This window comes from Anaeromyxobacter diazotrophicus, assembly GCF_013340205.1.
Taxonomy (GTDB): domain Bacteria; phylum Myxococcota; class Myxococcia; order Myxococcales; family Anaeromyxobacteraceae; genus Anaeromyxobacter_A; species Anaeromyxobacter_A diazotrophicus.
Genome location: NZ_BJTG01000001.1, coordinates 112640 through 226276, shown reverse-complemented (window position 1 = coordinate 226276; position 113637 = coordinate 112640). Strand labels below are relative to the sequence as shown.

The following is a 113637-nucleotide window of genomic DNA, read 5'->3' as shown; positions in this document are numbered from 1 at the left end:
AGCATGCCGTCCTGGCGGAGGGCGGTCGCGAACTCCTCGGCCGCGAGCCCGTCGATCTGGTGCCCGCCGTAGGTGATGAAGTTGAAGACGAAGCCCATCTTCCCCAGCTCCTCGGGGAAGCGCCGCATCTGCTCGTCGTTCATGCCGGTCGTGTCCCAGTTGAAGGAGGGCGACAGGTTGTAGGCGAGCATCTTGTCCGGGAAGGCGGCGTGGATGGCGTCGGCGAACCGCTTCGCGTCGGCGAGGTCGGCGGTCTTGGTCTCCATCCAGAGCAGGTCGGCGAACGGCGCCGCCGCCAGCGACTTGGCGATGGCGTAGTCGATCCCGCCCCGCACCTGGTAGTAGCCGTCGGGCGTCTTGGCGTGCTCGCAGTCCCAGGTGACGTCGAGCCCGAGCGCGCGCGCCTTCTCGCGCGCCTGGTAGAGCGGCGCGCGCGCCGCGAAGGCGAGCCAGGCCTCCTGCGTCATGGCCGGCGCGTCGCCCTCGTGGGCGCGGAAGGCGATGGCGTTCCCGACCGCCTCGGCGTAGGTCGAGATCCCCGCCTCCTGCTGCCAGGCGTCCACGAACTTGTCGAAGACGCGGTCGAGCGCGGCGTCCACCCCGGCCACGGCGCCCTTCGCCAGCGCCGCGGCGGCGGCCTCGATCGCCTGCCCGAAGCCGTTCTTCTCGAGCCAGGCGTCGGCGGCGGCGTACTCCTCCTCGCACAGCGCGTACAGCTCGTGCCCGGAGAGCTCCTCCACCCCGACGCGCTGGAAGCGCCGCAGGATGGCGAGGAAGGCCGCCTTGAAGGTGGGCAGCGAGAGGTGGGTGGCGCCGAGCAGGAACGGCTGGTCGCGGTCGTCGCCGCGGCCGTCGAGCAGGGTGGCCGACTCGGCGTCGGTGCGCGCCACCAGGATCCCCGGCACGCCCATGAGGTCGAGCTGGAACCGCGCCGCGGAGAGGCGCTTCAGCTGCTCGTCCTCGGACACGAGCACCTTGCCGCCCTGGTGCCCGCACTTCTTCACGCCCGGCTTCTGGTCCTCGATGTGGTAGCCGGGGACGCCCACCTCCACGAACCGCCGGATGAGGTTGCGGACGTGCGCGTCGCCGCCGTGGCCGGTGTCCGCGTCGGCGATGATGAACGGCCGGAAGTCCACCTCCGGCGTCGCCCTGCGCTGCTCCTCGGTCATGCGGGCGCGGGTGTGAAACTGGTTCTTGTCGGCGGTGAGGAGGGCGCGGACGATGGGCGCCGCCTCGTCGGGCACCTGGGAGAGCGGGTAGCTCGCGAGGTCGGGGCCGGGATCCTCGTGCGCCGAGCCCTTGGCCGAGGTGGCCCAGCCGCCGAGGTAGATGCCCTCGATCCCCATCCGCTTCATCGCCACCGCTTGCCCGGGCGAGTACGGCCCGAAGGTGGTGATGCACCGCTGCTCGCCGAAGAGCTGGCGGAGGCGCGCGTAGAACGCCTCGGCGGCGCCGCGCGCCACCGCGTAGTCGGGCCGGATGGTGCCGCGTTGCTCCACCACCTCGCGCGCCGAGTAGACGCGCTTCAGGCCGGCGAACCGGGGGCTCGCGAACCAGCGGCGGACCTCGGCCACCTCGCTCTGGAAATCCATGGTCCTCTCCTCGGGCCGGCGTACCGGAAGGGGCGGGGTGGGCGTGAGGCGCCCAGCGGGCCGGCGACAGACGGCTTAGCGCGCCGCGTCGCGCGCGGCCCGCCCGAGGCGTGACGCGGGGGCGGCCTGGAGGGGTAGGTCAGAGCGCCAGCAGCTGGCGCACGCCGTCGCGCTCCATCTCCGCTCCTGCGCCTCGCCGCACGATCTCGCCGCGCTCCATGACCAGGTAGCGGTCGGCGAGCGAGCGCGCGAACTCGTAGTACTGCTCGACGAGGAGGATCGCCATCCGGCCCTCGGCGGCGAGCGCGCGGATGGCGCGCTCGATGTCGCGGATGATCGACGGCTGGATGCCCTCGGTGGGCTCGTCGAGGATGAGGAGCGACGGCTCCATGGCGAGCGCGCGCCCGATCGCGAGCTGCTGCTGCTGGCCGCCCGAGAGGTCGCCCCCGCGCCGGCCGAGGAGCGCCCGCAGCGCGGGGAAGAGCGCGAACACCCGCTCCGGGACGGCCGCCCCGCGCCGCCGGGTGGCGAGGCCCATGAGGAGGTTCTCCTCCACCGTGAGGCGGGGGAAGATCTCGCGCCCCTGGGGCACGTAGCCGATGCCGGCCCGGGCGCGGGCGTGCGCCGGCGCGCCGGTGAGGTCGGCCCCGCCGAACGCCACCCGGCCCGCGGAGACGGGCACGAGGCCCACGATCGACCGGAGGAGCGTGGTCTTGCCGACGCCGTTCCGGCCGAGCAGCACCGTCACCTGGCCCGGCGCCGCCTCGAGCGAGACGCCGCGCAGGATGTGGCTGCCGCCGTAGTGCTGGTGGACGTCCTCGACGCTCAGCATGGCTCACCGCCCCAGGTAGACCTCGACGACCCTCGGATCGCGCTGCACCGCCGCCAGCGAGCCCTCCGCCAGCACCGCGCCCTCGTCGAGCACCGTCACCTGGCAGTCGAGCCCCTCCACGAACTCCATGTCGTGCTCGACCACCACCACCGAGCGCTGGCCCGCGAGCGACTTCACCAGCTCCGCGGTGCGCTCCGTCTCGTCGTCGGTCATGCCGGCCACCGGCTCGTCGAGGAGCAGGAGCTGCGGGTCCTGCGCCAGCAGCATCCCGATCTCGAGCCACTGCTTCTGGCCGTGGGAGAGGAGCCCGGCCGGCCGGTCCGCCTCGGCGCCGAGGCGGACGAGGCGCAGCGTGTCGGCGATCCGGTCGCGCGCGTCGGCGTCGAGCCGCGCGAAGAGGCTGCGCCGCGCCCGGCGGTCCCCCCGGAGCGCCAGCTCCAGGTTCTCGAAGACGGTGTGCTGCTCGAAGACGGTGGGCTTCTGGAACTTGCGCCCGATGCCGGCGCGCGCGATCTCCGCCTCGCTCATGCGGGTGAGGTCCATCGTCTGGCCGAAGTAGGCGGTCCCGGAGTCGGGCCGCGTCTTGCCGGTGACGACGTCCATGAGCGTCGTCTTGCCGGCGCCGTTCGGGCCGATGAGCGCGCGCAGCTCGCCCACGCCGACGTAGAGCGTGAGCCGGTCGAGGGCGCGGAAGCCGTTGAAGGTGACGGTGATGTCCTCGAGGTACAGGATGACGTCGTGGGTGACGTCGAGCACGCCGGGGACGACGGGGTGCACGCTCCCCGCGCTCCGCAGGACCCCGTCCCCGCCGGGCGCCTGGCCCGGGGTCACGCCGCCCTCCGGCGCAGGAGCCGCTGCGAGAGCCCGACCACGCCGTCCGGCAGGAAGCGCGTCACCGCGATGAAGAGGGCGCCCAGGAAGAGGAGCCAGTACTCGGGGAAGGCGACCGTGAACCAGCTCTTCGCCAGGTTCACCAGGAACGCGCCCGCCACCGCCCCGAGGAGCGTGCCGCGCCCGCCCACCGCCACCCAGATGGCGATCTCGATCGAGCTGGCGGGCGACATCTCGGAGGGGTTGATGATCCCGACCTGCGGGACGTACAGCGCGCCGGCCACCGCGCACAGCACCGCGGACAGGGTCCAGACGCCTAGCTTGTAGGGGAGCGGGTCGTAGCCGAGGAAGCGGACCCGCGGCTCGGCGTCGCGGACGGCGGTGAGGACGCGCCCGAAGCGCGAGCGCACGAGCCAGCGGCTCAGCGCGAGCGCCCCGCCCAGCGCGGCCGCCGAGAGGAGGAACAGCGCCGCCCGCGTGGCGGGCGCGGCGATGGGGAAGCCCAGGATCCGCTTGAAGTCGGTGAACCCGTTGTTGCCGCCGAAGCCGGTCTCGTTGCGGAAGAAGAGCAGCATCGCCGCGTAGGTGAGCGCCTGGGTGATGATGGAGAAGTAGACGCCCTTGATGCGCGACCTGAACGCGAACGCGCCGAAGACGAGCGCGACCAGCGCCGGGACGACGAGCACGAGCAGGAGCGCCCACCCGGCGTGGTCGGTGCCGCGCCAGAACCAGGGCAGCGCCTTCCAGTCGAGGAACACCATGAAGTCCGGCAGGTCGGCGCCGTAGACGCCCTCGCGCCCGATGGCGCGCATGAGGTACATGCCGCAGGCGTAGCCGCCGAGCGCGAAGAAGAGCCCGTGCCCCAGCGAGAGGATCCCGGCGTAACCCCAGATGAGGTCGAGGGCGACGGCCGCGATGGCGTAGCACAGGAGCTTCCCGCCCAGCGTGAGCGCATAGGCGGAGACGTGGAGCCGGCTGCCGGCCGGCGCGAGCAGGTGCAGCGCCGGGACGAGCACGACGGCCAGCGCGGCTGCCCCCAGCGCCGCCGCCGGCAGCCAGGAGCTCCGCGCGCGCGGCCAGCGCGGCAGGGCGAGCAGGTCGGCGCGGCTGGCGGCGTCCACGCTCACCCCTCCACCAGGCGGCCCTTCGCCGCGAACAGCCCCTGGGGGCGCTTCTGGATGAAGACGATGACGAAGGCGAGCACCGCGATCTTGGCGATGACCGCGCCCGCCCAACCCTCGAGGAGCTTGCTCGCGACGCCCAGCCCGAGCGCGGCGCCCACCGCGCCGGCCAGCTGGCCCACGCCGCCCAGCACCACCACCATGAAGGCGTCGACGATGTAGCCCTGGCCCATGTCCGGCCCGACGTTCGCGACCTGCGACAGGGCGAGGCCGCCCAGCCCGGCGATGCCGGACCCGAGCGCGAAGGCGAGCGTGTCGACGCGGCCGGTGGAGACGCCGACGCAGCTCGCCATCTCCCGGTTCTGCGTCACGGCCCGGACGAACATCCCGAGCCGCGTGCGCTGCAGGACGAGCCCCACCGCCCCCAGCACCGCCAGCGCGAAGGCGACGATGACGACGCGGTTCCAGGGCAGCACCGCGCCCGCCAGCGCGAGGCCGCCCGACATCCAGGCCGGGTTCGCGACCACCACGTTCTGCGCTCCGAACGCCATCCGCGCCGCCTGCACGAGGAGCAGGCTCGCGCCCCAGGTCGCGAGCAGCGTCTCGAGCGGCCGCCGGTAGAGGAAGCGGATCACGGTCCGCTCGAGGGCGGCGCCCACCAGCGCCGCCGCCAGGAAGGCGACCGGGACGGCCGCCAGCGGGTACCAGTCGAAGGCGCCCGGCAGGAAGCGCCGGAAGGCCCCCTGCACCGCGAAGGCGGCGTAGGCGCCCACCATGAGCAGCTCGCCGTGCGCCATGTTGATGACGCCCATGACGCCGTAGGTGATGGCGAGGCCGAGCGCGCCGAGGAGGAGGATGCTCCCGAGCGACAGCCCGGAGAAGAGGCGCGCCAGGAGCTCGCCGCGCGCGAGGCGCGCGTCGATGGCCGAGAGGGCGCGCCGCGCCGCCTCGCGCACCTCGCGGTCGGGCTCCCCGCCATCGCCGGCGAGCCGCGCCACCAGCGCCCGCGCGCGCGGCCCGCCGTGCGCCGCCAGGTCATCCACGGCGGCACGCCGTGCGGCGGGGGCCGGGTCGCGGAGCTGCGCCTCCGCCCGCGCCGTGGCGAGGAGGGCGCGGATCTCGGGGTCCTGCTCCTCCTGGAGCGCGCGGAGGACCAGCGGGGAGAGCGCCGCCTCGGGCGCGCCGGCCAGCGCCTGGGCCGCCGCGAGCCGGGCGCGCCGGTCGGGATCGAGCAGGCGCGCGGCGGCGAGCGCCGCCTCGAGCTCGCGGCGCACGCGGTTGTTGAAGGTGACGTCCTGCCGGTCCTCGGGGGCCGGCCGCACCTCGGCGCCGGTGACCGCGTCGAGGACGCGGTCACCCGCCGCGATGAGCACCTCGTCCCCCGCGACCTGGAGGGCGCCCTCCGAGAGCGCCCGGAGGACACGCAGCGCGTCCGGGTCGGGCGCCTGCGCGAGCGCTCTCACCGCGGCGAGCTTCTCCGCGGCGTCGTCGGAGGCGAGCCGGCGCACCGCGACGGCGTCGAGGGCGGCGGCGGGCGCGGCGGCCGCGCAGGCGGCGGCGAGGAGGAGGTGGCGGAGCGCGCGCATGGCGGGGACCGAGGGCCGCGCCTCACATGCTCTGCTTCGCCTCGTTGCCGGGGACGAAGGGGCTCCACGGCTGCGCGCGGATGGGCGCCTTCGTCTTCCACACCACGTTGAACTGACCATCCGGGCGGATCTCGCCGATGAAGACCGGCTTGTGGAGGTGGTGGTTGGTCGCGTCCATCTGGAGCTCGAACCCGGAGGGCGCCGGCATCGCCTGGCCGCCCATGGCGGCGATCACCTTGTCGGTGTCGGTCGACTTCGCCTTCTCCACCGCCTGCTTCCAGAGGTGGATGCCGACGTAGGTGGCCTCCATCGGGTCGTTCGTCACGACGCGCTCGGCGTTGGCGAGGTGCTTCTTCTTCGCGTAGGCGCGGTACTTCTTGATGAAGGCGTCGTTGGCCGGGTTCTTCACCGACATGAAGTAGTTCCAGGCGGCGAGGTGGCCGACGAGCGGGCGGGCGTCGATCCCGCGCAGCTCCTCCTCGCCGACCGAGAAGGCCACCACCGGCACGTCGGTGGCCTTGAGGCCGGCGTTGCCGAGCTCCTTGTAGAAGGGCACGTTCGAGTCGCCGTTGATGGTCGAGATGACGGCGGTCCGGCCGCCCTGGGCGAACTTCTTGATGTCGGCGACGATGGTCTGGTAGTCGCCGTGGCCGAACGGCGTGTACACCTCGGCGATGTCGGCGTCCGAGACGCCCTTCGAGTGCAGGAACGCGCGCAGGATCTTGTTGGTGGTGCGCGGGTAGACGTAGTCGGTGCCGAGCAGGAAGAAGCGCTTGGCCCCGCCGCCCTCCTCGCCCATGAGGTACTCGACGGCCGGGATGGCCTGCTGGTTCGGCGCGGCCCCCGTGTAGAAGACGTTCTTCTCGAGCTCCTCGCCCTCGTACTGCACCGGGTAGAAGAGCAGCCCGTTCAGCTCCTTGAAGACGGGGAGCACCGACTTGCGCGAGACCGAGGTCCAGCAGCCGAAGACCACCGCCACCTTGTCCTGCGCCACGAGCTGGCGCGCCTTCTCGGCGAAGAGGGGCCAGTTGGAGGCGGGGTCCACCACCACCGGCTCGAGCTTCTTCCCCAGGACGCCGCCCGAGGCGTTGATCTCCTCGATGGTCATGAGCGCCACGTCCTTCAGCGCCGTCTCGGAGATGGCCATCGTCCCGGAGAGCGAGTGGAGGACGCCGACCTTGATGGTGCCGGCGGCGTGACCGCTCGACGGGAGCAAGGCGGCGAGGAGGCCGAGCGCTGCGGGGAGCCACCTCACGGAGCGTGTGTTGCGGAGCATGTCGTCCCTTTCTGGTGCGCTGGCGGCGAGGCCGTCCAGGCGATGGAGCACGCGATAGCGAGGAGCGTGCCAGGGCCCCGGCGGCCGCCGGGGGCCGGCGCGAACCCCTCGCGTTGGCGGGAGGGTAGAGGTGAGCGGAGGCGCACCGAGCGTGACGCGCGGCCGGCCAGCTGCTCGTTCGGCTCGCAGGCGCTGACCGCATTTCGCGCATGCCCGCCCGCCGACCCAAGCGGCGCCCGCATTCCAAGCACTTCGCGAGTACCTCTTCGCCCCTGGCGCCGCGGTTGCAGGAGAAACGCCCGACCTTGCCTGCTCTCGCCCAGCCGCTCGCCGCCGCCCCCGGCGCCGGCTCCCTCCGCGCCGCCCTGGTGGCGGGGGAGAGCGCCGTCCTCTCCTGTGCCTCGACGAGCCCGCTCCGCCTCTTCACGCCGCGGTCGCGCGGCCGCGCCGTGTGGGCGGTCGCCACCACCCACGGCGGGGGCCTCGTGGCCGGCGACGCCATCGACGTGGAGGTCGCCGTGGAACGCGGCGCCACCGCGCTCCTCGCCACCCAGTCGAACACCCGCGTCTACCGCTCCACCGGCGCGGTCGCCTCGCAGCGGCTCCGCGCCCGCGTCGCCGAGGGCGCGCTGCTGGCCGTCCTCCCCGAGCCGACCGCCTGCTTCGCCGGCGCCCGCTTCGAGCAGGAGCAGCGGTTCGAGGTGGAGGAGGGCGGGAGCCTGCTCCTCCTCGACGCGTTCACCGAGGGGCGCGGCGCCCGTGGCGAGCGCTGGGCGTTCCACGCCTACGCCTCGCGCAACGAGATCGCGCTCTCCGGCCGGCTGGCGCTGGCGGACGCGGTGCGGCTCGCCCAGGGCGAAGGCGCGCCGCCCGCCGCGCGCATGGACGGCCTCGCGCTCGTCGCCACCGCCGTCGCGGTCGGGCCGGCGCTCCGGTCCGGCGCCGCCGCGCTGCTCGAGGCGCTCGCGTCCGCGCCGGTCGATCCCGCGGCCGAGGTGCTCGCCGCCGCGAGCCCGCTCGCCGACGGCCTCCACCTGCGCGTCGCCGCCCGCACCGTCGTCGCCGGCGCCGCCTACCTGCGGCGCGCGCTCGCCTTCGCCGCCCCGCTGCTGGGCGGCTCGCCGTTCGACCGCAGACCTTAGAAGAGGAGGGGACCATGCACCTCACCCCGCGGGAGATCGACAAGCTCGTCTTGCACCAGGCGGGCGCGCTCGCGCAGAAGCGGCTGGCGCGCGGCCTGCGCCTCAACCACCCCGAGGCGGTCGCGCTCGTGGCGACCGTGCTGCTCGAGCTCATCCGGGACGGCCGGCGGGTGGCGGAGCTCATGGACCTGGGGCGGCGGCTCCTGGGCCGGCGGCAGGTGATGGCGGGCGTGCCGGGGCTCATCGAGGAGGTCCAGGTGGAGGGGACCTTCCCCGACGGCACGAAGCTCGTGACCGTCCACCATCCCATCGCCGGCGAGGACGGCGACCTCTCGCTCGCGCTCCACGGCTCGTTCCTGCCCGTACCGCCGCTCTCCGCCTTCGGGGACGAAGGCGCCCCGGCGCCCGAGGAGCAGGCGCCGGGCGAGGCGCTGCCGCGCGAGGGCGAGCTCGTCCTCAACGCTGGGCGCGAGGCGGTGCGGCTCGCCGTGACGAACCTCGCCGATCGGCCGATCCAGGTCGGCAGCCACTTCCCGTTCGCCGAGGCGAACCCCTACCTCCGCTTCGACCGCGCCCGCGCCTACGGCCGCCGCCTCGACGTGCCGGCCGGCATGGCGGCGCGCTTCGAGCCTGGCGAGACGCGCGAGGTGGACCTGGTGGAGCTCGCCGGGCGCCGGGTGGTGCAAGGCGGGAACGCCCTCTCGCCGGGGCCGGTCACGGAGGAGGGTCGCGCGCGGCTCGTCGAGGAGGCGAGGCGGCGCGGGTTCGCGCTCGACGAGGGGAGCACGCCATGAGCCGCCGGATGGACCGCCGCCAGTACGCCGAGGTGTACGGGGTCACCACCGGCGACCGCCTGCGCCTGGGCGACACCGCGCTCGTGCTCGAGGTCGAGCGCGACGCGACCACCTACGGCGACGAGTGCAAGTTCGGCGGCGGCAAGGTGCTGCGCGACGGCATGGGCCAGGCGGCCGGCGTGCCGGACGAGGTCGCGCTCGACCTCGTCATCACGAACGCCCTCGTGGTCGATCACGCCGGCGTCTACAAGGCGGACGTGGGGGTGAAGGGCGGCCTCATCGCAGGGATCGGCAAGGCCGGCAACCCGGACGTCATGGCGGGGGTGAGCCCGGAGCTGGTGGTCGGCCCCGGCACCGAGTGCATCGCCGGGGAGGGGCTCATCCTCACCGCCGGCGCCATCGACTCGCACATCCACTTCATCAGCCCGCAGCAGGCCGCCGAGGCCATCGCGAGCGGCGTCACCACCTTCGTCGGCGGCGGCACCGGGCCGGCCGCCGGCACGAACGCCACCACCTGCACGCCCGGCGCGTGGAACGTCGCGCGCATGCTGCAGGCGACCGACGCGCTCCCGCTCAACGTCGGCCTCCTCGGCAAAGGCAACGCGAGCCGGCCGGAGGGCCTCGCCGAGCAGCTCCTCGCCGGCGCCATGGGCCTCAAGCTCCACGAGGACTGGGGCACCACGCCGGCCGCCATCGACGCCTGCCTGCGGGTGGCCGAGGCGCACGACGTGCAGGTGGCCATCCACACCGACACGCTCAACGAGGCGGGCTGCCTCGAGCACACGGTGGCGGCCTTCGCCGGCCGCACCATCCACACCTTCCACACCGAGGGCGCCGGCGGCGGCCACGCCCCCGACATCATCCGCGTCTGCGGCGAGCCGAACGTCCTGCCGTCGTCCACGAACCCGACCCGCCCGTTCACCGTCAACACGCTCGACGAGCACCTCGACATGCTGATGGTGTGCCACCACCTCGACCCGTCGGTGCCGGAGGACCTCGCCTTCGCCGAGAGCCGGATCCGCGCCGAGACCATCGCCGCCGAGGACGTGCTGCACGACCTCGGCGCCCTCTCGATGATGTCGTCCGACTCGCAGGCGATGGGCCGGGTGGGCGAGGTCGTCACCCGCACCTGGCAGACGGCGGACAGGATGCGCCGCCAGCGCGGGCGCCTCCCCGGCGAGCAGGGCGATAACGACAACCTCCGCATCCGCCGCTACGTCGCGAAGTACACCATCAACCCGGCGGTGGCCCACGGCATGTCCCACCTCGTCGGCTCGGTGGAGCGGGGCAAGCTCGCCGACCTCGTGCTGTGGCGGCCGGCGCTGTTCGGCGCGAAGCCGGAGGTGGTGCTGAAGGGCGGGCTCATCGCCTGGGCGCAGATGGGCGACGCGAACGCGAGCATCCCCACCCCGCAGCCGCTCCTCATGCGGCCCATGTTCGGCGCGCTGGGCGGCGCCGTCGGCGCGACCGCGGTCGCGTTCGTGTCGCGCGGCGCCGCGGAGGCCGGGGTGGGGGAGCGCTACGGGCTCGCGAAGCGCGTCGAGGCGGTGCGCGGCTGCCGCGGGCTCGGCAAGCGCGACATGCGCCAGAACGACGCCCTGCCGAGGATCGAGGTGGACCCCGAGACCTACGAGGTGCGCGCCGACGGCGAGCTCCTCCGGAGCGAGCCCGCCCTGCGCCTGCCGCTCGCGCAGCGTTACTTCCTCTTCTGACATGGACCCCTGGACCCTCCTCCAGCTCGCCGACTCGGCCCTACCCACCGGCGGCTTCGCCCACTCCGGCGGCCTCGAGGCGGCGCTGCAGCTCGGCCGCTGCGGGGGGCCGGAGGGCCTCGCCCGCTTCGTGGACGAGGCGCTGTGGAGCGCCGGCTCGGCCGCCCTGCCGTTCGTCTCGGCGGCGCACGCCGAGCCCGCGCGGTTCGCGGCGCTCGACCTGCGCTGCGACGCCTCGCTGCCGTCGGCGGTGCAGAACCGCGCGAGCCGCCTCCAGGGGCAGGCCTTCCTGCGCGCCGCCGCCGCGGTCCGCCCGGAGCGGGTGGCGCGGCTCGGCGCGGAGGCGGAGCGGGGCGGGACCCCGGGCCACCACGCGCCGGTCTTCGGCGCGGTGCTGGGGCTCCTCGGCGCGGAGCCCGGGGTGGCGCGGAGCCTGTTCCTCTTCCAGACCGCGCGCGGCGTTCTCTCGGCCGCGGTGCGGCTCGGCGCGGCGGGGCCGCTCGAGGTGCAGGGGCTCCTTGCCCTGGCGCGGCGCACCGGCGAGGCGGTCTCCGCCGCCACCGCCGGCCGGGCGCCGGAGGAGGCCGCCAGCACCTCGCCGCTCCTCGATCTCTGGCAGGCGCACCAGGATCGCCTCTACTCGCGCCTCTTCCGGAGCTGACCATGCACCTCGACCCGCGCGCGCTTCCCCTGTCGCTCCACGGCGGCCACGACCACGACCGCGAGGAAGGCCCCGGCAGCTTCGCCGGCCGCGCACCGGCGCCGCGCCGGCGCGACCTCGACCGCCGCGCCTTCACGGTGGGCGTGGGCGGTCCGGTGGGAAGCGGCAAGACCGCGCTCGTGCTGGCCCTCTGCCGGCGGCTCCGCGAGGCGATGTCGCTCGGTGTGGTGACGAACGACATCTTCACCCGCGAGGACGCCGAGTTCCTGGTGCGGAACGAGGCGCTCCCGGCCGATCGCATCCGCGCCGTGGAGACCGGCGGCTGCCCGCACGCCGCCATCCGCGAGGACGTCACCGCGAACGTGCTGGCGCTCGAGGCGCTCACCGCCCTGCACCGCCCCGAGCTCCTCTTCTGCGAGTCGGGCGGCGACAACCTGGCGGCGCACTTCAGCCGCGAGCTGGCGGACTTCACCGTCTACGTCATCGACGTCGCTGGCGGCGACAAGATCCCGCGCAAGGGCGGACCCGGCATCACCCAGGCCGACCTCCTCGTCGTGAACAAGACCGACCTCGCCACCGCCGTCGGCGCCGACCTCGAGGTCATGGCGCGCGACGCCCGGCGCATGCGCGGCGAAGGGCCGGTGGTGTTCGCGCAGGTGACGCACGGCGTGGGTGTGGAGGACGTCGCAGGGCATGTGCTGCACGCCTGGCAGCACGCGACGGGAAAGTCACACTGAGCGCCCTCGAGCGCTCGACCTCACCAGGGGGTCCGTGCTCTCTTCCCGCGGTGCGCCTCACCCTCCTCCTGCTCACCGTCCTTCTCCTGCTCGCTGCGGCTCCCGCCGAGGGGTGGCCGCCGGCCTCGCCGCTCCTCCCACCCGATCACTGGGCGGTGCGTGCCGCCGAGCGGTTGCACGAGGTCGGGCTCGCTCCGGACTGGCTTCCAGCGCAACGGGCGGCGCCGCTGAGGGTGGTGGGGACGGCGCTCAGCGAGGCGGCCGCTCGCGCCGCGCGCGAGGCCCCGCGCTGGGCGCCGCTCGCGCGGGCCTGGGCAGCGCGGTTCGCGGCCGAGTTCCCGCGGGCGCTGGCGGCGGACGGCGTGCGCCTCGCAGGCGCGGAGGTGGGAGCAGGCGCGCAGCTCGGGCACGTGGCCGAGCCGAAGCCGGCGGCCCCGCAGCCCGGCTTCGTCGCGCTCACGGCCCCCGCCGACGCGGCGATGGCGGAGGCCTCGGCGGCGGCGCTCCTCGGCGAGCACCTCGCCGCCGGGGCGCGCCTGCAGGTGGACACCTCGGACGTCGCGTTTCCCGCGGCCGAGCTGGTGGGCGCACTCGGGCCATGGGCGCTGTCGGTGGGGCGCGGGCCGGTCGGCTACGGGCCGAACGAGCTGGGCGCGGTGGTCACGAGCGGCGCGGTCCCGCTCGACCGCGTCGAGCTCATGACCACGGCCCCGCTGCGCCTGCCCGGTCCGCTCGAGGTCCTGGGCGACTTCGCGCTCGACACGGCGCTCGCCCGCTTCGACGAGGCGCGCCACCCGTACGACCCGCTCCTGTGGACGTTCCAGCTCCAGTGGCGCCCGCACCCGCGGCTCACGCTGGCCGCCAGCCGCGGCCTCATGTTCGGCGGGAAGAACTGGGAGGGCATTCCGACGAAGAACGTCCCGCTGTCGCTCCTCGGCATCAAGAACTTCAACGAGAACAACGTGTACTCGGGGTCCGTGCAGGTCCGGCTGCCGACCGAGGCCTGGCTGCCGCTCACGGCCAAGGTGGAGTGGGGCTCGGACGACAACCCCGGCGCGCTGGTGCAGTGGCCCGGGCTCGTGGCCGGCCTCTCGGCGCCGATGCTGGGCAGCCTGCCGGCCGCGCTTGGGGTGGAGTACGCCTACTTCGGCAAGGGGCCGTTCGGCTATCACACCCCGTTCGGCTGGTACGCGCACGGGCAGTACACGGGCGGCTGGGTCACCGGCCAGACGCCGCTCGGGGACCCGCTCGGCGGCAACGGCCGCGCGCTGAGGCTCCTCGGGGCCGCCGATCTGTGGGACGCGCGGATACGGCTCACGGGGGCAGGGTGGGTGCAGGAGCGCTCGCCGGACAACCTGTACGCGCCGTCCGCCGCGGGGAGGAGCGTGGGCGGCCGGGGCGAGGCCGAGCTGCGCCAGGACCGCTGGGCCGTGGCCTTGCGCGGCGGCTACGAGCGCGGCGAGCAGGGCTGGAGCCGCGGTGAGCTGACCGCGATGGCGCGCTTCTTCCTGTGAGCGGCGCGCGGGCCCGGCCGCCTGTCGATCGCAGCCCGGAAACACGGTATGACGCTTGACCGTACGACGCGCTCTCCGCGTCCGACCTGGGGACCCATGACCCAACCGCGCAAGGGCATCATCCTGGCCGGCGGCTCCGGCACGCGGCTGTACCCGGCGACGCTGTCCATCTCGAAGCAGCTCTTGCCGGTGTACGACAAGCCGATGATCTACTACCCGCTCTCGGCGCTGATGCTGGCCGGGATCCGGGACATCCTCGTCATCTCGACGCCCCAGGACACGCCGCGGTTCGAGCAGCTCCTCGGGGACGGGTCGCGCTGGGGCCTGAACCTGCGGTACACGGTGCAGCCGAGCCCGGATGGCCTGGCCCAGGCGTTCATCCTGGGCGCGGACTTCGTGAAGGGCGGCCCGTCGGCGCTGGTGCTGGGCGACAACATCTTCCACGGCCACGAGTTCCAGCAGCTCCTCCGCGCCGCCGACGCGCGCCGCGACGGGGCGACCGTGTTCGCCTACGCGGTGACCGACCCCGAGCGCTACGGCGTGGTGGAGTTCGACGCGGGGCGCCGGGCGGTGAGCCTGGAGGAGAAGCCGGCCAGGCCCAAGTCGCGCTACGCGGTGACCGGGCTCTACTTCTACGACGAGCACGTGGTGGAGCTGGCGCGGAGCATCAAGCCCTCGGCGCGCGGCGAGCTCGAGATCACCGACCTGAACCGCCTGTATCTCGAGCGGGAGCGGCTGGCGGTGGAGCTCATGGGCCGCGGCTACGCCTGGCTCGACACCGGGACGCACGAGTCCTTGCTCGAGGCGGGCCAGTTCATCGCCACCCTCGAGAAGCGGCAGGGGCTCAAGGTGGCCTGCCCGGAGGAGGTGGCCTGGCGCCACGGCTGGATCGACGACGCCCAACTCGAGCGGTGCACCGCCAGCCTCGGCAAGTCGAGCTACGGCCAGTACCTCAAGTCGCTCCTCGCGAGCCGGGTGTTCTAGATGAACGCGCGCAAGACCAGCCTCCCCGACGTGCTCGTGCTGGAGCCGAAGGTGTTCGGCGACGCGCGCGGCTTCTTCTACGAGAGCTACAACCAGCGCGCGTTCGAGGCGGCCGTCGGGCGGCCGGTGAGCTTCGTGCAGGACAACCACAGCCTCTCGTCGAGGGGCGTCCTGCGCGGGCTCCACTACCAGCTCCCGCACCCGCAGGGGAAGCTCGTGCGCGTGGTGCGCGGCGAGGTGTTCGACGTCGCCGTGGACCTGCGCCGCGGCTCGCCCACGTTCGGAAAGTGGGTGGGGGAGACCCTGTCGGCCGAGAACCGGCGGCAGCTCTGGATCCCGGAGGGCTTCGCCCACGGCTTTGTGGTCGTGTCGGACCAGGCCGAGTTCCTCTACAAGACGACCGACTACTACCACCCCGAGTCCGAGCGCTGCATCCGCTGGGACGACGCCGACCTCGCCGTCGCCTGGCCGGCGATCGGTGCAGCCCCGACCGTGTCGGCGAAGGACGCGGCCGGGAAGCGGTTCCGCGAGGCGGAGGTGTTCGCGGGCTAGACGGGTGCGGCGGCCGCGGTCAGGGCCCGCCTGTGCCGCGCCCGGCACCGTCTCGCCGGGCCGCGAACTTCGCCCCCACCGCGAGCGCCAGCATCGCGAGCGCCATCGCGCTGAAGGTGGGGCTCACACTCCTCGCCGCCACACCGAGCAGGCTCGCCGCCCCGGCGAGCGCGATCACCGCCGCCGGCCGGCGCGCGAGCGGCAGGAACAGCAGCGCCGCCACGCACCCCACCGCGGTCGCGTCCACCGCCGCGCCGCCCCGCAGGCGCGGCCACGCCTCGGCGAGCTCGCGCCCGCTGGACGCGACGACCGCGGTCCCCGTCAGCACCGCCCCGCCGGCGAGGAGGAGCACCACGCCCGCCGCGGCGTCCTTCACCCGCCTCGCCTCGTCCCTGAATTCCCGGGTGTGCAGGTCGACCAGAGACTCGAGCGCGCTGTTGAGGGCCTCGCCCGCGAGGACGAGCGTCACGCACAGCACCAGCGCCAGGCGCGCGCCGAGCGAGAGCGCGACCTCGCTCCCCAGGACGCCCACCGCCGTCCCGGCGCAGAGGTGGAGCTTCATGTTGCGCTCGCGCGCCGCGACCTCCACGACCCCCCGCAGCGCGTGCCGGAAGCTGGCGAGGAGCCCGGCGCGGCCGGGGGCGCGCGGCGCGAGGGGACGGTCGAGCATGGGAGCCGGATGCTACTCCAGGAGGGGCTCGCGCGCGGTCCGGCGCGTCACCACGCGAACGCGATCCCCCCCGGCGCCGGCTGCAGCCGGAGCCCGCCCTCCCGCGGCGCGTGGAAGAAGTGCGGCACCGCCCAGCCGATCGCCGTCCCCACCGCCGCGCCCGCCAGGACGTCGCTGAGGTAGTGCTGCTGGGCCGCGAGGCGGAGGTAGCCGGTGGTGCCCGCCAGCGCGAAGGCGGCGACGCTCACCAGCGCCGCGTCCGGCGCGCCCTGCTCGACGAGCAGGGTCGAGGTGGAGGCGGCGACCGCGAACGCGAAGGTGGTGTGGCCGGAGAAGAAGGAGAGGTTGGCGTCGCGGTCCGCGGTCCGGGTCCCGCCGAGCCAGGCGTAGGGCCGCGCGCGGCCCACCGCGTACTTCACGCTCTCGTCCACCAGCAGCGCCAGGCTGGTCGCCTCGGTGATGAGGAGCGCATTGGCGAGCCCCGCCTCGAGATCGCCGCGGCGCCGGCCGTCGAGCACCGCGTACCCGAGGGCGCCCGCGCCTATCGCCACCTGCAAGACGTCGGAGCCCTTCGAGGCCAGGTCGCGGTTCCCCCAGGCCAAGGAGCGGGCCAGATCGCCGTCGAACCCCGGCGGCGTGCACCAGCGGCACTCCGCCGGCGCGAGGGTGTTCTTGAGCGCGAGCAGCGTGAGCGTCCCCGCCGCCGCAGCCCCCGTCACCGCGCCGTCGACCGCGAGGTCGTAGGTGGGGCGCAGCGCCGGGTCCTCGCCGCAAGCGGGGGCCGCCAGCGCGAGCGAGAGGACCGCGGCGGCGACGAGCCGCATGGCGGGGGGCGCCGGGGGGAGCATGGGGAAGTTCATGCTACTCCAGGCGTGCGCGCCACTCCCGCCAAGCGGGGAGCATCGGCGAGCGGCGCTCGTCCCGCGCAGACAGGACGCAGGTGCGCTATCTCCGCGCAACTCCTGCGTGTCGGCTGGGGTGGGTCTGACCCTCAGTATCGACTCTCCGTACGAAACACGGTAAGAGGCAACCTCCTCCGGTATCCCCGCGCGGGGCCCGAAGGCGAGTGCGCCTCACCGACTCACGTTTTCTCCGAAAGGCTGCCGTGCATCCCCCGACTCGTCGTTGCGTCGTGTGACCCTTTCGACTGTCACAATCTGGGTGTAACGGGCCTCACCCCTGGGAGCTGCGCGCGGCCGCGCACCCGCCTTCCCACCCCCGAAATCTGATGAGCGAGATGACGAACAAGCCTTTCCGCCGCGGCCTCGCCACCTTCCTGGCAGCCCAGCCCATCTTCTGGATGAGCAACGTCGCGTACGCGCAGACGATGCAGGCGCCGGGCGGCTTCGGCGCGAGCGGGGCCGGTGGCGTCACGGTGCCCGGCCCGCTCGCCCCGGCCGACATCGAGGTCATGCGCGGCGAGCGCGGCCTCGCGAGCGCTGCTGCTCCGGTGGCCCCCGTCATCGACGAGACGATCGATCCGGACAAGTACATCTGCGGCCCCGGCGACGTCCTCGAGCTCAACTTCTGGGGCGTCCAGAACTTCAAGCTGCGCGTCACCATCGACGTGGAGGGCCGCGCCTTCGTTTCGAAGGTCGGCTACTTCGCGCTGCAGGGGAAGACGCTCACCCAGGCGCGCCGGGTGATGCGCGATTCGGTCGCCCGCTTCTATCCGCGCCTCAGCTTCGACGTGACGCTCGCCGAGCCGCGGACGTTCCTCGTCCAGGTGGTGGACGACGTCGCGCGGCCCGGCTCGTACCCGTCGCGCGCCATCGAGCGCGTGGCGGCGGCCATCGGCAAGGCCGGCGGCTTCGGCCCGAGCGCCTCGAAGCGGCGCGTCGAGGTCCGGCGCCGGGACGGGACGGTTCTCACCGCCGACCTGCTCCTCTACACGCTCACCGGCGACTTGAAGTTCAACCCGTACCTGCTCGACGGCGATGTGGTGCGTGTACCGTTCGAAGAGCTGGCCGCGACGATCGGCGGCGCGGTGAACCGCCCGGGTCGCTACGAGCTGGTGAAGACGCGTGATCTCGCTGAGCTGGTGGAGCTCGGGGGCGGACTCTTGCCCAGCGCGACGCAGCTCCTCCCGATCACCTTGATCCGCCGTGGGCAGGATGACCGAGAGGACCTCAAGACATTCGAGTTCGTCGCGGGCAAAGCCCCGGCTATTCCGCTGCACCCCGAGGACGCCGTCCGCATCCCTTCCGCCGCCGAGCTGCAGCAGTCGGTGGTGGTCGTCGGTGCAATCGCTGGTGCGGTGCCGGCCACCGCCGCCGTGACGCCGGCCGTGACCGCGGACGAGGCGGCGGCGACGCGGCGGCTGCCCTTCGTGGACGGGGACACGGTGCGCACGCTACTCGAGCGCGTCGGCGGCGTCGGGCCCCTGGCGGACCTCACCGGCGCGTACATCCTGCGCGCCGGACGAACGATCCCGGTGGATCTCTACGCGCTCGTCATGTTGCGTGACTTCAAGGCCGATCTCCCGGTCGAGCTGGGAGACACGCTGGTCATTCCGTTCAAGCGCCGGAACATCCTGGTCGAAGGCTCCGTCTTCGCGCCAGGGTCCTACCCGTATAACCCCGCCTTCGGCGTCGAACAGTACCTGTCCCTGGCGGGTGGCCGGAGTCGCAATGCGCAGTCGATTGACAACGTGAAGCTCATCACCCCGAACGGCGAGACGAAGGATTACCGGCCGGATCTGAAGATCGACCCCGGCTCGTCGCTCGTGGTGCCGGAGCGGAACTTCTCGCGGTCCGAGGTGGTTCAGATCATCCTTGCCGGTGCGGGAATCGTCCTGAGCGGCGTGGCCGTCGTCATTGCGGCGAGGAAGTGATGAGCGGGACTTCACAGACATTCGACTTGTCGTTCCTGCGCGACCGTAGGGCGCAGAAGCGAATTGGCGCCATTACGGCAGGCTTTGTCATCGTCGGCCTGCTTTATGTGCTGCTCGCGCCGAGGTGGTATCGCTCCGTCGTCACTGTGGTCCCCGCCAAGTCGCAGAAGGGCAGCGGGCTCTCGTCCATGCTGAGCGGTGAGCTGGGCGGCCTGGCGGCCGGCCTGGCCGATGGTGCGATGGGCGTGGGCGCCGACGTCCAGCGTATCGTCGCTGTACTTCAGAGCAATGACGTGAGTGATGCTGTCATCGCGAAGTTCGACCTGAAGAAGCGGTATGACGAGAAATACCAGGAGACCACGCGGGAGGTGCTCTGGAGGCACTGCGATCTGAAGGCTCTCCCGAAGCCGGGCCTGGTCCAGCTCTCTTGCGAGGACACAGACCCGCGCTTCGTTCAGCAGTTGCTCGGGTTCTTCGCCGACTACGGCAACCAGGTCTTTCGCCGGGTCGGGGTGAGCTCCGCGTCCGAGCAGGTGCGCTTTCTGGATAAGCGCGTTGGGGAGCTGCGGTTGCAGGCAGATCAGGCCGCTGCGCACATGCGGGACTTCCAGGAGAAGTACCAGATCGTCGATCTCGAGACGCAGACCAAGGCCGTCGTCGGTGCCATGGCGTCGCTGAACAGCCAACGCATTAGCAAGCAGCTCGAGCTGGAGTACGCGCAGACGTTCTCCTCTGGCGACGAGGCGACGACGCGGCAGCTCGAATCGCAGCTCTCGGTGGTCGATCGGAAGCTTCGGTCGATGGAGGAAGAGCGGCCCGCGACTCCACTGGCCTCAGCCAAGGCGACCATTCGCCGCCCTAGCAACGGAATGTTCCCTGCCGCTCTGACGGTCCCCAAGCTCCGGGCCGAGTTCGAGACGCTCTACCGTGATCGCAAGGTGGCCGAGGCCACGCTCATCTTCGCCTTGGAGCGGTTGGAGGCGGCGAAGGCGGACGAGGCCCGCGACACCTCCACGTTCCTCGTGCTCGACCCGCCGGCGCTGCCCACGCGACCCACGCGGCCAAAGCGGCTGGCCACTGCGGTGCTGGCTTTGCTGCTGGGATTGGGCACGGCGGTGGCGTTCGAGTGGTGGAGCAGTGGTAGGGGCAGGGCTCCGTCGAACAGCGTCGCCGAGCCTGTGGCTAGAGCGGTCGTGTAGCTTAGAGACTTCGAGAGCCGACCCGGGAGGGGCGACGAAGCACCTTGCGACAATCCGCGGGTCGCGCCGACAGGAGCCCAGGCACCCCGGGTGCGAACGGGCCGTTGGCTCAGCAGTGTTCGCCTTGATCGAGGGCAGGTGAGAAGTGGGCCGCCTCGGAATGACCATCGTCATCGCGGTCGCGGCGTCTCAGTTCGCGTGTGGCGGGCGAGGCGAGGTGAGCGCTTCGCCTGTCAGCGCGGATGCTTCGACTGTCGTCACACTACGTCTTCGACCAGGCGTACCGGTGGCAGACGGTCAGGACAAGGTGGCGCTTATCGCCGTGGCGCGTGACGCCATGGGGGCCGCGCTCTCCGGCCGGCGCGTGAAGATCGCTGTGACAGGCTCGGAGAACCAGCTATCGGCAGTGGAGGCGGCCACCCTGGCGAATGGCTTGGCCATGTTCGTGCTCGCTTCGACGAGAGCGGAGGTGAAGGTCGTCTCGGTCAGCATCGACGGTATCGCGCTGGCACGCCAAGCGGTCGTCGCCTTCATTGCCGGGCCTCCCAAGACGCTCGCGTTCACAGCGCAACCCCCCACTGGAACGGCAGGGGACACTCTCGCCGACGTCGCGGTCGCGGCGTTTGACGCGCACGGTAACGTGGCAAAGATGACGGCTCCGGTTACGCTCTCGCTGTCGAGCGGGCCGCCTGGTGGGGAGCTCATCGGTGAAACCGTCTTGACGCCGGACGGCGACGCCGCGACCTTCGGCGGGCTGAGATTGCAGAGGGCTGGCGGCTACGCGCTGAGGGCGACGAGCGGTCCTCTCCAGGTGGACGGTACGCGCTTCACCGTCGTGGCGGGCCCAGCGAGCACGCTGGCCTTCGTCTCGTCGCCGACGGGATCCGTGACGGCGGGCGCCGCCTTCGGGTTGGTGATCGAGATTCGCGACAGTTTCGGCAACGTGTCGAACTCGAGCGCCCCAGTCACGGCGACCTTGCTCGGCGGAACTCTGCGCGGGCCTCTCTATACGAACGCGGTGGAGGGGGTCGCCAGGCTCAACGACCTGAGCGTGCAAGAGGCCGCACCCGGTTATGTAATACAGGCGAGCGCCCCGGGCCTTCCCAGCATCAGGACTGCTGCCTTCGAGGTCGTCGCAGGTTCACCGAGCCAGCTCGCCTTCGGGACGCAGCCGTCGGATCGCACCGCTGGGAGCAGCTTCGCGCCGGCGGTGACCGTCCATGCGACTGACGCATTTGGTAATCTGATCACCAGCGGGATCACTTACGTCACGGTGACGCTTCAGGGAGGATCGGCTGGCGCCACTCTGCTTGGGACAGCTTCTACGGCGGTGATCCTCGGCACCGCGTCCTTCGGTGAGTTGACGGTCGACAGGGCGGGCGCCGGCTACACGCTCCTCGCGCGCTCGGCGGGCCTGCAGGACGTCTCGAGCGCTCCGTTCGCGGTGAGCGCCGCAGGTGCGGACGCCACGAACTCGGAGGTGATCGCTTCGCCGAGCAGCGCGGTCGCCGGCGGTTCCGTCGCACTGACTGCGACCATCCGCGACCTCTATGGAAACCCGGTATCAGGCGAGGCGGTGACGTTCCAGTCGACGGGCTCGGCCAATACTCTCGGAACGGCGGCGCTTTCCGATGCGGCGGGACAAGTGACAGCAACGCTCTCCTCGACGAGGTCGGAAGCAAAGATCATCACCGCCCGCCTTGCCGACGGCACAGCCATCACCGGGTCCGTGTTGCACGGCGCGACAGGTTCCGCAGCGGTGACGTTCAAACCGGCAGCCCCGAGCGCGGTCACCTCTACGCTCGCCGCGGCCCCGACGGCGGTGATCGCTGACGGACATAGTCCGTTCGCGCTCACCACCACGCTCGAAGATCCATACGGGAACCCCGTGCCTGGCGTGAATGTCACCCTCGGTACGTCTGGCAGTGCGACGCTCGCGCAGCCGCCTGCCACGGATGCCGCCGGCCGCTCGACGGGAAGCATCACGTCGCGCGCTGCCGGGGAGCAGGACATTACCGCGAGCGTAGCGGGTGCGTTGATCGCGAAGACGTCCGTGCAGTTCTACGCGCCGGCGGGGATTGCGTCGCTGACGGGGGATACGACCATCTTGAAGGGGGCAGCTGCAACCTTCACCGTGACTGCGACCGGGACACCGCCGTTCGTCTTCGTATGGGCACGGAACGGCGCGTACATCCCCGGAAGCTATTTCTGGACTCGTGGTAACAGCTCCACGCTCACGACGCCGCCGCTCGGCGAGGACGACAACGGCGCGAGTTATGCGGTGACGGTCTACAACCAGGTCGCGAGCCTCACCAGCCCAGCGTGGGGGGTCGACGTTGTCGAGGCTGTCCCGGGCAGGCACGTCTACACGTTGTTCTCGAACGAGTCGGAGGTCTATCCTCAGCGCAGCGCTCTCACGATGCGGTCGCTGTCGCCGTCGCCGTCGGGTGCCGGTGTCACGATTGGGTTCGCAGGTGAGTCGGGCGGGTTGCCGACCTACGGCTTTGCCGCGTCGGCCGCGTCGGCGGTCACGCCCAACATCTCGGATGCAACCCTCGCGGTCGACTTCTCCGATCCAACCTCACCGGACCTGCAGACCGCCACGCTCACGCTCCTGCCCGCCGCGCCGGTGGGGTCGGCGGTGTCTTCCAGCCTCTCGATGCGATACCAGAGTCCCGCGTGGCTCGCGGCGCACGGGCAGTCGGGGCCCGCTCGGATTGCCCTCACGCAGGGTGGGCTACCCCTGGCGTCGCCGACCCAAGTGGAGGACTGGGTCATCGGTCAACCCTCGGCCAGTGACATCGCGTTTGCGCAAGTGACCTGGGGAGGCATCGTCGCTGGTGTGGGTACGCCAACCGAGATCGCGCAGGCGCTGGGCCGGGCCATCATCGACGAGCTCGAGCCACATCGCGGAGTCCCATCCGACGCGATGAACACGACGCCCTTCGCGCAGTATCGGCGCGCGATGTCGGGGGCGGACCAGGTCTGGTGTGTCAACATCAACGCGATCTTCACCTGGGCCTGCAAGTGCTTCGGGCTGCCGGTCCGCACGATTGCGCTGGGTAACGTCTCGTACAAGGGTCCAAGCTATTATCTCGAGACGGCCGAGGGCCATGCAAGCGCAGAGGTGTTCGACGCCGGAGCCAATCGGTGGGTCTGGATCGATCCAACCATGTACCAGCTCGGTGCTCGAGGGCCGGGGGGCCGGCTGCTGAGCCTCTTCGAGACGCAGCGCGCAGTGAATGACCCATCCCTGCTCCCGGCGCTCACGGCCATCGAGTATTCGCCGGGGAAAGCGGTCACCGAGATTCCCCTGGGGCAGAGCCGATACCTCGCGGACATCAAGCATTTCCTCACGCGCGCTAGCATCCCCGCCATCACGAAGGCGAGCGGGCTGCGCTTGGCGCGCGAGATGAGCTCGAACGAGTTCGAGCTCTTCCCTCGGCGGAACGACATCGCGCTCGCTTCGGTTCGTCCTCTCGAGAGCGGATGTGGTATGCGCCTGCAGCTCGTGTCCTCATTGCCAGACCTCGATCGCTTCGAGTACGAGCTAACCTATGACTCGGAGGGGAACGCCGCGGGGGGCGTTGGCGTCAGCCCGAACGGTGTCGTCGACATCTCCTTCGACGACCCGCACTCCCCGGCCGGCCGCGCCCGGGTGTACTCAGTGCGAGCTGTGGGCACCTCCGGCGCTGCGTCGAGCCAATACGCTGTGACTGTCAGGTACTATTCTACCGAGTTCTACCAAGCGTTCGGGCAGACGAGCGCCGCCTATGTCATCTTCGATGACGGTGGCTTGCCGGCGGCCGCGAGCGCCGTCGAAGACTGGATCGTGGATAGCCCGTCATCGGACGACGTCGCGTTCGCGAACGCCACGTGGGGCGCGGTGGTTGACCCCACGGCTGCACCGGCGGCGCGCGCCGGCGCGATCGCGGCTGCAATCCTAGACCAGGTGACGCCCGCGATCGGGGTTCCCACCGACGGGATGATCGCAGCCGCTCCGTTCGAGCAGTATGGTCGCGCGGTGGCGGCGGTCGATCATCTGGACAACCGCGGTCTCTCAGCCATCTTCGCGCACGCCTGTAATAGCCTGGGACTCCCGGCGCGAGTGGTGGAGATGGGCCGCGAGGCCGCCGGGACCGTCGATCTGGCGATCGATGCCGCGGCGCAACGAGCGGCGGTCGAGGTCTACGATGATATCCGGGGTCGCTGGGTCTACTTCGATCTTGAGCTCGGCCTGCTTGGCGTGGACCAGGCCGGGGTGGGCTTGCTGAACTCGGCCCAGTTGACGAGGGCAGCCGTCGACAGCACCCAGATCGCGACGCTGACGGTGCTTGCGTATGACGCTTCGTCACGCATCCAACGTGTAGCGTTCGAGAGCAGCCCCGCTGCAGCCTTCCTGTCCGGCTATTTCAAACTCGGGCCGCACCTCCGCTTCGCCCGTAACGCTTGGTAAATACACCGTGACTGCGACGATGACATCTGACGGCCGCGCGCTGACGGCGTCCCTCGTGCTCTACCGCAACGATTCGGACATGGTCGAGACGGTCCTGCGCTCTCTGCAGGACGCTTGCCCAGGTGTTGGGATCGCCGTCGTCGACAACTCGCCCACGGCCGCACTCGCTGGCGTGGTCGCAGGCTCCGGCGCGACCTACGTCCACGATCCCACAAACCCGGGGTTCGGCGCATCTCACAACCGGGCGGTCAAGGCTCTGCCGCGGCGCGAGTTCCATCTCGTGGTGAATCCGGATATCTACTTCACGACTGAAGCCTTGCCGGCGCTGCTCGCCTTCCTGCGCCAGGACGAGCGGATCGGGATGGTGACTCCGCGCATCTTGCACCCCGATGGCGAGCCGCAGTACCTGTGCAAGCGCTACCCGTCCTTCCTCGTGCTCTTCGGCCGCCGTTTCCTGCCCGGCCCGCTTCAGTTCCTGCTGAGGCGGCGCCTCGATCATTACGAGATGCGGGACAGCGGCTACGAAGAGGTGATGGAGGTCCCCTACGCCAGCGGATGCTTCATGCTGTTCCGCCGCGCGGCCTTCGATCGGGTGGAGGGATTCGATCCCCGCTTCTTCCTGTATTTCGAGGACGCCGACATCTCGCTCCGGGTCGGCAACTCGGGATATCGGGTGCTCTACTATCCCGGCGCACAGGTCTTCCACCACTGGGCGCGCGGTTCGCACAACTCCTTGCGCCTCACACTCACGACAATCCGGTCGGCGTTCCGCCTCTTCTCGAAGCACGGGTGGAAGTTGGTCTAACGTCGCGGCCTGGGCGTCGGGGGTGTTGCCGCGGAGGGGACGGTATACCGGTAAACTTCCCCTCCGCTCGCGAAGTAGATGTGGTCGCCGCGGATGGCGAAGCCCGCAGTGATCGGTTTGGGCGGATGCGCCATCAGCCTGATCTCGTCCGTGGTCGGGTCGATCATGAAGATTCCGGCTTGCGCGTTCGGGGCGAACCCCCAGATCCGCCCGTCGGAACCGACTGCCATCGACCCGTACACGGTCCCGCCTGGAAAGGGCAGGTCCTTCACCGAGGTAACTCTCCGCGCATTTAGATCGAGCACGAACATCTTTCGGGAAGCGATGGCATAGACCAGGCCATTGTACGCAACGGCAAGGTTCTCGATGGAGACCGCACCCGGGATGGGTTCGAGGTTGTAGACCGCCTCGCGGCTCGCGGGATCCCACAGAATGATGCGGGCATCCTTCTGCGTCGGCGTGCTGCCCATGCCGCCGTAGATGGTGGTCCCCACGACCAGCTTGTCCTTCCATACGCCCAGGGCCGAGACGCTCTGGTCACGCATGACGGGGAAGGCCTGCACCGCGCCGGTCCGTACGTCCCATGACACGAGCGGGCCGCCCAACTTCCCGTAGCCAGCCAGACCACCGAAGTAGGCCTTTCCGTCGGGGCCTATCGTGGCGGCGAACGTGCGCCATGAGTCATCCGCGCCGGGCCAGCTGACCGGCGCAGGGTTCCTTCCCGGTTCGTCATGCTGGAAGGGCCGCGTCACGTCATAGCTCATCAATGGCCCGAGGGCCGCGTAGGCCGCCATCAGCAAACGTTTGCCGTGCGCGAGGAACGAGTAGACTTCGCCCGAGCCCAGTTCGCCGATCTCTTCGAGGACGCCGCGCGGCTCGTCGAGGCGGAGCAGCCGGGCAGGCAGCTCGGTGCTGCCGTAGAGCCGTGCGTCTGGGCCGAAGCCCACGCGGAAGACCGGCAGCTCCGCGCCCTCGTAGGCGTAAGGGTGCACCTCGGTGCGACCCGACTTCTCGTCCTTGACTATGAGCGAATGCCCCTTCACGCTCGCATAACGCCCATCACGTAGGCGGCCGGCCCATACGCGCCCTCCGACATGCGCGGCGTCGATCGATCTCGCCGTGAAGCCGGACAAGCTGAAGTATCGATCCCCTGCCAGCGCGTAGACCCTTCCGTCTGCTGCCCGCCAGACCTCCGCGATCCCGCCGATCTGAGCTTCAGGAGGCAGGATGGCACGGTGCTCGCCGGTGGCGATATGGTAGGCGACTACGCTCATCCTGCTCGGCCCCGTCCCCCCGTAGATGAACCCGTCGTCGCTGGCCGCGAGGTGCCGCACGAACAACGCCAGCTTGTCCATCTGGCCCAGGTCCTCGAGGCGACCACCCTTGGGGTCGAAGCGAGCGAGCTTCGCGTTCGGTTGCGTGGCGGCGTACAGCTTGCCGTCGGAGCCGAACACGAGGTCCCAGATGAACGCTTCGGTAGGTGCTGGCCGTCCCAGGTCGACGAGCTGATCGGTGCGCGTATCGAGTTTGAGCAGGTGCGCGTTGGGCATCGTGCCCAGGTAGACGTTACGGTCTGGCCCCGTCACCATGCACCGCGCCCCGGACTCAGTCTTGACTGGGCTTGCGTAAGTCTTGAAGGCGCCGGTCGCCGGATCGACGGAAGTCACCTCGAGCGTCTTGCCCATGTACAAGTAGCTCGCGTAGAGGCGCTCGGAGCCCTCCGTCGGGCCCGGCGCGACGGTGGAGGCAAACTGACCACCTTGCCCATGGTACGTACCGAGGAGCGCGAACCCACCCGCTTCCTGGGCGGCGGCGCGAGCCACAGTTCCGACCAACAAACAGCCCACCAGCAACCGCCTCAGCCGTGGGTACATGAACCACCCTCCTCGACCTCAACATACACCGGCCCCGAGTTCGACTGCGCCGTGTGGGCGCCCGTGGCGGCGTCCGCTCGGGCGGAAGTATTCTCGAAAGCCCGAGTGTTCGCGTCTGGGGAGACGTTGGGGGCCCGAGCCGCCTAACTGCAGTCGACCCGCACCGGACGAAGCAGGACCTCTGCGAGCAGGCGACGGAGACGGATTGCCGGATCAGCGGGTTGACAGGCGTCGAGATCGACGAGCCATCTGTCTCACGCGCTCAACCCATGAGTCGAGGATCAGTCCTCCCGCGCGCGAGGTCAGCGATTGCTGAGCAAGATCTTCAGGCGCGTGGGGTCCGTGGCGCTCGGCACCGGGCTTGGGCAGGGGCTCGTGGTCTTGGCCACCCCGTACCTCGCCAGGCGCTACGCGCCGGCAGACTTCGGTGCCCTCGCGCTGCTGCTGACCGTCAGCAACATCAGCCTCACCGTCGCCTGTCTCCGCTATGACATCGCACTGCCGTCCTCGAAGAGCGAGGATGTGCGCGCCTTGCTCGTCCTTTCGACGCTGGTCGCGGGGGCACTCGGGGTCGTAGGGGTGGTGTTGACGCTGGGCCTCGCAGCTACCCCCGCCCTGGAGACACCGGCGGGCGTGCTGCTCCGACATCCCTGGCTGCTGGGGGCTTGCGTCGCCATCGTCGGATGTTATCAGGCGACGAGCGCTTGGCTGCTACGACGGGGCGCGTATGGAGCATTCGCAGCCATGCGGGTCTCCCAGGGCGGCGGCTTCAGCCTGCTCGCGGCACTCCCGGGCCTGGGGCTCCTGTGGGCTCACGTGGCCTCGTTCGCCGCCGGCTTGATCGGCGCCGTTCAGGTGCTCCGCCGACGCGGCGCGCACGAGGCGCGGTGGACGGAGGTGAGCCAGCGTTACCGCGAATTCCCGCTGCTGAATCTGCCGGGAGCGGTGCTCGATGTCGTCGGGTACAGCATCTGCATCTGGGTGGTAGCGTCCCACTATGGGCGCGGGTCGGCGGGCGAGTACTCGCAGGTGCAACGCCTCATCGGCGCCCCGCTCATGCTGATCAGCATCAGCCTGGGCCAAATCCTGCTGAAGCACACGGCGGAGCTCGCCCACGATCCTGCACAACTGCACGCCCTTCTCGCGCGGCTCCTGCGTGTGCTCGTGCTGCTCTCGGGCGCGGCGCTCATCATCCTGTGGTTCGTCGGGAAGCCGGTGCTGTCGCTCATCCTCGGTCCGAAGTGGAACATCAGCCGTGAGATGGTCCTGCTGCTCGGCGTCGCGGTCTTCGTCCGCGCCTGTGTCTCGCCGCTCTCGACGGCGTTGCTCACGCTGCGCCGGTTCCGTTTGACGCTCGCCTGGCAGGCCGCTTACTTCTGCTCGGCAGCTCTCATCATGCCGCTGGTCGCGGCCAGGGCGGAGTTCCGGGACTACCTGCGCTTTTATGCGGTGCACGAGATCGCGTTTTACGGTGCGTACCTTTACCTGATCTTCTTCGCAGTCCGAGCTCACACATGTGCGGAATCTTTGGGATCGTAGGCGCTGGGCCCGTCTCGGCGCGCGAGCTGGCGGCGATGAGTCGCGCGCTCAGGCACCGCGGCCCCGATGACGAAGGGTTTCTCGTCGCGGGCCCACGAGGCACGTCGTGGCTCGGTGGGGAGGACACCCCGAGTACCGTGCTCGGCAGCGACGTCCTGCACAACCCACGCAGGCGCCTCGACCCCGCGTCGACGCTAGGAACCGGCGGTGTCGCGCTCGGGCATCGAAGGCTCTCGATCCTCGACCTCTCGGCGCACGGCCACCAACCGATGGCATACCAGGATCGGTTCTGGATGGTCTTCAACGGTGAGGTCTACAACTACCTCGAGCTCCGTGACGAGCTGCAGGCGAAAGGTCACCGCTTCACGAGCGACGGCGATAGCGAGGTGGTCCTCGCCGCGTACGCGGAGTGGGGCCCCGCCTGCCTGTCCCGCTTCAATGGCATGTGGGGGCTCGCGATCTTGGACCTCGCGAAGCGGACCCTGTTCCTTGCGCGCGACCGCTTCGGGGTGAAGCCGCTGTACTACCGCGTCGCGGGTGGCCGTCTAGCCTTCGCGTCCGAGATCAAGGCGTTTTCCGCTCTGAAGGACTGGCGTCCTCAGGCGAACCTGCCGCGGCTGCTCGATTTCCTCGTCTGGGCCGTCAGCGACCACACGCCCGAGACGATGTTCGAGGGCGTCCACCAGATCCCGGCCGGACACTCCCTGCTCCTGAACGTTAGCGGTCCGTTGGAGGGAGGAGCGGCGGTCGACGGGAGCGCGGTTCGGCCGGAGCGCTGGTACACAGTCGGACAAGCGGCGGCAATCGTGAGCGACACAGACGCCGCCGAGGAGGTTCGTGCCACCCTGAGCGAGTCGGTCCGGTTGCGGCTGCGATCGGACGTGCCTGTCGGCTCATGCCTCTCGGGCGGGCTCGATTCATCCAGCATCGTCTGCATCATGAGCGAGTTGCTCGCGCGGGCAGGAGCTGGGGAACGCCTCAGGACCTTCACCGCCGCATCCAAGGACAGCGCGTTCGACGAGAGCAAGTACGCGCAGGCGATCGTGGCGCGCGCGCGCTCTGAAGCGGCGTTCGTGACGCCTGAGCCGGGCAAGCTGTTCGACGATCTGTCCCGGCTCACCTGGCATCAGGACGAGCCGTTCGGCTCGACGTCGATGTTCGCCCAGTGGAGCGTCTTCGAGGCGGCCCGCAGGAGTGGCGTGGTGGTCATGCTCGACGGTCAGGGCGCGGACGAGGCGCTCTGCGGGTACCGCGGTTATTTCGGCGCGTACTTGGCGGGCCTCGTGCGGAAGGGGAGCTTGAGAGCCTGGGGCACCGAGGCAGCCGCCATGCGCCGCGTCATCGGCTTCTCATGGCCACGGTCTGTCGGCTACACGCTGGCGTATCTGACGCCGGGTTTGCTCAAAGTAGTCGGTCGTTTCGACAATCGCGCGTATGCCGACACGTCCTGGCTGCACGGTGACCACACAGGCGCATTTCGCTCGGACCCGATCCGTAGCGCCGGTGGCCGTGCCCACTCCGTGCGAGGAATGTCGTTGGCGCAAATCACCGCCACGCACCTGCCGATGCTCCTCCGATGGGAGGATCGGAACTCGATGGCGTTCTCGATCGAAGCTCGGGTGCCGTTTCTCGACTACCGGCTGGTGGAGCTGAGCCTGCGGCTCGCCGATTCGGAGAAGCTGGGCGGCGGTGTCACCAAGGCCGTGCTCCGGCGCGCGATGCGGGGCATCGTCCCCGACGTGGTCCTCGATCGGCGCGACAAGATGGGGTTCGTCACCGCAGAGCCGCTTTGGATGCAGCGCGATCTCTCGGCTCGCTTCCGCGCAGAGATTGCGGCCGGCATCGAGGCGCTCTCGGGCGTGCTCTCGCCGGTGCTCCTCGACCGCTTCGACGAAGTGGTGGCCGGTCGGCGCCCGTTCGACTTCCGTTACTGGCGAGCGCTCTCCGTGGGTCGCTGGGCGGCCGCGTTCTCGGTGAAGTCATGACCCAGGCGCGCGAGCAGCAGGCATCCACCATCGACGAAGTCTGGTTCCTCTCCTCGGAGCTCGAGGGCGAACGCGCCGGAGCACATCGACAGGTCCGATGGTGCCGCATCTTTCTCGAGGCGGGCGCCCGTATAGTGATCTTCAACATCCGCGGTGCATTCCATGTCAGCGAGACCCGCCTGGACAGTCTCGCTGCGTTCGAAACCTTCCGGCACCGCGTTCTCGACGGTGCGAAGCGCGTATCCGGCATTCGGGAAGGTGCCCTGGTTCCGCTGTTGCGCCGGGTAAAGCACCTGCTCCTCGCCGACATGTATCTGCCGAACGTGGCCCGGCTGTTCTTGCGGACGCGGCGGAGGCTGGTTTCCGGTAGCGCCCGCATTGCGATCATGCCCTCGTCACCGCCCTTCTCCGTCGCGCTTGTCGGCGCTGCCTTGAAGCGGCTCTATCCGCGGCGAGTCCTGCTCGCGCTGGACATGCGAGATGCGTGGGCGCTGCACCCCGAGCTGCGAGGCAGTACCTGGCTGAAGCGCCGCATCGAACAGTGGGTCCTTCGGTCGGCCGATCACGTCAGCACCATGTCCGTCGACCTGGCCGACGAGATGACCAAGACGCACGGGGTTCCGTTCGAGGTCTACTACAATGTCGCGACGCACTACTTCGACGTCCAGCCGACCCTCCCGATTGACTGGAAGGCGCTGGATGCGCGGATCGATCCCGCCCGCAGGAAGCTCGTCTACACAGGCAGTACACCCGAGGGGTTCTATGACGTCGGCGCGCTGGTAGGGGGTGTGAGGCAGCTCCGCGCGACGCGGCCGGATCTGGCGGACAGCCTCCAGCTCGTCTTCGTCGGCGCGAACGCCGAGGTCGAGCACGAGGTGGCACGGCAGGGCGGGACGGGGGATAGTTTCGTATTTACGGGACTCGTTCCGCACGAGCAGGCGAAGGCCATTCAGCAGAACGCCGACGCGTTCCTGTTCTTCGCCTTCCACCGGGGAGGGAACAAGGGCATCGTCTCGACGAAGTTCTTCGAATATCTCGCATTGGGCAAGCCGGTGTTGCCGATCTCGGTGTCCAAGGGCTCGGACATTGACACGCTGCTCGCTCGGTTCGCGGGGCGGTCGTGCCGGCTGAACTCCGCCGGCGAGGTCGCCGAGGCGCTGGCGCGTGTTGCGGAGGGGTGCGCGCACGCCCATCTCCCCACGGTGGAGGAGCCAGGCAGCTTGCGGGTCCTCGCGGAAGACTATCGGCGGTTCGCCCGGGCGGTCATGCGGGGTGAGGCTGCGCCCGCTGGACCGGCCGCAGTGATGGACGGCGGTCGCGGATGAGTACGGTCTCTCAGGTGCGGGCGCCCGACGCCGTTTCCCACTGGCGGCCCGGGCCGCTCGATCGCGTTCTCGGGGTCCTCACGCGTGTGGAGTGGAGCGGGGCGATATTCGCCTCGGCGATTGCCCTCGCGTATGTCGTAGTGCCACTCGCGGTCTATCTCGCAGGGCTCGAGAACGAGTACTTCCTGCAGCTCGCGAAGCTCGGCGCCGTTGGTGCCGCCTGCGTGCTGATCGGCACGCGCCTCCCGTTCTTCGATAGGCTGAATCGCAGCGAGGATCAGAAGCGAGTCCTCGGGATGGAACCTTTCCTCGCGGCGGTCTGGGGGGGCTTCCTCGTGTTCGTGGTCCTGGTCTGCGTAACGGCGGAGCGGATCCCGTTCGTCGCGGCGCTCCAGGGGGCCGATCGGGAGACCATCTCCACGCTACGTGAGCAGTTCCTGAAAGCGCGCGAAGGCTGGCAGGCAAGCTTCGTCTATGTCAACGCGGCGCTCGCGGGTGCACTCGTGCCGTACTCGCTCGCCCTCCTGCTGCTCCACCGTCACCGCTTCCGGTGGCTGTTCTTCGGCTTCTTCCTCGTCTATTGCATCAGCTTCGTCGAGAAGTCGTTCTTCCTGCGCGCCGCGATCCCGCTGCTGTACCTGACGGTCCAGCGGCGCATCGCGTCGCTGATCCGGCCCGGCCTCGTACTCGCGGGGGGCCTGGCGCTGCTGCTCCTCGTGACCGTCGCGTCCGGCATCGGCACGAGCGACAGCGACCGAGGCGGCGACGAGTACTTCAGCGCCACCTACATTCCGGAAGGACCACTCGGGATGCTCGGATGGCGAGCGGTCGCCATCCCCGTCATCACTGCCGCTGATGCGCTGCGCGTCTTCGAGCAGGAGTACTCCAGCACGTTGCTGATGGGAGCGACGAGCAGCCTGCTCGCGGGGACCTTCGGGCTGGAGCGTGTGAAGTTCGAACGGGACGTGTTCGCGGCCCAGTGGGGACAGAACGAGACCGAGACCGGCTCTGCCAATTCCGTCTTCTTAACCGAGGCGTTCGTCAACTTCGGGTGGGTGGGGGCGGTCGTCTTCTCGCTCTTCGTCGGGGTCCTGTTCCGGATCTTTGCGCGGTCGCAGGACGAGGCGCTTCGCGCGCTCTGGATGATCTTCGCGTATGCGCTGTATGCCGCGCCCCTGATAGGGATTCTGTTCAGCAACGGGTACGCGCTGGTGCTTCTGCTCTCGATGCAGTTCAGGTGCGAGCCAGGCGCGGCGCCCGCGCCTGAACTGCCTGCGACGCCGACGTGATGGTTCGTCCCTCACTGTTCTGACTTCCTCTTCGCCTCGCGAGTCGGTATGGACGTCCTCATCACAGGGATCACGGGTGGATTGGGCAGAGCCCTGGCGGCGCGCCTCGCGGGCGCTCGCATCACAGGAACCTGCCGGCGTGCGGAAGTGACGCTCGAGGGCGCGCGCGTCGTGGCCGCGGAGCTCGGCAGCGTCGACTGGGCACCGCTGGTGCAGGGGCAGGACGTCGTCTTCCACCTGGCCGCTTATGTCCACCGCAAGCCCGCCGGCCTCGATGAGGAGGCAGCGGTCTTCGAGCTCAACGCCGGTTCCACCGCTCGCCTGGCGCAGGCTTGCCGTCAGTCCGGCGCGATCCTCGTGTTCGCGAGCACCGTCGCGGTTCTCGAGGGTGCCGAGCCGCGCGGACGGCGGGCCGGGACGGCCTACGGGCAGAGCAAGCTCGCCGCAGAAGCTGCGATTCGCCGCGAGGGCGAGGCCGGGCTTCGATTCGCGATCGTGCGGTTCCCGCTCCTGTATGGCCCTTATGGGCGGGGCAACATGGAGAAGATGCTGCAGGCGATCGCGTCACGGAGATACTGGCCGATCGGCCCTTCGGGCTGCCCCAAGTCCTGTCTCGCGTTCGATGATGCCGCGCGCGCCCTCATCGCGTGCGCCACAGATCCGGCAGCGCTCGGGCAGACCTACGTCGCTGCTCCGCCAGTTGCTCCCACGCTGGGCGAGATCCACCGCGCGGCGTATGCCGCGCTCGGGCGGCGCCTGCCGCCGGCGGTCCCCGGCGCGCTGGCTGTCGCGCTCGCGTTGGCCGCAGAAGCCGTCCTCGCGTTGCTCGGCCACCGGGCCCGGCTGCGTGAGCAGGTCGAGACCCTGATCGCGCCGGCGGCCTACGACGGCGGTGAGCTCGCGTCAGCGGTGGGGTTCCGGCCCGAAGTCTCCCTGCACGAGGGGCTGCGAGGTCTCGCCGACTGGCTGCGCTCGCGGCGAGAGGCGGGGAAGCGTTGAGGCGCATGCTGCGAGGGGGATCGCGGGCCAGGGATCCCTTTTCTCGGTGGGCCTTTCGCCCTAAACTGCCGACCTTGCGCTCGGCTTCGGTCCTGGCGCTCCGCCCACCATGAATGAACTCCGTAGAAAGATTGAGAATCGCGCTGCCCACGTCGGCGTCATCGGTCAGGGCTACGTCGGACTGCCCCTCGCGCTCGTATTCCGTGAGGCTGGCTTCGATGTCACTGGGTTCGATGTCGATCCCAAGAAGGTCGACGCCATCGCCTGCGGCGAGTCGTTCATCAAGCACATCGGCCCGGAGCGCGTCGCTGCTGCGGTGAAGAGCGGCCGTTACCGGGCCACGACCGACTTCGACCGGCTGGGCACGTGTGACGCCATCCTCATCTGCGTCCCGACGCCGCTCGGGCGTCACCGGGAGCCGGACAACTCGTACATCCACTCGACTGTACGCGAGATCGCGAAGCGCCTGCGCCGTGGCCAGCTCATCGTCCTGGAATCGACCACCTACCCCGGTACCACCGACGAGGAGGTGAAGCCGCTCCTCGAAGCTACGGGTCTGCGCTGTCCCAACGACTTCCTCCTCGCGTTCTCACCCGAACGAGAGGACCCAGGCCGCCGCGATCACACGACGCGGAACATCCCGAAGGTCGTGGGCGGGGTGGAATCGACCTCGACCGACTGCGCGGCGCTTCTGTACGGCGCAGCCATGGAGAAGGTCGTCCCCGTGTCCAGCTCGCGCGTGGCGGAGTCGAGCAAGCTCCTCGAGAACGTGTTCAGGTCGGTGAACATCGCGCTCGTGAACGAGCTCAAGATGCTCTTCGACCGAATGGACATCGACGTCTGGGAGGTCATCGAGGCGGCCAAGAGCAAGCCATTCGGGTTCATGCCGTTCTATCCAGGCCCAGGGCTGGGCGGTCACTGTATCCCGCTCGACCCCTTCTACTTGTCGTGGAAGGCGGCCGAGTACGGATCCTGGGCACGGTTCATCGAGCTGGCCGGCGAGATCAACACGAGGATGCCGAGCTATGTCCTCCATCGCCTCCAGCGAGCCCTGAACGAGGACGGCAAGCCGCTCAAGGGATCAAGGATCCTGGTGCTGGGGTTGGCCTACAAGGCAAACATCGACGACGACCGCGAGTCGCCGTCGTACGAGATCATCGAGCTGCTCCGTGAGGCTGATGCCCACGTCGAGTACTGCGATCCCTACTTCTCGGAGGCCCGCAAGACGCGGCGGCATGACCTCAAGATGCGCAGTCTCCCCGTGACCGCGGAGGCGTTTGCCGCCTTCGATGCGGTCGTGGTGGCGACCGCCCACGACCTCTTCAAGGACGCCGCGCTCTTCGAGCACGTTCCGCTCGTATTGGATACCCGCAACATGGTCGAGCCGCTGTTCGCGGGTGGTCGGGCGAGGCCCAGGATCGTCAAAGCCTGAAGCACGCGGCGCGGCGGCCTGATGATCGGTAACGGTCGACGAGGGATGGCGGATAGCGTCCCACTCGGGTTGCGTGTTATACGCGCAGTGCGCCATGATGATCACGGGGATCGCACTCTTCGCAACGGCCGGTGCCATCTCGTTCAGTGTGGCCTATGCCTGCCGCAACATCGCGGTCCGGCTCGCGATCCTCGACGAGCCCAACGGCCGCAGCGCGCATGCCACGCCCAAGCCGCGGCTCGGCGGCGTGGGAGTCATGGGCGCCTTTCTTGTCGCGGGCGTCGCCCTGGTCTCGGCCGGTTCCGTGCCAAGCGCCGCGATGGGCCCGCTCGCCGCTACCGGCGTCATCGCGTGTCTCGGCTTCATCGACGACCTTCGCCAGGTCCCCGCCCGCTGGCGGTTCGTGGTCCAGCTCGCCGCGGCCAGCACCGTCGTGGCGTTCCGCTTCGCCGCCCTTCCGCAGGCGGCGGGACCACTGCTCGGCTCGATCCTGCCCCCGTGGGTACTGGCACCTTTGGCGGTGCTCTGGATCGTCTGGCTCACCAACCTCTACAACTTCATGGACGGTATCGACGGGCTCGCCGGCGGGCAGGGGCTCATAGGCGGCCTCGCCATCGCGGCCGCTGCGTGGCTCTGCGGCGCGTCGGCGACGGCGGCGCTCGCGGTCGCCGTCGCCGGCGCAAGCCTTGGTTTCCTGTTCCTGAACTTCCCGCCATCATCCATCTTCATGGGAGACGTCGGCTCGACGGCGATCGGCTTCTTCTTTGGCTGCGTGCCGCTCCTGCCGGACCGCCAACCAGTCTCCTTCGACATCGTCGCGGTGGCGCTCTCGCTCTTCGTGCTCGACGCGACCGTGACCCTCGTCCGCCGCGTGATCCAGGGGCAGCGCTGGTATGAGCCGCACCGCTCCCATCACTATCAGCGGCCACTGGCGCTGGGCATCGAACATCGGGCCATTACGCTCTCCGCCTACCTGGGCTTCGCGCTCCTGGGGGGGCTCGCGGTCTTGATGGCGCTCGCGACCGCTCCGGTGCGGCTCGCACTACTCATGGCCGCGGCGCTGGTCTTCGTCGTGGCGGCGCAGGTCGTACGCGGGCTGGAGCGGGCGCACGCTATGGCCGCGGAGCGGGTCGAGCGACCGGACGCGGATCGTCGGGCAGCCTGAAGCGGCGGCAAGGCTCCTTCATGCCGCTGGTCCACATCATCGGTGCAGGCGGCTTCGGTCGCGAAGTCCTGCAATACCTGCGCGATCTCGCTGTGGCCGGGAAGAACACCACGCCGGCTGGATTCATCGATGACGCTCCCGGCCGATGGGAGACAGGGCTACCCGTCGCGAGGCTCGAGGACGTGCCCCTGTCGGCCAATACCCTCTTCATCGTGGCGGTCGGTGATCCGGCGAGCCGGCGCCTCCTGGCGAAGCGAGCGGAGGAACGTGGCTGCCAGTTCCTCACCCTGGTGCACCCGCTCGCCTACGTCGCTCCGACTGCCGAGCTCGAACCCGGTTGTATCGTCGCGCCGTTCGCGTTCGTGGGGCCAGCGGCGCGGCTGGGCGCGCACGTGGTACTGAACGTCCACGCCACGGCCGATCACGACGCCCGCGTCGCGTCATTCTCTTACCTCGCACCATACGCCTGTGTCGGGGGTGGGGCGTTCATCGGGGAGGAGGTCGTCCTGGGGGCGCACTCGAGCGTGGCGCCCGGAGCAACTGTGGATCCGTCTCAGCGGGTTTCGCCTGGGGATCACGTGGCGGGATGGTAGGCGTGCCTGGCGTTCGACATGTACCGTAAGCACGGGTCACCGGGCCGCGGGTCCAAAAATAGCGCATGGCTATTGCACGCTCCCGCAGTGAATGGACGGCGCCACGGGACTGTCACAGCCCCACGCGTAACCGCCTCTTCACGACCTTGGCAGGTTCCCCCAGTCGTTCGCGGGAGCGATACTCGATGATCCGGTCATTCGCCGTCCGTTGGGCCTCGGTACGCGCGTTGCGTTACCCGTCGATGCTCGCTTTCGACGCCCTGGCCACCGCCTGCGCCTTCGCTGCCGCACTCGCCATTCGCTTTGACTCGCACGTTCCAGGGTGGGTCGCGGCGCAGACCCGGGTCGCCGTTCCGCTGTTGATCCTGGTCAGGCTGTCAGTCACCGCCGCCACTCGGCTCTACCGCTGGTCGTTCCGGATGTCAGGCCTGGCCGAGGGGGTGCGGGTCGTGTCGGCGACCGCGGCAGGAACGGGGCTGTTCGTCGTGGCGCTCCACCAAGTCGCGCCACCGGGGCTCCCGCGCAGCATCTACGTCCTCGAGTTCTTCCTGTCGGCGAGCCTCATGGGAGGCGTTCGCTTCATCCCTCGCTTCGCCATGGCCTGGCTGGACGAGCAGTACCGGCGCGGATCGAACGGGGCGCTCCGGACCATTATCGTGGGCGCTGGTGGAGCGGCCGACCTGCTGGCACGCGACATCCTGCGCTCCCGAGAGTCTAGGTACGACCTGATCGGTTACGTCGACGACGCGAAGACGAAGCTCGGGCTGTCGCTCAACGGCAAGCCCGTCTTGGGCACCATCGCCGAGCTGCCGAGGCTCATCGCCGAGCGCGGCGTCTCGATGGTCCTGCTCGCCATCACCCATCTGCCGGCGGCGCGGCTGCGCGAGATCCTCCGGATGTGCGAGAGCTCGAAGGCGAGCTTCAAAATAATCCCCGCGTCCTTCGCCCAGATGGACGAGCGGATCTCCGCGGCGATCCTGCACGACCTCTCGCCAGAGGACCTGCTCCCGCGCGACGCCATCGCCTTCGACGACCGCGAGATCAGGAAGCTCGTCTCCGGACGACGGGCGATGGTCACCGGCGCCGGCGGCTCCATCGGCGGCGAGATCTCCCGCCAGCTCGCGATGAACGGGGTGAGTGAGCTCGTGCTCGTGGACATGAACGAGAACGAGCTCTACCTCAAGACGCGCCGGCTCCAGGAGGACTGCCCGGAGCTGCGCGTCCATGCCGAGGTGGCCGACATCCGCGAGCCGGACCGGCTCGGCCGGCTGGGGGAGCGCTATCGCCCGCAGCTCGTGTTCCACGCGGCGGCGCACAAACACGTGCCGCTCATGGAGGACGCACCCGAGGAGGCGGTGAAGAACAACGTCTTCGGGACCATGAACGTCGCCCGCATGGCGATCGCCTGCGGCGCCGAGCGGCTCGTCTTCATCTCGACCGACAAGGCGGTGCGTCCGACGTCGGTCATGGGTGCCACGAAGCGCATCGCGGAGTTCGTGATCCGCGATCTCGACCGGGCCTCGAAGACCAAGATGACCGCGGTCCGGTTCGGCAACGTGCTCGGGTCGGCCGGCAGTGTGGTCCCCATCTTCAAGCAGCAGATCGAGCGCGGCGGGCCGGTGACCGTCACCCACCCGGATTGCACCCGGTACTTCATGACCATCCCCGAGGCGGTCGGGCTCGTGCTGCTCGCGGGGCTCGGCGGCTATGGCGACCTGTGCGTGCTCGACATGGGCGAGCCCATCAAGATCGCCCAGCTCGCGCGGAACCTCATCACGATGGCGGGGTACGTGCCGGGCCAGGACATCCCCATCGTCTTCTCCGGCCTCCGGCCGGGAGAGAAGCTCTACGAGGAGCTGCTCACCGAAGAGGAGGAGGAGACGAGCGAGGTCCGGAACCGCATCCTCGTCGCGCGCAGCCCGGCCCCGCCCTCCGATCTACCGGAGCGGCTGAAGGAGCTGCGTGCGAGCGCAAGCACCGGTGACAGGGACGGCGTCCTCGACGCGATCCGGCGCGTGGTGCCTACCTACACCGGTGGCCGGAGTACGCGCCCGGCGCCAGTGTCGAAGATCCCCAGTCGAAATGAGGATGTCGATCTCAACGTGGTGGAGTTTCGCCCGGCGCAGCAGGCGCGTTCTTGAGCGAATCCCAGGGGTTCGGCTCAACAGAGTGGGGGTGCGCGGTTACGCGCACTGGGCAAAGCGCAGCGCAGACCGCATGGTTATTCTCCAGTCTTGCACTTGTCTGGGGAGGATGCCGTGGCCCGAAGCGCTGCGCGAGCCGAGCCCGACGTCTGGACGTGGGCCGCAGTCGGCGTGAACAGCCAGCGTGCGCGGGGCACTGCCGAATCGCGTGACGAGGCGGTTTCGCAGGCCATCGCCCGGGTCGGCCCGCTGCAGCTGGTCGAGCTCAGGGATCCGTCCGGAAACGTGACGCGGCTCGGGAAGCTGGTGGACGGCCGGGAGCTGCCAGGGACGGCGGCGTAGGGATCAGGGGCCGCGCCCTCTTCCCCGGAGGAAGCGGATCGCGAAATCTGTCGTATCGGCCTGGAAGTCTCTTCGACATCCCCCGTTCGTTCCGGCAGGATTCGCGCCCTGCGAGCGCCCGATATGGCGCGACCCCTCGCGGAGGGTTGGAACGATGCCGATCACGCAAACCCCCATCAGCAGCCTGGCGCAATCGGGCGCAGCCTTCGGCACGAGCGGCGTGCGCGGCACGGTCGACGCCCTCACCGACCGGGTCTGCTTCGCCTACACCGCCGGCTTCCTGGGCACCCTCCCGCCGCGGCGGGACGCCGTGGTCGCCCTCGGCCACGACCTCCGGCCGAGCAGCCCGCGCATGGTGGCGGCGTGCCTCGCGGCCTGCCACGCGCGCGGCTGGCGCGCGGTGCAGTGCGGCGCGCTGCCCACGCCGGCGCTGGCTCACTACGCGCTCCAGCAGGGGATCCCGGCGGTCATGGTCACGGGCAGCCACATCCCGTTCGACCGGAACGGCATCAAGTTCTACGGGAGCGCAGGCGAGATCCTGAAGGAGGACGAGACCGCCATCGTGAACGCGGTGGTCGAGCTCGACGAGGGCGCCTTCGAGCACGGCATGCTCCGGAGCCCTCCGCGCCTGCCAGCGGTGGACGAGGCCGCGCGCGAGCTCTACCGGCACCGCTACCTGCGCTTCTTCCCGCCGGGCCTGCTGCGCGGCAAGCGGCTCGGCGTGTACGAGCACTCGAGCGTCGCTCGCGACCTCATCACCGAGCTCCTGGCCGAGCTCGGCGCGGACGTCGTCTCGCTGGGCCGGACCGACACCTTCGTGCCGGTGGACACCGAGGCGGTGAGCGAGGCGGACGAGCAGCAGGCGCGCGCCTGGGTGATGGCGCACCGGCTCGACGGCCTCGTCTCCACGGACGGCGACGCCGACCGGCCCCTCGTCGGCGACGAGACCGGGGCGCTCTTCCGCGGCGACGTGGTGGGGATGCTGTGCGCCCGATTCCTGGGCGCGCGCACCGTGGTCACGCCGGTGAGCAGCAACACCGCCGTCGAGCGATGGGGCATCTTCCCCAGGGTGATCCGTACGCGGATCGGCTCGCCCTACGTCATCGCCGCCATGGCCGAGGCGGGCCGCGGCGGCGAGGGCCCCGTGGCCGGGTACGAGGCGAACGGCGGGTTCCTGCTGGGGAGCGAGGTCCGGCGCGCCGCGGACGGCGCGGAGCGCACCCTGGCCGCGCTGCCCACCCGCGACGCGCTGCTGCCGATACTGTCGCTCCTCGCCCTGGCCGCCGAGCGGGGCGTCCCGCTCTCGCAGCTCGGCGCCGGCTTGCCGGCGCGCTACACCGCCAGCGACCGGCTGCGGAACTTCGCCACGGCGGTGAGCCGCCGGCTCATCGACGAGCTCGCCGGGTCGCCCGACGCGCTCGCCGGCTTCTTCCGCGAGCTGGGCGGGGTGGCGGAGGTGAACCAGGTCGACGGCTTGCGCGTCACGCTCGCCAGCGGCGAGATCGTGCACCTCCGCCCGTCGGGTAACGCGCCCGAGCTGCGCTGCTACGCCGAGGCGGCGACGCCGGCGCGGGCGGTGGAGCTGAGCCGGTGGGGCCTGCGCGCGGCGGCGGCGCGGATTGGCGAGCTCGGGCAGGGGTAGCCGCGGAGCTCGGAGCGCAGGCGTGCGAGTAGGCCTCCAAAGCCATCCGTACGCGTCACCGACGTGCTCCAACCCACAGCAGGCCTGTGTTGAGCGAACTGGCGAGCGGACGCTTGGAGCGAGGCAGCATATGCTCGCGCCGCTCCTGCTCTCGCTCGCGGTCGCCCTCCCGGTGGGTCTCCAGCCGACCGCGCCCAACCTTCCGGTCTTTGGAGGCGGCAAGTTCGTCAACATCTTCGAGAGCGACGCCGCGCTGACCAACGCGTCGGCCCATATCGGGTGGTCGCTCGCTGTCCCTCTCGCGGGCAAGCTCGTCGGCGGTCGCAAGGGTCTCTGGACGGCCGGCTTGTCGTGGATCGCGCTCTCGCTGACTCAGGAGACCTTCTTCCACGCCCCACCCAACCCTGGGCCTGCCTATCCGTCCGAGGTCCGCGCGGATCTGTTGACCCGGATCCTTCCCTGCGCGGCGCTCCTGGCTTGGGACCTGTTCAGCTCCGGAACGCCACCGGAGCTCACGCCCGAGCCGCCCCGGCCGAGGCTGCTCCTCCTCATGCCTGGCATCGACCTCCCGCGCACCATGCCGGCGGGAGGGCTGTCTCTCGCGGTCGAGGACGGGGGCGCATCCCCCGGCCATGGCGGGGGTCGCGCGCCGCCTGCGCCGGGCGCGGACGCCTCCGTCGCCGAACCGCAGAGCACGCTCGGGGGCACCGGGAGCGGCGCCTCGGGCGAGTAGCGCCGCGCCCACCGCCGGGAGAAGGGTGCACGCGCGCGGCTACGCCCCCCGGAGGATGACCTTCAGCGCCTTCTCCTTCGCGGCGTTCCCGAACGTGTCGTAGGCCTTCATCACCTCCTCGAGCTTGAACTCGTGGGTGATGAGCTTCCGCGGCTGGAGCCGCCCGGCCGTCACGATCTTGAGCAGCATCGGGGTCGTGTACGTGTCCACGAGCCCGGTCGTGATCGTGACGTTCTGGATCCAGAGCTTCTCCAGCTTCAGCGCGACGCTCTTGCCGTGCACGCCGACGTTGGCGAGGTGCCCTCCCGCCGCGACGACGTCCTGGCAGACGTCGAAGGTGGCGGGGACGCCGACCGCCTCGATGGCGACGTCCACCCCCTTGCCACCGGTGAGCGCCATCACCTTCGCGACCGCCTTCCCGTCGCCGCTGTTCACGAGCCGGGTGGCGCCGAGCTGCTTCGCCACCTCGAGGCGGTTGTCGTCGAGGTCCACCAGGATGAGCTCGGCCGGCGAGTAGAACTGCGCGGTGAGGAGCGCCGCCAGGCCGACCGGGCCGCCGCCGACGATCGCCACCGTGTCGCCCGGCTTCACCTTGCCGTTCAGCACGCCCACCTCGAACCCGGTGGGGAGGATGTCGCTCAGCATGACGAGCGCGTCCTCGTCCGCGCCCTGCGGGACGGCGTGCAGGCTGGTGTCCGCGTACGGGATGCGGACGTACTCGGCCTGCGTGCCGTCGATGCGGTGGCCGAGGATCCAGCCGCCGTCGGCGCAGTGCGAGTACATGCCCTTCTTGCAGGCCTCGCAGCGCCCGCAGGAGGTGATGCAGGAGATGAGGACCCGGTCGCCCTTCCTGAAGTTCGAGACGGCGGGCCCGGCCTCCTCGACCACGCCCACCCCCTCGTGCCCCAGGATGCGGCCGTCGGTCACCGCCGGCACGTCGCCCTTCATGATGTGCAGGTCGGTGCCGCAGATGGTGGTCCGCTCGACGCGGACGACGGCGTCGGTGGGCTTCTGGATCGCGGGCCGCGGCTTCTCCTCCCAGGAGCGCTTTCCGGGTCCGTGGTAGACGAGCGCCTTCATGTCGGGTCCTCCCGCCGGCGGTGACGGTGCGAGGGCGATAGCCCCCGGCCAGCTCCACGGCGACGCGCAACCGGGGACCCGCCATCAGGAGCCGGCCGGCCGATCCCTCGGCCGTCGGCGCACCAGCGAAGGCTCAGCTCGCGCGCCGCCCCCCGGCCCGCTCCTCGCCAGCGGGCGCGTCCGCCAGCGCCGCGCGCACCTTCTCGGCGAGCGCGGCGGCGGTGAACGGCTTCTGGAGGACGCCGCGGCCGCTCTCGAGGAGCCCGTGGTGGGCGACCACCTCGGGCGCGTAGCCCGACACGAACAGGACGCGGAGCGCGGGCCGGACCGCGGCGAGGCGCTCGGCGAGGGCGGGGCCCGAGGTGCCGGGCATGACCACGTCCGAGACGAGCAGGTCGATCGCGCCGGCGTGGGCCGCCGCCGCCGCGAGCGCCGCCTCCGCGCCGCCCGCCTCGAGCACCTGGTAGCCCTCGGCGCGGAGCATCCGGGAGGTGACGCGCCTGACCTCCGCCTGGTCCTCGACGACGAGGATCGTCCCGCCGCGGCTCGAGCCCGGAGACGAGGCCGGCGCGCGCGGCGCCGGGTCGGCCGCGTCCTCCACCCGCGGCAGGTGGATATCGAAGGTCGCGCCGGCGCCCACCTCGCTCACGACCGCGATGCACCCGCCGCTCTGGTCGACGATGCCGTGGACGGTGGAGAGGCCGAGGCCCGTCCCGAGCCCGTGCGGCTTGGTCGTGAAGAAGGGCTCGAAGATGCGCTGCCGGGTCGCGGCGTCCATGCCGGTCCCGGTGTCCGTCACCCGGAGCCGGGCGTAGCGGCCCGGGCGAGGCCCGGCGGCGCCTGCGGCGGGCGGACGGTCGATCTCGACCGGCGAGGTCTCGATCACCAGCCGGCCGCCCGACGGCATGGCGGCGCGCGCGTTCACCGCCAGGTTCATGAGCACCTGGTGCAGCTGGTTGGGATCGGCCCGCACCCGGCCGGCGTCGCCGAGCGAGATCACGAGCTCGACGTCCTCGCCGAGGACCCGCTGCAGCAGCCGGCGCGCGTCCGCGACCACGCCGTCGAGCTGGAGCACGCGAGGCTCGAGCACCTGCTGGCGGCTCAGGGCGAGGAGCTGCTGGGTGAGCGCGGCGGCCCGCGCCCCGGCGTCGCGGATCTCGGCCGCGTCGCCCTGGAGCGCGCTGCCCTCCGGGAGCTCCGCCACCAGGCTGTCGCTGCAGGCGTTGATCACCGTGAGGAGGTTGTTGAAGTCGTGGGCGATCCCCCCGGCCAGGCGCCCCACCGACTCGAGCTTCTGCGCCTGCAGGAGCTGGCCGCGGAGCTGCTCCTGCTCGAGCGCCGCCCGATCGCGCTCGGCCGTCGCCGCCTCGAGCTGCCGGCGCCGGCTCTCCGAGTCGGCGAAGGCGTCGAGCACGGTCAGCCCGAACCGGTCGAGGACGATCGCGAGGAGGACGAGCACGATCGCCGAGACCGCGAACATCACCTCCTCCGAGGAGGGGTTCGGGCGCGGCCCGGCGCCGCCCAGGAGGTGGTGGTCGCGCCCGAGGGCGAGCGCCATGAACGCCAGCATCGCCGCGAGCGCGGTCCAGAGCGCGCGGCGGCCCAGCACGAGGGCCGCCAGCGCCAGCGGGATGGCGAGGTTCTTGAGCGCGTCGCGCGCGTAGACGAGCCCGGAGGCGCCGATGGCGGCGCCGAGGACCAGCGTCGAGCCCGAGGCGATGATCCAGGCCCCCAGCCGGAAGCGGCCGGCGCGGATGGCCCACACGCCGGCGAGGAGCGCCAGCATGGTGAGCGTGTTCGAGATGGTCGCGGCGAGGACGTGGACGCCCCACACCGCGCGCCAGCACTCGAGGCCCGCCGTGCAGGTGAGGCCGAAGAGGGCGAACACCTGCAGCGAGACGGCCTGCCGGCGCTCCAGCTCGGTCGCCACCTGGACCTTCCCCAGCCACGCCCGCGCGCTCTCGAGGCCCCGGATCATCGGGGAAGTTGCAGCACGACTCGGGCGCCCGGGGCAAGCCGTGGGCGGTCGTCGGCGGCGGTGCGGGGATGTGGGTGCGCTCAGCGCGTCGGCGGCTGGAGCTCCGTCTCGCTCTCGAGCGCCTTCGCGATCTCCGCCTGCTTCACGGGCGCGGCCGGGGCGTGCGCGCTGCAGGCCGGCGCGACCGCCTCGGCGAGCCGCACGAAGCCGACCACCTCGCGCTCGAGCCGCGCCGCCACCGCCGCGTCCCGCAGCCGGCCGGCGCCGTCGAACGCCTCGTTCGCGTGCGGCAGCGCGAACATGTCGGGGAAGACGAGCGCGCCGCAGCCCTCGAGCGGGATCCGCGTCTGCCACAGGCCGCGGATGCCGCCCATGGGGGAGGGCGAGGCCGACAGGAGGTAGATGCTCTTGCCGCGCCAGGGCATCGGCCGCGCCCGCGACACCCAGTCGATGGCGTTCTTGAGCGGGCCGGCGACGGAGTAGTTGTACTCGGGCGCGGCGAGGAGGACGGCGGCGGCCTGGTCGAGCCGGCGCTTCAGCTCCTGGGCCCCGGGCGGCAGCCCGGCGCTCGCGTCGAGGTCGCCGTCGTAGATGGGCAGCTCGAACTCCCGGAACTCCGCCAGGTCGACCTCGGCGCCCGCGGTGCGCGCCACCTCGGCCGCGAGCGCGATGAGCTTCCGGTTGAGCGAGCCGCGCCGGAGCGAGGCCGCGAAGGCGAGGATCTTCATGGGGGCGCCCTCACGCGAGCGCCCGCTCGACCGCGGCGAGCGCGTGGATCTCGGTGGTGTCGAAGAGCGGGACCGTCACGTCCGGCTGCTGCACGAGCATCGTGATCTCGGTGCAGCCGGCGACGACGCCCTGCGCGCCCGCGCCGACCAGCGCCTCCATGATCGCGGCGTAGCGCGCCTTCGAGCGCGGCTCCACCCGGCCCAGGCACAGCTCCTCGAAGATGACCCGGTTCACCTCGGCGCGGTCCGCCGGCCCGGGGACGATCACCTCGAGGTGGTGCCGCGCGGCCAGGCGCTCCCGGTAGAAGTCCTGCTCCATCACGTACCGGGTCCCGAGGAGCGCCACCCGGCGGACGCCGGCGGCGGCGATGCGGTCGGCGGTCGCGTCGGCGATGTGGAGGAGCGGGACGCGGACGCCGCGCAGCGCCTCGTCCGCCACCTTGTGCATGGTGTTGGCGCAGATGAGGAGGAGGTCGGCGCCGGCGCGCTCCAGCCCGAGCGCGGCGCGGTTCAGGATCGCCCCCGCCTCGTCCCAGCGGCCGGCGCGCTGCAGCGGCTCGACCTCCGCGAAGTCCACCGAGGCGAGGAGGCACTTCGCCGAGTGGAGCCCGCCGAGCCGCGCCTTCACCGCCTCGTTGAGGAGCCGGTAGTAGTGCGCCGTCGACTCCCAGCTCATCCCGCCGATGAGCCCGATGGTCTTCATGGCCCCACCCTCGCCCGCCGGCCGCGAGGACCCGGCGGCGGCGCGTCAGTCGATCCACTCGCCGGCGGACCGCCGCAGGCGAGGGTGCATCCTCACGATGGTGTAGCGCGAGACCTGCGCGCACCACTGGGAATCGACCGACTGGAAGGATGGGTCGAACAGGCGCAGGTCGAGCGAGAGGTTGGTGACGAGCAGGTCGTCGCCCAGGAAGCGCAGGCTGGCGGGGAAGAGCAGGTGCACCGGGGCGCCGCCGCGCTCGATGCCGCTGAAGTCGCCCAGCTTGGCGATGGCCTTGCCGGTCGGATCCACCACCACCACCTCGTCCGCCTGGTTCGCCACCACCCAGAGGTTGTCGTCCTCGTCCACGATGAGCCCGTCCGCGCCGTTGATGCCGTTCGTGAAGACGGCGGGTGCGCCGGCCACCGGCCCCGCGCCCCCGGACGTCGCCGGGATCTGGACGACGGTGTCGTTCCCGGTGTTCGCGACGAAGAGCTTCGTCTCGGCGTGGTTGAAGCGCAGCCCGTTCGCGCCGAAGGGCGGCACGCCGGAGGTCCGGAGGAGGGCCGAGTCCACCCAGGCCGAGGCGAGGCCGCCCTGCGGGCCGGTGGTCCACACGATGCCCTGCGACGAGTCCGACACGTAGACGTTGCCGGCGTGGTCGAAGGTGAGGTCGTTGAGGCCCGAGCCGCCGGGGTGGGGGAGCGAGGAGGGGAGCGTCAGGAAGACGCTCGAGGCGCCGGTGCGCGGGTCGACTTCCAGGACCTGGCCGGCGCCGAAGTCGACGACGAGCAGCGCGCCGGTCGAGGGGTGGAGCCGGAGCCCGAGCAGGTGCGGGCTCGAGCCGCTCACCGAGACCTGGCGCACGAGGCCGCCGTTGCGGTCGAAGACGTAGAGCTGACCCGGCCCTGCGGCGGGGCCGCTCGAGGTGAACCCGAAGGTCGTCACGTAGACCTGGCCGTCGCGCCCCACCTCCAGCCCCTCGGGCCCGGAGGCGCCGGCGGGGAGGGTGGCGAAGACGCGGGCCGGGCCGCGGTTCCACGCGCTCGCCGGCGCGGGCAGCGCGGCGGCGGAGAGCAGGGCCGCGGCGAGGGCGAGTGGCTTCGTGAGGGCGCTCATGGATGGGACCTCCGTCGCGGGGGCGACGCTCGGTCCGATGTGCCGTCGCAGGGGACGGCTTCCACGGGCAGTTGGGGTGGCCTCCCGCGGTGAGCTCCGGGCGGGGTCGCGGCGGGCGCCTCCTTCGGGACGCGGCTCGGGGCGCTCACGAGCGTGATCCCGAGGAGCACCAGCGCGGCGCCCGCGCCGAACCAGCCGTCCACCGGCTCGCGAAGGACGAGCACGCCGAAGCTGACGCCGAAGAGCGGCGTCATGAAGGAGAAGACCGCCACCCGCGAGGCGAGGTAGCGCCGGAGCAGCCAGAACCAGGCGAGGTAGCTCGCGAAGGACACCACCACGCCCTGGAAGAGGAGGCTCGCCCAGGCGACGCGGGTGAAGGCGACGTGGCTCACCTCGCCCAGCCCCACCGCCGCCGCGAGGAGGAGCGCGCACCCGACGGCGAGCTGGTAGAGCAGCGTCTTCGAGGGCGCGGCGTCGGAGAGGGCGGAGGCGCGCACCCACCACCGTCGTCGCGCCCCAGGCGGCGCCGGCCAGCACGCCCATCGCGTCGCCCTGCAGCGTGCGCAGGCTCACCCCGGCGCCGAGCCAGCCCCCCGCGAAGGCGACCGCGATCCCCACGAAGGCCACCGCGATCCCGAGCCACTGGCGGCGGCGCAGCCGCTCCGACCTGATCCGCCAGTGCAGCCCGATGGCCGTGAACACCGGCGAGGTGTAGACGAGCACCGCCATGTGGGAGGCCGAGGTGTGGCGCAGCCCCTCGGCGACGAAGAGGAACTCGCCCGCGAAGAGCGCCCCGGCGACGAGCCCCGGCCCGAGCGTCCCGTCCCCGAGCGCGAACCGCTCGCCCCGCGCGGCCATGAGCAACGCCACCAGCGCGGCGCTCAGGCCCGACCGCAGCGCGACCTGCATGATGGGCGCGACGTCGTGCGCCGCCAGCTTGATGGCGACCTGCTGCGCGCCCCAGATCGCGCACAGCACCACCATGGTCGCGACGACGAAGCCGTCGAGGGGCTTGCGGGGGGCGCTCATGGGCCGCGAGTCCTACCACGAGCGCGCCGGGGCCGCTGGCGCGCGGGGCGAGCCCCCCGCGGCACGGTGATCTCTCTCCCCTCGCCCCGCGGAGCGGGGGAGAGGGGCCGCTCATCCACGCCGCCGCTACGCGGTGGGCTGCTCGGCGCCGGCCTGATCGAGCTCGCTCCAGTCCTGCTCGCGCGCCCACGCCCTGAGATCGTGCCAGCCCACCTCGGGGTACGCCGAGCGCAGCGCCGCGAGGTCGCAGCCGTAGCCCTTCAGGTCGAACCAGGCCCACATCCGGCCCAGGTCCTCGCTCTGGCGCCGGACCTCCGCGAGCGGCACCTCGGAGTAGCCGATCGCGCTCCGCGTCACCTCGGCCAGCGCGCGCGCCGCCTCGCGCCCGGTGACCTCGTCGGAGGCGATCTCGACGCGCTGCCCCTGGAACGACCCCGGCCGCTCCACCACCAGCCGGACGAACGCGCCGAGGTCCTCGACCGCCACCATCTGCAGCGAGCGCGCGGCGGGGAGCGGCAGCGCCAGGGTGCCGGTGCGCAGGCCCCGCAGGACGGCCAGGGAGAGGAGGTTCTCCATGAAGAACACCGGCGCCACGATGGTGTACGGCACCCCGAGCGCCTGCACGTGCCGCTCGATCTCCGCCTTGCTGTCGAAGTGCGGGATGCCGGTGCCCTGGTCGGCGCCGGCGACCGACGAGTAGACGAGGTGCTTCACGCCCGCGCGCCGCGCGGCCTCGGCGGCGCGCTGCCCCTGCCGCACCTCGGCCCCGGCGCCCTCCTCGAACGGCGTCGCCATCAGGAAGAACGCGTCGGCGCCCGCGGCGGCGCGCTCGACCGCCGCGCCGTCGTCGAGATCGCCCTCGTGGAGCTCGGCGCCCGCCGCGTGGAGCGCCGCCGCGCGCTCCGAGCCCGGGCGGCGGGTGAGCGCGCGCACGGCGTGGCCGTGGTCGAGCAGCGCCCGGGCGACGGCGCCGCCCTGGCGCCCGGTGGCGCCGGCGACGAGGACGGTGATGGGCTTCGGCATGGCGGGCTCCGGGGGACGACTGGGCCGCATACCGGGAGCGGGGAGGGGCCGCGCGCCTCGGGTGGGGCGAGTCCGCGCGGAGGGGGCTACGGCGCGGCGCCCGGCCGGTGAAGCACGGTCACCTCGCCGCGCTCGTCCTCGAGGAACACCACGCTGGCGAGGCCGAGGAAGAGGCCGGTGCCCACCACGCCCGGGATCGCCGCGAGGCTTCGCTCGAGGTCCGCCGGATCGGCGATGGGCGAGACGGCGCAGTCGAGGACGTGGTTGCCGCCGTCGCTGACGAACGGCGCCTCGCCCGCCAGCCGCCGCGCGGGGCGCAGGCCCAGCTCGGCGAGGCGCCGGGCGCAGTAGGACCAGCCGAAGGCGACCACCTCGACCGGCAGGACGCCGCGCGCGCCGAGCGCCGCCACCTGCTTCGCCGGCTGCGCCAGGATGACGAGCCGCCGCGAGGCGGCGGCGACGATCTTCTCCCGGACGAGCGCGCCGCCGTAGCCCTTCACGAGGTCGAGGGCGGGGCTGACCTCGTCCGCCCCGTCCACCGCGAGATCGAGCTCGCCCAGCTCCTCCAGCGTCGCGAGCGGCACGCCTTCCCGGGCGGCCAGCGCCTCGGTGGCGCGCGAGGTGGGCACGCAGCGGACCTGAAGGCCCTCCCGCACGCGCTCGCCGAGCACGCGCACGAACGCCTGCGCGGCGCGCCCGCTGCCGAGCCCCAGCCGGGCGCCCTGCGGGACGAGCTCCAGCGCGCGCCTGGCCATCGCCTCGTTCGGTGCGAGCGCTCCCACGTTCACTCCTCCCCGCGAAGGTCTCCATCCCTTCCTGCACCGCTCCTTGGGTGACGCGCCACCGCGATTTGGGTGCGCACCGCGATGCCGTGGGCCGCGGGCGGCGGGCGCGCGCGCCGGAGGGCGAGGATCACGCTGGGGCAGAGCGGAGCGCGCGGCCCGCGCCACCGCGGCACGCGCGGTGCAGTCGGGAGGGGCCAACAAGGAGATCACGACATGACCCTCGATCGCACCGCCACCGTCGCCCAGATCGTCACCGAGCACGCCGCCGCCGCGCGCGTGTTCCAGAAGCACCGCATCGACTTCTGTTGCGGCGGCGACGTCACCGTGGCGGAGGCCTGCCGCAACCGGCCGGTCGAGCCGGACGCGCTCTTCGCGGAGCTCGAGGCGACGCTCCCCGAGGCGGGCGCCGGCGACGCCGAGGACCCGCGCGCGCTCTCCACCCCCGAGCTCATCGGCCTCATCGTGGAGCGCCACCACGGCTATCTCCGGCAGGCCCTGCCGTACCTGGCGCCGCTCGCGGCCAAGGTCGCGCGCGTGCACGGCGAGCACAACCCGAAGCTCGCGCCGCTCCTCGAGACCTTCACGGAGCTGCGGGCGGCGCTCGAGCCGCACATCGACGACGAGGAGCGCACGCTCTTCCCGGCGCTCGTCGCGGCCTCCAGCGATCCGGCGGCGCTGCGCGGCGAGCTCGCCGGGATGCTGGAGGAGCACCGCGCGGTGGGCGCGCTCCTCGAGCGTTCGCGCTCGCTCTCCGACGGCTTCACCGTGCCGGAGTGGGGCTGCAACAGCTACCGCGTGCTCATGGCGGAGCTCGAGGCGCTCGAGACGGACGTGCTCCGCCACGTCCACCTCGAGAACCACGTCCTCATGCCGCGCTTCGTCTGACGGGCGCGCTGCGGACGGGGCCGGCCTCGCGACCCTGGCCGGCCGCGCTCACGCGAACGCGTGCCCGTACGCCCCGAGCCCCGGCTCGAAGGCGACCGCGAGCCGGTTCCAGGCGTTGATCGCCACCACCGCCATCGTCAGGTCGACCAGCCCCCGCTCCCCCAGGTGCTCCCGGGCGCGCTGGTACAGCGCGTCGTCCACCCGGGCGGCGCCGACGCGGGTGACCGCCTCGGTCCACTCCAGCGCGGCCCGTTCTCGCTCTGCGAACCGATCGCTCTCCCGCCACGCCTCCAGCTCCCGCAGCCGCTCGTCGTCGACGCCCCGCCGCCGCGCCGCCGCCGCGTGCAGCTCGACGCACGGGCCGCAGCCGTTGAGCTGCGAGACGCGCAGCCTCACGAGCTCGAGCAGCGGCGGCTCGAGGTCGCTCCGGCGGACGTAGGTCTCGAGCCGGCGCAGGGCGGCCAGGGCGCCGGGGGCGGTGCGCGCGTAGTCGGCGCGGCGCGGCGCCGGGGGCTCCGCTGCCGCCGCGGGTTCGCCGCCGCTCGCGCCGGCGCCGCGCCGCAGGAGGGCCACCCCGCGCCGGGCGGCGGCGTCCAGGCGCCGCTTCAGCCGCGCGGCCAGGGCGGCGGCGGCGCGGAGCTCGCGCTCGCCGAGCGCGCCCGGGAGAGCGCAGCCGCCCTCCCGCTCGAAGTCCTCCACCTCCTCGGCGATCCGCCGCTCCAGCTCCATCGCGGCCGCGGCCGCGTTCCGGGGCGCTTCCTCCGCGCCGGCGGGCACCGCCTGGCCCCGCGCTCCGGCGGGCGCGCCGCTCGGCTGCGGGCGCGCCAGGCGGGCGCGGACCGCCCAGCCGGCCCCGCGGCGCGGCACCTCGACCACGAGCCCCGCCTCGAGGGCGCTCAGGTGCAGGAGATCCTCCTCGACCTCGGCCATGCCGGCCCGGAGGGGCTCGAGATCCGTGCCGCCGGCGCTCCCCACCGGGTCCCGCGGAGGATCCCACCGCTCCGCCTCCTCCTCGCGCACGAGCGCGTGGGAGGGGATGCGGAGCCGGACCTCCTCCCCTTCGACGGTCCCGACCTCGTCGTAGAAGACGGGGTAGTCCTCCGCGAACACGAGCCCCCGCTCCACCACGAAGCCGGCGGCCTCGCAGTGGAAGACGCGCCCGAGGTGGACGCCGTCCGAGCCGTAGACCACTTGACCACGCCGGACGCCGCGTCGATCGGCCATGCGCACGCGCCTCCTCGCCAGGATCCTCTGAACGTTGGGGACGCGCGCCGCCGATGGCCAGGCGCCGCCACCGCCTCAGGGTGAAGCCGCGCCTCCGGCGGGGGGCTGCAGCGCCTGGGCGCGCTGGAGCGCCGCCCGCGCCTCGTTCACGGCGGCGCGCGCGTGGAAGAGGTCGCCGTTCGCGAGCGCCTGCCGCGAGGCGGCGAGCGAGGCCTGGGCGGCGGCCGCGAGCGCCGCGGCCTGCGGCGACCCCTGGCCGGCGAGGCGGGCCGCGTCTGCGGCGAGCGCCTGCGCCCGCGCCACGTCACCCTCTGCGCCCGAGCCCCCTGCCAGCGCCGTCGAGGCGCTGCCGGCGCCCGCCGCCGCGCCCGCGAGGTCCTGCCCGGCGGCCGCCTGGTCGCGCTGCGCCTGCTCGCGCCGGGCGCGCTCGGCGGCGAGGTCCGCCTCGAGGGCCGCGATGCGCTGGGCGTCGCGGGCCTGCGCGGCCTGCAGCGCCCCCACCTGCTGCTCCAGGGCGGCCGCGCGGGCGGTCGCCGCGCGCGCCTGCTCCAGCGCCGCCTGCAGGGCCGCGCGGTCCGCCGCGGCCCGGGCGTCGGCTTCCGGCGGGGCGCCGGCGTCCGCCTGCCCGCCGGGCGTCCCCGCGGCCGCGAGCAGAGACGCGAGCAGGAGCGCGCTCATGCTCCTGGGATGGTGACGACGGCGCCCGGGGGGAAGGGCTCGCGGCGGGGCCGGCGCAGCGCCGGCCGGCGATCTACTTGAGGAGCTCCGAGGCGGCGTCCAGCGCGCGCTCCGACTGGTGCGTGCGCCGCTTCGCGAGGGTGGAATTGAGCGTCGAGACGGAGTCGAAGCGCGAGACGACGACCACGCGCCGCTTGCGCGCCAGGCGCGCGGCGACGAGGAGCGAGATGGGGACGGCGTAGAGCAGGGACATGTCCATTCTTCCTTCTTCCTACTCGCGGCGCTCGACGGCCGCTGCCGTACGGGCGCGGCCGGCGTCGAGGGGGGCGGAACCTACCGCTTTCGCCAGGAACCGGCATCCCTCGACGCCACGACGCGTGCGGGTGGGTCGGACGCCCCGACGCACCGACAGCGTCTCCGCCCCGGCCGGGTCCCGCTCCCGCAGGTCGGGCCGGCGAGCGCTAGGCCCTCGCGCCCATGGCGCGGCACGCGTCGTGACAGGAGCGGCACGCGTCCGCGCACGCCGTCATCTGCTGATCGTCGCGGAACTCCTCGCACGACTCCTCGCACGCCTTGCAGACGTCCGCGCAGAGGGCGCACATCCGCGCGTGGAACGCCGACTCGCGCGACATCATCGAGGCGCCCGCGCGGCAGCACTCGGCGCAGTCGACGAGCAGCTTCACGTGCTCGGCCGCGGCGTGCTTCCCGCCCTTGCGGAGGCAGTGCGCCAGCGTCTGCTCGCACACGCTGAAGCACGAGAGGCACTCCTGGATGCAGCGCCGCAGCTGCTCGGCCATGTGGCCGAAGTGGGGGGTCGCCTGGAAGCCCGGCTGCCAGCTGGTCTGACCGCTCGCGGTGGCCATCGTCTCTCCTTCTCGGTGAGGGGTTCACCGCTGAGCCTGGCGACGGGTCCTGTCCCCATCAACTGCGTGCCGCCCTCGCGGCCGCCCGATAGGCCAGGGCATGCCTTCGCCTCGGCCAGGCGCGATCCGGGAGGCGCTCGCGGTGCTGGGGATCCGCCGGCTGCTCCTCGGCCTCCACGACGCCGCCTTCCCCTCCACGCCGGAGGAGGACACCGGCCGCGGCACGCCTTACGGAGACGGGGCCGTCGCGCTGCTGGAATTCGCGGCCGAGCTCGGCTTCGACGGCCTCCAGCTCGGCCCGCAGGGCGCGCTCCCGCCCGGCCACGCCTCGCCCTACGACGGGGCCTTCTTCTCGCGCGAGCCCACCTCGGTGGCGCTCCTGCCGCTCACCCGGCCGGCGTTCGGGGAGCTCCTCGACCGCGGCTGGCTGGCACGGCGCCTCGCCGGGAGGCCCGGGGGTGGGGCGCGCGCCGAGCTCGCGTTCGCGCGCGAGGCCGTCCACGACGCGCTCGGCCGCGCCTTCGCCGAGCTCGAGCGCCGCCGCGAGGCGCCCCCCGTGGCGGCGCTGGCGCGGGACCTCGAAGCCTTCCAGGCGCGGGAGGCGGCCTGGCTCGCCCGCGACGCGGCGTTCGAGGGCGCGCCGGACGGCGAGGCGCGCGCCCGCTACGCCTTCGCGCAGTACCTGGCGCAGGCGCAGCACGCGGAGCTGCGCGAGCGCGCCGGGGCGCTGGGGCTCGCGCTCTTCGGCGACCTCCACGCCGGGATCTCGGCGCGCGACGCGCACGCCGCGGCGGCGTTCCTCCTGCCCGGCTACCGCATGGGCGCGCCGCCGTCGCGCACGAACCCCGACGGCCAGCCGTGGCACTACCCGCTCCTCGACCCGCGGCGATACCGCGAGGCGGGCGGCGACGGCCCGGCCCTGCGCTTCTTCCGCGACCGCGTCGAGCGGATGTTCGCGGCCTACGATGGGCTGCGGCTCGACCACCCGCACGGCCTCGTCGATCCGTGGGTGTACCGGGACGAGGGGGAGCCGGGCGCGGCGGTGCGGGCCGGGGCGCGGCTCTTCTCCTCCCCCGACCTCGAGGATCACCCCGCGCTCGGGCCGCTGGCGGTGGCGCGCCCGGACCAGCTCAGGCGGGAGCTGCCGCGCCACGCCGACGGGTGGGTGGCGCGCCTCGACCCGGAGCAGGTCACGCGCTACGGCGTGCTCCTCGACGCGCTCATGGCGGCGGCGGCGCGGCGCGGGCTCGGCGCCGACGCGGTGGCCTGCGAGATCCTGAGCACGGAGCCCTACCCGCTCGCGCGCGCGCTCGAGCGCCACGGCCTCGGCCGCTTCCGCGTGACGCAGAAGGCCGACCTGGCGCGCCCCGAGGACGGCTACCGCGGCGAGAACGCGCGCCCGGAGGACTGGATCATGCTCGGCAACCACGACACGCCGACGATCCTCGCGGCCGCCGAGCGGTGGATCGCGACCGGCGCGGCGCCGCGGCAGGCCGAGTACCTCGCGTCGCGGCTGCTCGCGCCCGGGGAGCCGCAGGAGGCCTGGGTGCGGCGCGTGGCGGGAAGCGCCGGGGCGCTCGTACAAGCGCGCGCCGCCGACCTGTTCGCGGGGCCGGCGCGCCAGGTCATGATCTTCTTCACCGACCTCTTCGGCGAGCGCGAGCCGTACAACGTGCCCGGCACGGTCTCGCCGGCGAACTGGTCCCTGCGGCTGCCGGCCGACTTCCGCGCGCTCTACCGCCGGCGGCTGGCGGAGGGGCGCGCGCTCGACCTGCCCCGGGCGCTCGCGCGGGCGCTCCGCTCCCGGGGCGCTCCCTTCGCCGCCCGCCACGAGGCGCTGCTCGCGGCCCTCGACCACGCCCCCTGAGCCGCGTGGCGGCCGGCGGGGCGCGTCCGCACCATCTTGGACGATGCTCACCCCCGGCCTGCACCCCCGCGAGCGCCCCTCCCGCGTGGTGGTCGAGGGCGTCTCACCGGAGGTGGACGGCGGCCGCTTCCCCGTCAAGCGCACGCTCGGCGAGCAGGTCGCCGTGGAGGCGGACGTCTTCGCGGACGGCCACGACGTCGTCACGGCCCTCCTCCGCTACCGCGCCGAGGGGGAGCCCAGCTGGACCGAGCTCGCCATGGAGCCGCGCGGAAACGACCGCTGGCGCGCCGCCTTCACCGTCACCTCGCTCGGCACCTGGCGCTACACGGTCGAGGGCTTCGTGGACGCCTTCCGCACCTGGCGCGCCGGCCTCGCGAAGAAGGTCGAGGCGGGGCAGGTGGAGCCGGTCGACCTGCTGGTGGGCGCGGAGCTGGTCGAGGCGGCCGCCGGACGCGCCCGCGGCGCCGACGCGGCGCGGCTCGCCGAGGCGGCGGGGGTCCTCCGCGCCGAGGGCGCCGTCGAGGCGCGGGCGCGCGCCGCGCTCGACGAGGAGCTCGGCCTCGTGATGGCGCGGCACCCGGACCGCTCCGGCGCCGCCGCCCTCGGCCGCGAGCTCGAGGTGTGCGTCGAGCGCGAGCGGGCGCGGTACGGCGCCTGGTACGAGCTCTTCCCCCGGTCCGCCACGCCCGAGCCCGGGCGCCACGGGACGCTGCGCGACGTGGCGGCGCGGCTGCCCTACGTGGCCGGCATGGGCTTCGACGTCCTCTACCTGCCGCCCATTCACCCCATCGGCCGCGCGCACCGCAAGGGGAGGAACAACGCCCCCGCCGCCGCGGCCGGCGACGTGGGGAGCCCGTGGGCCATCGGCGCGGCCGAGGGCGGGCACACCGCGCTCCACCCCGAGCTCGGCACGCTCGACGACTTCCGCGCGCTGCTCGCGGCGGCGCGGGCGGCGGGGGTGGAGCTGGCGCTCGACCTCGCGCTGCAGTGCTCGCCCGACCACCCCTGGGTGCGGGAGCATCCGGAGTGGTTCCGGCGGCGGCCGGACGGCTCCATCCAGTACGCCGAGAACCCGCCCAAGAAGTACCAGGACATCTACCCGCTCGACTTCGAGTGCGCGCGCTGGCGCGAGCTGTGGGAGGCGCTGCTGGGGGTGGTGGAGTTCTGGGTCGGGGAGGGGGTCCGCATCTTCCGCGTCGACAACCCGCACACGAAGCCGTTCCGGTTCTGGGAGTGGCTCATCGCGACCGCGCGCCGGAGGACCCCCGAGCTCGTCTTCCTGGCCGAGGCGTTCACGCGACCCAAGGTCATGTACCAGCTCGCCAAGCTCGGCTTCAGCCAGTCGTACACGTACTTCACCTGGCGCAACACGCGCTTCGAGCTCACCGAGTACCTGCGCGAGCTCACCCGCGCGCCGGTGAAGGAGTTCTTCCGCCCGAGCTTCTGGCCCAATACGCCCGACATCCTGCCGGAGCCCCTGCAGTGGGGCGGGCGGCCCATGTTCCAGGCGCGCCTCGTCCTGGCCGCGACGCTCGCGGCCAGCTACGGCGTCTACGGGCCGGTCTTCGAGCAGCTCGAGGCGCGGCCGCTCGCGGCCGGGCGCGAGGAGTATCTCGACTCCGAGAAGTACCAGCTCCGACCCTGGGACCCGGCGGCGGGGGGCACCCTGCGCGACTTCATCGCGCGGGTGAACCAGATCCGGCGCGAGAACCCCGCCCTCCACGCCAACGAGGGGCTCGTGTTCCACCGCGTGGACGACGAGCAGCTCCTCGCCTACTCGAAGGCCCGTCCGGACGGCTCCGACGGCATCCTGGTGGTGGTGAACCTCGACCCGCACCACGTCCACGCCGGCTGGGTGGAGCTCGCGCTCGAGGCGCTCGGGGTCCAACCGGGGGAGCCGTTCCAGGTCCACGACCTGCTCGGCGGCGGGCGCTATTCCTGGAGCGGCGCGCGCAACTACGTCGAGATCGACCCCCGCGCCGCTCCGGCGCAGATCTTCCGCATCCGCCGCCGGCTGCGGACGGAGCGCGACTTCGACTACTTCCTCTGAGGGTGGCATGGCACGGACGACCCAGGGCTCCGAACCGGCTGCCCCGGGCGCCTCCCGCGCCTGGGAGGACGGCCTCGACGAGCCCGTCCGGCGCGCGATCGAGCGGGCGCTGCCGGCCTGGCTCGCGGGGCGGCGCTGGTTCGGCGGCAAGGCGCGCCCGGTCGAGCGGGTCGAGATCGTGGACGCGGTGCCGATCCCGATGGGCCCCGGGCTGGCGCGCCTCGCGCTGCTGCGGGTGCGCTACGCCGGGGGCGGCGAGGAGCTGTACGCGCTGCCGCTCGCCTTCGCCCCGGGCGCCCGCGCCGAGGCGCTGCGGCGCGAGCAGCCCGGCGCCGAGCTCGCCGCGGCGACCGCCGGGCGCGAGCGCGGCGTCGTGTACGCCGCCGACCGCGAGCCCGCCTTCGGCCGGGCGCTGCTCGAGGCGGTGGCCCGAGGCGGGCGGTTCGAGGGGAGCGCCGGAGCGCTGGTGGCGTTCCACGGGGCGGCGCTCGAGCGCCTCGCCGTGGACGCGAGCCGGCTCGAGCCGCGGCCCGTGCTGGCCGAGCAGAGCAACACCTCCATCCGGTTCGGCGACCACCTCATCCTGAAGCTGTTCCGGAAGACCGAGCCCGGGCCGAGCCCCGACCTCGAGGTCGGCGCCTTCCTGACGGACGTGGCGCACTTCCCGCACACGCCGCCCACCCTGGGCGGGCTCGAGTACCGGCCGCGCCACGGGGAGCCCCTCGCGCTCGGGGTCCTGCAGGCGTTCGTGCCGAACGAGGGCGACGCGTGGTCGTACACGCTCCGCGCGGTCGCCGAGGCGCTCGAGCGCGCCCGGGGCCGGGGGCCGCCGCCGGCCTGGGACGGGCACCTCCTCGAGCTCGCGGCGGCCGGGCCACCGGAGTGGGCGCGCGAGCTGGTGGGCCCGTACCTCGACGCGGCGGCGCTGCTCGGCCGGCGCACCGCCGAGCTGCACCTGGCGCTGGCGGGCGCCCGCGGTCACCCCGGCTTCGAGCCCGCGCCCTTCGCGCCCTCCGACCGCGCGGCGCTGCGCGAGGGGGTGGCGGCGCTCGTGCGCCGGAACCTCGGCCTCCTCCGCGCGCGCCTCCCGGCGCTGCCGCCCGAGGTCCGCCGGCCCGCCGAGGCCGTGCTGGCGCGCGAGGGCGAGATCCTCGGGCTGGCGCGGGCGCTCGGCGATCAGGAGCTCGGGTCGCTGCGCCTCCGCACGCACGGCGACTACCACCTCGGCCAGGTGCTGTGGACCGGCCGCGACTTCGTGCTCATCGACTTCGAGGGCGAGCCCGCGCAGCCGCTCGCCGAGCGCCGCACGCTGCGCTCCCCGCTGCGGGACGTGGCCGGTATGATCCGCAGCTTTCACTACGCGGCGTGCTCCGAGCGGTCGAATTCCCCCTGGGCCCACGCCTGGTACCGCGCCGTCGCGAGCACCTTCCTCCGCGCCTACCTCGGCGCCGCCCGCGGGGCCGCCTTCCTGCCGCAGCGTCCCGAGGAGCTGCGCGCGCTCCTCGATCTCTTCTTGGTGGAGAAGGCCGCCTACGAGCTCGGCTACGAGCTCGATCACCGGCCGGAATGGGTGGCGCTGCCGCTCTCGGGGCTCGAAGATCTCCTCGGGCGCGCCGCTCCCGGCGGCGCGGAGGAGGGAGACGCGGTGAAGAGCAAGAGGGCCACCCCGCGCGCCGCGGCGCCGCGCGCGCCCGCGGCGCCGATCGCCACCCCGCTCCCCACGCCCGCCGTGCTCCACGCCGGCGGCCCCTCCGACGCCGACCTGCACCTGTGGAACGAGGGGACGAACTACCGCGCCTACCGCGCGCTCGGGGCGCACCTCGCGGTCGTGGGCGGCGTGGCGGGGGTCTCGTTCGCCGTCTGGGCGCCCAACGCCGAGCGCGTCTCGGTCATGGGCGACTTCAACGGCTGGGACAAGGAGCGCCACGCGCTCCGGCCGCTCGGCGCCTCGGGCGTCTGGCAGGGCTTCGTCCCCGGCCTCGCGGAGGGGACCGTCTACAAGTACCACCTGCGCTCCCGCCACGCCGGCTACGCCGTGGACAAGGCCGACCCGTTCGCCTTCCGCGCCGAGGTGGCGCCGCGGACCGGCTCGGTCGTGGCGAGCCACGATCACGCGTGGGGCGACGAAGCGTGGATGAGGGATCGCGCGGCGCGCAACGGGCTCGGGAGCCCGATGAGCATCTACGAGGTCCACCTCGGGTCGTGGCGCCGCGTGCCGGAGGAGGGGAACCGGCCGCTCACCTACCGCGAGCTGGCGCCGGCGCTCGCCGACTACGCCGTGGAGATGGGCTTCACCCACGTCGAGCTCCTGCCCGTCATGGAGCACCCGTTCTACGGCTCCTGGGGCTACCAGTGCACCGGCTACTTCGCGCCCACGAGCCGCTACGGCTCCCCGCAGGATTTCATGTACCTCGTCGACACGCTCCACCAGCGCGGGGTGGGCGTCCTGCTCGACTGGGTCCCCTCGCACTTCCCCACCGACGAGCACGCGCTCGCGTACTTCGACGGCACGCACCTGTTCGAGCACGCCGACCCGCGGCAGGGTCACCACCAGGACTGGGACAGCTACATCTTCAACTACGGCCGGAACGAGGTGCGGAGCTTCCTCCTCTCCTCCGCGCTCTTCTGGCTCGACGTCTTCCACGCCGACGGGCTGCGCGTGGACGCGGTCGCCTCGATGCTCTACCTCGACTACTCGCGCAAGGAGGGCGAGTGGGTCCCGAACCGCTTCGGCGGGCGCGAGAACCTCGAGGCGGTCGCCTTCCTGCGGAAGCTCAACGAGGTCGTCTACCAGGAGCACCCGGACGTGCAGACCGTGGCCGAGGAGTCCACCTCCTGGCCCATGGTCTCGCGGCCCACCTGGCTGGGCGGGCTCGGGTTCGGGATGAAGTGGGACATGGGGTGGATGCACGACACGCTCGGCTTCCTGCGCCACGACCCCGTCTTCCGGAAGTACCACCACAACGAGATCACGTTCCGGATGATGTACGCGTTCTCCGAGAACTTCGTGCTCTCGCTCTCTCACGACGAGGTGGTGCACGGGAAGGGCTCCCTGCTCGGGAAGATGTGGGGCGAGGACCGGCAGAAGTTCGCCGGCCTGCGGCTCCTCTACGGCGATCTGTGGGCGCAGCCGGGGAAGAAGCTGCTCTTCATGGGCGGCGAGCTCGCGCAGGGGCAGGAGTGGAGCCACGAGCGGAGCCTCGACTGGCACCTGCTCGGCGACGAGCGCCACGAGGGCGTTCGCGCCTGGGTGCGCGACCTCAACCGCCTCCTCCGCGCCGAGCCGGCGCTCCACCGCCACGACTTCGACCCGGCCGGCTTCGCGTGGGTCGACTGCACCGACGCCGAGTCGAGCGTGCTGACGCTGCTGCGGCACGGCGACGAGGGGGACGCCGACATCCTGGTGGTGCTGAACTTCACCCCCGTGCCACGGGTGAACTACCGGGTCGGAGTGCCGCGCGGCGGCTTCTGGCAGGAGGCGCTCAACGGAGACGCGGTGGTGTACGGCGGGGCGGGTTGGGGGAACCTCGGCGGCGTGGAGGCGGCGCCGGTGGCGGCGCACGGCCGCCCCTGGTCCCTCGTCCTCACCCTCCCGCCCATGGCGGCGCTCTTCCTCCGCGGCGCCGGGTAGCGGCGGCCGCCGCACGCCGCGCTTGCGGCCGGGGCTCCCGCTCGCCTATCTCACTCCTGAGGAGGCCTCGTGTCCGAGCCGTTGCCGCAGCGTGTCGTCGTCGTCCGGGCGGGCGGGGGGCTCTGCGCGCTGCCCGTCGAGGCGGTCGTCGAGACCCGGCGGCCGGCCGCGGTCCGCCCGCTGGCGGGCGCGCCGCCGTGGGTCTCCGGGGTGGGCCTGGTGCGGGGCGCGCCGGCGCCGGTGGTGGACCTGGCGGCGTTCCTCGGGGGGGCCGCGGAGGCCGCGCCGGCGCGCTGGGTGATCCTCCGCTGCGGGGCGCGGGTGGCGGCGCTGGCGGTGCGGCAGGTCGCGGGGGTGCGGGCGCTGCCCGGCGCCGCCGGGGAGCTCCCGCTCCTCTCGAGGGCGGCGGAGGGCGCGTTGGCGTCGCTGCGGGCCCTCGACCGCGAGCTCCTGGTGGTGCTCGAGGCGGGCCGCCTCGTCCCGGACGAGGTGCTGCGCGCGGCGGGAGAGGCGCCGTGACGCTCGGCCTCCGCGGCGACGAGCTGGAGCGGCTGCGGGTCGCGGTGGCGGCCCGGCTCGGGCTCCACTTCGACGACACCAAGCTCGACGACCTCGACGCGGTGGCCGCGAAGCGGCTGGGCGCACTGCGGCACGTGCCGGCCGGCGTCTGGCTCGGGCGCGTCGAGGCGGGCGACCCGGAGGAGCTCGCGTTCCTGGCGGAGCGGCTCACCGTCGGCGAGACCTACTTCTTCCGGAACGGCAACGACCTACGCGCGTTCGCCGAGGTGGTGGTCCCGGCGCGGCTGGCGGCCCGCGACGGGGAGCGGCGGCTGCGCTTCCTGTCGGCCGGGTGCTCCTCGGGCGAGGAGCCCTACACCCTCGCCATGCTCCTCCAGGACGCCCCCGGCCTGGCGGGCTGGGACGTCTCCGTGCGCGGCGTGGACGTGAACCCGGCGGCGCTGGAGCGGGCGCGGGCGGGAAGGTACGGCGAGTGGTCGCTGCGCCAGACGTCGGCGGAGGCGCGCGCGCGGTTCTTCGAGGGGACCGACCGGGAGTTCACCGTCAGGCCCGCGGTGCGGGCGATGGTATCCTTCGACCAGCGGAACCTCGTCGCGGAGGATCCCGCGCTCTGGACCCCCGGGGCGTACGACGCGATCTTCTGCCGGAACGTGACCATGTACTTCGCCCCCGAGGTGAGCCGGCGCGTCGTCGACCGCATCGCCGCGTCCCTGGCGCCGGGCGGCTTCCTGTTCCTGGGGCACGCCGAGACGCTGCGGGGGGTGTCGGGCCGCTTCCACCTGCGGCACTCGCACGACACCTTCTACTACCAGCTGCGCGGCGCGGGCGAGGACGCGGTCTCCGGGGCGGTCGCGCCGCGCCGGGCGCCGGCCGCGGCGCCGCCGCTCGCCGCCGCCCCCGCCGACCCCGGCTGGCCGGAGGCCATCCGCGCCGCCTCGGCGCGCGTGGCGGCGATCACGGGCGGCGCCTCCGCGCCCGGGCACTCGGCCACGCCTCCGCCCCCGGGCGGACCGCTCCAGCTCGCGGCCGCGCTCGACCTCGCCCGGCAGGAGCGCTACGCCGACGCGCTGGCGCTGCTGGCGGCCCGGCCGCTCGAGGCCGAGACCGACCCCGACGCGCTGCTCCTGCGCGCGGTGGTGCTCGCGAGCAGCGGCGACCCCGCGGGCGCCGAGGCCGCCTGCGCCCGGGTCCTCGCGCTCGACGAGCTCTCGGCCGAGGCGCACTACGTCATGGCGCTCTGCCGCGAGCACGCCCGCGACGCCGAGGGGGCCAGGAACCAGGATCACTACGCCCTCTACCTCGACCCGACCTTCGCCCTGCCGCGGCTCCACCTCGGGCTCATGGCGCAGCGGGCTGGCGAGCGCGAGAAGGCGCGCGGCGAGCTCTCGCGGGCGCTGGCCCTGCTCGCCGGCGAGGACGCCTCGCGCGTGCTGCTCCTCGGCGGCGGCTTCAGCCGCGACGCGCTGGCGGAGCTGTGCCGGGCGGAGCTGCGGGCGGCCGGGGGCGAGCCGTGAGCGCGCGCGCGACGCTCGAGGAGCTGCGGGCGGAGTTCGACGCCGCCTTCGACGCTCCGCCGGCGGGCCCCGCTCCGGCCGAGGTCCCGCTGCTCGTGCTGCGGGCCGGCGCGGGCCGCGTGGCGGTGCGGGCGCTCGAGACCGGGGGGCTCGTGGCCTGCGGGCGCATCGAGCCCGTCCCCAGCCGCCGCCGGGAGCTCCTGGGGGTCACGGGCCTGCGCGGGACGCTCCTCCCGGTCTACGGACTGGCGCGCCTGCTCGGGCTGGAAGAAGGGGGCGAGGCGCCGCGGTGGCTGCTCCTCGCCGGCGGGCCGGCGCGGCTCGGGCTCGCCTTCGGGGCGCTCGAGGCGTACCGGCGGGTGCCGGCGGCGGCGCTCGAGGCGGCGCGCGGCGGCGCGGGTCCGCTGCGGGAGCTGGTGCGGCTCGAGGGCGCGGCGGTGCCGGTGGCGAGCCTGCCCGCCTTGCTGCGCGAGATCGGTCTATCTTGACGGCGCCGGGGAGAGACCCCCGGCGCACGGGAGCGAGGGCGCGATGGCGGAGCGGTTCACGTACTCACAGAAGCTGGTCGGCGCGCTGGCCGCGGTGGTGGCCGTCGCGGTGGCGGTGGCCGGGGTGGCGGTCTACGCCCTGCACGACGTGGTGGAGCGCAAGGATCAGGTCATCGACGTCGCCGCCCAGCGCATGGTGGACACCGAGCGGCTGCACGCGCTCCTCCTGCGGAAGGGGGCCGAGGCGCGCGCGTTCCTCATGACCGGCGAGCCGCAGTACCGCGGCAACATGCGCGAGGCGCGCGACAAGTTCCACGACGTCGTGCAGACGCTCGAGCGCGAGGTCCAGACCGACGAGGGGCGCCAGCTGCTGGCGGACATCGGGCGCGCCGAGGACGAGCACCAGCGCGTGGTCGACGCGCTCCTCGCGGCGCGCACCCCGGAGGCGCACCTCGACGCGCTGGCGGTGCGCCTCGAGCGCGAGGTGCGCCCGGCCCGCGCGAGGCTCGAGGAGCTGGTGGACCGCTTCATCGCCCGCGAGGACCGGCTCCTGCGCGAGCAGCGCGCGGCCTCGAGCGAGGCCGCCGCGCGCGCCGTCCGGCTGGTGGTGCTGCTGGCGGCCGGCGGGGTGGCGCTGGCCGCGATCCTGGCGGTGCTGCTGGCGCGGGCCCTCTCCCGCCGCATCTTCGGCGCCGTGCAGCACGTCCAGAGCTCGTCGGCCGAGCTGCAGGCGGCGGCGGGCCAGCAGGCCACCGGTGCCAAGCAGCAGGCGACCGCCATGGCCGAGATCACCACCACCATCAGCGAGCTGCTCGCCACCTCGCGCCAGATCGCGGAGAGCGCGCAGCGGGTGGCGGCGGTCGCCGCCGAGACCGCCGGGGCGGCCCGGGCCGGCGACGCGACGGTGCGCATGGGGCAGGAGTCGATGGGCAGCATCCGGCGCCAGGTCGACCTGGTCGTGAACCACATGCTCGAGCTCGGCCGCAAGTCGCAGCAGATCGGCGGCATCGTGGAGATCATCGACGAGCTGGCCGAGCAGACGAACATCCTCGCCATCAACGCCACCATCGAGGCGGCCGGGGCGGGCGAGGGCGGGCGCCGCTTCGCGGTGGTGGCGGAGGAGATCCGCAAGCTCGCCGACCGCGTCGGCGGCTCGACCAAGGACGTGCGGGCGCTGGTCGACGAGATCCGCTCGGCGGTCAACACCACCGTCATGGCCACCGAGAGCGGCTCGAAGACGGTGGACGCCGGCGCGCGCCAGTTCGCGGAGGTGGCGAGCTCCTTCGGCCACATCGCGCGGCTCGTCGCCACCACCACCGAGGCCGCGCGGGAGATCGAGCTCTCGACGAAGCAGCAGACCACCGCCGTGGAGCAGGTGAACGTCGCCATCTCCAACGTCGCGCAGGCCACCCGGGAGGCCGAGGCCAGCTCCGGCCAGTCGCTCCAGACGGCCTCGCAGCTCGCCTCGATGTCGCGCGACCTGGCGCGCCTGGTGCAGCCGAGGGCCGCCGCGTAGTGGGGCGCGACAAGTACAAGTACTTCCGCGTCGAGGCGCGCGAGCTCCTCGACGGGCTCTCGCGGGGCATCCTGGAGCTGGAGCGCGCGCCGGGCGACCGCGCCGTGGTGGCGCGGCTGCTCCGGCTCGCCCACACGCTGAAGGGCGCCGCGCGCGTGGTGCAGCTGCCCGCCATCGCCGAGCTCGCCCACGCCGCCGAGGATCAGCTCGCTCCCCACCGCGACGAGGGAACGCCGCCGCTCCCGCGCGAGGGGATCGACGCGCTCCTCCGCGCGGTCGACGGCATGGCGGCGCGGCTGGCCGAGGTGGACGCGCCGCCCGCCGCCGCCGCCGCCTCCTCCGCCTCCGCCGCTGCCGGCCCCGGGGCGACGGGCGACGCCGCGGCCGCCGAGGCGCCGCGGCGGGCCGCTGCCGGCGAGCCGCCCTACCAGAGCCTGCGGGTGGACCTGCCGGAGGCGGACGCGCTGCTCGCCTCGGCGCTCGAGGCCGGGGTGCAGGCGGGCGCGCTCCGGCGCGGGCTGGCGGCCCTCGGCCACGCGCGCGAGCTCACCCGCGCGCTGTCCGACCAGCTCGCCCCGCGGCACGGCGAGGCCGAGCCGGCGCCCCCGCCGGCGCGCCTGCGCGGGCTGGTCGACGAGCTGGCGCGCGCGCTCGGGTCGGTGCAGCGGAGCCTCTCGGCGCGGGCGGACCGGGCCGAGCGCGAGATCGCGCAGCTGCGCGGGGCCGCCGAGCGCCTGCGGCTCGTCCCGGCGCGCGCCGTCTTCGGCGCGCTCCAGCGCGCCACCCGCGACGCCGCGCACGCGCTGGGCCGGGAGGTCGCCTTCGAGGCGAGCGGGGGGGAGGTCCGCATCGACGCCCACCTGCTGACGCCGGTCCGCGACGCCCTCCTGCACGCCGTCCGCAACGCGGTCGCGCACGGGATCGAGCCCGCGCCGGAGCGCGCGGCGCGCGGCAAGCCGCCGGCGGGCCGGGTGCGGGTCGAGGTGGAGCGGCGGGGCGCCACCCTCGTCTTCAGGTGCCGGGACGACGGGCGCGGGGTGGACGCCGAGGCGGTGCGCGCCGCGGCGGTGCGGAAGGGGCTGGCGACGCCGGCCGAGGCGCCCGCGCTCGCGCCGGCGGCGCTGGCGGCGCTCCTCCTGCGCGGCGGCCTCTCCACCAGCCCGGCCGTGAACGACCTCGCCGGGCGCGGGGTGGGGCTGGACGTGGTGCGCGACAGCGCGACGCGGCTCGGCGGCACCGCCAGCCTGGAGAGCGAGCCCGGGCGCGGCGCCACCCTCGAGCTGGCGGTGCCCCTCTCGCTCTCGTCGGTGCGCGCGCTGCACGTCGAGGCGGGCGGGGCGGTGGCGTCCGTGCCGCTCGAGGCGGTCGAGCGTACCGTGCACGTCTGGCCGGAGCGGCTGGCGCAGGGGCCCGGCGGCGCGGGCCTCTCCCACGAGGGCGAGGTGCTCCCGTTCCTGCCGCTCGGCCGCCTGCTGCGCGACGGCGGCGCGGAGCGGCCGCGGCGGGCCTTCGCGGCCCTCGTGGTGCGCGCCGGGGGCGAGCGCGTGGCGCTGGGCGCGGACCGGCTGCTCGGCACCTCGGAGATCGTGGTGCACCCGGTCCCGGAGCACGCGCGCGCGGAGCCCTTCGTGCTGGGCGCGGCGCTCGACGGCGAGGGCCAGCCGCGGCTGGTGCTCGACCCCGCCGGGCTGGCCGCCGCGGCGCGCGCCGCCGCGCCGCCCCCCGCGCCGCGCCGCGCCCGCGCGCCGGTGCTGGTGGTGGACGACTCGCTCACCACCCGCATGCTGCAGCAGAGCATCCTGGAGTCGGCCGGCTACGAGGTCGAGCTGGCGGTCTCTGCGGAGGAGGCGCTCGACAAGGCGCGGCGGCGCCGCTTCGGGCTGTTCCTGGTGGACGTGGAGATGCCGGGGATGGACGGGTTCGAGTTCGTGCGCACCACCCGCGCCGACCCCGCGCTCGCCGTCACGCCGGCCATCCTCGTCACCTCGCGCGCGGCGCCCGAGGACCGGCGGCGCGGGCTCGAGGCGGGCGCGCGCGCCTACGTGGTGAAGTCCGAGTTCGACCAGCAGAAGCTGCTGGCCCAGATCGAGGAGCTGCTCGCGTGAGCCCCCGGATCCGCGTCCTCGTCGCCGAGGACTCCCTCACCATCCGCAAGCGCCTGGTGGAGGTGCTGGCGCAGGATCCCGAGATCGCGGTGATCGCCGAGGCGGAGGACGGCAAGCAGGCCATCGAGCTGTGCGAGCGGCTGCGGCCGGACGTGGTGACGCTCGACATGATGATGCCGGTCATGACCGGCGTGGCCGCCGCCGAGCACATCATGGCGTACTGCCCGACGCCGATCCTGGTGGTGTCGGCCTCGACCAACCGCGGCGAGCTCTACCGCACCTACGACGCGCTCGCCGCCGGCGCCATCGACGTGCTGGACAAGCCCCGCGGCGACGAGCTCGACGGCGACTGGGAGGCGCGGCTGCGCGCCACCGTGAAGCTCGTGGCGCGCATCAAGGTCATCACCCACCTGCGCGGCCGGTTCAGCGGCAGCGCGCGCGGGCGGCCGGCGGCGACGCCGGTCTTCCCCTCCGCCGGGCGGCCGCCGCTCGAGGTGCTCGCGCTCGGGGGCTCGACCGGCTCGCCGGGCGCGGTGGTGGAGATCCTGCGCGCGCTGCCGCGCGGCTTCCGACTGCCGGTGCTGCTCGTCATCCACATCAACGAGCCGTTCGGGAAGGCGTTCGCGGAGTGGCTCGACGCGCAGCTCTCGGTACGCGTCCGCTACGCGCGGGACGGCGAGCGCCTGGCGCCGGGCGCCGGGGTCCTGATGGCGCCGCCCGGCCGGCACCTGGTGGTCGAGCGCGGGGCGCTCCGCCTCGACGACGGGCCCGAGCGGCTCTCGTGCAAGCCCTCGGTCGACGTCCTGTTCGAGTCGCTGGCGCGCGCGCTCGGGCCGGCGGCGCTGGGGTGCCTGCTCACCGGGATGGGCAAGGACGGCGCCGAGGGGCTCCTGGCGATGCGCCGCGCCGGCGCGGCCACCGTGGCGCAGGACGAGGCCACCTCGGTCGTGTTCGGCATGCCGCGCGAGGCCATCCTGCTCGGGGCCGCGGAGCGCGTCCTCCCGCTGCAGGAGATCGGGCCGGCGCTGCTCGAGGCGGCGCGGCCGGGGGGCGGCGCGTGATCCCCGTCCTCGTGGTCGACGACAGCCTGACCGTCCGGATGGACCTGCAGGAGGCGTTCTCCGCCGCCGGGTTCGCGCCCGAGCTGGCGGCCGGCGCCGGCGAGGCGCGCGCCGCGCTGGCCCGCCGCCGGTTCGCGCTGGTGGTGCTCGACGTGCTCCTGCCGGACGGCGACGGGCTCGAGCTGCTGGCGGAGATCAAGTGCTCCCCTGACCACGGCGAGACGCCGGTCATGCTGCTCTCCAGCGAGGCCGAGGTGCAGCACCGCATCCGCGGGCTGCAGACCGGCGCCGACGAGTACGTGGGGAAGCCCTACGACGCGAGCCTGCTCGTGGCCCGCGCCCGCGAGCTGGTGCGGCGGACCGGCTCGGACGAGCCGGCGCCGCCGCGCCGCCCGGTGCTCGTCATCGACGACAGCGCCACCGCCCGCGAGGCGCTCCGGGCCGCGCTGGAGGGGGCCGGCTTCACGGTGGTGACCGCCGACTCCGGCGGGGAGGGGCTGCGGGCGGCGGCCGACCGCCGCCCGAGCGCGGTGGTGGTGGACGGGGTCATGCCGGGGATGGACGGCGCGACCTTCATCCGGCGGCTCCGCGGCGACGCCGTGCTGCGCACCACCCCGTGCATCCTCCTCACCGCCGCCGGCCCGGAGGGCGAGGTGCGCGCGCTCGAGGCGGGCGCCGACGCCTACGTAGCGAAGGGCGAGGGCTCCGACCCGCTGGTGCTGGCCCGGCTGGAGGCGCTGCTGCGCGGGGCGCGTCCGCCGGCGGAGCTGGGGACGGCGGGGGCGCTGGCCCCGAAGCGCATCCTGGCGGTCGGGCTGGGGGCGCCGCCGGCCGAGGCGGCGCTGGAGGAGCTCCGGGGGGAGGGGCACGACGTCGCCGTCGCCACCTCGCTGCAGGACGCGCTCGACCTCCTGGCGGTGGACCGGGTGGACGGCATCGTGCTCGACGCCACGCCCTCGCTGGCGGCCGCGCTGGAGGCGAGCCGGCGCACCCAGGCCGACCCGGCGCGCCGCGAGCTGCCGCTCGTGCTGTTCGGGCCGCGCGACGAGCACGAGGCCATGGCGGCGGCGGTGGAGGCCGGCGCCGACGACTACGTCTCGACGGCGCGCGGGCTGACCGTGCTGCGCGCGCGGGTCCACGCGCAGCTCCGGCGCAAGCAGTACGAGGACGAGAACCGCGCCCGCGAGGCCTTCGCCCGCAACGCCGCCATCCTCGAGACCATCGCCGACGCCTTCTTCGCGGTGGACCGCGCCTGGCGCCTCGTCTACCTGAACCGCACCTTCGAGGAGCTGCTCGGCGCGCGGCACGACGCGCTGCTGGGCGCGGATCTCTGGTCGAGCTGCCAGACGCTGTGCGGCCCCGCCGCGGAGCACGAGCTGCGGCGGGCCGCCGAGGAGCACGCCCCCATCACCTTCGAGACGCGCGCCGGCGAGCGGTGGTTCGAGGTGCGCGCCTTCCCGCACCAGGGCGGGCTCTCCGCCTACCTGCGCGACGTGACCGAGCGCCGCCGCTCGCAGGAGGTGCAGGCGCACCTGCTCGGCATCGTGGGCCACGACCTGCGCACCCCCCTCACCGCGCTCAGCGCCTCGGCGGCGCTGGTGCTGCGCGACCGCGCGCTGCCGGAGCGCCACCGCCGCGCCCTCGAGCGCGTGACGAGCGGCGCCGCGCGCATGTCGCGCCTCATCAGCGATCTGCTCGACTACTCGCGGGCGCGGCTGGGCCAAGGGTTGCCGGTGTCGTTCCGGCCGGCCGACCTCGATACCCTCTGCCGCGAGGCGGTCCACGAGGTCGAGGCCGCCCACCCCGGCCGCACCGTCGTCTACCAGCCGCAGGGCGACGGCTCGGGCGTGTTCGACCCCGACCGCATGCAGCAGGTGGTGATGAACCTCCTCACCAACGCCGTGCGCTACGGCGCCCCCGGCACGCCGGTGGCGCTGGCCTGGCGCGGGCAGGGCGAGGAGCGGATCCTCTCGGTGCACAACGAGGGCACGCCCATCCCGCCGCGGCTGCGCGAGCACCTCTTCGAGCCGTTCAAGCGCGGCGACGGGGCCGGGAACTCCTGGGGCGGCGTCGGGCTCGGGCTCTACATCGTGGGCGAGATCGTCCGGGCGCACGGCGGGCGCGTGGTGGTGCGCTCCGACGAGGCCACCGGCACGCTCTTCGAGGTGACCTTCCCGGCCCGGCCGCCGGCGCGCGCCGCGCCGCGCGCGGGGCCCTGACGGCCGGGCGGCTACCCGCCGCGGCCGCCGCGGATGTACGTGTGCAGCTGCTCGATGAGGAAGCGGTTGTCCTCGAGCATGAGCGACAGCACGTCGAGCATGGAGATGACCCCGATCGCCTCGCCGTCGCTCTTCACCAGCAGGTGCCGCGTCTGGTGCGCCTGCATGAGGTGCGCGGCGTCCCGCTCGGTGGTGGTGGGCGTCACCGCCGGCCGGTCCGCGCGCATGACCTCGCCGAGCGGCTTCTGCAGGCTCTCGCCCTTGGCCATGACGCCGTAGACGAGGTCGCGCTCGGTGACGAGGCCGACGAGCTTGCCGTCGCGCCGCACGCCGACCGAGCCGATGCGCCGCGCCTCCATGAGGTGGGCGGCGTCGGCGCAGGTCGTGGACGCGTCGAGGGCGATGACGTCGCGCTTGATGTACTTCTCGATGCTGGGCATGGATCCTCCGGGGCCGCGCATCTTACGCGACCCGCGCCCCGCGTGTCGCGGCGGGGTGTCGCGGCGCCGGGGGGCGGCCGCTCGGAGGCCGGGCAGGCGTCCCGACCGCGCCGGGGCGGTGAGCTTTGGCCCCGCCGTGGGCAAGCTCTCCCGAGGCGCCGCGCACCGCGGCGCCTCAGCGCCATGCCCGAGCCCGCGCCCACCGTGCGTCGCCGCGCCGTCGAATGGGCGCTCCACCTCGCGGGCGCCTACGCGGCCTGGCTCGCGTTCACCCAGCGGCTCGCGCCCTCCGAGCTCGCGGTCGGCGCGGGCGCGGCGCTGCTGGCCGCGGTCGCCTCGCGCCTCGTCTGGTCGCGCAACGGCGCCACCTTCGCCGGGGCGGGCCGGTGGCTCCTCGCCGGCTGGCAGGTCGCGCCCTACGCCTTCACCGGGACGGTCGAGATCCTGCGCGTCCTGGCGCGCCAGCTCGGCGGGCGGCCGGCCCCCTCGCTGCTCCTCGCGGTCCGGTTCGACGCCGGCGGTCCGGGCCCGCGCGAGCAGGCGCGCCGCGCCCTCGCGGTCGCCTACACCACCATGACCCCGAACTTCATCGTGCTCGGGGTGGACGCGGAGCGCGGGCTCCTCTGGTTCCACCAGCTCGAGCGGAGCGAGGTGCCCGACATGACCCGGCGGCTGGGGGCGCGGCCGTGATCTTCCGGCTCGCCGCCGCCGGCCTCTTCCTGGCGCTGCTCGGGCCGGTGGTGGTCGTGCTGCGGGGCGACCCGGTCGACCGCGCCGCCGGGCTGCAGATGGCGGGGGTGATCCTGACGCTCCTCCTGCTCGCCCTGGCGCAGGCCTTCGGGCCGGCCGCGTTCCAGGACCTGGCCCTCACCCTGGGGGTGATGTCCTTCGGCGGCGGCCTCGTCTTCGCGCGCTTCCTGGAGCGGTGGCTGTGAGCTGGGGCGCGCTCCAGCACGGGCTCGCGGCGCTCCTGGCCGGCGCCGCCGTGCTGCTCACGCTCGCCTGCGCGCTCGGGCTGGCCGTGATGCGCGACCCGTGGCAGCGGCTCCACTTCGTGGCGCCGCCCTCGACGCTGGGCGCGGCGCTGCTCACCGGCGCCATCGCGCTCGAGGCGGGCCCGCTCGCGGCGGTGAAGCCGCTCCTCGTCACCGCGCTCCTGACGGTGCTGAACGGGGTGGTGACGCACGCGCTGGCGCGCGCCGCCTTCGTGCGCCAGCACCGGCGCTGGCCGCCGGAGCGGGAGGAGGGCGCGTGATCGAGGCGCTCCGGATCGCCGTGCTCGTGCTGGCCGCCGCCGTGGGGACCGGGGTGGTGCTCACCCGCGAGCCGCTGGCGCAGGCGCTCGTGGTGAGCCTCTTCGGGCTCGTGCTGGCGCTGCTCTTCTTCCTGCACCAGGCGCCGGACGTGGCGCTCTCGCAGCTCGTGGTGGGGGCGGTGGCGCTGCCGCTCGTCATCCTGCTCTCGCTGGCGAAGATCCGGCGCGACGCGGAGCGCCACCGGCGCGAGCGCACCGGCGGGGCGGCGCGGTGAGCGCGCGCGGGCGCGCGGCCGTGCTGTGGGCGGGGCTCCTGGTCCTCGCCGCCGCGCTCGCCGCCGGCCTGGCGCGCCTGCCGCCCGCGGGGGAGGGGGCGAGCGCCTACGGCGATCTCCTGGCGCGGCGGTCCGCGCCCGAGCGGAGCGCCGGGGACGCGGTGGCGGCCGTCAACTTCGACTACCGCGGCTTCGACACGCTCGGCGAGGAGCTCATCCTCTTCACGGCGGTCGCGGGCGCGGGCCTCCTGCTCCGGCAGGGCCCGCGCCGCGAGGGCCACGCGGAGGAGCGCGACCGCGCGGCCGGCCGGCGGCCGCCCCCCACCAGCAGCGCGGTGCGCGTGCTCGGCGGGGGGCTCGCGGGCGCCGGCGTCTGCCTCGGCCTCTACCTCGCCACCCACGGGCAGGTCTCGCCCGGCGGCGGGTTCCAGGGCGGGGTGGTGCTCGCGACGGTGCCGCTCTCGGTCTACCTCGCGATGGAGGCGGACGTCTTCCGCCGGATCGCGCCGCGCCTGCTGGTCGCGATCGGCGAGGGCGCCGGGATCGGCCTCTACGCCGCGACCGGGCTCCTCGGGCTCCTCGCCCGCCGGGCCTACCTCGAGAACGTGCTGCCGGCCGGGCAGATCGGGGACGTGCTCTCGGCCGGCACCATCCTCCCGCTCAACCTGGCGGTGGCGCTCGCGGTCGCCGGCGGGCTCCTGCTCCTCCTCACCGTCTTCCTGGCCGAGGCGCTCGAGGAGCGGCTGGAGGGGGGCTGGTGACGCTCGCGGGCGCCGCCGGAGCGCTGCCGTGGGCCGCCGCCGCCTGGCTCCTGCTCTGCGGCGTGTGGGGCGTCGCGACCAGCAAGAACCTGGTCCACCTGGTGGTGTGCCTCTCGGTGGTGCAGAGCTCGACCTACCTCGTGCTCCTCGGCGTGGGCTGGCGGCGCGGCGGGGCGGCGCCGCTCACGCTGCCGTCCGACGGCTACCCCCCGCCCGGCGCGCCGCTGGTGGACCCCATCGTGCAGGCGCTCATGCTGACCGACGTGGTGGTAGGGGCGACGGTGACGGCGCTCCTGCTCGCGCTGGTGGTGAAGGCGCACGCCGCCGCGCACTCGCTCCACCCCGACCGCCTGACGCGGCTCAGGGGCTAGCCGCGCCATGGAGCGGCTGGCGCCGCTGGCGGTGGTCCTCCCGGTGCTCGCGGCGGCGCTCCTCGCCGCCGTCGGCCGCCACCTGCCGCGCTGGGCCCGCGACGCCGTCGCGCTCCTGGCGCTCCTCGCGGCGGGCGCGCTCGCGGCCGCGTGCGCCTGGCGCGGCCGGGAGGACCTGGTCGTCTCGTGGCTGGGCGGCTGGAGGCCGCGGGGCGGGATCGCGGTGGGGGTGGCCCTGGCGGTGGACCCGGTCGGCGGGGGGCTCGCGGCGCTCTCCTGCGGCCTCGGGGCGGCCGCGCTCGTCTTCTCCTTCCGCTACTTCGACTCGGCCGAGGGGCACTTCCACGTCCTCCTGCTCGTCTTCGTCGCGGCGCTCACCGGCTTCGGCCTCACGGGCGACCTCTTCAACCTGTTCGTGTTCTTCGAGCTCATGAGCGTCTCCGCCTACGCGCTCGCCGGCTACAAGACGGAGGAGCCGGCGGTGGTGCAGGGGGCGCTCCACTTCGCGGTGGTGAACACGCTCGGGGCCACGCTGGTGCTCTTCGGGCTCTCCCTCCTCTACGGCGCCACCGGCGCGCTCTCGCTGGCGCAGCTCACGGTCGCGGTCCCGGGGGCGCCCCGGCCGGTGACGCTGCTCGCCTTCGCCCTGCTCGCCACCGGGTTCCTGGTGAAGGGGGCCGCCGTCCCGTTCCACTTCTGGCTGGCCGACGCGCACGCCGTGGCGCCCACCCCGGCCTGCGTCCTCTTCTCCGGGGTCATGGTGGAGGCGGGCCTCTACGCCGTCATGCGGCTCGCCGCGACCGCCTTCCACGGCCTCCTGCCGCCGGGCGGCCACGCCCTGGGGGCGGCGCTGCTCGGGCTCGGGCTCCTCACGGCCTGGGTGGGCGCGGCGCTCGCCTTCGCGCAGCGGCACCTGAAACGCCTCCTCGCCTTCTCGACCGTCTCCCACGGCGGCCTGCTCCTCGCCGCGCTCTCGCTCGCCACCCCGGGCGGCTACGCCGCGGCGGCGGTGTATGCGCTCGGCCACGGGCTCGTGAAGGGCGCCCTCTTCCTCGGCGCCGGGATGGTGCTGCACCGGCTGCGCTCGGTGGACGAGGTGGCGCTGCGCGGGCGCGGGCGGCGCCTCGCCGTCCCGGCGGTGGTGCTCGGCGCCGGCGGGCTGGCGCTCGCCGGCGCGCCGCCCTTCGCGCTCTTCCGCGGGGACGCGCTGCTCGACGAGGCGCTGCGCGCCTCCGGCCACCAGGCGCTGGCTTGGCTCTTCACGCTGGCCGCGGCGGTGACCGGGGCGGCCGTGCTGCGCGCGGCGCTCCGCATCTTCGCCGGGCTGGGGCCGCGCGAGCCCGACGCGCCCGAGACCGGCGGGGAGACGTCGGAGGCGCCGGAGACGCGCCCCTCCCGCGAGCGGATCCCGCTCACCATGTCCTTGCCGGCGCTCCTCCTCCTCGGCTTCGGGCTCGCCGCCGGGCTGTGGCCCGGACTGGGCGAGGGGGCGCGCGCGGCCGGGGCGCGCTTCGCCGACGGCCCCGGCTACGCCGCGCGCGTGCTGCAGGGCACCCCGCTCCCCCCGGTGTCCCGCACCCTGGAGGCGCCGCTCGGGCCGGCCGCCGCGCGAGGCGGAGCGTTCGCGGCGGGCGCGCTGGCGCTGGCGCTGGCCGTGCTCCTGCGACGGCGGCTGCCGGAGCGGCTGCGCGCCGCCGTCGCCGCCGCCTGGGGGCCGGCGATCCGGGCGCTGCGGCAGCTGCACGGCGGGCGCATCGGCGAGTCGGTCGCCTGGCTCGCGCTGGGCGCCGCCGCGATCTCCGCGGCGGCGCTCGCGCTCGGGTAAGCGACCTACGGACTCGCGCCCGGCGCCTGGGGCGGGGTGGCCGGCGCGGGCGGGGTGGCGGGCGTCGGGGCGATCCCGCCGGGCGCGCCGACACCGCTCGCGCCGCCGACGCCCACGCCGCCGGTGCCCCCGGCGCCGACGCCGCTGCTCCCCGGCGCCCCGGCGGTGCCGGTGGAGGTCGTGCCCGGCGTCCCGCCGATCGTGTTCATCCCTCCGTACGAGCCGGCGCCCCCGTCGAGGGTCCCGACGCCCGCGGCCGTCCCGGTGCCGGTCGCGCCGGGGCTGGTGCTCGTGCCGGTGCCGGTGCCCACGCCGCCGGCGGCCGTCCCGGGCGCGGCGGTCGCTCCGGCGCCGCTCGTGGCGGGCCCCGCGCCTGGGGTCGTCACGCTGCCCATCGGCTGCCCGGACTGCCCCGCCGTCTGCGCCCAGGCGGGGGCGGCCGCCGCCAGGCCCGCAGCCGCCAAGCCCACTCCGATCGCCCGACGCCTCATGGCCTGGGCCTCCCCTGCTCCTGCTGCACCTTCAGTCCGTACGGGAGGTTCGCCCGGCTGGCGCCGGCTTGCCCGCCCGCCCACTCCAGTTCCGGCGCCTGCTGCACCCGCGCCGAGCGCACGTCCGCCGCGCTCGTGCTGCGGACCTGGTCGCCGGACTTCCACGCCTGGTACGACGCCCCGCCGCCCGCCGAAGCCGCCTCGCCGTAGGAGGCCGCCGCGGAGGGTGCCCGGAGGCGGCCGAACCCGCCCAGGCGCAGCTCGCCCCGGCGGTCGGGGGCGGCGCCGGCCGCGCCCAGCATGCCGAGCCCGCGCTCGAACCGGGGCGGCTGCTGCTGGGCCGAGGCGGCCCGCTCGGCCTCCGGGCCCGCGCTCTTCGTCGCGGGCGGCTGCCCGCCCGTCCACCCGGCGCCTGCGCCGCGCGCCTCCCCGCTCGCCGCGGCGGCCCAACCCGCCACGATGAGCGCCGTCCACCACCTCGCCTGGGTCATGGCTCCCCCCGAGGGATCGTACGCACCGGCCCTGCCGGCGGCACGGCCGGGGAGGGGTCAGCGCGAGGGGCCGCGCGGGCGGCGCGGTCAGAGCGGCAGCGTGAAGGTGAGCGCGAGCACCGTGTCGGGCGCGTTCTCGTTGTAAAACCAGGAGCGGGCGCCGCGCGGGTTCGAGCCGGGGGTGAAGTCCTCGGAGAAGGAGAGGGTGAGCTCCCGCCAGCGCAGGCCGAAGGAGACCTGGTTGTGCGGCCGGAAGAGCGCCGCGTAGGCCGACGAGATGTAGGCGTCGTCGCTCCCGCCGTCGAGCGAGGTCCAGCCGCCCTCCATGAGCGCCGAGAGGTAGCGGTCCTCGGCCAGCAGGGTCACCGGCCCGAGCAGCACCGCGAGCGAGAGGTCGACGCCGGCGTGGAAGGTGCGGGGCTGCAGCGCCACCGACGAGGCGAGCGCCGAGGTCGCGGTGCCGAAGAGCATCCCGTGCAGCACCGCCCAGCGGGTGAGCTCGAACGACCCGAGCAGCGCCACGCCCGCGTCGAAGCCGCCCGACCCGCCCGCCTGCGCCAGCGAGCCGGTGGGGAGCTTCAGGTCGAGGCGGGCCGAGATCCCCCAGGCCGGCGCCTCGGGCGGAGAGCCGCGCGCCTCGGCCCGGCCGCCGGAGGCGAGCAGCGCCTGCGTCGCGAGCACGAGGTCGCCGGCCGAGAACCGCCCGGACTCCAGGTCGAGCGCGCGCGGCCCCCCCGGCTCCAGGAGGCGCAGGTGGATGTGGTCGCGCGGGTAGAGCTGGCGCTGGAAGTTGTAGGCACCGACGAGGCCGTGCCACGCCTCGATGCCCCCGTCCTCGAAGCCGCCCCAGAACGCGGTGGCGCGCCAGCCGAGGGTGGTGGTGAGCCGCTCCCGGAAGCCGCCCGGCGCGAGGAGGGTCCAGGGCAGCCGGACCGAGAGGACGAGGGCGTCCGCCTCGACGTCGTTCTGCACCGCCACCACCCGCCCGCCGCGGCCGAAGAGCGCCGGGACGGACCAGCTGTTGGCGCTCTCGAGCCGCGCCGAGAGCGACGGCGTGCCCACCGCGCGCGCGTCCGAGAGCGGCGGGTCGAGGAAGAGCTGCCGGAACGGGCCGGGCGTGCCGAGCCCGAGCGGCGCGGCGCCGAAGGACGCGCCCGCGGCGGCGGGCGGAAGCTCGGCCGCGGCGGGCGCGGCCGGCGCGACGGCCACCAGGGCGGCGAGGAGCGGGAGGAGGAGGCGCACGGGCGTCGAGCCGACCACCAACCGGCCTTCGAAGCAAGACCGCGGGCGGCCGCTCGCCCGCCTGCCCGCGCGCTCGCGAGGCGGTCGCTCCTCCCGCGGGGCTTGCACCCAAGGTGACACGCTCCCGTCACCTCGGCGTCGCACGCGATGTGAATAGGTCGGTGGGAAAGGTGGATAACCCGTGGGAAATCGGCTTCCACACACCCACGGTCCGGCCACGATCCGGTATCGCTTGTCTGCAATGGCCCACATGGGTCTGCCCCGAACGCGGTGCGCAATCCCGCGCCATACCTCCGCTTTGCGGAGGCTCGGGGGACCTGGGGGTTGGGCTTCGGCCGGGCCTACCTCCGGGGAGGAGGTGGGGAGGACGCGCACGCGGGCTACGGCACCTCGAGCCCGAGCCGCGCCGCGTCCTCCGGCGTGTTCACGTTCTCGAAGGCGCGCCCCTCCGGATCGACCTCGCGCCAGGACTCCTCCGGCACGAGCCGGGCGCCGACCGCGGTGGCGAGCTGCCACATCGAGGGCTGGCCCTGACGGAGGAGCCGGTCGATCTCCGGCAGGCAGGCGGTGGACCAGAAGGCGTGGAGCGGCTGCAGCCGTCCGCGCCACACGACCGCCACCGCCGGCGCGCCCTCGCGCCGCGCGGCGAGCCAGGCGATCTGCGCCGCGTCGAGGAAGGGCATGTCGCAGGCCGCCGTGAACACCCAGCGCGTGCGCGCGGCGGAGAGCGCCGCGTGCAGGCCGCCGGGCGCGCCGCGGCCTGGGAGCAGGTCGGGCGTGGCCCGCACCGGGAGCGCGGCATAGGGCGCGGCGTCGTTCGCGACCAGCACGGACTCCGCGAAGAGGCCGTCGAAGACGCGCAGCGCGCGGGCGACGAGCGGCTCGCCGCCGAGCCGGAGGAGGCCCTTCGCGGCGCCGCCGAGGCGGCTGCCCTGGCCGCCGGCCACGAGCGCGCCGGTGCAGTCGGGCAGTCGAGGGCGGTGAGGCTTTGGCGCCATGCGGCACAGTCTACGCCGGACGGAGCGGCGGAACGCCTGGAGGCTCGCCCTCGATTGCGATATGTAGGGCGCCCCCAACGACGGGAAGGAGCGCGAGCAGGATGCCTGGCGACGACACCACGAGGACCACGCAGGAGCATGGCGCAGCCGCCGAGGGCACGCTCATGGCGGGCAAGCGCGCGCTCATCACCGGCGTCGCGAACGACCGGAGCATCGCGTGGGCCATCGCGCAGGCGTTCCAGCGCCAGGGCGCGGAGCTCGCCTTCACCTACCCGGGCGAGGCGATGGGCAAGCGGGTCATCCCGCTCGTGCAGCCGATGGCGAAGGCCATCCTCGACTGCGACGTGCAGAGCGACGAGCAGATCGCCCGCAGCGCCGAGGAGATCGCGCGCGTCTGGGACCGCATCGACGTGCTGGTGCACTCGATCGCCTACGCGCCGCGCGAGGCGCTGGGGGGCCGCTTCACCGACGTCACCACCCGCGACGCCTGGCGGACCGCCCTCGAGGTGTCGGCCTACTCCCTGGTGGCGCTCTCCCGCGCCTACAAGCCGCTCATGAAGCCGGGCGCGAGCATCATCACCATCAGCTACTTCGCCGCCGAGAAGGTGGTCACGAACTACAACGTGATGGGCGTCGCCAAGGCCGCGCTCGAGTGCAGCGTGCGCTACCTGGCGCAGGACCTCGGGCAGGACGGCATCCGGGTGAACGCCATCAGCGCCGGGCCGCTCAAGACGCTCGCCGCCGCCGGGATCAAGGGCATGCGCGCCATGCTGGGCGAGAACGCCGAGAAGACGCCGCTCCGCCGCAACATCGACCACGAGGACGTCGGCGGCGCGGCCGTCTACCTCTGCTCGGACCTCGCCAAGAACGTGACCGGCGAGACGCTCCACGTCGACGCGGGCCAGAACATCATGGCCGGCGTCAGCATGCAGTAGGTAGAGTGCGCGCCGCATGCACCGCGCGGCGCGCTACCTCCTCGTCGCCTCCGCCCTGGCCGGGGTGGCGGGGGCGCTGCTCCTCTTCAGCACCTTCCGCGATCCGTGCGGCGGCCTCCTGCGCCGCTACGTGGCGACCTACGACGCCGCCAAGGCGCCGTGCCACGCGGACGCCGACTGCGTCTTCGACCCGCTGCCGCCGGGGGGCCCCGGCCTGTGCGACCGCGCCCGCGCCGCCTCGAGCGCGCGCGCGCCGTTCGAGGCGGTCGAGGCGCGGTGGACGGCGCGCGGCTGCCCCGCGCCGGGCGCCGCCTGCCCGCCCATCGCCGGCGCGCGCTGCCAGCAGGGGCGCTGCGTCACCGCGCTGGCGCGCTGAGCCGGCTCGGCCGCGTCAGACGAACCGGCCGCGCCGGCTCGCCTCGCCCACGAACGGGTTCGCCCGCCGCTCGTCGCCGAGCAGGCCCGAGGGCCCGTGCCCGGGGTAGAAGCGCACGTCGTCGCCGAGCGGGAAGAGCTTCTCGCGGATGGAGCGCTCGAGCGCCTCGAAGTCGCCGCCGGGGAGGTCGGTCCGGCCCACCGAGCCGGCGAACAGGGTGTCGCCCGCGAAGAGCACCCGCGCCTCCTCGAAGAAGAGGCAGCACGAGCCGGCCGAGTGGCCGGGGGTGTGGAGGATGCGGCCCGCCTGTCGCCCCAGCGCGAACGGCTCGCCGTCCTGGTGGTGGTGGCCGACCTGGGGAGGCTCGGCGAGCCCCTCCTCCTCGAACCCGAACATGGCGGCCTGCTGGGGCAAGGCCTCGAGCCAGGGGACGTCGGCCGGGTGGATCTGGCAGGGCGCCCCGAGCCGCTTCATGGCGGCGGCGCAGCCCGCGGCGTGATCGATGTGCCCGTGGGTGAGCAGGATCCTGCCGACGCGGAGCCCTCCGGGCTCACGCAGCGGCAGGATCCGATCGAGCTCGCCCCCGGGATCGACGAGCGCCGCCTCACCCGTCTCGCTGTCGCCGACGAGGTAGGTGTTCTCGGCGAACGGGCCGACGACGGCGTGCCGGACGACGAGCAACGGCTAGTAACTAAAGCTCTGGCCGCAGCCGCAGGTGTTCCGAGCGTTCGGGTTCACGAACTTGAACCCCGCGCCCTGGAGGCCGACCACGTAGTCGACCGTGACCCCCTGCAGGTACATCGAGCTCATCGGATCGACGTAGAGCTTGAGCCCGTCCTGCTCGTAGACCGCGTCGCCGTCCTTCTCGGCGTTCTCGAAGTCCATCGAGTACTGGAACCCCGAGCAGCCCCCGCCCACGACGCCGATGCGGATGCCGTAGCCGGTGAGGTTCTCGCGCGTCATCGCGTCCCGCACCATCTCGACCGCCTTGGCCGTGAAGTGGAGCGGGCTGCCCGTGGCCGGCTCGGCGGGGGCGCTGCGGGTGGTCGGGTTGACGAGGGTGGTCTCCATGCCTTCTCCGTTCAGGTTGGCCTTGATGGCGCGCAAGGAATCTAACAGGCGGCCCAGACCGCTTCAATGTAGCGCGCGTCCCCGGCAGGTCGTCAGCCCGAGCGGCCGGCGAGGTGGCGCCCGCCGTCCACCGGGAGCACCGCGCCGGTGACGAAGGGCGCGTCCGCCAGGTACCGGACGGCCGCCGCGACGTCGCCAGGCGTGCCCGCGCGGCCGAGCGGGATGCGGCGCGTGAGCTCCCGGCGCTGGCTCGCCGGGTAGCGCTCCGGCCAGAGGACCGTCCCCGGCGCGACGGCGTTCACGCGCACCTTCGGCGCCAGCTCGAGCGCCAGGCACTCGGTGAGGCGCACCAGCGCCGCCTTGGAGGCCGCGTAGGCGGCGAAGCCCTTCCAGGCCACGAGCCCGCCGCCGACGTCCGCCACGTTGACGATGGAGCCCGCGCTCCGCCGCAGGAGGGGAGCCAGCGCGCGGGCGAGGAGCAACGGCGCGCGCGCGTTGAGGTCCATCTGCGCGTCGAAGGCCGCCGCGTCGGTGGCCGCGAGCGGCCGGGCCTCGAAGGCGGCCGCCGAGCAGACGAGGAGATCGAGCCGGTCGAACCGCGCGCGGAAGGCGCGCGCCAGCGCGTCCGGCCCGGTGGGCAGGGCCAGGTCGGCCTGGAGCGGCACGAGCGGCGCGCGGGGCCGGTGCGCGTGGTAGTGCGCCGCCACGCGCCAGCCCTGGCGCGCCAGGTCCCGGGCGATGGCCTCGCCCACGCGCACGCCGGCGCCGGTGACGAGCGCGACGCGCCTCACCGCCGCGCCCTCGGGTCCCAGATCGGCTCCGGCACCCCGGCGCGCCGGTTGGCGGCGCGGGCGGCGACGAAGAGGAAGTCCGACAGCCGGTTCAGGTAGGCGAGCACCTCCGCCGCCACCGGCTCGTGGTGGTGGAGCGCCACCACCCGCCGCTCGGCGCGCCGGCAGACGGCGCGCGCGACGTGGAGGTCGGCCGCCAGCGGCGCGCCGCCCGGGAGGACGAAGTGGCGGAGCGGGGCGAGCTCCCCCTCCAGCCGGTCGACGGCCGCCTCCAGCGCCGCCGTCCAGGCCGGATCGAGCGGCGGCAGCGCGGCGCGCGCCTTGGCGGCGGCCGGGGGCGTCGCCAGGGCGGCACCCAGCGTGAAGAGCTGGTCCTGGATGGCGGCGAGCAGCGCGCCCAGGTCCGCGTCCGCGCCCCGCGCCCGCGCGGCGCCGAGGACGGCGTTGAGCTCGTCGACCGCGCCGTACGCCTCGACCCGCGCGTCGTCCTTGGCCACCCGCGGTCCCCCGAAGAGGCCCGTCTCTCCGGCGTCGCCCGTCTTCGTGTAGATTTTCATCCCACCGCGAGGTAACACCGCCGCTCCGCCGCCCGCAAGGGCGGCCGCCCGCGCCATGACCCCCTTCACCGACAGCGAGCTGACCGAGGTGGGCCGGGAGGCGGCGCGCGCCGCCTGGGAGGGTGGCCTCACCGTCCTGAAGGACGGCGCCTTCGTGCCCATCCCGCTCGTCGCGGAGCCGGCGGTCTACCCGCGCGCCGCGCTCGAGGCGCTGGCGGCCGAGGCGCGCGCCATCCTCTCCGGGTCCGTCAAGCTGGCGCGCGCGCTCCTCGCCGGGGGCGACGCGCGCGATCGCGCCGCGCTGCTCGGCCCCTTCGAGGGGCTGGAGCGCGAGGCGATGGAGCGCCTCCTCTCCGAGGCGCCCTGCCCGGCGGTGCTGGCGCGCGTCGACTTCCTGCCGGTGGAGGGCGGCGGGCCCCCTCGCGCCCTCGAGCTCAACGCCACCATCCCGGCCATGAGCGGCTACTCCGACCTGGCCGCGCACGCCTGGCTCAGGGCCGCCGCGCGGGTGCGCGGGCTGCCGCCGCGGGTGGGCGAGGACCTCGTCGCCGCCGCCGGGTCCAACATGGAGAACCTGCGCGTCGCGCTCTGCGCGTTCTACGAGGCGCGGGGCGGGACGCGGGCGCGGCCCTCCATCGCCGTCGTCTCGCGCCCGGCCGACTCGCAGACCGGCGAGCTCGGGCTCCTCGTGCGGCACCTGCGGCACCTCGGGCACGAGGCGGAGCACCTCACGCCCGAGGCGTGCGACCCGCGCCGCTGGGACGTCCTCTACCGCCACGTCTGGGCCCACAACACGCCCCCCGGGGCCCCGTTCGCCGAGGCGCTCCGCCACCCGGCCCGCTTCGTCCTCGCGAACCCGGTGAACGGGATGCTGGAGGCCAAGGCGCTCTTCGCGCGCCTCTCCGAGGCGGGCGAGGACCGCGCGCTGGCCGACCGCGCCGGGCTCGACGAGGCCGAGCGCGCGGCGGCGGCGCGGCTGCCGTTCACGCGGCGGCTCGACGCGGCGCTCGCGCCCCGCCTGCTGGCCGAGCGCGAGCGGTGGGTCCTGAAGCGGAGCTGGGACTACGGCGGCAAGAGCGTCCACCTCGGGGCGGTGCTGAGCGACGAGGCCTGGCGCGCCGCGGTCGAGGCGGCGCTCGCGGACGGGCGCGGCGGGGGCTTCGTGGCGCAGGCGCTGGTCGTGACCTCCCGCTCGCCCGCGACCCGGATCACCCCGGAGGGCGCCGCGCACGCGCCGCTCTACCGGGACGTCTCCACCTACTGCGGCCTGGGCCCCTCCGCGCCGGGCGGCAGCGTGGTCCGCGCCGCCGCCTCGCCGGTGGTGAACATCCTGGGCGGCGGCGGGGTCGCGCCGGTGCTGCCCGAGGACGTCCTGGCGCAGCTCGGCTAGGAGGGCCCGCTCCGGCAGTCCCGGTACCCGGGTGTCCGGCGACCCCGTCGCCATGCGCGGCGAATCGGGCCATTGGGGCGGCACGGCGGGTGCTCGGTTCCTTTGCCGCGATGTCGAGTGTCTCGGTCCTGATCGTCGACGACGAAGAGAGCGTCCGCTCCGCGCTGCGTCGAACCCTGCGCAAGACCGGCTACGAGCTGCTCTTCGCGTCCGGGGGCGCGGCGGCGCTGGGGGTCCTCGAGGAGCGCGCGGTGGACGTGCTGCTCTCGGATCACTTCATGCCGGGGATGACCGGGCTCGAGCTGATGCGCGCCGTGAAGCGCACCCACCCCCACACCGCCCGCGTGATGCTCACCGGGAACGCCGATCTCCCCACCGCCATGGCCGCCATCCGCGACGGCGACATCGACCGTTTCCTGACGAAGCCCTGGGACGACGCGGAGCTGCGCCAGGCGGTCCAGCTGCAGGCGGAGAAGGCGCGCGCCCAGGCCGAGGCGCGGGGCGCGCCGGCGCGCGCACCCTCCGTCCCCCCGGCGATGGCTCCGGCCCCCGCCCTCACGCCCGCTCCCGCCCCCGCTCCCACGGCGGCCGAGGGTGCCAGCGCGCGTCCCGAACTGGTACATTCGCAGCAGGTGGCAGCGGCCCGCGTCCTCATCGTCGAAGACTCCCGCACCCAGGCCGAGTGGCTGGCGGAGGTCCTCGCGCGCGAGGGGTACGAGGTCCAGGTGGCGCCGGACGGGCGTGAGGCCATCCGCCGGGTCAGGACGGAGCCCCCGGATCTGGTGCTGCTCGACATGATCCTGCCCGACATGGACGGCCTCGAGGTGCTGCGCATCGTGAAGGCGCGCGCCGACGAGCAGTTCATCCCGGTCATCCTGCTCTCGGTGAAGGGCGACCTCGACTCGCGGGTGGCGGGCCTGCGCATCGGCGCCGACGACTTCCTGGCCAAGCCCTTCGCCGACGCCGAGATCCAGGCGCGCGCGGCGGCCATGCTGCGCATCAAGTCGCTGCAGGATCAGCTCCGCTCGGCGAAGTCGGAGCTGGAGAAGCTCTCGGTCACCGACGGCCTGACCGGCCTCTACAACCACCGCCACTTCCAGGACCGGCTGCGCGAGGAGTTCCGCCGCTGCCAGCGCTACAGCGACCCCGTCTCGCTGCTCATGCTCGACCTCGACCACTTCAAGGACGTGAACGACCGCTACGGTCACCCCTTCGGCGACCGGGTGCTGCGGGAGACGGCGGAGCTGCTCAGGTCGAGCGTCCGCGAGCCGGACATCTGCGCGCGCTACGGCGGCGAGGAGTTCGCCATCATCCTCCCGAAGACCCACCTCCAGGGCGCGCTCACGGTGGCGGAGCGGGTGTTCAAGTCGCTGCGCCAGAAGACCTACCCGCTGGACGGGGTCGGCTCCGAGCCGGAGCGGGCGTCGGTCATCCGGATCACCGCCTCCGCCGGGCTGGCCTTCTACCCGTCGAAGGACGTCACCACCCCGGAGGCGCTCGTGAAGTTCGCCGACGAGGCCCTCTACCGCGCGAAGCGCGAAGGCCGCGACACCATCTGCCTCTACCAGGCGCAGTCGTACCGCTACGACGCCGGGGTGCGTTGACCCATGTAGGCGGGCAGGGGTGCGCCAGGACCCCCAGAGTCGTGTTACACCCATACTGGGTCGCCGGGTAAGTGTCCGGAAACAGGTGGAGCGGGAATAACCCAGACTCGGACCGTCCCATGCAACCCCTCGGGGCCGGTCCATGGAGGCTCAGATCCATCCCATCGCCGGCCCCGGCGAGGTCGCCCACGGCGGCGCCTCGATCCTCGTCGTCGACGACGACGAGCACGTCCGCCGCGCGCTGAAGCGCGTGCTGAAGCGCGCCAGCTGCGTCGTGCACGAGGCGCCCGACGCCGAGCACGCGCTCGCCCTCCTGGCCGTCGAGCCGGTGCACGTGGTGGTCTCCGACTACCGCATGCCAGGCATGTCCGGGGTCGAGTTCCTGCGCGTCGTGAAGGAGCGCTGGCCCCGGGTGCAGCGGGTCCTCCTCACCGGCCAGGCGGACACCGCCGCCATCGAGGAGGCGGTCAACCACTCCGAGATCTTCCGCTTCATCTGGAAGCCGTGGGACGACGGGCACCTCCTGCTCACCGTCCAGAGCGCCATCGACCAGTACTGGCTGCTGGTCGAGAACGTCCGGCTGTCCGACCTCCTCACCGAGCGCAACGCCGAGCTCGAGCTCTCGAACCGCGCCCTCGAGGCGAAGGTCGAGCAGCGCTCGCAGGCGCTGACCCGCGCCGCGCACGAGTGGCGCGCGTGCTTCGACGCGATCGAGGACCCGCTCGCCATCATCAAGGGCGACGGCGAGGTGGTGCGCGGCAACGCCGCCTTCGCCCGCGAGGCGGGCGCCGCGCTGCACGGGGTCCCCGGCCTGCGCTCCGACGGCGGCGGCTTCGGGAAGCTCCCCTGCCCGCGGGGCGGCCACGAGGAGGACGAGGCGGCGTCGCCGCTCGAGCGCCGGGCCTTCGAGGCGCAGGCGGGCGATCGCACCTGGCTCGTGCGGACCTTCCCCTTCCCCGAGGGAGGGGTGGTGGCGGTGTGGAAGGACGTCACCGAGGAGCGCGAGGTCACCTGGCGGCTCCTGCAGGCGGAGAAGATGGCCGCCGTCGGGCAGCTCGCCGGCGGCGTCGCCCACGAGATCAACAACCCGCTCGGCGGCATCCTCGCCTTCGCCCAGCTCATGGCGCAGGACGATCGCTCGGCGCAGGACCAGGAGTCGCTCCGGCTCATCCAGGACGCGGCGCTCCGGGCGAAGCGCATCGTCGAGTCGCTCCTGCGCTTCTCCCGCCGGCCGCGGCAGGACGAGCGCGGCGAGGTGGACCTGGCGAAGCTCGCCGAGGACGCGCTCTTCCTCACCCAGCCGCAGATGAAGGGGCGGCAGGTCGAGGTCGTCCGTCACCTGGCGCCGGCCCGCGCCTTCGCCAACGGCAACCAGATCCAGCAGATCGCGGTGAACCTGCTCGTGAACGCGCTGCAGGCGGTCGGGCAGAAGGGCAAGGTCACCGTCACCACCGGCGTCGGCCCGAGCGGGCGCGCGCGGCTCACCGTCGCCGACGACGGGCCGGGCGTGCCGCTGCAGATCGCCGGGCGGATCTTCGAGCCGTTCTTCACCACCAAACCGGAGGGCCAGGGCACCGGGCTCGGGCTCTCCATCTGCTACCGCATCGCCGAGGAGCACGGGGGCAGCATCCACTACGAGCCGGTGCCGGAGGGCGGGGCTTCGTTCGTGGTCGAGATCCCGCCGGCGCCGTCGAAGTCATGAGGGAGGGCATCATGGACAACAACATCGAGAAGGCGGTCCGCGTCCTGGTCGTCGACGACGAGCCGGTGCTGCTCAAGGCGCTCGAGGCGCTGCTCACGAAGAAGGGGCACCAGGTCACGGCGCTCGACTCGCCCATCACCGCCACCCAGCGGCTGGCGGCCGAGGACTTCGACGTCGCGCTGCTCGACGTCAAGATGCCCGACCTGTCCGGCCTGGAGCTCCTCACCGCGGTGAAGCACCGCCGGCCGGAGGTCGAGGTCATCATGATGACCGGCCACGCCACCGTCGAGACGGCGCTGGCCGCCGTCAAGGCGGGGGCCTACGACTACCTCACCAAGCCCTTCGACGACGTGGAGCTGGTGGCGCGGGCCGTGGCCAAGGCGGCCGAGCGCAAGGCGCTCTTCGACCGCAACCGCGCGCTGGAGACGGCGCTGCGCGAGAAGGAGGGAGCGCCCCCCGCCGACGGCCTGGTGGGCAACTCCGGCGCCATGCGCGACGTGACGCGCATGATCGACGCGGTGGCCTACAGCGCCGCCACCGTGCTGGTGCAGGGCGAGAGCGGCACCGGCAAGGAGCTCGTGGCGCGCGCCCTCCACGCCAAGAGCCCGCGGCGCAGCCAGCCGTTCGTCGCGCTCAACTGCGGCGCGCTCACCGAGACCCTGCTCGAGTCGGAGCTGTTCGGGCACGTCAAGGGCGCCTTCACCGGCGCGCAGCGCGACCAGAAGGGCCTGTTCGACGCGGCCGACGGCGGCACCATCTTCCTCGACGAGATCGGCGACATCCCGCCCGCCACCCAGGTCCGGCTGCTGCGCGTGCTGCAGGAGGGCGAGGTGAAGCGCGTCGGCTCGGCCGAGTCGATCAAGGTGGACGTGCGGGTGATCGCCGCCACCCACCGCGACCTGCCGAAGCTGGTGAAGGCCGGCAAGTTCCGCGAGGACCTCTTCTACCGGCTCAACGTCATCGCCATCCCGCTGCCGCCGCTGCGCGAGCGCATCGAGGACGTGCCGCTCCTCGCCCACCACTTCCTGCGCCGGTACACCGACCGGCTGGCGAAGAAGGTGAAGACGCTCTCGCCGGAGGCCATCGAGCTGCTCTGCGGCTACCGCTGGCCGGGCAACGTCCGCGAGCTCGAGAACGCCATCGAGCGGGCGGTGGTCCTCTGCCGCGGCGAGTCCATCACCCCGGTCGACCTCCCGCCCGCCATCAGCGGCCGCACCGCCCCGCTCATCCGCGAGGCCCCGGCCCCGGGCGACGACGCCGGCTGGCTCTCCATGAGCTACGCCGCCGCCAAGGAGCAGTCGCTCCGGCGCTTCGAGAAGACCTACGTCGAGGCGCTCATGCGCGCCTGCGACAACAACATCTCCGCCGCGGCCCGCAAGGCCGGGATGGACCGCTCGAACTTCAAGCGCGTGCTGCGGAAGTACCGCACCGACGTCGAGGGCGACGCCGGCGACGACGCGCCCGAGGCTCCTCCGCGCGCCAGCGCGTAGGCCGACCCGAACCCGAACCCGGTGGCCGCGCCCGTCCCCCACGGTGGGAGGGGCGCCGCCTCGGCGCAGGGAAACGCTGGCGGCGGTTCCGAGCGGGCGGCGGGGTGGCCCTCCTGCGTCGCTCCGGACGACCTTCCGGCTGGGTACGGCGGCCGGCTCAGAAACGCGGGGAGGCCGGGCAACGCATCGTGCCGCGCCGCCACGGCGCACGAGGTCCGCGCGCCGGCGCGGCACCGGCGTTGCTGGCGGCAGTACGGCGGGCGGGAGTCTCACGCAGGTCGGCCTCCGCTCCTTCGGAGGGCCACCCCGCCGCCCTCTGGCCGGCGGTGCCGTCCGCAGGTCGAGGTCGCGGTCGCGGTCGAGGTCGAGGTCGCGGTCGAAGGTCGAGGTCGCAGTCGCGGTCGCCGCGGGGCCGCGCAACCCCGCCCGCCTCCGCCACTACACCCCCAGGAACGCCCGCGCCTCCTCGAAGATCCGGTCGACCGACGCGACCAGCTCGTGCCCGTCGTCGAGGGGCACGAGCCGCGCGCCCGGCGTCATCGCGGCGAACCGCTCGACGTCGGCCAGCGGCACGAGCTCGTCCCGCCGGCCGGCGAGGCACAGCGCCGGCACCTTCACCTCGGGGTAGGCGGGCAGCTTCGCCGCGTCCTCCAGGAACGCCCAGCCCAGCCGGCGCTTCGTCCCGGTGGCGTGGTGATCGACGAGGAGCCCCTCCGCCCGCCAGCGGCGCTCGTCCTCGGGCGAGAGGTGCGCCCGCCAGCGCTCGTGGAGCCGGAAGGCCGGGGCGAGCAGCACCACCCGCTCGATCGACGGGTCGCGCGAGGCCAGGACGGCCGCGAGCCAGCCGCCCAGCGAGCTACCCATGAGGACGGTGGGGCGATGCCGCGCCACCAGCCGCTCCGCCTCGGCCAGCATGGTGAGCGGGGTGGAGCGCTCGAAGCCGTCCTCGCCTGGCGTGAGGTCGGCGCGGTGGAGCGGGACGCCGAGGGCGGCGAAGCGCGCCTCGAGCGCGCGGCCCTTGGTGGAGCCGGGCCCGGAGGCGAAGCCGTGCAGGTAGAGGATCACGGGGCGGAGGATAGCGCCCGGGGGCGGCGCGCGCCCCCGGTCGGCGGCGCCGGTGCGGGGAGGTGGGGGCGAGACGCACTCCGCCCGCGGCTGGCGCCGCTTGGTTCACTTGCGGTCACGAACAGGTCTTGTACCCTGCGCGGCAGTGACCCCGGCCTGACCGGGGCAGGCTCTCACTCACACGGAGGGAATCTCATGACGAAGCGGATGGCGGTGGCGCTGGCCTCGTGCCTGGCGCTCGCGGCGTGCGGCGGCGGCAGCAGCGGGAACGCGGCGGCCGGCAAGACGTTCAGCTACGGCACGGCGTCGACGGCGACCAGCCTGCAGACGAGCGCGGTCGACACGCAGCTCTCGAGCGCCCTGGCGGTGAAGTCCGCCCCCGGCGCCGACGGCGTGCAGTCCCTGGGCGACTTCGCCGGGGTGACGGACGCGCTGCTCGGCAGCAGTACGGGCGTGACGCTCGCCTCGGCCGACCCGGCCCAGCAGCAGCTCGTCGCGGCCGGCCGGCGCGCGGCGCTCAGCAAGGCGCTGACCGCGGTGCCGTCCTCGAGCACCTCGAGCACCTCCTTCGACAACGAGGCGACCTGCGTGGTCGCGACCGCCGCCAAGGTCACGCTGAGCGGCTGCACCCTCACCATCGTGGACCCGTCCGCCTCCGGCAAGGTCGTGGTGGACGGCTGGGCGGCGTACGATCCGGCGGCCGCCAAGCTGGCCTGGGATCTCTCGCTGGCGAGCACGCTCGCGCTCACCAGCTTCACGCCGCCGGGGTCCGCCACGGTCAAGTTCCACGAGTCTGGCGCCCTGGCGGTGACCGACACCACCTTCAAGGGCGAGTTCCTGGCCGACATGGGCATGACCTTCTCGGCGCAGGGCCAGTCCGCGTCGGTCGGGGTGGCCGAGGCGCTCGTCATCGACGTCACCTACGCCGGGACCCCCGCCTGCGTGACGGGCGGGACGCTCGAGGCGAAGCGCGTCTGGACGGCGCTGCCCCAGGGCGCGAGCGGCCCCCAGTACGCGGACGCCGCCGCCAAGATCACCTGGACCGGCTGCGGCTCGGCGCTCGTGGCGCTCTCGCACTAGCCGTCGCAGCGTGAAGGGGCCGGGTCCGCCAGCGGCGGGCCCGGCCCTTGCTATTTCCCGTACGGGACGTGCTCCGCGTCGAAGCGGGCGTAGTCGCTCGTCAGCTCCTCGCCCTCGGCGATGTCGCGCGCCGCCACCGTGGCGCCGCCGTCGGCGTCGGGGAAGTCGTGGCAGTTGGGCGCGTCGGAGTGGTTGAAGAAGCGCGCGTCGTCGCCGCAGAGCACGTAGCTCTTCCGCACGAGGTCGAGGTAGGTGTACTTGCGGACCTGCTCGCGGGCGGGCGGCGCGAGCGCCTCGATCTGCGCCGCGGAGAGCTCCAGGTCGAGGCTGGGCTCGAGGCGCCACACCACCGTGCCCGCGGGGATGCGCTGCGCCGCGAAGAGCCCGATCCCGTGGATGCCGCTCTCCGCGAGGTACGTCTTCACCAGGAGCATGAACCTCTCCGGCGCCGCGACGGCGGCGCTTGGTCGAAAGCGGCCGAGAGATTAGTCCATCCGGCGCCTGTCGCAACTCGTTCGCGGCGCGCGGCGCTACTCTCGCGAGCGGCCTCGCAGCGCCGCCAGGCGCCGGGCCAGCTCCTCCTCCAGGCCGTTCCCCGACAGCTCGACGATCCGCTCCCCGCGCAGCGGGTCGGGCAGGTACTGCTCGGGCACGTAGTGCCCGTCGAAGTTGTGCGGGTAGCGGTAGCCCCCGCCGTAGCCGAGCCCCTGCATGAGCTTCGTGGGCGCGTTGCGCAGCTTGAGCGGCACCCCCAGCGGCCCCTTCTCGGTCACCAGCCGCCGCGCCGCCGCGTAGGCGGTGAGCGCGGCGTTCGACTTGGGCGCCAGCGCCAGGTAGACCGCCGCCTGGGTCATGGGCAGGACGCCCTCCGGCAGCCCGACCAGCTCCACCGCCTGGAGCGCGTCCACCGCCACCCCGAGCGCGCGCGGGTCGGCGTTGCCGACGTCCTCGCTGGCGAAGATCACCATCCGGCGCAGCACGAAGCGCGGGTCCTCGCCCGCCTCCAGCATCCGCACCAGGTAGTAGACCGCCGCGTCGGCGTCGCTGCCGCGCAGCGACTTGATGAAGGCGGAGACGACGTCGTAGTGCTGCTCCCCCGCCTTGTCGTAGAGCAGCGCCTTGTGCTGCAGCGCCTCCTCCGCGTCCGGGGGCAGGATCTCCTTGCGGCCGGCCAGCCGCGCCGCCGCCGCGGCGACCTCGAGCGCGTTGAGCGCCCGGCGCGCGTCGCCGTAGGCGTAGCGGGCGAACAGCTCGCGGGCGCCGGCCGAGAGCGCCACGTCGCCGCCGAGCCCCCGGGGCGAGGCCACCGCCCGGTCGAGCAGCGCGCCCACCTCCTCCTCGGTCAGCGCGCGCAGCGTCACCACCCGGCAGCGGGAGAGGAGGGCGGCGTTGATCTCGAACGACGGGTTCTCGGTGGTGGCGCCGATGAGCGTGACCACCCCCTCCTCGACGTGCGGCAGGAAGGCGTCCTGCTGCGCCTTGGAGAAGCGGTGGATCTCGTCGACGAACAGGAGCGTGCGCTGCCGCTGCATGCGCCGGCGGTCGCGCGCGGCCTGCACGATCTCCCGGATCTCCTTCACCCCGCCCATGAGCGCGCTGAAGGGGACGAACACCGCGCCGGTGCGCTCGGCCATGATGCGGGCGAGGGTGGTCTTGCCGGTGCCGGGCGGCCCCCACAGCACGAGCGACGGCACCTGGTCGGCCTCGATGGCGCGCCGGAGCGCGCGCCCCGGCCCGAGCACGTGCTCCTGCCCGACGAAGTCCTCGAGCCGCCGCGGGCGGAGGCGCTCCGCCAGGGGCCGCCCGGAGTCGTCCTGCTCCGCTGCGTGGTCGAACAGGTCCATGTCGCGCCAGCTTATATAATGCGCCGGATGCCGCCCACGACCTGCCCCGTCCCCCGCTCCGTAGGGATCGTCCACAAGCAGAGCTCGCGCGCCGCGGCCGCCTGCGCGGCGGAGGCGGCGGCCGCGATCGCGGCGCGGGGGCTCACGGTGCTCGTCGACGAGCAGGAGGCGGCGCGGCGGGCCGACCTCGTGCTCGTGCTGGGCGGCGACGGCACGCTCATCCACGCGGCGCGCATCCTGGCCGGCCGGCCGGCGCCCATCCTCGGCGTCAACATGGGGAGCCTCGGCTTCCTCACCGAGGTGCCGCAGGCGGAGCTCTACCAGGCGCTCGACCACGTCCTGTCCGGGCAGGCGGTGCTCTCGGAGCGGATGAAGCTGCGGGTGCACGTGCACCGGCAAGCCCCTGGCGGCGGCGAGCTCAAGCTCCTGGACACCGAGGTGCTGAACGACGCGGTCATGGCGAAGGGGACGCTCTCGCGCATGGCGGAGTTCGAGGTCACCTGCTCGGACGACCTCGTCACCACCTACAAGGCGGACGGCATCATCGTCGCCACCCCCACCGGCTCGACCGCCTATTCACTGGCGGCGAATGGCCCCATCCTCTTCCCCACCATGCGCGGCGTCATCCTCACCCCCATCTGCCCGCACATGCTGACGCAGCGCCCGATCGTCCTGCCCGACGACCGCACCCTCAACATCCGGCTCGCGCCGGAGAGCGAGGTCTACCTCACCCTCGACGGCCAGACCGGCCTGCAGCTGCAGCCCGGCGACCGCGTGCAGATCAAGCAGTCGCAGAACCGCGTGCTGCTCGTGCAGAGCCCGCGGATCGACTACTTCGGCATCCTGCGGACGAAGCTCCGGTGGGGGGAGCGGTAGGCACCTGAACGGGAGATACGCCTGAAAATTTGATCAGTGTCGGAGGTGCGCCTCATACTCCGCGCATGCTCACGACCCTGCGCATCTCCGGGCTCGCCGTGGTCGACCAGGTCGAGGTGGCCTTCGGGCCGGGCCTCAACGTCCTCACCGGCGAGACCGGCGCCGGCAAGTCCATCCTGCTGCAGGCGCTCCACCTGGTGCTGGGCGGCCGCATGAGCGCGGAGGCGCTGCGGGAGGGCGCCGACGAGGCGGTGGTGGAGGCGCTGTTCGAGCTGCCCGCCCGCCACCCGGCGCTGGCGCGGCTCGAGGCGGCCGGGCTGCCGGTGCCCGCCGCCGGCGGCGAGGTGCTCGTGCGCCGGGTGGCGACGCGGAGCGGGCGGGGGCGCGCCTTCGTGAACGGGGCGCTCTGCACCGTCGGCATGCTGGAGGGGGCGCTGCGCGGCCTCGTCGACCTCACCGGGCAGCACGAGCACGTGGCGCTGCTCGACGAGGCGAGCCACCTCTCCCTCCTCGACGCGTTCGCGGGCGTGGACGGGGAGGGCGGCCTCCTCGCCAGCTACCGCGCCGCGTTCCAGGTCCTCCAGACCTCGCTGCGGCGGAAGGCGGAGCTGCTCGCCGCCCGCGAGGAGCGGGCGCGCCGGGCCGACTGGCTCGCGTACCAGCTGCGCGAGATCGACGCGGCGGCGCCCCGGCCGGGCGAGGACGCCGAGCTCGACCGGGAGCGGCAGGTCCTGGCGGCCGCCGAGCGGCTGCGCGCCGCCGCGCGCGAGGCCGAGGCGGCGGTCTACGCGGAGGAGGGGAGCGCCGCCGAGCGGGTGGGGCGGGCGGCGCGGTCGCTCGCCGAGGCGGTCCAGCTCGACCCGCGGCTCGAGCCCGCGCTGGCGCTCCTGCGCTCGGCGGGGGCCGAGCTCGACGAGGCGGGCCGGCTCCTCGCCCGCTACGCCGAGGCGGTGACGGGCGACCCGGAGCGGCTGGCGGAGGTGGTGGAGCGGCTGGAGCTCTTGCGGGCGCTGGCGCGCAAGCACGGCGGCTCGGTGGCGGAGGCGCTGGCGCGCGCCGCGGCCATGCGGGCCGAGCTGGCCCAGGCGGAGGGCGCCGCGGGGGAGCTCGAGCGGCTCGAGCGCGCCGCGGAGGAGGCGGGCCGGGCCGCCCGCGCCCTCGCCGCCGCCCTGTCGGAGGCGCGGCGGGAGGCGGCCGCGGCGCTCGGGCGCGAGGTCCGCCAGGAGCTCGCCGCGCTCGCCATGGCGCGCTGCCGCGTCAGCGTGGAGTTCCTCGCGCCCGAGGGCGCCGTCGACGCGGCCGGCGCCGCGCTCGGCCGGGAAGGCGCGGAGCGGGCGCGCATCCTCATCGCGCCGAACCCGGGCGAGCCGCCGCGGCCGCTGGCGCGCGTGGCCTCGGGCGGGGAGCTGTCGCGGCTCCTGCTCGCCCTGAAGCGCGCGCTCGCCCGCACCGATCCGGTGGACACCTACGTCTTCGACGAGGTCGACGCCGGCATCGGCGGCGCGGTGGCGGACGCGGTCGGCCGGCTGCTCTCCGAGGTGTCGCGGGAGCGGCAGGTGGTGTGCGTCACGCACCTGCCGCAGGTCGCGGCCTTCGCCGACCTGCACCTCCGGGTCGAAAAGCGCGTGCAGGCGGGGCGGACCGCCACCGGGGTGGTGCCGCTCGCAGCGCCCGACGCTCGCCGCGCCGAGCTGGCGCGGATGCTGGCCGGCGCCACGCTCACCCCCTCGGCGGTCGAGCACGCGGGGGCGCTGCTCGCCGCGGCGCGCGCCGCGGCCGCCGCCTCCGGCGAGGCCCCCGTGACGGGGCGTCGTGGGCGGCCGGTGCGCAGCGCCGCCCGGCGTGCGGGAAAGGTGCGCCTTAGCGCCCAGTAAATGGCCGTGGAGGGCGCGCGCGCGTTGACCGCCCGCACCCCGCGTTGGTACGATCCCCGCCAGTCCGACCCCCATGACGATCGCCGCCCGCGGCCAGACCGACGTCGGTCGCAAGCGCGACCACAACGAGGACTCGTTCCTCGTCGACGAGGGGCTCGGCCTCTTCATCGTGGCGGACGGCATGGGCGGCCACGCCGGCGGCGGCACCGCCTCGCGCCTCGCCGTCGAGACCATCCAGTCGCGGGTGCGCGTCGCGCGGGAGGCCGAGCCGGAGCTCTTCACCAGCCCCGCCCCGCTCGAGGAGAGCTCGCTCCGCGAGGTGCTGCGCGACGCCGTCGAGAGCGCGTGCCAGAACATCTACCAGGCGGCGCAGGGCGACCCGGCGCTGGCGGGGATGGGCACCACCGTCACCGCCGCCGTGCTCGCCGGCCGGAACACCTACATCGCCCACGTCGGGGACAGCCGCTGCTACCTCGTGCGGCGCGGGCGCATCTACCAGGTGTCCGAGGATCACTCGCTCGTGAACGAGCAGCTCAAGGCTGGCGCCATCACGCCCGACGAGGCGCGCCACAGCCGGTTCAAGAACATCATCACCCGCTCGGTCGGGTTCGAGGCCGACGTGGCGGTGGACATGGTGGGCCTCGAGGTGGACCCGGGCGACCGACTCGTCATCTGCTGCGACGGGCTGTCGAACCTCGTCGACGACCAGGAGATCCTGGAGGTAGCGGGGGGCACCTCGCTGGAGGCCGCGCCGGGGAAGCTGATCGACCTCGCCAACGAGCGCGGCGGCGACGACAACATCACCGTGATCGTCGTTCACATCGGGTGACGTGTGCGCCGTGGTGGGCGCGGCTCGGCCGGGCTCGCACCCTGAATGGTTGACTCCTCCAGAGGGGCAGTGTTACCGGTCATGGGTTGCCTGTAACGCGGTCGGGGGACAGACCGCGCTTCCCGGCCCGCACGTCCGCGCTTAGCTTTCGCCGGATGCGTGACGAGGCCCTAGACGGTGAGGGGATGCCGACGCCTCCGAAGGCTCAGCAGTACACCCTGATCGTCGTCAGCGATCACTCGCAGGCGGTGCGGAAGTTCCGCCTGCCGCGTCGCTGGCTGCGCCGCGGCGCCTACGCGGGGGGTGGCGTGGCCCTCGTCGGGCTCCTCACGCTCGGGCACTACTTCAGCCTGCTCGGCACCGGCACCGAGAACCGCATCCTGCGCGAGGAGAACGCGCAGCTGCGCTCACAGATCCTGCTCGTCCAGGAGAAGGTGGCCCACATCTCCGCCACCCTCGACCGCGTGGAGCGGTTCGACGCCAAGCTGCGCACCGCCGTCACGCAGCTCCAGGATCCGGAGCGGGGCCTCGCCATCGGGCCGGTCGGCAAGAGCGCGGAGACGCCCCTCGCCGGCGCCGCGCCCGCCGCGCACGAGAGCGTGGCGGCGCTCCCGGGCCGCCTCGCCTCGCTCGAGTCGGAGGCGACGCGCCAAGAGTCGTCCCTGCGCGAGCTGCAGGAGTACTTCGACGACCAGAAGTCGTTGCTCGCCTCGACGCCGTCCCTGTGGCCGGCCCGCGGCTGGGTGACCTCCGACTTCGGCGTGCGGGTCGATCCCTACACCGCCGAGCGGATGATGCACCGCGGGCTCGACATCGCCACCGCGACCGGTCAGCCGGTCTACTCCCCCTCGGACGGGACGGTCGTCTTCGCGGGGACCGAGGGCGGCTACGGCAAGGTGCTCGTCATCGACCACGGCTACGGCGTGAAGACCCGCTACGGCCACCTCTCCGAGATCTTCGCCAAGCTGGGCGAGCGCGTGAAGCGCGGCGCCCGGGTCGCGGCGGTCGGGAACACCGGCCGCTCGACCGGTCCGCACCTCCACTACGAGGTGCGCGTGAACGGGATCCCGGAGAATCCGCGGAAGTTCATCCTCGAGTAGGGGGCTGCGCGGGCCCTGCGGCGCGCGGCGCGCGCCCGCCATTTGCTTTGGGCTGGCCCTGCGTTACCTAAGAAGGTAGCTTCGGCCCGCCTGTCGCCTGGGGGCTGGGCAGCCAGCCGAATCGGCCCTCGTCACGGGCGCTTGCGCCGTCTACCGCGGCGTGGGGCGCTCGCGTCGTTTCGAGGCGGACCGCTCATTAAGGAAGCCGGATGCTGAACTACGTCCTCAAGAAGATCGTCGGCACGAAGAACGAGCGCGAGCTGCGCCGGATCACCCCGCTCGTCGCCCAGGTGGCGGCGCTCGAGCCGAAGATGAAGGCGCTCGCCGACGACGACTTCCCGCGCCTCACCGCGCGCTGGAAGGAGGAGGTCCAGCAGAAGGGCCGCCCGCTCGAGGAGCTCATGCCCGAGGTGTTCGCCGCCGTCCGCGAGGCGGGCGTGCGCGCGCTCGGGATGCGGCACTTCGACGTCCAGCTCATCGGCGGCGCCGTGCTGCACCACGGGAAGATCGCCGAGATGAAGACCGGCGAGGGCAAGACCCTGGTCGCGACGCTCCCCTGCGCGCTCAACGCGCTCGCCGGCCGCGGCGTCCACGTCGTCACCGTGAACGACTACCTGGCCCGCCGCGACGCCGAGTGGATGGGGCGGCTGTACCGGTTCCTCGGCCTCTCCACCGGCGTCATCGTGCACGGGCTCACCGACCAGGAGCGTCAGCGCGAGTACGGCTGCGACATCACCTACGGCCAGAACAACGAGTTCGGCTTCGACTACCTGCGCGACAACATGAAGTTCCGGCTGCAGGACTACGTGCAGCGGGAGCTCCACTACGCCATCGTCGACGAGGTCGACTCCATCCTCATCGACGAGGCGCGCACGCCGCTCATCATCAGCGGCCCCTCCGACGAGGCCACCGACAAGTACTACGTGGTGAACCAGGTCATCCCCTCGATGATCAAGGACCAGGACTTCACCGTCGATGAGAAGACGCGCACGGTGGTGATGACCGACTCCGGCATCGGGAAGATGGAGAAGAAGCTCGGCGTCGGGAACCTGTACGACCCCGACCAGATCGAGCTCCTGCACCACGTCGAGCAGGCGCTCCGGGCGCACCACCTCTACCGCAACGAGGTGGACTACGTGGTGAAGGAGGGCGAGGTCGTCATCGTCGACGAGTTCACCGGCCGCATCATGCCGGGCCGGCGCTGGTCGGACGGCCTCCACCAGGCCATCGAGGCGAAGGAGGGCGTCAAGATCGAGAACGAGAACCAGACGCTCGCCACCATCTCCTTCCAGAACTACTTCCGCATGTACTCGAAGCTGGCCGGCATGACCGGCACGGCCGACACCGAGGCGGCGGAGTTCGCCGACATCTACAAGCTCGACGTGGTGGTCATCCCCACCAACCGCAAGAACGTCCGCAAGGACTCCGAGGACGTCGTCTACAAGACCGAGCGCGAGAAGTTCGGCGCGCTGTGCACCGAGATCGAGGAGCGGAGCAAGAAGGGGCAGCCGATCCTGGTCGGCACCGTCTCGGTGGCGAAGAGCGAGGTGGTCTCGTCGCTGCTCAAGAAGCGCGGCGTGCCGCACAACGTCCTCAACGCGAAGCACCACCAGCGCGAGGCCGAGATCGTCGCCCAGGCCGGCCGCAAGGGGGCGGTCACCATCTCCACCAACATGGCCGGCCGCGGCACCGACATCCTGCTCGGCGGCAACCCGGAGATGATGGCGAAGCACGAGCTGGGCCCCGCCCCCGACGCGCCCATGGAGGGCGAGGAGGAGGCCGCGTTCCAGGAGCGCCGCGCCGACTGGGAGAAGCGCCTCGCCGAGCTGACGGCGCGCCTCAAGGAGCAGACCGCGAAGGAGCACGAGGAGGTGACCGCGGCGGGGGGCCTCCACATCGTCGGCACCGAGCGCCACGAGTCCCGCCGCATCGACAACCAGCTGCGCGGCCGCGGCGGCCGGCAGGGCGACCCCGGCTCGTCCATCTTCTACCTGTCCCTCGAGGACGACCTGATGCGCATCTTCGGGTCGGACCGCATCTCCCGCATGATGGAGACGCTGGGGATGAAGGAGGGCGAGCAGATCGAGCACCGCTGGCTCACCAAGGCCATCGAGAACGCCCAGAAGAAGGTCGAGGCCCACAACTTCGACATCCGCAAGAACCTGCTCGAGTACGACGACGTGATGAACCAGCAGCGCAAGTCGGTCTACCGGCTGCGCCGAATGGTGCTCGGGTTCGGCGCGGGCGTGCCGGTGGTGGAGTTCGACGAGGACCCGAAGACCCGCAAGAAGACCCGCCGCGAGCAGGTGTGGAGCTGGGACGACGAGCGCGAGCACGTGCTCGACCTCATCGAGGACCTCGTCGTGGACATGGTGGCGAACACCTGCCCCGAGGGCACGTCGCCCGCGAAGTGGGACCTCGACGCGCTGTCCGCGCTGGTGAAGGACCAGTTCGGCCTTGAGGTGAAGTTCACCGGGCCGGCCTCCGGCCGCGGCGGCGAGGCGCGCGCGGCCATCGAGGAGCAGGTCTACAACGTGGTCGAGAAGGCCTACCGGGCGAAGGAGGAGCAGCTCGGGAAGGACCAGGACGGCGTGCCGGTGCTGCGCCGCTGGGAGCAGTACATCTACCTCCAGTCGATCGACCAGCTGTGGAAGGACCACCTGCTCGCGATGGATCACCTGCGGCAGGGGATCGGGCTCCGCGGCTACGGCCAGAAGGACCCGAAGCAGGAGTACAAGAAGGAAGGCTACGAGATGTTCGTCCAGATGACCTGGCGCGTGAAGAGCGCGGTCATCGGCAACATCCTGCGCCTGCAGCTCGTCCGGCAGGAGACGGCCGAGGAGATCGAGGCGAAGCGCCTCGCCCTGGCGCGCCGCCAGCGCGTCACCGAGAGCCACGGGGCCGAGGCGGACGGCGAGGCGCGCAAGCCGGTCAAGCAGGAGACGGTGGTCCGCACGCAGCCCAAGGTGGGCCGGAACGACCCCTGCCCCTGCGGCTCGGGCAAGAAGTACAAGAAGTGCCACGGGGCGACTGAGGCAACCGCCTGACGGCGGCGGGGCGCAGGGCCCCCCCGACAACGACCGGTAGGGCGGGGGCTCGTCCCCCGCCGCCAGCGCCGTGGACACCCCCTCCCCCTTCGACCTCGACCTCACCGTCCGCAGCCACGGGTTCTACGACCTCGCGCCCTGGCGCTACGACGCCGGGCGGAAGGTGCTCGCGCGCCCGCTCCGGCTCGCGCCGGGCCGGGTGGTGGACGTCGAGGTGGCGCCGCGGGACGGCGCGGGCGGCGGGCTCGCGCTCCGCGTCCGGGCGGAGGGCCGGCTCTCGGCGGCCGAGTCCGCGGAGGCGCGGCGGCAGGTGCGCGTCTGCCTCGGGCTCGACGAGGACCTCGCCCCCTTCTACGCCAGGATCCGCGAGCTCGAGGCGGGCAGGGGACGAGCCCCCGCCCTACGGCGTGCACGCTCCTCGTTGCCTGCCCTCGCCTGGGCTGCGGAGCGCGGGGCTGGGCGCCTGCTGCGCTCGCCGACGGTCTTCGAGGACGCGGTGAAGACGCTCTGCACGACCAACTGCTCCTGGGCGCTCACCCGCGTCATGACCGCGAACCTGGTGGAGCGGCTCGGGGAGCCGGGCCCCGGCGGCGCGCGCGCGTTCCCGTCGCCCCAGGCGATGGCGGCCGCGCCGGAGCGCTTCTACCGCGACGCCGTCCGGGCCGGTTACCGCGCCGGCGCCCTCCGCGAGCTGGCGCGCCGGGTGGCGAGCGGGGAGCTCGACGTGGAGGCCTGGCGCGATCCGGCGCGCGCCACCGGGGCGCTGGCGGAGGAGATCGCCGGGCTCGCGGGCTACGGCCCCTACGCCACCGAGCACCTGCTCCGGCTCCTCGGGCGCCACGACCACCTGGCGCTCGACTCCTGGACCCGTGCGAAGCTCATGCGGCTGCGCGGGCGCCGCCGGGTCCCCACCGACCGCGCCCTGCGCGCCTGGTACGCTCCGTACGGGCGCTTCGCCGGCCTCGCCATGTGGCTCGAGGTCACCGCCGACTGGCACGGGCCGGCGTCCAGCTGGCCCTGAGGGGGCCTCGCGGCGGTTCGGTTGACGCGGCGCAGCGGCGTCGACATGTTCGAGTGCGGCTGTTGACCCGAGAATCAACGGAGCCTTCGCCCATGTCGAACCCAGCGCAGATCCTCGATGTTTCCGCCCTCCCGCCCGGCGGCGGGTTCCTGCTCGCCCCGGTCGGCCAGGAGCGCATCCGGACCCCCGACGACTTCACCGAGGACCAGCGCGCCTTCTTCCGGACCGCGGAGCAGTTCGCGGAGGAGCGGGTGCTCGCGAACGCCGCCCGCATCGAGAAGAAGGACTATCCGTTCGTGCGGCAGCTCCTGCGCGAGGCGGGCGAGCTCGGGCTCCTCGGGCTCGACGTGCCGGAGGCGTACGGCGGGCTGGGCCAGGACGAGACCTCGTCGATGCTCGTCACCGAGGCGATGGCGAGGCTCGGCGCCTGGTCGGTGACCTTCGGGGCGCAGGTCGGCATCGGCTCCCTGCCCATCGTCTACTTCGGGACCGAGGCGCAGAAGCGCCGGTACCTGCCGAAGCTCGTCTCGGGCGAGTGGGTGGCGGCCTACGCGCTCTCCGAGTCGTCGTCCGGCTCGGACGCGCTCGGCGCGCGCACGAAGGCGGTGCTCACGCCCGACCGCAAGCACTTCGTGCTGAACGGCTCGAAGCAGTGGATCACCAACGCCGGCTTCGCCGACGTCTTCATCGTGTTCGCCAAGATCGACGGCGACAAGTTCAGCGCCTTCATCGTGGAGAAGGGGACCCCCGGGTTCTCGCTCGGCGCCGAGGAGCACAAGATGGGCATCCGGGGCAGCTCGACCTGCCCGCTCATCTTCGAGGACGCGAAGATCCCGGCCGAGAACCTGCTGGGCGAGCCGGGCAAGGGTCACCGCATCGCGTTCAACATCCTCAACATCGGCCGGCTCAAGCTGGGCGCCGGGTGCGTGGCCGGCTGCCGCGGCGTGCTGCAGCTCGCGGTCGAGTACGGCCGCGACCGGCGGGCGTTCGGCCAGCCCATCACCGGGTTCGGCCTCGTCCGCGAGAAGCTCGCCCGCATGGCGGCGCTCGTCTACGCCGGCGAGGCGATGAGCTACCGCACCACCGGCCTCATCGACGAGCGGATGGCGCGGTCCGGCGCGGCGCACGGCACGCCCGCGTTCGACCAGGCGGTCATCGCCGCCGTCGAGGAGTACAACATCGAGGCGTCCATCCTGAAGGTGTGGGGCTCGGAGGCGCTGTCGCAGGCCGCCGACGAGGCGCTCCAGATCCACGGCGGGTACGGCTTCGTGGAGGAGTACGCCATCGAGCGCGTCTACCGCGACAACCGGGTGAACCGCATCTTCGAGGGGACGAACGAGATCAACCGGATGCTCATCCCCGGCACCCTGCTGAAGCGCGCCGCCAAGGGTCAGTTCCCGCTGCCGCAGCTCGCCCGCACCGTGGGCGAGGCGGCGGCGCGGGGCGAGCTGCCGCGGCCCGGCCCCGGCCCGCTCGCGCGCGAGCGGCGCCTGGCCGAGCTCAACAAGCACCTCATGGTGTACGCCCTGCAGGCGGCGGTGGAGACCTTCGGCCCGGCGCTCTCCGAGAAGCAGGAGGTGCTGGGCGCGCTGGCCGACGTGGCCATCGAGGCGTACGCGGTGGACAGCGCCGTCGCCCGGGCCCTCCAGTCGGCGCGCGACGGCCGGGTCGAGCCGGTGGCCGAGGCGTGCGTCAAGCTCTACGCGGTCGAGGCGCACGAGCGCGCCTACGCGCAGGCGAAGCGGGCGCTCCGCGCCACCGTCACCGACGTCGCCGCCTGCCGGGAGCACCTCGGGCGCCTCCGCAAGCTGTTCGACGAGGACCCGGCCGACCTGACCGCCCTGCGCGAGATCATCGTGACGAAGACGCTCGAGGCCGGGAAGTATCCGCTCGGCTGGGCGTAAGATGCGGGCATGAAAGCCGCCTTCGTGCTGGTCCGGTGCGAGCTGGGCAAGATCGAGCAGGTCGCGAACGCCCTCATGGAGATCGAGGGCGTCTCGGAGGTCCACTCCATCACCGGGCCCTGGGACCTGCTCGTGAAGCTCTACGCGCCCGACTACGACGCCTTCAGCGACGTCATCCCGGGCCGGGTGCAGAAGCTCCCCGGCATCCGCGAGACCGAGACCTTGCTCGCCTTCCGCGCCTTCCGGGCGGAGGGGTAGGGCGCCGGCCCGCCGCTAGGCGCCGAAGTCGCGGCGGTACATCCGCACCACCGCCACCACGAAGGTGACGGCGAGCGGGCCGACCAGGAAGCCGATCGGGCCGAAGGCGGCGAGCCCGCCGAAGAGCGCGAAGAAGATGACCGCGCCATGGATCGGCACGCCCCCGCGGATGAAGAGCGGCTTCACGACGTTGTCGATCATGCCCACCACCCCGATCCCGAACAGGGTGAGGCCCACGCCCGCGGCGGTGTGGCCGGTGAGGAGCTGGACCAGTCCCAGCGCCACCACCATCACGGTGGCGCCCAGGAATGGGATGAGCGACACGATGAAGGTGGTGACCCCGAAGAAGATCGGGTTCGGCACCCCCGCGAAGTAGTAGCCGACGGTGGCGAGGACCGACTGCACGCCGCCGGTGGCGATGGTGGAGACGAGCACGGTCACCGTGACGCGCCGGAAGTCGCGCAGGAGCTCGGAGACCTGCCCCCGCTTCACCGGGATGGCCTCGTTGAGCCACTCCACCAGCGCGGGCCCGTCGAGCAGGAGGAAGTAGAGCGCGACCAGGGTCAGGATGCTCTGGAACAGCACGCTGCCGGTGGTGGAGACGACGCTCCCCAGCACCGTGGCGGCCCGCGCCCCCTCGGACGCGGCGAGCTCCTGCAGCCGCCCCAGGCTCGACGGCACCGCCTCGGCCAGCCGCTCCGCGAAGGGCCGCAGTGACGCCGGGACGTGCTCGACCACGTTCTGGAGCGCGTGGCTCGCCAGCACCTGCCGCAGCCAGCCCACGCCGGCCTGGATCTGCGGGACGAGGACCGCGCCCAGCGCGGAGAGCGGGGCGACCACCGCCACCAGCACCGCCGCGGTGAGCAGCCCGGCGGCGAGCTTGCGCCGCTCCCCCAGGGCCGCCGCGAGCCGGGTGGTGGCCGGGCCGAGCGCCCCCGCCAGCACCGCCGCCACGAAGAGCGGCGTCCACAGGGGCAGCAGGATGACGACGAGCAGCGCGAGCGCGAGGAGCGCCAGGAGGATGAAGACGGCGTGCGCGGTGCGGGCCGGGACCATGGCTCTTCTTACCGCGTCCGCGGGCCGGGCGGTGGCGGCGAAGGTGGCTGAAGAGGAGGGGGCCCCGCGCAGCGGGGGAGGGCGAAGCTTTGGACGGGCGGGGCGGCACGCCCCGCTAGAAGTTCAGATGCACGCGCTGGGGTGGGATGCCGGCGCGGGCGAGGGTGGCCCGCACGTCGTCCACCATCGCCGTCATGCCGCAGGCGAAGGCGACCGAGCTCTCCGGCGGCGCGCCGCCGAAGGCGAGGGAGCGCGCCACCTCCTGTACCCGCCCGCGGACGCCCGGCCAGGCCTCGTCCTCCTGCGACGGGCAGAGCACCACCCGCACGCCCCCGCGCTCCCAGGCGAGGTGCTCGCGCTGGTACGCGAAGTCGCGGCCGCGCCGCTGGCCGTAGAAGAGCGTGACGCGGTCGAACTCCTCGCGGTGCGCGAGCACGTGCTGGACGAGTGCGCGGATGGGCGCGATGCCGGAGCCGGCGGCGAAGAGCAGCACGTGCCGGCCGTGCCCCTCCTCGACCGGGAACCCCTTCCCGAACGGCGCGGTGATGGCCATGTCGGCGCCGGGCAGCGCCGCCGCCACGGCCGCGTCGGCCACCTTGCCCCCGCGCTTCACGAGCAGGTCGACCATGCCGGCGGGGTCCGGCGCGCTGGCGAGCGCGAAGTACGCCTCGCCGGCCGACGTGTGGAGCTTCACCACCTGGCCCGGGCGCTCGTGCGCGCGCGCGGCGTCCGGCGGCAGCTGGAGCCTGACCGCGCGGAGCGCCGGGGTCTCGTCCCAGGCGGCGAGGACGCGGGCGCCGATGAGCGGGGCCGAGGCGAGGGTCACGGCCCCTCTCTACCATCTTCCCCCGGGTGAGGGGCGGGGAGAGGGGGCGGCAGCGGCAGCGATTGACCGTCGCGCGCCGCCAGGGTCGGGACGCCGGTCCGCTCCGAGATGGCGAGCGCCACGCGCTCCGGACCCTCCCGGACGAGCTGCATCCCGAAGTGCGTCAGCACCGCCAGCCGGGGTCGCACCGCCGCGATGAGCCGCTCGGCGTCGTCCGCGCCGAGGTGGAGCAGGCGGCGGTCGCCGCCCTGGAGCCGGGTGGTGTTCACGAGCAGCACCTCGACGCCGGCGTACGCCTCCGCGAGCGCGTCCATCCAGAAGGTGTCCACCACGTGCCCGACCGAGACCCCGGGCGCGGTGAGGCGGTAGCCGTAGGTCTCGACGCCGTGGTCGTGCGCGAGCGGGGTCGCGAGCGTGATCCCCGGCGCGAGCTCCCAGGCGCCGCCCGCCCGAAGCCGCTCGATCCGGGCCGGGAACGCCTGGGCATACCGGAACACCACCGGGTCGTCCTCGAGCGCGTCGCCCGGCGCGAAGAGCGCCGCGCGCCGCTTGAAGCCGCCGCCGGTCATCGCCTCCAGCACCGCCGTGGCGTCGCCCGCGTGATCGAGGTGGCGGTGCGAGAGGTAGAGCGCGTCGACCCGCGCCGGGTCGAGCTTCGGGCGCGAGGCGAGCGCGCGCACGAGCGCCCCCGGGCCCGGATCGACCCACAGCCTGAAGCCGCCCAGCGCGTAGACGAGCCCGCCCGAGTGGCGCACCTGCGTGGCGACCACGTGCCGGGCCCCGGCGGTCCCGAGGAACTTCAGGTGGTCGGAGGGCGGCGGCGCGGCGGGCACGCCCCCTGTTCTAACGCCTCAGTACTGGACGAGCGCGTGGACCTTGCCGGCGCCGAGGCGCCGGGCGCCGTGCAGGAACCCCAGCTCGAGCAGGAAGGCGAACCCCACCAGCTCCGCGCCCTGGCGCGTCACGAGCCGGCCCACCGCCCCGGCGGTGCCGCCGGTGGCGAGCACGTCGTCCACCACCAGCACCCGCTCCCCCGGCCCGACCGCGTCGAGGTGCATCTCGAGCGCGTCCTCGCCGTACTCGAGCGCGTACACCTCGCGGACGGTGCGCCAGGGCAGCTTGCCCGGCTTGCGCACGATGGCGAGCCCCGCGCCCAGGGCCACCGCCAGCGGCGCCGCGAAGATGAAGCCGCGCGACTCGATCCCGACGACCTTCCCGATGCCGAGCCCGCGGTAGCGCTCGGCGAGCGCGTCGATGACCCCGCGGAAGAGCCTGGCGTCGGCGAGGACGGGGGTGATGTCCTTGAAGACGATGCCCTTCTTCGGGAAGTCGGGCACGTCGCGGATGCTGGCGCGCAGCTCGTTCGTCATGGGCTCTCCGGAGGCGCCCAGCCTATCACCCCTCGGGTCCGCGGCCGAGGCGCGCGCCTAGGGGAGGTAGGTGAGCGGGTTGCGCGGCCGCGTACCCTCTCGCACCTCGAAGTGCAGGTGCGGACCGGTGGTCCGGCCGGACTGGCCGACCCGGGCGATGACCTGGCCGGCGGCGACGCGCTCGCCCTGGCGCACCAGCAGCGCGCTCGCGTGGGCGTAGAGGGTGAGCAGCCCGCCCTCGTGGCGGACGATGACGATCGAGCCGTAGCCAGACTGCTCGCCGGCGAAGACCACCGTGCCGGCCTCGGCGGCCCCGACCGCGGTCCCCTCCGGCGCGGCGATGTCGATCCCGTCGTGGCGCTGCCCCTGCCGGACGCCGTAGCGGCTGTAGAGGACGCCCTGCAGCGGCCAGCGCAGGCGCGCCGGGGGGGCGCGGTCGAGGCGGGGCAGCGGCTCCTCCTCGGCGGGACCGGCCCCGGCCGCGCCCGGCACCTCCACCGCGCGCGCCGCGCCCGGCACGAACAGCTCCATCCCGACCGCGAGCTGCCGCGGGTCGGAGAGGTCGTTCACCTCCAGCAGCTCCTGCACCGGCACCCCGTAGGCGCGCGCGATCCGGTAGACCGTCTCGCCCTTCTTCACGACGTGCGTCACCCCGACCAGGTCCGGCTCGACGTGCGGCTCCGGGCTGGTGAGCGGGACCGGGGGGCCGCCGGCGGGGCCGGGCGGGCGGTGCGCGCAGGCGGCCAGGGCGAGCGCCAGCGCCAGGCCGGGCGCGGCGCGCCTCACGGGATGGGCTCCTTGCGATAGCCCTCGACCGTCCAGCTCCGCATCTCGTCGAGGAGCGCGCCGTGGGTCCAGTCGAGGTGGAGCGGCGACACCGAGACGAGCCCTTCCTGGAAGACGCAGTTGCAGTCGGAGTGGGGGATGTCCTCGTTGACCGCGCCCCCCTCGCCGCCGATCCAGTAGTACGGGCGGCCGCGCGGGTCGCGCTTCTCCACCACCTCGTTGCCGTAGGTGCGCCGGCCGAGCCGCGCGAAGCGGAACCCCTTCACCGGCCCCGGCGGCACGTTCACGTTGAGGAGCGCCGGCGCCGCGGGGGGGTGCTGCACCAGCCGCCGCGCCAGGGCGGCCGCGAAGGCCACCGCGTGCTCGAACGCGTGCGGGGGCGGCCCCGCCAGCGACACCGCGATCGCGTGGCAGCCGAGGAGCGCCCCCTCCATCGCCGCGGCGACGGTGCCGGAGTAGAGGACGTCCGTGCCGAGGTTCGGGCCGTGGTTCACGCCCGACAGGACCACGTCGGGCCGCCTGCCGCGCAGCACGAGGTTGAGCCCCATGTAGACCGCGTCGGTGGGCGTCCCGTCCACCGCGTACCAGCGCGGCGCCACCTCGGCGAGGCGCAGCGGCCGGTGGAGCGAGATGGAGTGGCTCGTCGCGGACTGCTCGCGGTCGGGCGCGACCACCCACACCTCGTCGTCCGGGAAGGCGCCCGCCAGCGCGGCCAGCCCCGGCGCGTGCACGCCGTCGTCGTTCGAGAGCAGGATGCGCACGCGCCGAATCTACCAGACCCCGGCCCGCGGCTCGCCTTCCCGGCCTACCCGATCCACCGCAGGCCGCCCACCAGCAGGAGCAGCGTCACCACGCCGCTCGCCACGATGGCCCAGCCGAGCTCCCGCAGGCGCTTGGCGGAGACGCGCGCCAGGCAGACCGCGACCGAGAGCGCGGCGGTGGGGGCGAGCGCCACCGGCGCCGCCCGGGGCAGGCCGGCCAGCGGCACCGCGGCGAACGCGCCGCCGACGAGCGCCAGCGCCGCCGCGGCGTACGCGAGGCCGGGATCGCGGGCTCCCTTCGTGCGGGCGCGCACCAGCACCGCCTGCACCGCCAGCGTGGCGGTGGTGAAGGCGAGCAGCCAGGTGAGCCACGCCCCCACCGCCCAGGCGGGTGGAGCGCCCGCCGCGAGCCCGACCGCCAGCGCGCCCGAGGAGAGGGCGGCCGCGACCACCACCTCGCCCGCGAGCGTCTTCTCCTTCCGCGCCGCGACGAGCCAGCTCACCACCGCCGCCAGCGCGGCCGGCAGCGCGAGCGCCGCCCGCGCGAGCGGCGGGGCGAGGACGAGGCCGGCGAGGCCGGTGGCGGCCGCCTGGGCGCCCAGCAGGAGGAGCACCCGTCGCGCGCGGGCGCCGTCGCCGGCGGTGGCGCGCACGCCCCGCTGGCCGAGCACCACCAGCAGCGACTCGTGCGCGACGAACGCGGCGACGAGCGCGTAGGTGAGGAGCAGCGCGGCGGCGGTCGGGCGGCCCAGCGCCAGCGCGGTCACGAGGGGCAGGAGGAGCTGCCCGTAGGCGCCGTGCTCGTGCGGCACGAGCGTGCGGGTGCGGGTGGGCTCGGGCGGCCGGGCGGCCGTGGTGGTGGCGGTCTCGGGCATGCTGGCCGGTTCTACTGCGGATCGGGCGCCGCGCGCACGCCCTCGCCCGGCCCCGATCCGATGCGCAGGTTACCGGCTCCCCAACCACCGCGGGGCGGCCGTCCGCGAGGAGGCGCCCCCCTCAGGAGGAACACATGGCGCAGCGCGCGCGCGTGGCGTGCATCATCGGCGACGGCTTCGAGGACTCGGAGTTCCGCGTCCCCTACGACCGGCTCAGGAGCGAGGGGTACCAGGTGGACCTCATCGGCGCCAAGGCGGGCCAGACCATCGCCGGCAAGGCGGGCCGGGAGAAGCTCACCGCCGAGAAGGGGATCGCGGAGGCGAAGCCCGACGACTACGTGGCCCTCCTCATCCCGGGCGGCTACTCGCCGGACCACCTGCGGATCGACCCTCGGTTCGTGCAGTTCGTGAAGGCGTTCGACGCGGCGCAGCGCCCCATCGCCGCCGTGTGCCACGGGCCGCAGCTCCTCATCACCGCCGGGCTCGTGAAGGGGCGGACCCTCACGGCCTGGCCCACCATCCAGGAGGACCTCCGGCAGCTCGGCGCACAGGTGAAGGACGCCGAGGTGGTGGAGGACCGGAACTGGATCACGAGCCGCAAGCCGGACGACCTCGAGGCGTTCAGCGACGCGCTGGTCGAGCGGCTCGCGCAGGGCGCGCGGCCCGGCCAGGGCTACCCGGCCGGCGCCGAGGATCAGGCGGCGCACCCGTAGCGGGCGGGGCGGGTCCGGCGGCCCAGTGCGGCGCGCCTCACCGGATCGCGGGACTCGCCTGCGCAGCGGGCGAGGAGGAGCATCGAGCTGGGACGCGCGCCGCGTCCGGAGGTGCTCCATGACCACCGTCGCCTCGCACGCCGAACGGCGCGACTTCTCCCGCATCGCGCTCTCCCGGCCGGCCGCGCTCGAGATCGGCGCGGCGCGCACCGCCTGCGAGCTCGTGGACATCTCGCTGCGCGGCGCGCTCGTCCGGACCCGCGCCCCCCTGGTGGCCGTCGGGGGGCAGGCGTGCCGGCTCCTCGTCCAGCTCGACCAGGGCCCGGCCACCATCCTCATGCGCGGTGAGATAGCGCACGCCCGCGGCCGCGAGATCGGCGTGAGCTGCCGCGAGCTCGACCTCGACAGCGCCGCGCACCTGCGGCGGCTCGTCGAGGTGAACCTGGGCAGCGAGAAGCTGCTCGAGCGCGAGCTGGCGGCCCTGGTGGCGCGCGCGGGCGCCCGGCCCGCCGCCGGGAAGCGGTAGCGCGCTCCGGTCGGAGGTCGTCAGGGGCGCCGCGCCAGCTCCGTCAGCCAGCGCAGCGCGACGCTGACGCGGGCGGCGGCGCGCAGGTCGGGGTGGGTGACCGCCCAGATCTCGTTCGGTGGCGGCTCCAGGCGAGGCAGGACACGGACGTAGCGCGGGTCGGAGGCGACCACCTCGGCCATGAGCAGCGCCACCCCGGCGCCGGCGGCGCAGGCCGCGTGCATGGCGGTGGTGGTGCGCGTCCGGAGCGCCACCCGCGCGCCGGCCGCGACCTCCCGCAGCCACGCCTGGCCGGGGGCCCGGTCGAGCTCGCGCTCGAACAGGACGAGGTCGTGGGCGGCGAGGTCCTGGGCGGTGCGGGGCGTGCCGCGGCGGGCGAGGTAGGCGGGCGCCGCGTAGAGCCCGAGCCGCTCGTCCCCCAGCCGCCGCGCCACCAGCGACCGCTCGCGCGGGCGGAAGTGGCGGAGCGCCACGTCCGCCTCGCCGCGGGTGAGGTCGACGGCGCGGACGTCGCCCACGAGCTCCACCGTCAGGCCCGGGTGCGCCGCGAGGAAGGCCGGCAGGGCCGGCGCGAGCACGTAGGTGGCCCAGCCGTCGCCGCAGGTGATGCGGACCGTGCCGGTGGCGCGCGCGTCGGCGCCGGCCAGCTCCCGCTCCGCCTCGAGCACCTCCGCCTCGACCCGCTCGGCGCGCGGCAGGAGGGCGCGCGCCGCGGCGGTGGCGGCGAGCCCCTCCGGCGCGCGGGTGAAGAGCCGCGCCCCGACCGCCGCCTCCAGCGCCGCGAGCCGCCGCCCCACCGTGGTGGGCGCGACGCGGAGCGCCCGCGCCGCGCCGGCGTGGCTGCGGGTGCGGTGGACGGCGAGGAAGATGCGGAGGTCGTCCCAGGCGAGCATCCCGGGGACGTAACGGGGCCCGTGCATGGATGCACGATCGTCGTGCTCGATCGTGCATTGATGAAGTGATGCGCGAGCACCAGGATCCACCGCGTGGCCCGGCGAGGCGGCCAGGCCGAGGAGGAGCACCATGACGACGACGCGGTGGTGGGCGCCGGGGCACGGAGGGAGGCAGGGCGTGCACGAGCTGGCGCGGGACGCGACCCTGCGCCTGCGGGCCGGGAGCGCGGGGCTGGTGCTGCGGGCCACCTCCGGGTGCGTGCTGGTGACGCGCGAGGGCGACCGCGATGACCACGTGCTCGAGCCGGGCGGGGAGCTCCGGCTCGAAGGGCGCGGGCTGGTGGTGGCGTGGGCGCTCGCGCCCTCGCGGCTGGTGGTGGCCGGAGCGCCGGCCGGCGCCCGGGCGCGGGCCGGGCGGCGGGAGAAGGCGGTCGCGGGGGCGTGACCGCCGGGTGCTCCCTGGCGCTCGCTGGCTCTCTCTCCTGCCTCGGCCGCGAAGCGGGGAGGGCCGGGGAAGGGGCCCTGCAACCCCCGCCCGAGATTCGGAGCGGTGCCGCGCGAACGACTGGTGTTCGGCAAAGAGGGGCGCGGCAGGTGGCGGGCGGTGCCCCGGCGGCGGGCGCCGCCGGATGGGGAACGTCGCTCGCGAGCCGGGGCCGCGCGTCCGAGGCGGCGGGGCGTGGTCCGGCTTACGACTGGGCGGATACCCGTCCCTCTGGGAGTGGTGCGTCCGGGCGCTGCATCTCAGCGAGGGGGCCGCCGGCCGGCGCATCGCGGCGATGCGCGTGCTGCGGCGGCGCCCGGGGCTCGCGGAGCCCCTGCGCGACGGGCGGCTCTCCCTTTCCACCGCCGCCGCGCTCGGGCCCGTGCTCACCGAGGGGAACTGGGAGGAGGTCGTCGGGCGCGCCGCGTTCAAGACCAAGGCGGAGACCGAGCACCTCGTGGCGACGCTGCAACCGAGGCGGGCGCCGCGGGAGGGGCTGCGGCGGCTGGCGGGGGCGGTCGAGACGGCGGCTGCGCTCTCGAGGCCGCTCGAGGCGGGCTGCCTCGAGCTCGACCGCGGCGGGGGACGAGCCCCCGCCCCACAGCCCGAGGCGGCGCGGGGGGCGGTGCGGTGGGCCCCGGGGACCTCGGGGAATCCCTCGAGGCTCGAAGTCCCCGGAGCAGAGGCATGCCCGCCGCAGCTCGAGCCGCCGCGACCTCCCCCACCGCGCCGGGCCACGCTCGAGGCCATCGACGCCGACAGCTACTCGCTGCGGGTCACCATCGACGCCGAGCTGAAGAAGGACCTCGACCAGCTGAAGTCGCTCCTCGCCCACAAGGTCCGCAACGGCGAGCTCGGCGCGCTCCTCCGCGAGGCGGTGAAGTGTGCCATCGAGAAGCATGGTAAGCGCCGCGGCGCGGTCGAGCCGTCGCGCCAGCGGAAGAGCCCAGCGCCGGCCGAGAA

At 73.6% G+C, this 113637-nt stretch carries 102 protein-coding genes and 2 pseudogenes (2 of these 104 only partly in view); 62 read left to right on the top strand and 42 right to left on the bottom strand.

Translation table 11 applies throughout. From position 1 onward, the window contains the following. The 6 genes from aceA to urtA form a co-directional block, all read right to left on the bottom strand. On the bottom strand, nt 1-1592 hold the 5' portion of the coding sequence (aceA, locus tag HWY08_RS00985) for an isocitrate lyase ICL2 (protein WP_176062254.1). It extends 655 nt beyond the left edge of the window; only the first 1592 of its 2247 coding nucleotides appear in the window; the start codon lies at nt 1590-1592; its stop codon lies off the left edge, out of view. Nucleotides 1593-1731: 139 nt separating this feature from the next. Next, entirely contained in the window at nt 1732-2424 is a 693-nt protein-coding gene (urtE, locus tag HWY08_RS00980) for an urea ABC transporter ATP-binding subunit UrtE (protein WP_176062253.1), read from the bottom strand. Nucleotides 2425-2427: 3 nt separating this feature from the next. Next, entirely contained in the window at nt 2428-3255 is an 828-nt protein-coding gene (urtD, locus tag HWY08_RS00975) for an urea ABC transporter ATP-binding protein UrtD (protein WP_176062252.1), read from the bottom strand. After that, complete coding sequence (gene urtC, locus HWY08_RS00970) at nt 3252-4376, bottom strand: urea ABC transporter permease subunit UrtC (RefSeq protein WP_209005101.1); 1125 nt, start codon at nt 4374-4376, stop codon at nt 3252-3254. Before urtC ends, urtD begins: the two co-directional genes overlap by 4 nt. A 2-nt stretch (nt 4377-4378) precedes the next feature. Then, complete coding sequence (gene urtB / locus HWY08_RS00965; RefSeq protein WP_176062250.1) at nt 4379-5962, bottom strand: urea ABC transporter permease subunit UrtB; 1584 nt, start codon at nt 5960-5962, stop codon at nt 4379-4381. Nucleotides 5963-5984: 22 nt separating this feature from the next. Further along, nucleotides 5985-7217 (bottom strand): urea ABC transporter substrate-binding protein, encoded by a 1233-nt coding sequence (urtA, locus tag HWY08_RS00960; RefSeq protein ID WP_209005100.1) that lies wholly within the window; start codon nt 7215-7217, stop codon nt 5985-5987. 326 nt (nt 7218-7543) lie between these two features. On the opposite strand from urtA, the gene HWY08_RS00955 reads away from it, so the two are divergent. The 8 genes from HWY08_RS00955 (at nt 7544) to rfbC (ending at nt 15334) form a co-directional block, all read left to right on the top strand. Then, complete coding sequence (locus HWY08_RS00955) at nt 7544-8380, top strand: urease accessory protein UreD (RefSeq protein ID WP_176062248.1); 837 nt, start codon at nt 7544-7546, stop codon at nt 8378-8380. A gap of 14 nt (nt 8381-8394) precedes the next feature. Continuing rightward, a complete protein-coding gene (locus tag HWY08_RS00950; protein ID WP_176062247.1) occupies nt 8395-9174 on the top strand; it encodes an urease subunit gamma in 780 nt (259 codons plus the stop codon). Continuing rightward, nucleotides 9171-10886 carry an urease subunit alpha gene (ureC, locus tag HWY08_RS00945; protein ID WP_176062246.1) on the top strand — a complete coding sequence of 572 codons (1716 nt, stop codon included), beginning with the start codon at nt 9171-9173 and terminating at the stop codon, nt 10884-10886. The genes HWY08_RS00950 and ureC overlap by 4 nt, the downstream gene beginning before the upstream one ends. A gap of 1 nt (nt 10887) precedes the next feature. After that, nucleotides 10888-11547: an urease accessory protein UreF gene (locus HWY08_RS00940; protein ID WP_176062245.1), complete on the top strand. Its 660-nt coding sequence runs from the start codon at nt 10888-10890 to the stop codon at nt 11545-11547. Nucleotides 11548-11549: 2 nt separating this feature from the next. Further along, entirely contained in the window at nt 11550-12284 is a 735-nt protein-coding gene (gene ureG / locus HWY08_RS00935; RefSeq protein ID WP_176062244.1) for an urease accessory protein UreG, read from the top strand. A gap of 50 nt (nt 12285-12334) precedes the next feature. Continuing rightward, nucleotides 12335-13798: a capsule assembly Wzi family protein gene (locus HWY08_RS00930; RefSeq protein ID WP_176062243.1), complete on the top strand. Its 1464-nt coding sequence runs from the start codon at nt 12335-12337 to the stop codon at nt 13796-13798. Nucleotides 13799-13894: 96 nt separating this feature from the next. Further along, a complete protein-coding gene (rfbA, locus tag HWY08_RS00925; RefSeq protein WP_176062242.1) occupies nt 13895-14782 on the top strand; it encodes a glucose-1-phosphate thymidylyltransferase RfbA in 888 nt (295 codons plus the stop codon). Next, entirely contained in the window at nt 14783-15334 is a 552-nt protein-coding gene (gene rfbC / locus HWY08_RS00920; protein WP_176062241.1) for a dTDP-4-dehydrorhamnose 3,5-epimerase, read from the top strand. It begins immediately after the preceding gene. A 19-nt stretch (nt 15335-15353) separates the two neighbouring features. Here rfbC and HWY08_RS00915 read toward each other — a convergent pair whose 3' ends face one another. Next, nucleotides 15354-16004, bottom strand: coding sequence for a diacylglycerol kinase family protein (locus tag HWY08_RS00915; RefSeq protein ID WP_176062240.1), 651 nt, complete (start codon nt 16002-16004; stop codon nt 15354-15356). Nucleotides 16005-16051: 47 nt separating this feature from the next. Continuing rightward, nucleotides 16052-16852 (bottom strand): phosphatase PAP2 family protein, encoded by an 801-nt coding sequence (locus HWY08_RS00910; protein ID WP_176062239.1) that lies wholly within the window; start codon nt 16850-16852, stop codon nt 16052-16054. 389 nt (nt 16853-17241) lie between these two features. Here HWY08_RS00910 and HWY08_RS00905 point away from each other — a divergent pair, with 389 nt between their 5' ends. The 4 genes from HWY08_RS00905 (at nt 17242) to HWY08_RS00890 (ending at nt 25297) form a co-directional block, all read left to right on the top strand. Next, nucleotides 17242-18837 (top strand): polysaccharide biosynthesis/export family protein, encoded by a 1596-nt coding sequence (locus HWY08_RS00905; RefSeq protein WP_176062238.1) that lies wholly within the window; start codon nt 17242-17244, stop codon nt 18835-18837. Between the two features lie 26 nt (nt 18838-18863). Continuing rightward, complete coding sequence (locus HWY08_RS00900) at nt 18864-20036, top strand: Wzz/FepE/Etk N-terminal domain-containing protein (RefSeq protein ID WP_176062237.1); 1173 nt, start codon at nt 18864-18866, stop codon at nt 20034-20036. 160 nt (nt 20037-20196) lie between these two features. Then, nucleotides 20197-24492 carry an Ig-like domain-containing protein gene (locus HWY08_RS00895; protein ID WP_176062236.1) on the top strand — a complete coding sequence of 1432 codons (4296 nt, stop codon included), beginning with the start codon at nt 20197-20199 and terminating at the stop codon, nt 24490-24492. A gap of 7 nt (nt 24493-24499) precedes the next feature. Continuing rightward, complete coding sequence (locus tag HWY08_RS00890; RefSeq protein WP_176062235.1) at nt 24500-25297, top strand: glycosyltransferase family 2 protein; 798 nt, start codon at nt 24500-24502, stop codon at nt 25295-25297. Here HWY08_RS00890 and HWY08_RS00885 read toward each other — a convergent pair. Next, complete coding sequence (locus HWY08_RS00885; protein WP_176062234.1) at nt 25294-26982, bottom strand: NHL repeat-containing protein; 1689 nt, start codon at nt 26980-26982, stop codon at nt 25294-25296. The genes HWY08_RS00890 and HWY08_RS00885 overlap by 4 nt on opposite strands. Before the next feature lie 498 nt (nt 26983-27480). Here HWY08_RS00885 and HWY08_RS00880 point away from each other — a divergent pair, with 498 nt between their 5' ends. From HWY08_RS00880 to HWY08_RS00830, 11 genes are all read left to right on the top strand, one after another. Beyond that, nucleotides 27481-28710 carry a lipopolysaccharide biosynthesis protein gene (locus HWY08_RS00880; protein WP_176062233.1) on the top strand — a complete coding sequence of 410 codons (1230 nt, stop codon included), beginning with the start codon at nt 27481-27483 and terminating at the stop codon, nt 28708-28710. Then, entirely contained in the window at nt 28686-30695 is a 2010-nt protein-coding gene (gene asnB / locus HWY08_RS00875; RefSeq protein WP_176062232.1) for an asparagine synthase (glutamine-hydrolyzing), read from the top strand. The genes HWY08_RS00880 and asnB overlap by 25 nt, the downstream gene beginning before the upstream one ends. Further along, nucleotides 30692-32020 carry a glycosyltransferase family protein gene (locus HWY08_RS00870; protein ID WP_176062231.1) on the top strand — a complete coding sequence of 443 codons (1329 nt, stop codon included), beginning with the start codon at nt 30692-30694 and terminating at the stop codon, nt 32018-32020. The genes asnB and HWY08_RS00870 overlap by 4 nt, the downstream gene beginning before the upstream one ends. A 14-nt stretch (nt 32021-32034) precedes the next feature. Continuing rightward, nucleotides 32035-33309: a hypothetical protein gene (locus HWY08_RS00865; RefSeq protein WP_176062230.1), complete on the top strand. Its 1275-nt coding sequence runs from the start codon at nt 32035-32037 to the stop codon at nt 33307-33309. 48 nt (nt 33310-33357) lie between these two features. Beyond that, nucleotides 33358-34308, top strand: coding sequence for an NAD-dependent epimerase/dehydratase family protein (locus HWY08_RS00860; protein ID WP_176062229.1), 951 nt, complete (start codon nt 33358-33360; stop codon nt 34306-34308). 109 nt (nt 34309-34417) lie between these two features. Next, a complete protein-coding gene (locus HWY08_RS00855; RefSeq protein ID WP_176062228.1) occupies nt 34418-35740 on the top strand; it encodes a nucleotide sugar dehydrogenase in 1323 nt (440 codons plus the stop codon). A gap of 94 nt (nt 35741-35834) precedes the next feature. Beyond that, nucleotides 35835-36905 carry an MraY family glycosyltransferase gene (locus tag HWY08_RS00850; RefSeq protein ID WP_176062227.1) on the top strand — a complete coding sequence of 357 codons (1071 nt, stop codon included), beginning with the start codon at nt 35835-35837 and terminating at the stop codon, nt 36903-36905. Nucleotides 36906-36925: 20 nt separating this feature from the next. Beyond that, entirely contained in the window at nt 36926-37498 is a 573-nt protein-coding gene (locus HWY08_RS00845; RefSeq protein WP_176062226.1) for a PglD-related sugar-binding protein, read from the top strand. A gap of 146 nt (nt 37499-37644) precedes the next feature. After that, nucleotides 37645-39639 carry a nucleoside-diphosphate sugar epimerase/dehydratase gene (locus HWY08_RS00840; RefSeq protein ID WP_235969386.1) on the top strand — a complete coding sequence of 665 codons (1995 nt, stop codon included), beginning with the start codon at nt 37645-37647 and terminating at the stop codon, nt 39637-39639. A gap of 499 nt (nt 39640-40138) precedes the next feature. Beyond that, nucleotides 40139-41626, top strand: coding sequence for a phosphomannomutase (locus HWY08_RS00835; protein ID WP_176062225.1), 1488 nt, complete (start codon nt 40139-40141; stop codon nt 41624-41626). A 130-nt stretch (nt 41627-41756) separates the two neighbouring features. After that, entirely contained in the window at nt 41757-42359 is a 603-nt protein-coding gene (locus HWY08_RS00830) for a hypothetical protein (protein WP_176062224.1), read from the top strand. Between the two features lie 39 nt (nt 42360-42398). Here the strand turns inward: HWY08_RS00830 and HWY08_RS00825 are convergent, their stop codons facing one another. The 6 genes and pseudogenes from HWY08_RS00825 to HWY08_RS21710 form a co-directional block, all read right to left on the bottom strand. Next, the gene (locus HWY08_RS00825) at nt 42399-43439 is read right to left on the bottom strand and encodes a zinc-dependent alcohol dehydrogenase family protein (RefSeq protein ID WP_176062223.1); all 1041 of its coding nucleotides are present in this window, start codon (nt 43437-43439) and stop codon (nt 42399-42401) included. Between the two features lie 133 nt (nt 43440-43572). Then, nucleotides 43573-45417 (bottom strand): ATP-binding protein, encoded by a 1845-nt coding sequence (locus HWY08_RS00820; protein ID WP_176062222.1) that lies wholly within the window; start codon nt 45415-45417, stop codon nt 43573-43575. Nucleotides 45418-45497: 80 nt separating this feature from the next. Beyond that, nucleotides 45498-46145, bottom strand: a complete 648-nt coding sequence (locus HWY08_RS00815) for an NADPH-dependent FMN reductase (RefSeq protein ID WP_176062221.1) — start codon at nt 46143-46145, stop codon at nt 45498-45500. A gap of 10 nt (nt 46146-46155) precedes the next feature. Beyond that, the gene (locus HWY08_RS00810) at nt 46156-46848 is read right to left on the bottom strand and encodes an aspartate/glutamate racemase family protein (protein ID WP_176062220.1); all 693 of its coding nucleotides are present in this window, start codon (nt 46846-46848) and stop codon (nt 46156-46158) included. Nucleotides 46849-46893: 45 nt separating this feature from the next. Beyond that, nucleotides 46894-47517, bottom strand: a pseudogene (locus HWY08_RS22240) (SMP-30/gluconolactonase/LRE family protein); the annotation flags it as partial. A 443-nt stretch (nt 47518-47960) separates the two neighbouring features. Next, nucleotides 47961-48461, bottom strand: a complete 501-nt coding sequence (locus HWY08_RS21710; RefSeq protein ID WP_235969419.1) for a DMT family transporter — start codon at nt 48459-48461, stop codon at nt 47961-47963. Between the two features lie 62 nt (nt 48462-48523). On the opposite strand from HWY08_RS21710, the gene HWY08_RS21705 reads away from it, so the two are divergent. Further along, nucleotides 48524-48679, top strand: a complete 156-nt coding sequence (locus tag HWY08_RS21705; protein ID WP_235969424.1) for a hypothetical protein — start codon at nt 48524-48526, stop codon at nt 48677-48679. Here HWY08_RS21705 and HWY08_RS21700 read toward each other — a convergent pair. Continuing rightward, nucleotides 48625-48900, bottom strand: a pseudogene (locus HWY08_RS21700) (EamA family transporter); the annotation flags it as partial. The gene HWY08_RS21705 and the pseudogene HWY08_RS21700 sit on opposite strands and share 55 nt — an antisense overlap. On the opposite strand from HWY08_RS21700, the gene HWY08_RS21695 reads away from it, so the two are divergent. After that, complete coding sequence (locus tag HWY08_RS21695) at nt 48821-49063, top strand: hypothetical protein (protein ID WP_235969423.1); 243 nt, start codon at nt 48821-48823, stop codon at nt 49061-49063. The pseudogene HWY08_RS21700 and the gene HWY08_RS21695 overlap by 80 nt on opposite strands. Nucleotides 49064-49119: 56 nt before the next feature. Here the strand turns inward: HWY08_RS21695 and HWY08_RS00795 are convergent, their stop codons facing one another. Both HWY08_RS00795 and rpiA read right to left on the bottom strand, forming a co-directional pair. Continuing rightward, a complete protein-coding gene (locus HWY08_RS00795) occupies nt 49120-50016 on the bottom strand; it encodes an NmrA/HSCARG family protein (protein WP_176062218.1) in 897 nt (298 codons plus the stop codon). Nucleotides 50017-50102: 86 nt separating this feature from the next. Continuing rightward, entirely contained in the window at nt 50103-50798 is a 696-nt protein-coding gene (gene rpiA / locus HWY08_RS00790; protein WP_235969385.1) for a ribose-5-phosphate isomerase RpiA, read from the bottom strand. Between the two features lie 216 nt (nt 50799-51014). Here rpiA and ric point away from each other — a divergent pair, with 216 nt between their 5' ends. Further along, nucleotides 51015-51686 (top strand): iron-sulfur cluster repair di-iron protein, encoded by a 672-nt coding sequence (gene ric, locus HWY08_RS00785; protein ID WP_176062217.1) that lies wholly within the window; start codon nt 51015-51017, stop codon nt 51684-51686. A 48-nt stretch (nt 51687-51734) separates the two neighbouring features. On the opposite strand, the gene HWY08_RS21690 is transcribed toward ric, so the two are convergent. The 4 genes from HWY08_RS21690 to HWY08_RS00765 all read right to left on the bottom strand — a co-directional run bounded on the left by HWY08_RS21690 (nt 51735) and on the right by HWY08_RS00765 (nt 54451). Continuing rightward, the gene (locus HWY08_RS21690) at nt 51735-52910 is read right to left on the bottom strand and encodes a carboxymuconolactone decarboxylase family protein (protein WP_235969384.1); all 1176 of its coding nucleotides are present in this window, start codon (nt 52908-52910) and stop codon (nt 51735-51737) included. Nucleotides 52911-52985: 75 nt separating this feature from the next. Continuing rightward, nucleotides 52986-53588, bottom strand: a complete 603-nt coding sequence (locus HWY08_RS00775) for a hypothetical protein (RefSeq protein WP_176062216.1) — start codon at nt 53586-53588, stop codon at nt 52986-52988. 73 nt (nt 53589-53661) lie between these two features. Then, nucleotides 53662-53841 carry a hypothetical protein gene (locus tag HWY08_RS00770; RefSeq protein WP_176062215.1) on the bottom strand — a complete coding sequence of 60 codons (180 nt, stop codon included), beginning with the start codon at nt 53839-53841 and terminating at the stop codon, nt 53662-53664. Between the two features lie 208 nt (nt 53842-54049). Next, nucleotides 54050-54451, bottom strand: a complete 402-nt coding sequence (locus tag HWY08_RS00765) for a four-helix bundle copper-binding protein (RefSeq protein ID WP_176062214.1) — start codon at nt 54449-54451, stop codon at nt 54050-54052. Between the two features lie 100 nt (nt 54452-54551). On the opposite strand from HWY08_RS00765, the gene HWY08_RS00760 reads away from it, so the two are divergent. From HWY08_RS00760 to HWY08_RS00715, 10 genes are all read left to right on the top strand, one after another. Next, nucleotides 54552-56318 carry a 4-alpha-glucanotransferase gene (locus HWY08_RS00760; RefSeq protein WP_176062213.1) on the top strand — a complete coding sequence of 589 codons (1767 nt, stop codon included), beginning with the start codon at nt 54552-54554 and terminating at the stop codon, nt 56316-56318. A gap of 43 nt (nt 56319-56361) precedes the next feature. Beyond that, a complete protein-coding gene (locus HWY08_RS00755; RefSeq protein WP_176062212.1) occupies nt 56362-58368 on the top strand; it encodes an alpha-1,4-glucan--maltose-1-phosphate maltosyltransferase in 2007 nt (668 codons plus the stop codon). A gap of 7 nt (nt 58369-58375) precedes the next feature. After that, nucleotides 58376-61999, top strand: a complete 3624-nt coding sequence (gene glgB / locus HWY08_RS00750) for a 1,4-alpha-glucan branching protein GlgB (RefSeq protein ID WP_176062211.1) — start codon at nt 58376-58378, stop codon at nt 61997-61999. A gap of 69 nt (nt 62000-62068) precedes the next feature. After that, nucleotides 62069-62518, top strand: coding sequence for a chemotaxis protein CheW (locus HWY08_RS00745; protein ID WP_176062210.1), 450 nt, complete (start codon nt 62069-62071; stop codon nt 62516-62518). Beyond that, on the top strand, nt 62515-64032 hold the full coding sequence (locus HWY08_RS00740) for a CheR family methyltransferase (protein WP_176062209.1): 1518 nt from the start codon (nt 62515-62517) through the stop codon (nt 64030-64032). The genes HWY08_RS00745 and HWY08_RS00740 overlap by 4 nt, the downstream gene beginning before the upstream one ends. Continuing rightward, nucleotides 64029-64520: a chemotaxis protein CheW gene (locus HWY08_RS00735; protein WP_176062208.1), complete on the top strand. Its 492-nt coding sequence runs from the start codon at nt 64029-64031 to the stop codon at nt 64518-64520. Before HWY08_RS00740 ends, HWY08_RS00735 begins: the two co-directional genes overlap by 4 nt. Nucleotides 64521-64563: 43 nt before the next feature. Next, a complete protein-coding gene (locus tag HWY08_RS00730) occupies nt 64564-66036 on the top strand; it encodes a HAMP domain-containing methyl-accepting chemotaxis protein (RefSeq protein WP_176062207.1) in 1473 nt (490 codons plus the stop codon). Beyond that, complete coding sequence (locus HWY08_RS00725; RefSeq protein WP_176062206.1) at nt 66036-68141, top strand: hybrid sensor histidine kinase/response regulator; 2106 nt, start codon at nt 66036-66038, stop codon at nt 68139-68141. The genes HWY08_RS00730 and HWY08_RS00725 overlap by 1 nt, the downstream gene beginning before the upstream one ends. Then, nucleotides 68138-69202, top strand: coding sequence for a chemotaxis-specific protein-glutamate methyltransferase CheB (gene cheB, locus HWY08_RS00720; RefSeq protein ID WP_176062205.1), 1065 nt, complete (start codon nt 68138-68140; stop codon nt 69200-69202). Before HWY08_RS00725 ends, cheB begins: the two co-directional genes overlap by 4 nt. Further along, nucleotides 69199-71421 carry a response regulator gene (locus tag HWY08_RS00715; RefSeq protein WP_176062204.1) on the top strand — a complete coding sequence of 741 codons (2223 nt, stop codon included), beginning with the start codon at nt 69199-69201 and terminating at the stop codon, nt 71419-71421. Before cheB ends, HWY08_RS00715 begins: the two co-directional genes overlap by 4 nt. A gap of 11 nt (nt 71422-71432) precedes the next feature. Here the strand turns inward: HWY08_RS00715 and HWY08_RS00710 are convergent, their stop codons facing one another. After that, nucleotides 71433-71861: a CBS domain-containing protein gene (locus HWY08_RS00710; RefSeq protein ID WP_176062203.1), complete on the bottom strand. Its 429-nt coding sequence runs from the start codon at nt 71859-71861 to the stop codon at nt 71433-71435. 183 nt (nt 71862-72044) lie between these two features. Between HWY08_RS00710 and HWY08_RS00705 the strand changes: the two genes are divergently transcribed. The 7 genes from HWY08_RS00705 to HWY08_RS00675 are packed head-to-tail and all read left to right on the top strand — an operon-like array spanning nt 72045 to nt 76348. Further along, complete coding sequence (locus tag HWY08_RS00705) at nt 72045-72551, top strand: hypothetical protein (RefSeq protein ID WP_176062202.1); 507 nt, start codon at nt 72045-72047, stop codon at nt 72549-72551. Beyond that, nucleotides 72548-72796 carry a monovalent cation/H+ antiporter complex subunit F gene (locus HWY08_RS00700; protein ID WP_176062201.1) on the top strand — a complete coding sequence of 83 codons (249 nt, stop codon included), beginning with the start codon at nt 72548-72550 and terminating at the stop codon, nt 72794-72796. Before HWY08_RS00705 ends, HWY08_RS00700 begins: the two co-directional genes overlap by 4 nt. Next, the gene (locus HWY08_RS00695) at nt 72793-73116 is read left to right on the top strand and encodes a monovalent cation/H(+) antiporter subunit G (protein WP_176062200.1); all 324 of its coding nucleotides are present in this window, start codon (nt 72793-72795) and stop codon (nt 73114-73116) included. Before HWY08_RS00700 ends, HWY08_RS00695 begins: the two co-directional genes overlap by 4 nt. Next, nucleotides 73113-73391, top strand: a complete 279-nt coding sequence (locus HWY08_RS00690) for a Na(+)/H(+) antiporter subunit B (protein ID WP_209005099.1) — start codon at nt 73113-73115, stop codon at nt 73389-73391. Before HWY08_RS00695 ends, HWY08_RS00690 begins: the two co-directional genes overlap by 4 nt. Next, nucleotides 73388-74152, top strand: coding sequence for an MnhB domain-containing protein (locus HWY08_RS00685; protein WP_176062199.1), 765 nt, complete (start codon nt 73388-73390; stop codon nt 74150-74152). The genes HWY08_RS00690 and HWY08_RS00685 overlap by 4 nt, the downstream gene beginning before the upstream one ends. Next, entirely contained in the window at nt 74149-74523 is a 375-nt protein-coding gene (locus HWY08_RS00680) for a sodium:proton antiporter (protein WP_209005098.1), read from the top strand. Before HWY08_RS00685 ends, HWY08_RS00680 begins: the two co-directional genes overlap by 4 nt. A gap of 7 nt (nt 74524-74530) precedes the next feature. Continuing rightward, on the top strand, nt 74531-76348 hold the full coding sequence (locus HWY08_RS00675) for a complex I subunit 5 family protein (RefSeq protein ID WP_176062198.1): 1818 nt from the start codon (nt 74531-74533) through the stop codon (nt 76346-76348). Nucleotides 76349-76353: 5 nt separating this feature from the next. On the opposite strand, the gene HWY08_RS00670 is transcribed toward HWY08_RS00675, so the two are convergent. The 4 genes from HWY08_RS00670 to mobA form a co-directional block, all read right to left on the bottom strand. Beyond that, complete coding sequence (locus HWY08_RS00670; protein WP_176062197.1) at nt 76354-76812, bottom strand: hypothetical protein; 459 nt, start codon at nt 76810-76812, stop codon at nt 76354-76356. A gap of 23 nt (nt 76813-76835) precedes the next feature. Then, nucleotides 76836-77330: a hypothetical protein gene (locus HWY08_RS00665; RefSeq protein WP_176062196.1), complete on the bottom strand. Its 495-nt coding sequence runs from the start codon at nt 77328-77330 to the stop codon at nt 76836-76838. Nucleotides 77331-77417: 87 nt separating this feature from the next. Continuing rightward, entirely contained in the window at nt 77418-78572 is a 1155-nt protein-coding gene (locus HWY08_RS00660) for a DUF3187 family protein (RefSeq protein WP_176062195.1), read from the bottom strand. A 380-nt stretch (nt 78573-78952) separates the two neighbouring features. Next, nucleotides 78953-79570 (bottom strand): molybdenum cofactor guanylyltransferase, encoded by a 618-nt coding sequence (mobA, locus tag HWY08_RS00655; protein ID WP_176062194.1) that lies wholly within the window; start codon nt 79568-79570, stop codon nt 78953-78955. A gap of 101 nt (nt 79571-79671) precedes the next feature. On the opposite strand from mobA, the gene HWY08_RS00650 reads away from it, so the two are divergent. Then, nucleotides 79672-80505, top strand: a complete 834-nt coding sequence (locus HWY08_RS00650) for an enoyl-ACP reductase FabI (protein WP_176062193.1) — start codon at nt 79672-79674, stop codon at nt 80503-80505. Between the two features lie 16 nt (nt 80506-80521). Further along, entirely contained in the window at nt 80522-80881 is a 360-nt protein-coding gene (locus HWY08_RS00645) for a hypothetical protein (RefSeq protein WP_176062192.1), read from the top strand. 15 nt (nt 80882-80896) lie between these two features. Here HWY08_RS00645 and HWY08_RS00640 read toward each other — a convergent pair whose 3' ends face one another. The 4 genes from HWY08_RS00640 to HWY08_RS00625 form a co-directional block, all read right to left on the bottom strand. Further along, a complete protein-coding gene (locus tag HWY08_RS00640) occupies nt 80897-81562 on the bottom strand; it encodes an MBL fold metallo-hydrolase (RefSeq protein ID WP_176062191.1) in 666 nt (221 codons plus the stop codon). 3 nt (nt 81563-81565) lie between these two features. Further along, on the bottom strand, nt 81566-81952 hold the full coding sequence (erpA, locus tag HWY08_RS00635; protein ID WP_176062190.1) for an iron-sulfur cluster insertion protein ErpA: 387 nt from the start codon (nt 81950-81952) through the stop codon (nt 81566-81568). 92 nt (nt 81953-82044) lie between these two features. After that, nucleotides 82045-82743, bottom strand: coding sequence for an SDR family oxidoreductase (locus HWY08_RS00630; protein ID WP_176062189.1), 699 nt, complete (start codon nt 82741-82743; stop codon nt 82045-82047). Then, nucleotides 82740-83300: a cob(I)yrinic acid a,c-diamide adenosyltransferase gene (locus HWY08_RS00625; RefSeq protein ID WP_176062188.1), complete on the bottom strand. Its 561-nt coding sequence runs from the start codon at nt 83298-83300 to the stop codon at nt 82740-82742. The genes HWY08_RS00630 and HWY08_RS00625 overlap by 4 nt, the downstream gene beginning before the upstream one ends. A 55-nt stretch (nt 83301-83355) precedes the next feature. On the opposite strand from HWY08_RS00625, the gene HWY08_RS00620 reads away from it, so the two are divergent. The 4 genes from HWY08_RS00620 to HWY08_RS00605 all read left to right on the top strand — a co-directional run bounded on the left by HWY08_RS00620 (nt 83356) and on the right by HWY08_RS00605 (nt 89486). Next, nucleotides 83356-84690: a hypothetical protein gene (locus HWY08_RS00620; RefSeq protein WP_176062187.1), complete on the top strand. Its 1335-nt coding sequence runs from the start codon at nt 83356-83358 to the stop codon at nt 84688-84690. 110 nt (nt 84691-84800) lie between these two features. Further along, nucleotides 84801-86294, top strand: coding sequence for a response regulator (locus HWY08_RS00615; RefSeq protein ID WP_176062186.1), 1494 nt, complete (start codon nt 84801-84803; stop codon nt 86292-86294). 142 nt (nt 86295-86436) lie between these two features. Beyond that, nucleotides 86437-87996, top strand: coding sequence for an ATP-binding protein (locus HWY08_RS00610; RefSeq protein WP_176062185.1), 1560 nt, complete (start codon nt 86437-86439; stop codon nt 87994-87996). An 11-nt stretch (nt 87997-88007) separates the two neighbouring features. Next, nucleotides 88008-89486 (top strand): sigma-54-dependent transcriptional regulator, encoded by a 1479-nt coding sequence (locus HWY08_RS00605; RefSeq protein ID WP_176062184.1) that lies wholly within the window; start codon nt 88008-88010, stop codon nt 89484-89486. Between the two features lie 438 nt (nt 89487-89924). Here HWY08_RS00605 and HWY08_RS00600 read toward each other — a convergent pair whose 3' ends face one another. Next, nucleotides 89925-90551 (bottom strand): YqiA/YcfP family alpha/beta fold hydrolase, encoded by a 627-nt coding sequence (locus HWY08_RS00600; protein WP_176062183.1) that lies wholly within the window; start codon nt 90549-90551, stop codon nt 89925-89927. A 195-nt stretch (nt 90552-90746) separates the two neighbouring features. Between HWY08_RS00600 and HWY08_RS00595 the strand changes: the two genes are divergently transcribed. Continuing rightward, on the top strand, nt 90747-91631 hold the full coding sequence (locus HWY08_RS00595; protein WP_176062182.1) for a hypothetical protein: 885 nt from the start codon (nt 90747-90749) through the stop codon (nt 91629-91631). Between the two features lie 50 nt (nt 91632-91681). Here the strand turns inward: HWY08_RS00595 and HWY08_RS00590 are convergent, their stop codons facing one another. After that, nucleotides 91682-92065 carry an SET domain-containing protein gene (locus HWY08_RS00590; protein WP_176062181.1) on the bottom strand — a complete coding sequence of 128 codons (384 nt, stop codon included), beginning with the start codon at nt 92063-92065 and terminating at the stop codon, nt 91682-91684. Nucleotides 92066-92161: 96 nt separating this feature from the next. Further along, nucleotides 92162-93475, bottom strand: a complete 1314-nt coding sequence (locus HWY08_RS00585) for a replication-associated recombination protein A (protein ID WP_176062180.1) — start codon at nt 93473-93475, stop codon at nt 92162-92164. A 27-nt stretch (nt 93476-93502) separates the two neighbouring features. Between HWY08_RS00585 and HWY08_RS00580 the strand changes: the two genes are divergently transcribed. The 8 genes from HWY08_RS00580 to HWY08_RS00545 all read left to right on the top strand — a co-directional run bounded on the left by HWY08_RS00580 (nt 93503) and on the right by HWY08_RS00545 (nt 104384). Beyond that, the gene (locus HWY08_RS00580; RefSeq protein WP_235969383.1) at nt 93503-94351 is read left to right on the top strand and encodes an NAD(+)/NADH kinase; all 849 of its coding nucleotides are present in this window, start codon (nt 93503-93505) and stop codon (nt 94349-94351) included. 65 nt (nt 94352-94416) lie between these two features. Next, nucleotides 94417-96225, top strand: coding sequence for a DNA repair protein RecN (recN, locus tag HWY08_RS00575; RefSeq protein ID WP_176062179.1), 1809 nt, complete (start codon nt 94417-94419; stop codon nt 96223-96225). Nucleotides 96226-96298: 73 nt separating this feature from the next. Next, on the top strand, nt 96299-97054 hold the full coding sequence (locus tag HWY08_RS00570) for a Stp1/IreP family PP2C-type Ser/Thr phosphatase (protein ID WP_176062178.1): 756 nt from the start codon (nt 96299-96301) through the stop codon (nt 97052-97054). A 185-nt stretch (nt 97055-97239) separates the two neighbouring features. Next, nucleotides 97240-98154 (top strand): M23 family metallopeptidase, encoded by a 915-nt coding sequence (locus HWY08_RS00565; protein ID WP_176062177.1) that lies wholly within the window; start codon nt 97240-97242, stop codon nt 98152-98154. A 209-nt stretch (nt 98155-98363) separates the two neighbouring features. Further along, the gene (secA, locus tag HWY08_RS00560; protein ID WP_176062176.1) at nt 98364-101201 is read left to right on the top strand and encodes a preprotein translocase subunit SecA; all 2838 of its coding nucleotides are present in this window, start codon (nt 98364-98366) and stop codon (nt 101199-101201) included. Nucleotides 101202-101271: 70 nt separating this feature from the next. After that, nucleotides 101272-102222: a DNA-3-methyladenine glycosylase family protein gene (locus tag HWY08_RS00555; RefSeq protein ID WP_176062175.1), complete on the top strand. Its 951-nt coding sequence runs from the start codon at nt 101272-101274 to the stop codon at nt 102220-102222. A gap of 92 nt (nt 102223-102314) precedes the next feature. Then, nucleotides 102315-104126 (top strand): acyl-CoA dehydrogenase FadE, encoded by a 1812-nt coding sequence (locus tag HWY08_RS00550; protein WP_176062174.1) that lies wholly within the window; start codon nt 102315-102317, stop codon nt 104124-104126. A 9-nt stretch (nt 104127-104135) separates the two neighbouring features. Further along, nucleotides 104136-104384, top strand: coding sequence for an Lrp/AsnC ligand binding domain-containing protein (locus HWY08_RS00545; protein ID WP_176062173.1), 249 nt, complete (start codon nt 104136-104138; stop codon nt 104382-104384). A gap of 15 nt (nt 104385-104399) precedes the next feature. On the opposite strand, the gene HWY08_RS00540 is transcribed toward HWY08_RS00545, so the two are convergent. The 7 genes from HWY08_RS00540 to HWY08_RS00510 all read right to left on the bottom strand — a co-directional run bounded on the left by HWY08_RS00540 (nt 104400) and on the right by HWY08_RS00510 (nt 110058). Next, complete coding sequence (locus HWY08_RS00540; protein WP_176062172.1) at nt 104400-105440, bottom strand: AI-2E family transporter; 1041 nt, start codon at nt 105438-105440, stop codon at nt 104400-104402. Nucleotides 105441-105555: 115 nt separating this feature from the next. Then, nucleotides 105556-106266: a ferredoxin reductase domain-containing protein gene (locus HWY08_RS00535; RefSeq protein ID WP_235969382.1), complete on the bottom strand. Its 711-nt coding sequence runs from the start codon at nt 106264-106266 to the stop codon at nt 105556-105558. Next, nucleotides 106263-107099 carry an MBL fold metallo-hydrolase gene (locus HWY08_RS00530; RefSeq protein WP_235969381.1) on the bottom strand — a complete coding sequence of 279 codons (837 nt, stop codon included), beginning with the start codon at nt 107097-107099 and terminating at the stop codon, nt 106263-106265. Before HWY08_RS00530 ends, HWY08_RS00535 begins: the two co-directional genes overlap by 4 nt. An 18-nt stretch (nt 107100-107117) precedes the next feature. Continuing rightward, nucleotides 107118-107636 (bottom strand): adenine phosphoribosyltransferase, encoded by a 519-nt coding sequence (locus HWY08_RS00525; protein WP_176062171.1) that lies wholly within the window; start codon nt 107634-107636, stop codon nt 107118-107120. 57 nt (nt 107637-107693) lie between these two features. Then, complete coding sequence (locus tag HWY08_RS00520) at nt 107694-108422, bottom strand: M23 family metallopeptidase (RefSeq protein WP_176062170.1); 729 nt, start codon at nt 108420-108422, stop codon at nt 107694-107696. After that, nucleotides 108419-109183, bottom strand: a complete 765-nt coding sequence (gene surE / locus HWY08_RS00515; RefSeq protein WP_176062169.1) for a 5'/3'-nucleotidase SurE — start codon at nt 109181-109183, stop codon at nt 108419-108421. The genes HWY08_RS00520 and surE overlap by 4 nt, the downstream gene beginning before the upstream one ends. Nucleotides 109184-109227: 44 nt before the next feature. Next, complete coding sequence (locus tag HWY08_RS00510) at nt 109228-110058, bottom strand: YwiC-like family protein (RefSeq protein ID WP_176062168.1); 831 nt, start codon at nt 110056-110058, stop codon at nt 109228-109230. Nucleotides 110059-110192: 134 nt separating this feature from the next. Between HWY08_RS00510 and HWY08_RS00505 the strand changes: the two genes are divergently transcribed. Together HWY08_RS00505 and HWY08_RS00500 are read left to right on the top strand one after the other, a co-directional pair. Then, nucleotides 110193-110771 (top strand): type 1 glutamine amidotransferase domain-containing protein, encoded by a 579-nt coding sequence (locus HWY08_RS00505; RefSeq protein ID WP_176062167.1) that lies wholly within the window; start codon nt 110193-110195, stop codon nt 110769-110771. 118 nt (nt 110772-110889) lie between these two features. Beyond that, on the top strand, nt 110890-111297 hold the full coding sequence (locus tag HWY08_RS00500) for a PilZ domain-containing protein (RefSeq protein ID WP_176062166.1): 408 nt from the start codon (nt 110890-110892) through the stop codon (nt 111295-111297). A 20-nt stretch (nt 111298-111317) separates the two neighbouring features. On the opposite strand, the gene HWY08_RS00495 is transcribed toward HWY08_RS00500, so the two are convergent. After that, complete coding sequence (locus HWY08_RS00495) at nt 111318-112217, bottom strand: LysR family transcriptional regulator (RefSeq protein WP_176062165.1); 900 nt, start codon at nt 112215-112217, stop codon at nt 111318-111320. Nucleotides 112218-112320: 103 nt separating this feature from the next. Between HWY08_RS00495 and HWY08_RS00490 the strand changes: the two genes are divergently transcribed. Continuing rightward, a complete protein-coding gene (locus HWY08_RS00490) occupies nt 112321-112635 on the top strand; it encodes a DUF2917 domain-containing protein (RefSeq protein ID WP_176062164.1) in 315 nt (104 codons plus the stop codon). Between the two features lie 334 nt (nt 112636-112969). After that, a protein-coding gene (locus HWY08_RS00485) for an HNH endonuclease (RefSeq protein WP_176062163.1) crosses the window boundary here: on the top strand, nt 112970-113637 show its 5' portion. The gene runs 394 nt beyond the window's last position; 668 of the gene's 1062 nt are visible here — the first part of the coding sequence; the start codon lies at nt 112970-112972; its stop codon lies off the right edge, out of view.

Excerpts from the sequence above, each read along its gene's own strand:
- urtE (WP_176062253.1), bottom strand. The coding sequence starts at position 2,424 with ATGCTGAGCGTCGAGGACGTCCACCAGCACTACGGCGGCAGCCACATC.
- urtB (WP_176062250.1), bottom strand. The coding sequence starts at position 5,962 with ATGCGCGCGCTCCGCCACCTCCTCCTCGCCGCCGCCTGCGCGGCCGCC.
- HWY08_RS00950 (WP_176062247.1), top strand. The coding sequence starts at position 8,395 with ATGCACCTCACCCCGCGGGAGATCGACAAGCTCGTCTTGCACCAGGCG.
- ureC (WP_176062246.1), top strand. The coding sequence starts at position 9,171 with ATGAGCCGCCGGATGGACCGCCGCCAGTACGCCGAGGTGTACGGGGTC.
- HWY08_RS00940 (WP_176062245.1), top strand. The coding sequence starts at position 10,888 with ATGGACCCCTGGACCCTCCTCCAGCTCGCCGACTCGGCCCTACCCACC.
- ureG (WP_176062244.1), top strand. The coding sequence starts at position 11,550 with ATGCACCTCGACCCGCGCGCGCTTCCCCTGTCGCTCCACGGCGGCCAC.
- rfbA (WP_176062242.1), top strand. The coding sequence starts at position 13,895 with ATGACCCAACCGCGCAAGGGCATCATCCTGGCCGGCGGCTCCGGCACG.
- rfbC (WP_176062241.1), top strand. The coding sequence starts at position 14,783 with ATGAACGCGCGCAAGACCAGCCTCCCCGACGTGCTCGTGCTGGAGCCG.
- HWY08_RS00915 (WP_176062240.1), bottom strand. The coding sequence starts at position 16,004 with ATGCTCGACCGTCCCCTCGCGCCGCGCGCCCCCGGCCGCGCCGGGCTC.
- HWY08_RS00910 (WP_176062239.1), bottom strand. The coding sequence starts at position 16,852 with ATGCTCCCCCCGGCGCCCCCCGCCATGCGGCTCGTCGCCGCCGCGGTC.
- HWY08_RS00905 (WP_176062238.1), top strand. The coding sequence starts at position 17,242 with ATGACGAACAAGCCTTTCCGCCGCGGCCTCGCCACCTTCCTGGCAGCC.
- HWY08_RS00895 (WP_176062236.1), top strand. The coding sequence starts at position 20,197 with ATGACCATCGTCATCGCGGTCGCGGCGTCTCAGTTCGCGTGTGGCGGG.
- HWY08_RS00885 (WP_176062234.1), bottom strand. The coding sequence starts at position 26,982 with ATGGGCAAGACGCTCGAGGTGACTTCCGTCGATCCGGCGACCGGCGCC.
- asnB (WP_176062232.1), top strand. The coding sequence starts at position 28,686 with ATGTGCGGAATCTTTGGGATCGTAGGCGCTGGGCCCGTCTCGGCGCGC.
- HWY08_RS00870 (WP_176062231.1), top strand. The coding sequence starts at position 30,692 with ATGACCCAGGCGCGCGAGCAGCAGGCATCCACCATCGACGAAGTCTGG.
- HWY08_RS00860 (WP_176062229.1), top strand. The coding sequence starts at position 33,358 with ATGGACGTCCTCATCACAGGGATCACGGGTGGATTGGGCAGAGCCCTG.
- HWY08_RS00855 (WP_176062228.1), top strand. The coding sequence starts at position 34,418 with ATGAATGAACTCCGTAGAAAGATTGAGAATCGCGCTGCCCACGTCGGC.
- HWY08_RS00850 (WP_176062227.1), top strand. The coding sequence starts at position 35,835 with ATGATGATCACGGGGATCGCACTCTTCGCAACGGCCGGTGCCATCTCG.
- HWY08_RS00845 (WP_176062226.1), top strand. The coding sequence starts at position 36,926 with ATGCCGCTGGTCCACATCATCGGTGCAGGCGGCTTCGGTCGCGAAGTC.
- HWY08_RS00835 (WP_176062225.1), top strand. The coding sequence starts at position 40,139 with ATGCCGATCACGCAAACCCCCATCAGCAGCCTGGCGCAATCGGGCGCA.
- HWY08_RS00830 (WP_176062224.1), top strand. The coding sequence starts at position 41,757 with ATGCTCGCGCCGCTCCTGCTCTCGCTCGCGGTCGCCCTCCCGGTGGGT.
- HWY08_RS00825 (WP_176062223.1), bottom strand. The coding sequence starts at position 43,439 with ATGAAGGCGCTCGTCTACCACGGACCCGGAAAGCGCTCCTGGGAGGAG.
- HWY08_RS00820 (WP_176062222.1), bottom strand. The coding sequence starts at position 45,417 with ATGATCCGGGGCCTCGAGAGCGCGCGGGCGTGGCTGGGGAAGGTCCAG.
- HWY08_RS00815 (WP_176062221.1), bottom strand. The coding sequence starts at position 46,145 with ATGAAGATCCTCGCCTTCGCGGCCTCGCTCCGGCGCGGCTCGCTCAAC.
- HWY08_RS00810 (WP_176062220.1), bottom strand. The coding sequence starts at position 46,848 with ATGAAGACCATCGGGCTCATCGGCGGGATGAGCTGGGAGTCGACGGCG.
- HWY08_RS21695 (WP_235969423.1), top strand. The coding sequence starts at position 48,821 with ATGAGCAACGCCACCAGCGCGGCGCTCAGGCCCGACCGCAGCGCGACC.
- HWY08_RS00795 (WP_176062218.1), bottom strand. The coding sequence starts at position 50,016 with ATGCCGAAGCCCATCACCGTCCTCGTCGCCGGCGCCACCGGGCGCCAG.
- ric (WP_176062217.1), top strand. The coding sequence starts at position 51,015 with ATGACCCTCGATCGCACCGCCACCGTCGCCCAGATCGTCACCGAGCAC.
- HWY08_RS21690 (WP_235969384.1), bottom strand. The coding sequence starts at position 52,910 with ATGGCCGATCGACGCGGCGTCCGGCGTGGTCAAGTGGTCTACGGCTCG.
- HWY08_RS00775 (WP_176062216.1), bottom strand. The coding sequence starts at position 53,588 with ATGAGCGCGCTCCTGCTCGCGTCTCTGCTCGCGGCCGCGGGGACGCCC.
- HWY08_RS00770 (WP_176062215.1), bottom strand. The coding sequence starts at position 53,841 with ATGTCCCTGCTCTACGCCGTCCCCATCTCGCTCCTCGTCGCCGCGCGC.
- HWY08_RS00765 (WP_176062214.1), bottom strand. The coding sequence starts at position 54,451 with ATGGCCACCGCGAGCGGTCAGACCAGCTGGCAGCCGGGCTTCCAGGCG.
- HWY08_RS00760 (WP_176062213.1), top strand. The coding sequence starts at position 54,552 with ATGCCTTCGCCTCGGCCAGGCGCGATCCGGGAGGCGCTCGCGGTGCTG.
- HWY08_RS00755 (WP_176062212.1), top strand. The coding sequence starts at position 56,362 with ATGCTCACCCCCGGCCTGCACCCCCGCGAGCGCCCCTCCCGCGTGGTG.
- glgB (WP_176062211.1), top strand. The coding sequence starts at position 58,376 with ATGGCACGGACGACCCAGGGCTCCGAACCGGCTGCCCCGGGCGCCTCC.
- HWY08_RS00730 (WP_176062207.1), top strand. The coding sequence starts at position 64,564 with ATGGCGGAGCGGTTCACGTACTCACAGAAGCTGGTCGGCGCGCTGGCC.
- HWY08_RS00710 (WP_176062203.1), bottom strand. The coding sequence starts at position 71,861 with ATGCCCAGCATCGAGAAGTACATCAAGCGCGACGTCATCGCCCTCGAC.
- HWY08_RS00705 (WP_176062202.1), top strand. The coding sequence starts at position 72,045 with ATGCCCGAGCCCGCGCCCACCGTGCGTCGCCGCGCCGTCGAATGGGCG.
- HWY08_RS00675 (WP_176062198.1), top strand. The coding sequence starts at position 74,531 with ATGGAGCGGCTGGCGCCGCTGGCGGTGGTCCTCCCGGTGCTCGCGGCG.
- HWY08_RS00665 (WP_176062196.1), bottom strand. The coding sequence starts at position 77,330 with ATGACCCAGGCGAGGTGGTGGACGGCGCTCATCGTGGCGGGTTGGGCC.
- mobA (WP_176062194.1), bottom strand. The coding sequence starts at position 79,570 with ATGGCGCCAAAGCCTCACCGCCCTCGACTGCCCGACTGCACCGGCGCG.
- HWY08_RS00650 (WP_176062193.1), top strand. The coding sequence starts at position 79,672 with ATGCCTGGCGACGACACCACGAGGACCACGCAGGAGCATGGCGCAGCC.
- HWY08_RS00645 (WP_176062192.1), top strand. The coding sequence starts at position 80,522 with ATGCACCGCGCGGCGCGCTACCTCCTCGTCGCCTCCGCCCTGGCCGGG.
- erpA (WP_176062190.1), bottom strand. The coding sequence starts at position 81,952 with ATGGAGACCACCCTCGTCAACCCGACCACCCGCAGCGCCCCCGCCGAG.
- HWY08_RS00625 (WP_176062188.1), bottom strand. The coding sequence starts at position 83,300 with ATGAAAATCTACACGAAGACGGGCGACGCCGGAGAGACGGGCCTCTTC.
- HWY08_RS00620 (WP_176062187.1), top strand. The coding sequence starts at position 83,356 with ATGACCCCCTTCACCGACAGCGAGCTGACCGAGGTGGGCCGGGAGGCG.
- HWY08_RS00615 (WP_176062186.1), top strand. The coding sequence starts at position 84,801 with ATGTCGAGTGTCTCGGTCCTGATCGTCGACGACGAAGAGAGCGTCCGC.
- HWY08_RS00610 (WP_176062185.1), top strand. The coding sequence starts at position 86,437 with ATGGAGGCTCAGATCCATCCCATCGCCGGCCCCGGCGAGGTCGCCCAC.
- HWY08_RS00605 (WP_176062184.1), top strand. The coding sequence starts at position 88,008 with ATGGACAACAACATCGAGAAGGCGGTCCGCGTCCTGGTCGTCGACGAC.
- HWY08_RS00595 (WP_176062182.1), top strand. The coding sequence starts at position 90,747 with ATGACGAAGCGGATGGCGGTGGCGCTGGCCTCGTGCCTGGCGCTCGCG.
- HWY08_RS00590 (WP_176062181.1), bottom strand. The coding sequence starts at position 92,065 with ATGCTCCTGGTGAAGACGTACCTCGCGGAGAGCGGCATCCACGGGATC.
- HWY08_RS00585 (WP_176062180.1), bottom strand. The coding sequence starts at position 93,475 with ATGGACCTGTTCGACCACGCAGCGGAGCAGGACGACTCCGGGCGGCCC.
- HWY08_RS00580 (WP_235969383.1), top strand. The coding sequence starts at position 93,503 with ATGCCGCCCACGACCTGCCCCGTCCCCCGCTCCGTAGGGATCGTCCAC.
- recN (WP_176062179.1), top strand. The coding sequence starts at position 94,417 with ATGCTCACGACCCTGCGCATCTCCGGGCTCGCCGTGGTCGACCAGGTC.
- HWY08_RS00570 (WP_176062178.1), top strand. The coding sequence starts at position 96,299 with ATGACGATCGCCGCCCGCGGCCAGACCGACGTCGGTCGCAAGCGCGAC.
- HWY08_RS00565 (WP_176062177.1), top strand. The coding sequence starts at position 97,240 with ATGCCGACGCCTCCGAAGGCTCAGCAGTACACCCTGATCGTCGTCAGC.
- secA (WP_176062176.1), top strand. The coding sequence starts at position 98,364 with ATGCTGAACTACGTCCTCAAGAAGATCGTCGGCACGAAGAACGAGCGC.
- HWY08_RS00550 (WP_176062174.1), top strand. The coding sequence starts at position 102,315 with ATGTCGAACCCAGCGCAGATCCTCGATGTTTCCGCCCTCCCGCCCGGC.
- HWY08_RS00545 (WP_176062173.1), top strand. The coding sequence starts at position 104,136 with ATGAAAGCCGCCTTCGTGCTGGTCCGGTGCGAGCTGGGCAAGATCGAG.
- HWY08_RS00540 (WP_176062172.1), bottom strand. The coding sequence starts at position 105,440 with ATGGTCCCGGCCCGCACCGCGCACGCCGTCTTCATCCTCCTGGCGCTC.
- HWY08_RS00525 (WP_176062171.1), bottom strand. The coding sequence starts at position 107,636 with ATGACGAACGAGCTGCGCGCCAGCATCCGCGACGTGCCCGACTTCCCG.
- HWY08_RS00510 (WP_176062168.1), bottom strand. The coding sequence starts at position 110,058 with ATGCCCGAGACCGCCACCACCACGGCCGCCCGGCCGCCCGAGCCCACC.
- HWY08_RS00505 (WP_176062167.1), top strand. The coding sequence starts at position 110,193 with ATGGCGCAGCGCGCGCGCGTGGCGTGCATCATCGGCGACGGCTTCGAG.
- HWY08_RS00500 (WP_176062166.1), top strand. The coding sequence starts at position 110,890 with ATGACCACCGTCGCCTCGCACGCCGAACGGCGCGACTTCTCCCGCATC.
- HWY08_RS00495 (WP_176062165.1), bottom strand. The coding sequence starts at position 112,217 with ATGCACGGGCCCCGTTACGTCCCCGGGATGCTCGCCTGGGACGACCTC.
- HWY08_RS00490 (WP_176062164.1), top strand. The coding sequence starts at position 112,321 with ATGACGACGACGCGGTGGTGGGCGCCGGGGCACGGAGGGAGGCAGGGC.